Below are 110,207 nucleotides of genomic sequence, written 5' to 3'. Positions count from 1 at the left end.
GCCGCCGATGCGGCGGTGGCCTTCGCGAAGCGCTCGTTGACCCGGCGGTAGGCATCCCACCAGGTGCGGTGGAACTCCGGCGGCGCGATGACATCGTGGTAGAGCGGCCAGAGGGTCGCGTTCGAGAACCCCTCGTAATAGAGCTCCACCTCGTCCTCGCTCAACGGCACCGGGACAAGGCGCATGTTTCCTTCATCGAAGGGCTCGAGGGTCTCGTCGGGTGCGCCGTGCCAGCCGACCCAAGCGCCGTCGGTCTTGGCCATGACCGGCGCAAGGGCCGTCACGAGGCCGCCGGGGGAGCGGCGCCACGAGCTGTTGCCTTCGTCGTCCGTGACGCGGTCGACCGCTAGTCGGTTGGAGACAACGATGAAGTCAAAGTCGCCGTAGTCGGTGTCGGAATCCGCTGCCGTTGTGGCTTCGCTCATTGAACTCTCCTGCGATTAGTAGGCCTACTGATGAACTCTATCGGTTAGGGGCACCGGCCAGCCCCGATAAACTGGGGCGGATCGGGAAGCGTCCCGGAGAAGCAGGTAAGGCAGAAGGACCGATGGCACCGAGCAATTCCCGCAAGCCCAGCAAGGCCGAGCGAACAACGGAGGCCCGCGAGCGGGCACGGCTCCAGCGCGAGGCGGCCGAACGCGCCGCCCGGCGGAACTCGCTGCTGATCCGGTGGGGCGTGGTGGCCGCTGCCGTCGTGATCGCCGTCGTCATCGCGCTCGTTGTCGCCAGCAACATCCGCGGGCGGGTGCCCGACGCCGGTCCGGCGCCGCAGCACGGCAATGACCAGGGCGGAATCACCCTGGTTTCGACTTCCAAACTTGCCGAGACCGAGGTCAGCGAGGTCGACGTAGCATCTTTGCCGGAGGAGCCCGCGCCGGGAGCGGACCTGCCGCCGGGTGTGGAGCCTGCCGCGGACGGGGCGCCCATCCCGGTGGTCGCCTACGTCGACGTGAACTGCGTCCACTGTTCCAACTTCGAGAACGAGTACTCGGATGACCTCCGGCGCTGGCTCAATGCCGGTGACATCACCCTCGAATACCGCAACGTCGCCTACCTCGACCGCAACTCCCGCGACGACTACTCCTCGCGGGGGGCCAGTGCGCTCGCCTGCGTGGCGGATACGGCGCAGGACAGCTACTTCGACTTCTCCACCGCGCTGTTCGCCAACTTCGAAAGCGGTGAGCTCGACGACGGCGGGCTGGCCGATATGGCGGCCGAGGTGGGTGCCGGAGACATCTCCACCTGCCTGTCCGAGGGCACTTTCCGGCCCTGGGTGAAGTACACGACGGAGGCCGCGCAGGCCGCCGGCATCGAGGGCACGCCGACCGTTTATGTCGACGGCAAAGAGGTCCCGGACGCCGTGGCGGACTTCGGGAAGGTCGTCGAGGCGAAGCTTGGCTGAGTTTCCCCGGACCGGAGGGCTGGGCTAACCTTAGGGAGCGCCCGTTGTGTGTTGGAGACTGCGGCGGCGCCCGCTGGTGAAGCCAGCATGCCTCCTTAGCTCAGTTGGCCAGAGCACCTGTCTTGTAAACAGGGGGTCGCCGGTTCGAATCCGGCAGGGGGCTCCAGAAAAAGTTTTCTGTCTAGGAAAACGTTTCATTGGGGTTCGAACCGGCGGCCGTGATGTCGCCGAATCAAAACAGGAATCAAGTCTTGAGACGCTGCCGCTACAGCTTTTGTCCGCCGTCACCGGCTGGGGCCATGTATGCGGAGATGGCTGGTCACCTCACCGGCGCGCGGATGCCCGGCGTTCCTCTTTGAGTTGGGCGGCGCGGGAGTTCCGGCGGAGCCTTCGTAGGTGCTCCACATTTTCCTCGGACCACGCGAACCGGGCGGCCAGCTCCGCCATCGACTGTCCTTCACAGCCACAGACGATCCCGCGGATCCGGCGTCCTGTGTGAAAAGAACAAGGACCGGTTCCGTCCGCAACCCGGCCTATCCTGAGGTCGTCAGGACCAACAGGAGGAAGCTCATGGATTGGAAAATCGAACTCGTTGCCATCCCGGTCTCCGACGTTGACCGGGCGATCGGCTTCTACCGCGACAGGGCGGGCTTCGTGCTGGATCACGACCACCGGGTGGGCGAAGGAGTCCGCTTCGTACAGTTAACCCCGCCCGGCTCTGCCTGCTCCATTGTTCTGGGAGAGGGAATCACGGAAATGGCCCCTGGCTCGCAGAAAGGCGTCCAGATCGTCGTGCCGGACGCGGCCCGGGCCCGTTCGATGCTCCTCGAAAAGGGCGTTGAAGCAAGCGAAGTGGACCTCCAGCCGTGGGGCAGTTTCGTGTACTTCTCTGACCCGGACGGCAACACTTGGTCTCTTCAGCAGCTGCCCGACTACGGGGACTCCCAGGGCTGAGGGGCGTCACGATGGCGCCTTTGACTCCAGGCGGTGTCCGGTGCCTGGCCCCAGTCCATGCTGCTGAAAGACATGGCGGTGCTTAGGGTGCCCAGCGGTTCGGTTGAGGGCATGTGTGCGAGGACGAAGCTTCCTGTGGAGTGGGATCTGGTCCTACACACCCGTCCGGGTCCTGCTCAACTGGGAGTAGGCCCCAGCACGGGGGTCTTCCGGATAAGCATCTTCAATTGCGCAAGGTCGGCCCCGCTGAAGCCGCGGGAGCGCATGTCTTCGAGGATCGCGCCCGGGCCGATCAGCCCGCCCTGCCGCAGGTCGGCAAAGATTTGCAGGACCCGGTCCGCGCTGTGATCGTCACGCCAGCCCCGTTGGCCGAGGTTCGCTATCTGATCGAGTCCGCGCTGCAGTGAAGCCATTCGTCCAATGTAGCCGTGCCCCATGCTGCCGACGGCTCCGGCGGAACACCAGCACCGTTACGATGTCCCGATGGGGGATACCGGTCGACGAGTCAGCCGCGAGAAGCGGAGGAAACATGTCCACCGCATCGAGGACTTTCCGATCCACCTGCGCCGGGCTGCGGCGGCTCTGGTCGCACTGCTTGTCGCCCTAGGCAGCATTCTTTTCAGCGTCCATACGGAGGCCGAGTTCGACCGGGCCGGCGAACTCGTCAAGACGCAGGAGCACTGGAGCGGCATGCTCCTGTATGGGAGCCCGAGGCCAGGGGGACGCTGCGACTACTACGTGATGGTGGAGGGGAAAGCGCTGCTGCTGAACTATTCGAGATTCCTACCGGACGACTCTTGGCACGCGATCGTTGAATACGTGGTCGATCCCGCAAACGAGGAGCACCTCATCGCGGTGGGCTCACCGGAAGACTGGGAGGACGAGCCGTGGAACACAGCCTTCGGGGCGTCAGTCGGCGGCTTCTCTACCCTCGCACTCATCGTGGTGACGTGGGGGCGGATCGTCCCTGAAGACGGGCGGACCGTGTGGGACAAGTTCTTCCCGAGCAGGAAGCCGGCGGGCCGGAGGGCGCGCGACCTGACGCCCCGAAACGACAGGGCTGGCCGCCATGTCCGTTGACGATAGGTCGGCCGGGACTGCAGACGGCACGGAGAGCCAGCGGCCGCGGCCGCGGCAACGCCGGGCGAAGGGCACAGGCACCGTTACGCTGTCCGGATGGGGACTCGGATACGGCGGATCAGGAACGACCTGCGAAGAAAGTTCGCCGCACACTTCTACCGACTGCCGCTCGGCCTGCGCCGTACCGCCGCCGTGCTGTTTATGCTGTCGATCACGGCGCTCATGGTGGTTTTCTATGTCGGCAGCTACGCACAGTTCAAGGAAGCCGGCGAGACCGTCAGGACGCAGGATCACCAGTCCGGACTCATTGTCCACATCTATGACAGCAGACGAAACGGCAACGCCAATTACTACGTTCAGACCGGAGAGGGATCGCGGCCCCGAGAGGGATGGCAGAGAGTGCGCTACCCGGAGTTCCTGCCGAACAATTATCTGTACGCGGAGGTGGAGTACGTCGTTGACCCTGAGGACCCGGACAGCGTCATCGCGGTGGGCACACCGGAGGACTGGGAGCGGATGTCCGCAAGTATGCTCTGGTTGCGGGTAGGAATGGGCGTTCTCTCGCTCGGGGGAATTGTGATGGCCTGGGAACGCCTCGCCCCCGAAGACGCCCGCGTGGTATGGAAGAGACTCTTCCCGAACAGGAAGCGCTGGGCTGAAGTGCGCAACCAGATGCCTGGAAGCAGTCCGCAGTGACACCACGCCCGGTGCTGAGGAGTCAGCCGGGCTGGCCGCCGGCGGCTTCACTCATCCGAACGCGCTGATGCCGGTGGCCAGGGTCGAGCCGATCAGGATGATGATCAGTGCGGCGACGGCGACCCGGATGCGGTTCGACTTCCGCTGCGGGGCGGGGGACGTGCGGGTGTCGCGGGACATGGAGATTCCTTCGGTGGTGGATGGGGTGGTGCCGGTCAGCTGAGCAGCTGGACGTCGGCGGTGTACTTCGCCAGGGACCTTGTGCGTTGACGCCGGCCCGGCCCGGAGATCCGCGCGAACAGTGATGGCTTGGCGTCCTCGATGACCTGCACGCCGACGAGGCTGCCGTACGTCTTAGGCGTGCTGGCTTCGGCGCTGTGCAGGACCTCCTCGAGATCCGCGCCGGTCTTGAGCAGCTCGCCGGTGTGGCTGTAGACGCGGAACTCGGCGTCGTCGGGAACCTGGTACTGGACGCGGGCGACGACCTTCATGGCAGCGGCGCTGCGTGAGGCTCCGGCCGCGGAGACTTCTAATTGCGTTGCTGTAGGGCATGTTCCTGCGGAACGTGTTCACCAGTGGCGAGGAGGATCTCGGCGAACCGGGTGCTCCAGTCAAAGAGGGTGCCGTCCATGTCGAGGGCAATGGTGGGCCTGTCTCCGTTTACGAAGGCCCTGGTGCGCGTGTCTGTCATGGTGCACGCATGTATACGTCACTGGTACGACAGTTCACCGAAGGCGGCTACGCTTGGCCAACATCCGACCGCCACAAAGGAGCGCCATGACCGACAGCAAGCTGGGACCCGACGAAGATTTCCCGGAAGACCTGACCAAGTTGGACACCGACGACGTCGAGAATCTCAACAGCAAGGTGGAACGCCAGGTCGACCACGAGTACGTCAAGGAAGGCGACCTGCACCCCGAGACGGCCTTCCGCGACCATGAGCTCGACAGCGAACTCGATGCCCGTGATAAGGCGGAGGACAGCGGGTCCTGAAACCGGCGGCATGAGCACCTGACACAGCAAAGTGCCGCTCCGGCGACCGATACGGCCCTTCGTGCGTTCCTGCTCAGGCGGCCTTGGGCAGCTTGGCCTTGTGGCCGGCGTGGATGTTCTCCTCCATGGCCCGGAACGCGGCCGTGTCGGCCAGTTGCTGGCACAGCTCCCGATTCTCTTAATGCCGCTTAAGGATGTGACTATGCCGGGGGAGTCTGCTTCACCTCTTCGGTCGAGGTGGGGCAGGACCTGTGTGGGCGCGCCGTCCTGCCGGAGACTGCTCGGCGCGAGCTTTAGGGGTACGGGGGTCGGTGCCTCAGCAGTTCCACGACGGGCTACTGCCGCGCGCTGTCCCAGAAGGCCCAGCTACGCTGCGCGGCCCCGCGGATCTCCCCGGCGTCTAGGGCCATCGTTGACTCGGGAATTCCCAGCAGGGCACCCTCCACGACGAGCAGCAGTTCCCCGACTGACGGCAGCGGGTACAGCCACAGTTCCACCGACCCGGTGACAGCGCTTTTTGAGGCCCCGGCCTCCGCCTGCGCCATCAGGACCGGTCCTGTGACGGACCCCGACCTGGACCGGGGGGCGTTCTGGGTCGAAACCTTCTGGCCGTCCGGCAGGCCCACACCGAAGCGCAGGACCTCGACGCTGTGCCGGTCTTGGCCCATCCATCGGTCCAGCAAGGTGTCCCAATCCCCGTCGGTCCTGGAGCCGCGGCGAAGCATCCAGCGGATCCGGATGGAGCACCCGGTGGAGTACGCCTCCACATGCGACACGCCCACCACGGTGTCCCCGCCGCGCCAGAGGAATCGGCCCACGGGAAGGACCACCGGCAGCTCATCGGAGGGCGGCCGCACCCAGTCGAGACTCGGTACCCGGTGCCGCTGCGGCGGGGGAGGCGGCGCCGGAATGTCGTCGAAGAAGCTCACGGCCCCAGTGTCCCAGCGGTGTCAACAGGGCATGGATAAGGGCCGCGCCGGAGTGGGGGACGGCCCTTTCTGAGGGAGCGGTCAGGCTCGCACGGACAGGCCCAGCAGGGGAGACCGTCGGCCGGTGATTCAGCCGTGAGCGGTGGGTATCCAGCGGTGCGTGCCGGCAGGAAATTCAAAGAGCGCAACCCGGAAGCCGGGCACCTCCGGGGGCAGCGCTTGCCCATCCATGTAGGGGTTCAGGTCTACTGTCCGGCATTTGATGCCTAGCTGCCGAAGTGCAGCCGCGACGCCGTCCGGGGGAAGGAGCTGCGGGTAGCGGATCATTGTGGCATCAAGCGAGTCGTCGACAGCCGCCGGGTCGAGGGATTCGAGGGCGCTGACGCTGTCCTCGCGGATGGCCGCGTAAACGGCCAGCTGGACATCGTCGGCGCCAGCGAAGTTATCCGGGGTTGGCTGGTCGGCGGTCACGGCTCTCCTTCGGCTTGGATCAGGCCGATCCTACCAACGGAGGGAACCCCGCGGCCTGGTGGATGGCCAGTCGAGTAGCCCTCGGTGGGAGCCGCCGGCCCACTGCGTGTTCCCTTGTATGGCCCTCTCCTACTCCCATAGCTGCGACGCTCCCAACCCGAACAACGCTTGGAAGTTCCACGGCTCGGAACCGTTCCGCAGGCAGCCCGAATTCATCATGCGCAATGCCTGAGGAACGATCGCATGCGAGACTGGCCCCAGAAACGGCGCACTGAACCAGGGGGATAAGTGGCTGGAGCAGGAAAGAGCGCGGGCCCACCCAGCCATTGGGTGGCAGCCGAGCGGCGGGCTGCCGTTGTGAGTAAGCGCTTCTGGTGTCCATGGGCCCGCAAGCCAGGCGTCTGTTGGCTGACAGGCTTCTAGCGCTTGTAGGCCCGGACGTAATCGACTTCCATGAGCGCCGGAAATTGGGTGTCTGCATCCGGTGAACCGGGCCAGCCACCTCCGACCGCCATATTGAGCCGGAGGAAGAAGTTCCGGCTGAAACTCTCATCCATCCACGAGGTGGTCGTCCGGTTCCGCTCGTAGGTTTTCACGCCGTCGACGTACCAACGGATGACGCCGGGCTCCCACTCAACCGCGTACTGGTGGAACCCGTCAGCCATCGTGCGCCCGTTCGGCAGAACGTATTCATGGTCCTGCATACCGTGGGGTGCAGAGAAGCCGTAGTCGTAGTGGATCGTTTGGTGGACCTCGTTCGCCCTGACATGGGTCTCCGCCTTCGAGGAACCGAGAGCTTCCATAATGTCGATCTCACCGACGCCGCGGTCGACCGGACGCATCCAGAAAGCAGGCCAGAGCCCCTTCGACGTTCCCTGCTGAACAGGGAGCTTCGCGCTCATCTCGAACCGGCCGTAGGTAGTTTCAAGCTTCCCAAGCGTGTTCAGATGGCCTGAGGTGTACAGCCGCCCGTTCGGGAAGCGGCCGTCGTTGCTGTTGCAGAGAACCGGAGCCGGGAGTTTCTGCGCGGTGATGGTCAGCTTGCCGTTCGCCACGCTGACGTTTTCGTCCTGAAGACAGGCAAGCTCGTCGTTACCGTCGCCGTAGGTGGAGTTGTCGAGGACGTTCCATTTCGTGGTGTCAACGGCAGCGCCGTTGAACTCGTCCGCCCAGTACAGCTTCCAGGCAGGTGGTGCCGGGGGCACGGCGTTGGTCTTTGCAGTGAGGACGGCCGACTTCTTCTCGATCCCCCCGATCGTTGCCGATACCTGGATGTTGTAGCTCGTGTTCGGGGCGAGGCCGGTGATAGTTTCGCCCTTCGTCGCGTCGTCCTGTCCAGCGACGTGGACGCCGTTGACATAGTGCTTGTAGCTTCCGGTGTAACCCGCGGGTGCATCCCACTCGACGCGGATCGCGGTTTGGGTGGTTCCCGAAGCTACCGGCCGCAGATTCGTCGGTGGTACCGGCGTGATCGGCGGGGTCCTGGTCGCCTTCATGGTGACGACAGCCGATTTGTACTCGACGCCGCTGATCGTGGCGCTGACCTGCACGGTGTGGATCGATCCGGAGGGCAGGCCCGAGAACGTCTCCCCGGTCGTGGGGTCCGAAGCGCCCGCGACGAATCTGCCGTTGAGATAGTGCTTGTACACGCCGCTATAACCGGGAACTGGGTTCCATACTGCTCGGATCGAGGTCGACGAGCTTGCCGCATAATCCTGGCGGAGGTTCGTAGGCCCACTTCCCGCGCAGGCCGGGCCGAGGCCTACCAGCAGCAAGAGCGCAGCGGCGGCCATTGCTAGCAGCGATTCCCGTGGGTGCTTCATGTTGTGCCTATCGAGAAAGTTTGAGGGTCGGAACACGCCGTTCACCGGCCGTGTGGCGCGTCGGGAGGGCTCTGGCGTGGGTTCGGCGATCCGCGGGGTCAACGACGTCGCAGGCGGGGCGGGCGGCTCGTCGGTTCCCTCCGCGGCGGGAACCTCCGGCTTGCTCCGGCTCCACCCCCATTCAGTTCCTGACCCTACCGGGAAATGTGACCAATGGCACTGATGTTTCAAATGAGACAGTAGTTTCATCGGGATAGCCGTCGCTAGAGCAATCTCCCGGCAAAACACAAAACCCCTTCCAAGTCACTGGAAGGGGTTCCTTACGACGCTTCGGGGAGGGGCATCCTCGGACGGGTGGGACGGCCCGCGGGAGTCTGCAGGCCAATTCCGTGAAGTCGGGGCTGGGATGTCTGCGTAAGGGCACAACGGAATCCGCTACGGTGTCGACCTCTCGGAGGTTCGACTCGGCAGTGGTGGCCTTCTCGGCGGCTCGCCTATTCGGCCGTGACGCCGGAGGAGGTGATCCGCAATGTCCCGGCGTCGCCGGGGGCCGTTGCCAGGGCCTCCCACACGTGGACGGAGAACAGCCTCAACTGACCCTCCAGCGGTGAGGAGTCAGCCGGATCGGCGAGCACCTCACCGTCGATCCGCGAAACGGCGGCGTGCGTCTGCGCAAGGGTCTGGGCGAAGACGAACCTCCGGCCGTCCGGTGCCACCGAAGGGCCCTAACTCCCGGTCCGAGCAGTCGAAGCCCTGCGGGTGGAAGGGGTTCGTTACTGGCGCAGCGGTAAGCGGTCGGTGTGGCGCCGGAGCGCGAGCCGCCTTGGCAGTTCGCGGATGGCCCAGAACGCAACGGCGACCGAGGCGATCAGGAGTAAGAACATCAGGTAGAGCCCGATCAGTTCCGCCAACGGGGAGCGGAATCCATTCAGCACCCTCAGGCCACCGAACGCTCCAGCGGTCCAGAATATGAGCACGGCCGCGAGTGCGCCGGCGGACGGAAGAAGGTCACGGTTGTTATTCAGCCACTGCATTTCGGCGTTCCTCAAGATACGGTCCCCACCACAGGTTCCATTGTCCGGATGGGCACCGTTTTCTCCGCTTCGGGCGCGTATTGGCTTCGTCACATTGCGAGGGGCGGCTTGATGTGCTGCGGGGCAGCAGGCCATGAGGCGTAGACCGGACTCGGAACCACCGGCGCGGGAGGGCCGCTACTGGAGTGAGGCGGCCGAGTGCCCGCCCGGCGCGGCATCCGTACCCGAATGCGTCCCGCGCGCCCGAAAACGACGGCGGCGCCCGCTTTATCGGGTGCGTGTGTCGCAATCGGGTCCGCCGGTCGCAACCGGGTGCGCCGGTCGCATTGGGGTGCGCCGGCCGCGCGCCGATCGCGCGCCGATGCCGTCACGACGACCAGGTTCACGGTGCGGCCGGGTCCGGCCGGGCTTAGGGGGACAGCATTACGGTCGGCCAGCCAACTGCCCAGCGAAGCCGACCAATGCGGCGGCGACTGCATCCGGGTGGCTGAGGGCGGCATAGTGTCCGCCGTCGATCTCTACCGGCTCGATCCCCAGCCGTTCCCGCACCTGGCGCCTCATGAAGGAGGCCGGGAAGAGGTTGTCCTCCCGGCACAGGATGGCCAGAGTCGGTACCGCGGGGTGCCGGTCCGCCGGCCACGGCCCGGACATCCAGCCGCCCTGCTGATCCCGCTCACGCGCCCGTGCTTCCCGGGCAAGAGCATCAGGGACCCCATTGAAGTAGAGAACCTCGGGGTCGTCGTCGATGCTCTCCAGGTCGTGCCCCGTATTCGCCCACCAGTCGGCGAAGCTCTCACCCGGCAGCGGGATCATTCCGGCGAGATAGGCGAGGCCTTCGGCGTCGAGATGTTCGCAGGCCAAGGGAGCGATGAAGCCACCGAGGGAATGCCCGACGACGATGATGTGCCGTGCGGCCGGCACAGCGGCGGCGATGACGGCGAGATACTGCTTGAGCCCAGCGTTGGCATCCTCGATCGGCAGGTCTACCGCAACGGCGTCGTGGCCCGCGCCCTCAAGAAACGGAGCAACCAGATGCCAGTCCCACGCCGTGGAGCCGCCGCCATGCAGAAGCACAAAAGTCGCCATGGGATTCCCCTCTCTGCCGACAGGTAGGTTCAGCCTTCGCTATAAGGACGTCGAGGAGGCGGCCAGCTCCGCGATGAGGAAACGCGCCATATCGGCACGTGCAGCGATCAGCCGGTGCAGGTGCTCGGAGTCCGGCCCGTCAAGCTCGGGCGGGAACAGCGCCGAGAGCCCGCTGACGATCGCGGTGGAGATGGCGAATCCCCTCCGTACCAGTTCCCGGGGGAGGGGCGCCCCTTCGTCCTGCAGTCCCCACAGATAGGCATCGAGACAACGGGGTGCGAGTTCAGGCAGGGCCGATCCGGGAAGCAGCCCTTCATTGACGAGGCCGGTCAACAGTTGGCCGAGGTCGAAGCCGGCCGGGGCGGTGCCGAAGCTGCCCCAATCGATGGCCACGACGCCGTCGCGGCACTGCAGGAGGTTCTGGGGACAGGCATCGCCGTGTGCGCGGGTACGGGGGAGGGCAGACAGTTCCGACAGGAGCGCGGGAAGCTGCCCGGTCAACGCGATCAAGTCCTCCTCGAGGCGGTCATCCACACTGCCTTCGAAGGCGGGGTGGGAACGGAATGTCCCGGAACGGAGCCGCGGAATGAAGAGGTGCTCGCCCGGCCCGAAGACGTAGTCGGCGAGGTCGCGATGGTTCCCGCGCGGCGCCCCCGCTGCGCCGGCCATGCGGCCGAGCAGGTATGCCGTCCGGGCGAAACGGTCGGGGTTCCACTCGGCGTGCGGATCCTGCCGAACGTCCTCCATCCAGATCGCCGTACTGTCCTCGTCAAGCTCCTCGATGTGGTGCACCGTGGGCAGCCGCAGTCCCTCGGGCAGGTACTGCCCCAGGCTGCCGGCGTAAACTTCAGCCTCGGTGCGCCAGGGATAGTGTTCGACGACGAAACCCCGCAGCTCCTCAGGGATCTGCTCAATCCCGGCCCAGCGCAGCGGAGTATGGATCACCTTGAGGATTGATGAGAAGGCGTGTCGGTCCTCTCCCTCACCTGCCGTGCCCTGCAGCCGCCACAGCCCGGCGGTCGTCATGTTCGACAGCGGGACGCCGAGGGGGACCAGCACATGGTCGCTCACTGGAAGCGGGTGGCCCGCACCAACTGCCGACCCAGCCACCTTCGCCAACGTTTCAGGGGACGGCTGCACGTTCTGCACAGGGACATTGTCCCGCCCGGTTCGACGGCGGACAAGGCCGTCGGTCGCGCTGCGGCTCACGCGGCCGCACGGGATGGCGGCCGCGGCCTGAGGAAATCGGGAGTACTCTCAGGCGCATGGTGATCAGTGACGACGCCGCACCCGCCAGCGGCGTCCCCATGGCCCTGTCCGACGTTTGGCCCGTTCTGATCCTGGCCTCAGCTGCTGCGGCCATGGCCGCGTGGCTCACCCGACCCCTACGTAGAAGCTTGTGGCGGGCAGCCCGGCCGCCTGCGGCATGATGGCGGAATGGGGAAAAGAATGGACCACGATGAGAGCCCGCATCTAGGTGCCGGTGGCGCAGGCGCCGGTTCGCTCGACCTAAGGCAGGGGGCTCAGGGAGTGACCCTGAGGCAGGCCGGCTGGGCACTGCTGTTCGTAGTGATCTATGCCGCTGCCTTCTTTGCTGCCGTGCTGGCGGCGGGGCTGTTCGGCCTCATCGACTCCGTCGCAGCCGTCGTGGTTATTAGCCTCTGCGGCGTGACCGCCGTCATCATTCTTGCCTTGTACCTCCACCTCTTCCGGCGGAACCGCCTGAGCCCCGGTGATCTGGGATTTCGGCGGCCGACGCGCCGGATGTTCCACCTGCTCTGGCAGATCCCCGTCTCGATGCTGGCCGCCGGCGTGCTGCAGGGACTCTTCCTTGCTGCGTTGGCGCCGTTGGGCGTTGACACCTCATCGGCTGGCTCGTCCGATGACCCCCTTTCCGAGGTCATCGCCGAGGTGCCCGCCCCGGTGTTCGTCATCGCATTCATCGTCATCGCCGTCCTCACTCCGCTGTGGGAGGAGGTGCTGTTCCGGGGCGCCTTCCTCAGCGGTTTCCTGAGGCGTTTTCGACCATTCACGGCCATCGTGCTCTCGGCTGCTCTCTTCGCCGCGGTCCATCTCGTGCTGCTGACCTTCGTCTATCTCTTCGCGCTCGGAGTGGCACTGGCCCTCCTCCAACGGTTCCACCGGAACCTTTGGGCGCCCGTCCTGCTGCACGCGGCCAACAACGCGGTGGTCACCCTCGTGGCATTCTCGGTTGCCTAGGGTGAAGCGGGGCCTTCGGCGTCGAAGGTGATGTGCAGGTGACCACACCCGCGTGGCGCAGAAGTAGTACCCGTCCTGCTCGGCCCTTTCGAAGTCCATTTCAAGGATCTGGCCTTCAATCAGGTCCCGGCGGCCGCCGTCGGCGTCCGCGCTGAAGTGAACCCAGCACCCGCCCGGGGTCTCCTCCGAGGAGATCACTCCCCACCCGTGCTCGGCCGACCAGCAAGAAACCTTCCCCAGTGCCGCCATGGGAAGAATTCTAGGGTGCAACGCGCCCCACCGCGGATGATCGCAGGACAACTGCGACCATGGGCGCCGCCGGTACAGCCATTCCGGTGGAGGGCTCCTGCTGGTGGGCTACAGTACTTTTCAAACGTCATCGAGAGGATCCGGGTCCAGGGGCCAGCTTGGGCCAACACCCCGCCGATCCATTAGGCCGCCTCCGTTGCCGCTGATCGAACGCCCTGTGCCTACCAGCAGCAGGCCCGGATCCATCCACCATCCCAGCGACCGAGAGCCGACCATGACCGATATCCAGGGCCCATCAGCGGGTGATCGGAATCGAAGCCGCCGAAGTGCGTCCCTTTCCATTGGTGTGACGGCGCTTCTTGCAAGCGCCGTGCTCACCGGATGCTCACCCTCGGGCGAGGTGATCGACGCCGACTACGCCCAGGTCTGCCAGGACCGCACCACCCAGGAACGGGTCGAGGACAGCAAGTGCAGCGAGGAAGGCCGGTCCTCCGGCGTCTACGGGTGGTACTTCTTCGCCATGGGCGCGCGCAGCGCGGCCATCAGCAGGTCCATTCCTCCCGTCGGGTCGCAGCTTTCAGGCGGCGTCACCACGGTTCCGGTGGGTGCTTCGACTCGAAGCGGCCTGCCGGCCTCGGGGTCCTCGGCGGTGAGCCGGGGCGGCTTTGGCGACAGTGCCAAGTCGGGCAGCGGCGGTCGCTCGGGAAGCATGGGTGGCTGAGGTGAAACGCATCCCCTCCGTTCCGCGCCCCGACTGGAAACAGAAGATCGAAGGCCAGGGCCTCGTCTTTTCGACGACGGTCCTGCCCGATGGCTCCTCAATCGAGTACTGGAACGAAAGCGCCTTCTACCAGTTCGACCTTGCCGAAGTCGAAATGCTCGAAAAGGTCACTGAGGAACTGCATGGCATGTGCATCGAGGCCGCCCGTTACCTCGCAACCGGGGCGATGGGCACCATCGGCATCGGTCCGGAAGCCATGAAGCTGGCAGCTAGCTCCCTTGCGCGCAGCGAACCCGCCGTCTACGGGCGCTTCGACTTCGCCTACGACGGCGTGAACCCGCCCAAGATGCTCGAATACAACGGCGATACCCCCACCGGACTGATCGAAGCGTCGATCGCACAGTGGTACTGGCTTCAGGACGTGATGCCCCACAAGGACCAGTGGAACGGCATCCACGAAGCCCTTGTCCGGGCGTGGGAAAAGCAGCGTGGGGGACTCGACGGAGCAAGGCTGCACGTGGCCCACACCGAAGTTGAAGAGTCGGGCGAAGACTGGATGACCGCCGCATACATGCTCGATGTCGCCAACCAGGCAGGGTGGGAGACCGTCGGCATCAACATGAGCGACATTGGCTGGAACGCCCGCACCAAGCGGTTCGTCGACCTCGATGAGAACGTCATCAGCAGCATCTTCAAGCTGTATCCGTGGGAACACATGATGAAGGAGGACTTCGGCAAGAACATCCGCGAATGGCCGGTGATGACCCGATGGTATGAACCAGCGTGGAAAATGTTCCTTTCGAACAAGGCGCTCCTTGCCGCACTGTGGCATCTCTACCCGGGGCACCCCAACCTCCTGCCGTCCTATCTGGACAGCCCCCATGGAATGGAGGAATGGGTAGCCAAACCCCTTCACGGACGCGAAGGGGACAATATCCGCATCCATGCCAAGGGGATCGAGCTCGAGCAGCCTGGGGACTACGGCGCCGAAGGCTGGTGCTACCAGGCCTGGACCCCCCTGCCCGACTTCGACGGCAATCACCCGGTCCTCGGAGCATGGATTGTCGACGGAGAAGCGGTCGGTGTGGGCATCCGCGAATCGGACGGGTACATTACCGACTACTTCTGCCGCTTCGTCCCCAATGTCATCGATGCCCCCGCCCCGGTCCTTGGCGCAGAGTGAGCAACTAGAGCGCTGCCACCACCATCCCGACGGCTCGCCAGGCGAGAAACCAGGAACCGCCGATCACCGCCGTGAACAGGAACAGCCACACGGCGGAGGGGACGACAGTGCGCCGGGAGAGCAGGTACGCATCCGAGGTTTCAAGCCGGTGCCGGTACCGAAGGTGCACCAGAGTGACGTTGAGCAGGTCGCGTACCGAACCCACCAGAAGGGCCAGCCCGAGGCCGACGACGAGGTGCCCCGTGAACACCGGTGGGACGAAGAGCATCAACCCGACGACGGCGGCGATCGTGCCCAGGAGGATCAGCAGGCCCCCGGCGTTCCGGATGAATAGGACGGTCAGCACAAGGACGAGGGTTCCGGCCGACATCGCGGCCGGCCCCCACCCGGTGAGTCCGGCCCAGACGAGGCCGGCCCCGACCACCGCCGGGACGGGGTAGCCCCAGAACCCGGACCACACCGTCCGGAGCCCGGTCCGGCCAAAGGAGGTGGTTCTGCCGGAGTGATCGAGCCTCAGGGTAATGCCGGTGACCCGGTGCCCCACCATCAGGGCGGAAAACGCATGCCCGAGCTCGTGTACAACCGTCGACACCAGGCCGAACCACCGCCAGGTGGCCCGCGGAACCGACAGCGCTGCCGCTCCGGCAAGGAGAAGGACCAGTTCTATCGACGTCACGACCGGAGCCTCACCCCGCGCAAAGGTGCCCAGGAACCATTCACCGAAGGTGCTCAACCGCCCGCCCGTCTACTCATCCCGGTCAGCCTAGCGACTGCCGGCGGGGGAACCGGGCGGAGGGGCATGGACGGCGGATGGACGACTAGGTGGTTCGGACCGTGGACGACCGGCCGGCGCGAACGATGACCGCGATCGCCGCTGCCGCTGCAACGAACAGCCCCGTAGAGGCGGTGGCGGTCACCGGACTCGGCTGGACGATCGATTCACCGGCAAGGGCCTGAAGGGTGAGCACCGCAAGCATCCCGGCGTACAGCAGCGACAGGACGATGACGATACCCAGTCGAACCCCCTCAGGCCGGAGAACCGGGAGCCTGCGGGCAGCCCACGCCAGCGCGAGCGCCGCGATCGGCAGCAGCTGCAGGGCGTGCATTCCCACGAAGTGCGGGACCCGCAGGTCGCCGCCCACGGTGCTCCATCCCAGCAGGAACAGCCCTGGACCGCCGTCGGGCACGCCGACGGCGTGAGCTCCGGCCACCCCCTGGAAGTCCTCGAGCTGGGCGCTGGTGGGTGAGGTCATGAAGTACGCAACACCCATGCCTGCCACGCCAAGGACGACCCCCGCCCGGACCGCCCACGAGACCGCGCGGTCGCCGAGCCGGCTGAGGCCCAGGAGAATGCCGACGAGCAACGTGGCAAGCCAGACCACCACAATCGAAAGCGCCATCACCCCCCACAGGGTGGCGTGAAGCGGAGTCGAGACGTTGAAGTGGCTCGTGGTACCGAACAGCACGGCGCCGACGATGACCACCATTTCAGCAGCGAGCGCAGCGGCCGCCGCGGTGGCCGTCCACCAGGCGAGTCTCCGTCCGCGGGTGAGAAGGCCCATGAGCCAGGCGAGGGTGAGGGCATAGATGAAAATCGAGAGGGCGAACTTCAGTGGTTTGGCCCACGCCGGAGCGCCGGTGATTTCGCGGGGATCGAGGATCAGCCCCAGCAGGCTGATGACGGCAAGCAGGGCCATGGCCCCGGCGAGGACGAGCAGCGGGCGGTGCCACGTGAGCGAGGCACGGGTCGGGCGCTGGGAATCCGGGATGAGCAGTTCCATGATGTCTCCAAGGTGATCAGGGAGATGCGTTAGGGAGCGGTTTCGGTGCTCCTGGAGAGGTAGCGCTGGCTGGAGAAGTGCTCCTGCGCAGCGCGGCGGAGGGCGGCGAGCAGAGCATCGCCGAGTACGGTGCCGATCACAACGGTCTCGGCTTTGGCCAGCCGGCCCTCCCGGCGGTCAATCAGGTCGATGTCGGCTTCGCCGATGATTTCGGCCGCTTTGCGGTAGCTTTCCCGCCACGCGCCGTCGGCCTCAAGCCCGGCGTCGGCCATGGCCCTCAGAGCTTTCGCCACGCCGAAACGGCCGGGGCCGTCGTGGTAGGTCAGGCCGGCGAGAAAATCGTCGGCGCGGGCAAGGTCGGCATCGCTGAGATCGGTTCCGTCGACGTCGGGTGAGGCCGCGCGCTGGGCGAGGCCGAAGGTCCAGTTCAGCGGCAGTTCGGAGTCGATGGCGTCAAGGACGGTCTTGGCCGAAGCGACGGAGAGCCCACCCACCTGAGTGAGCGTGCGGATGATTCCGAGGCGCCGCACATGGGCTTCCGAGTAGGTCGCCTGGTTGGCATGGGTCTTGGCCCCCGGTGGGAGAAGGCCCTCCCGCAGGTACAGCTTGATCGTGGGCTGGGAGACGCCACTGGCGGCACTCAGCTGCGAGATCTTCATAACGGATACTATAACTATCTATAATCGTGGTGTCTATGCTTTTTCGATCACCGGATCTGCCGAACCTCACCCGCTGCTCAAGCCCGGAGCCGCCTCAAGCAGCACGGCGCGGACCCAGAGCGCCAGCTCGGCGCCGTCGGGGTGGTGCTCGCGGAGGTAGGCCGCGGTGGAGTCCACTACACCCTCATCCAACGGTCGACGAGCCTCAGGAACTCTCCCCGCTTCCGCTCGGCGTCCTCGGCACTGGTGAAGGACACGGTTCCTCGGTCCGGCGCGAGCCATTGCACGAGTCCCGACTCATCGATGAACTGAAAGCCCTCGACGTCGCCGCGGACTTTCGCACCCCGGTGGAGGATGATCTGGAGGCGCTCCGTCGGGCGGAGGTTCAAGGTCACCCGGTCTGTTCCCGCACAACCGAAACTTGGCGCCTTCCACTTGATCTGCTCGGTGATGTCGGGATCAAGGGCGAGGATCTCCAACCGAAGCACCCCGATGACCTCCTTGAAGGGGTGGTGAAGATCGCGCAGAAACGCTGTCACTGCCGGTGATTGGTTCCCCATCGTCGTCCTCATCTCCCGGCGGTCCGTCGCTCCAGCGGAGGGCCCCTAGAGCAGTTTCGTCACAGGGGCACGCGCAACCATTCTCGCCCCACCGGCCCCCGGCCGGTAGGCCTAGGATCGTGGTGCCACCCCGGCTCTCAGGACGGCACCCCAGCCCTATGCCGCGGCGTCCGGCACTTCCCCATCTCGAAGAGGAAGCCCAGCCGGGCTCCCGACGAGAAAGGAACCTCCGATGACTTCCCCCTATCTCACCCGCTGGGTCGGCGCCGGACTGATCGCCCTCCCCGTCTCCGCGCTGATGACCGCCTTGTCCACGCTCAAACCACAGCCCGACCAGGAAAAGGACCCCCAGGCGTGGGCTGAGTTCGTCACCACGCCGATATACCTCACCAGCCACCTGATCGGCAGCACCGGCGGCACAATCCTGGGGATCTTCGGGTTCCTCGCCCTGGGCATATACCTCGCCGGCGGGAGGGCCGCCCGGATCGCGGTGCCCGCAATGGTCATCGTGGTCTTCGCCCAGGCCCTGCTGCTGGTGCCCTCGGTTATTTCAACGTTCGTCACGCCGGCCGTCGGCCACGCCTACCTGGCGGGGATACCGGAGGTCATGGAGCTTGAATTCCCTGCCTCAATGATGGGCACTTTCCTGCTCGGGCTCCTGCTGGCCTTCGCCGCCCAGGTGCTCCTCGGGGTGGCCGTGTGGCGCTCGACTGTCCTCCCCAAGGGGGCCGGGGCCCTGTGGATTGCCGCCGCAGTGATCTTCTACCCACTGGGGGTAGTGCTCGGAATGGTGACCACCGGCAGCAGCCTGCCCACCCAGCCGGTCGGCGCCCTCTTGGCGGCCGTTGCCGGCGGCTGGATTGCCTGGACCGCTGTGCACGTTCCTCGACAGCGAAGCCGGCATCCGCGTGGTGGGTGAGGCCTGCGGGTCGTTAAGCCGCCCCTGCTGGCGGCGGACGCTGCGCGGAGGGCCGTCGCCGTCGCGCCTGGCTACTGCTCGAACGTACCGCCATGGCCGGGAGGCGGCGCGGCGCCGACGTATCCCCGGAATCCGGTGTCATTGCGCAGCTGGATTGCACCTTCGGGCAGCAGCGATCCATCCTCGGGTCCTGCGCCGGCGGGCAGGGACGTGACATCGGTCGGAATATTGATGACAGCCCAGTGCCAGAATCCGTTGGCGGAGGGTGCATCCGGGTCATTGCCGGAGAATAACCGTCCGGCATTCGGCCGGCACGGTGAGCCAGTGGCTGAATTCGGGGCCGATAACCATTCGGCCACAGAATCTACCGGGAACTTTGCGGCTCCCCGTGAATCCGATACGCTCCGGTGATCAGGTTTAATATGGGGGGAATTAGGATGATGAAATCATTGATTGGCGTGGAAACTTCACCGCCGACCGCAACAAGTGGGTAAATACCTTTCTGCACTGCCTTTTCTGGGAAAGCCCGGCGGATAACCGCCGGCGGCACACGGAAGCGCCCCTTCCGCAACCCACCCTCCGCTGACTCCAGCGCTCTGCCGGCGTGCTTTGCCGCGCGCCCCGGCGGTCCTCCCTGCGGTGATCCCTCCCTCCACTTTGCGCAAAAGGAATTTATGAGCACACGATCCGCGGGGCTGCGGACCATCGCCGCGGTACTTGCCGCAACCGGCATACTGGGCGGCGGTCTTTTCGTACAAACGCCCGCGGCACGGGCCGTCGTCCGGGAGGCCGTCCAGGAGACGAACCCCTGCGAACGGTTGAACGCAGGCCAGGTGCTGTATCCGGGGTACGGAGCAAACCGGGTCACCTTCGCGACCACGGCCCACCGCAGCAGCAGTGACGCCCTGGTCACCACCTGCATGAGGTCGGGTCCGCGCTACGTGCAGGACTGGCAGAGCCTCGGAAACGTGGGGCGGAATGGGTTTCGAGCTCCTGGGATTCCAAGCGGCCACACGGCAGCGGAATATTCCCCGACGGGCTCCTACTCGGTCACCGAAGGCTTCGGGCTGTGGAACCCCGGCACCCGTCTCCGCTTCCGGATCCTTAACAGTCGATCCCGCTGGGGCGGCGGCGGAGAATACTCGTCCGATTACAACCGATATTTCGAATCGAGTTCCCACGACTTCCCCGACGAAGACATGTGGGATTTCGCGACGCGCCCGACCGGAGATTACCGGCAGGGCGTGGTCCTGAATTACAACAGGCCACCGGATTCTCCCATCCGGGAGGGCGCGGGATTCGCAATCTTTATGCATTCGAATCCGGCGCCGACGGCGGGATGCATTGCATTGCCCGAAGAGTTGGTCACCCGCTACCTCAAGGATGCGGTGCCCGGTGACCGGGTCATCATGGGCGCGGTGGGTGATGTCTTCACCCCCTACTCCGCCGACCCGACGGGTCCGATCACCAGCAAATACACGGTGGCCGGCGGGCGGGTGGCGTTGGGCGCGCCCGTGGGAAATGAGGTCACGGTGTTGACGCGTGGCGGAAGTTCCCAGGATTTCGAGCGGGGGACCATCCGGTGGTCACCGGACGGCGGGGCGCACGTCGTCCGGGGTGCGATCCGGGGCGCCTACGACCGGTCCGGCCGGGAGCAGGGAGCCCTGAGGTATCCGAGGTCGGATGAGATGCGCGGAAACGGCGGGGTTTTCCAGACGTTCGAGGGCGGGGTGATCTACTACTCACGTGCGACCGGCGCCCGGATCTCCACGGGCCTGATCCACGACCTCTATCGGGAAGCGGAGGCCCGGGCGGGCCGGTTAGGCTATCCGACGTCCAACCCCACTCCGATTTTCGGCGGAGTCCGGCAGGCCTTTCAGGGCGGGTCGATCACCTGGTCCCTGACTGCAGGGATCCGGGTGGAACAGCTGCCCGCCCTGTAACTCCACGGGACAGTGGGCGGGCGGGCAGCGGGCGGCGCTATTCGGCCGGTTCGATGAGGTGCGGCCCGTCGTTGCGGACCGATCCCACGTCCTTGCCCACGACGCGGGGGACGAGGACGGGTTCAGGGATCGCGTCGATCAGTTCCAGCACGTCCCTCTTCGAGGTCACCGCCGGGTCGAGCCAGTCCGCATGGAGGTCCTTCGGGACGATCAGCGGGGAGCGGTCGTGGATGTGCCCGAGGCTGTCCGTGGCATCGGTGGTCAGGATGGTCGCCGTGGTCAGCCACTTCTCAGGATCTCCGTCCGACTTCTCCGGATCCGGCCAGAACTCGTACAGGGCGGCGAAGGCGATCAGGTCGTCCTCCCGCTCGGGGTGGAGGTAGGTGGGAGTCTTCGTTCCGTCGGGATTCTTCTGCCATTCGTAGTAGCCGTTCGCGGGTACCAGGGCCCGGCGTTTGGCGGCCGCGGTGCGGAAGGAAGGCTTGTCGAGGACCGATTCGGCGCGGGCATTGATCATCCGGGCGCCGATCTTAGGGTCCTTCGCCCACACGGGGACAAGGCCCCAGCGGGCGATGTCGAGCCGGCGGGTCAGGGTGCCTTCGCTGAGCCGTTCCGAGACGAAGGGGATCCCGGTCATCGGGGCCACGTTCCAGGACGGGTTCATCTCGTCCTCGAACGACTCGTCCACATTGAACGCATCGAGCATTGCCGCCTTGTTTCCCGCGATCACGAAACGTCCGCACATGCTGCTATTGTGCCGCACTCCCCGCCCGGAGTCCGCTTCCCGGGGGGCGGGGCTGAACCATGAGTCGTACGGCGGGCCGCCGATGAGCGGGCGCGCCCGGGCGGTAGGGTCGAGGCTGAGCAATTTTGCACCACCACACCCCTGGGAACCATGCACCTTCGCACCACGAGAGCCGCCGTCCTGCTCGGGGCCGCCCTGGCCGCCGGCGTCGTCGGCTGCTCGCCCGCCCTGCAGGGCGCCCCTGCGCCCGTGCCGTCGGTGGCCCCAGCCCCCTCGACCGCCCCGTCGGTCGAAGGGCTGGACCGGCCGGCAACCCCCGGCGCCCCGGACGCGTCGATGCCGGCCGCCCCGACGCCGCCGGCCGGGACCGCGCTGGCCGGCCTTGAGGCGCTCGCCGTCAAGGGGCGGGCGCCGAAGACTGGATACGACCGGGAGAAGTTCGGCCCGGCCTGGGCCGACGTCGATCGGAACGGCTGCGACACCCGCAACGACATCCTTGCCAAGGATCTCTCGGAGGAAACCTTCAAGCCCGGCACCCGGAACTGCGTGGTGCAGGCCGGTGTCCTGAAGGACCCGTACACGGCGGGGACCATATCGTTCGTCAAGGGTGGGGAGGCCCTTGTCGACATCGATCACGTCGTGGCGCTGGGCAATGCCTGGGAGACGGGCGCCCAGCAGCTTCCGGACCAGGACCGGCTGCGTTTCGCCAATGACCCGCTGAACCTCCTCGCCGTCGACGGGCCGGCCAACCGGCAAAAGGGAGACGCCGATGCCGCGACGTGGCTGCCGCCGAACACGTCGTTCCGGTGCGCCTACGTGGCCCGGCAGACGGCGGTCAAGCTCAAGTACCGCCTATGGGTGACGGCCGCCGAACGGGGCGCGATCGAGCGGATCCTCAGGTCCTGCCCGGGCCAGCCGCTTCCCGACGCGACCACCGCTCCGCCCGCCGGCGCCCCGGCCGGGACGCCCGGGGAAACCCCGCCCCCCGGCGGACCGGACGGACGGGAGAGCGTGCCGCCAACCGGGGAGGTGACCTACGGGAGCTGCTCGGACGTCGAGGCGGCCGGCGCCGCGCCGATCACTCCGGCGGACCCGGGGTGGGATGCCTCGTTCGACCGGGACGGCGACGGTATCGGCTGCCAGTCCTAGGCTGGTTCCGGACGATTAGCGCGCTTTCAGCCCCTCCGGACACGCCCGAAGTTGCCCTTTTTCCAATTGCGTGCGACGCGGAAATTGCATGTTACGCTCCGGTAATGTCGCCGACTTTATCGGTCGACTGATGCGCAACCGACGAATTTAAGTGTCGCGGAGCCGGGGCCTGAGAGGGCAGGTCGGCCGCCGAACAGCGAGGGTCTCACCATGCCATGTGCACACCACGGGTTCGCCCGGATTGCGGCGGACGCCGCTCAGACCGCCCATCGGGTCCGCTCCGCACGATTCAGGCGCACCGCGTGAGTGCGGCTCCCGATTACGATTCCGGGACCGGACCCCTTCCGGGCCGCAACACACTGAGGCACCGAAGCGGCGCTGAACGGGACCCCGAAAAGTGGACGGGAAACCTCGTGGATTGCGGACCCGCCGAGGGCCCTTCCCTGCTCGACGTGGTGCTCGATACCGCCGACGCTGGACCGGACGAGCTGCTTCAGGCCATCAAGGGGCTGGCCGCAGAGCTCGATTACTGCATCGTCCGCCTCGCGCAGTCGTCCTCGGCAGGAATTGCCGACAGGGACCTGCGGGTTGCCAACAGTTCGGCGGCGGAGTGGGTGCGGCGGACCCTCGAGGACATTATTGCCACCTCGGCGGGAATCCGCTTCGCGGGCCGGGACCAGGTCCAGTCCTCCCCGGCGAGGGAAGGCGTTCCCGCAGCCGGCTGAACGGGCCGGTCCGGCCCCGGCAACCGACGCGGCGCCGTTTTTACTTAGGTAACCCTTCCTCATAAAGTTACGCAGTGACCTCGAACCTGTTCCTCACGCGTGCCTCCTTCGCCGCCGATCTCGCCCATCACGGGGACCGCCCGGCTGTGCTGATCGATGGTTCGACCCTCAGCTACCGTGAACTGGCCCGCCGCGTTGAGGCCTTCGCCGCCCGCCTGGGCACCCAGCGGCGGTTGGTGGCGCTCGCAGCCGCCAACGATCTTGAATCGCTCATCGCCTACCTCGCGGCGCTCACGGCCGGCCACCCCCTCATCCTCGTTCCTGCCGACAAGCCGGCAGCCCTTGACTCCATCGTGGCTGCGTACGACCCCGACGTCGTCCTGCGCTCCGGCGGTTTTCCCTCCTTCGAGGAGCGGCGCCCCGGCACTAAGCACGAGCTGCACTCCGAGCTTGCCCTGCTGGTCAGCACCTCCGGCTCAACCGGTTCCCCCAAACTGGTGAGGCTCTCCCACGAGAACCTTCAGTCCAACGCCGAGGCCATCGCCGGGTACCTTGCGATCGGACCCGAGGACCGTGCCGCGACGACGCTTCCCCTGTCCTACTGCTACGGACTGTCGGTGATCAACAGCCACCTCCTGCAGGGGGCGGGCCTGGTGCTGACCGATTTGTCCGTCGTTGACCCCTGCTTCTGGGAGCTGGTCCGCGCCCACGGGGTGAGCTCCTTCGCGGCCGTGCCCTACACCTTCGAACTCCTTGAACGGGTGGGCTTCGCCGACCTTGAGCTTCCTTCCCTGCGGTACATCACCCAGGCCGGGGGGCGGCTCGCGCCCGAGCAGGTGCGCCGGTACGCCTCGCTCGGTGCTGAGCGCGGCTGGGACCTGTTCGTCATGTACGGCGCCACGGAGGCCACCGCCCGGATGGCCTACCTTCCCCCGGATTTGGCAGCCTCACACCCGGGCACCATCGGCATCGCGGTGCCGGGCGGGGCCTTCCGCATCGACCCGGTGCCCGGGCTCGACGACGGCGAACTCGTGTACACCGGCCCGAACGTCATGCTCGGCTACGCCGAGGCGCCGGCCGACCTGGCGCTGGGGAGGACCGTTCAGGAACTGCGCACGGGGGACCTGGCGCGCCGGCACCCCAATGGCCTGTACGAGGTGGTGGGGCGGCGCAGCCGGTTCCTCAAGATCGTCGGACTGCGCGTCGACCTCGGCCAGGTCGAGCGGATTCTCGACGGCCTCGGCGTGCGCGCCCTTAGTACCGGAACCGACGAGCGGCTCGTGGTCGCGATCGAGGGCGGAACCGATGTGCGTCTGCTCGGCAAGGTCCTCGCCCAGCAGCTGGGACTGCCCCGGGCCGCCGTCGAGGTCCACGGCGTCGATCGGCTCCCGCGCCTGTCCAGCGGCAAACCCGACTATCCGGCCGTGCTCGCCCTGGCGGCGGCACCGGTTGGGGCGGTGCCGGAGGCCCCCGCCGGGGACGGGCCGGAGGACCTTCGGAGGATCTACGCGGAACACCTTGAGTGCGGTGCCGTCCGGGACGATGACACCTTTGCCTCCCTCGGAGGGGACTCGCTGTCCTATGTTGCACTCTCGGTCAGGCTCGAAAAGGCCCTTGGATCCCTTCCGGCCGACTGGCACCTGATGCGGGTCGGGGACCTCGCCCGGCCGGCCCGGAAGGCACGCCCGGCGCGGCGCTTCCTCGCCCCGCTCGAGACGAGCATCGTCCTGCGGGCCGTCGCCATCATCTTCATCATCAGCACCCACGTGGGCCTGTTCACGTGGCCGGGGACCGCTCATGTGCTGATGGCCGTGGTCGGCTACAACTTCGCCCGGTTCCAGCTCGCGGGGGAGCGGGTTGCCCGACTGCGGCGCCAGGTCCGGAGCCTTGGACGGATCGTGGTGCCCAGCGTCGCCTTTATCGCCTTCGCCTACCTGGTGACCGACCGGTACTCCCTGGCGAACATCGCGCTGCTGAACTCGCTGATTGGGCCCCGGCACGTGACCGCGGAGTGGCAGTTCTGGTTCGTCGAAGTGCTCGTGTATGTCCTGATCTTCCTGCTGGCGCTGCTCGCGGTTCCGTGGGTGGACCGGGCCGAGCGGGGCGCACCGTTTGTCTTCCCGCTCGCCCTGACAGCACTCGGCATGCTGGGCCGCTACGACCTCCCGCACATCACCGTGCCGCACACCGCGCCCGTGCTGTGGCTCGTTGGCCTGGGCTGGCTGATGGCCCGGTCCCGGACCATCCTCCAGCGGTCGGTGGTGACGGCCATCGCGGCGCTGAGCGTGCCCGGATTCTTCGACGACGCGGCCCGGGAAGCGACCCTGCTCGGAGGGCTCCTGCTGCTGACCTGGCTTCCTGCCATCCCCCTGCCGCGCCGGCTCCACCGGACGGTCGGGGTCCTTGCCAGTTCCTCGCTGTACGCCTACCTCACCCACTGGCTGGTCTTTCCCCTGATCGAGCCCTTCAGCCCTGCGCTCGCAGTGGGCGCCTCCTTGGCGGCCGGCGTGGCGTACTGGGCGCTGACGCAGCGCATCGCCGGCGCCGCCGGTCGTCTAAAGGCCCGTCGGTCAGGGCAGCCTCCCAAGGCCCCCGCAATGGAAACGGCGTCCACCCGCCAGGGGGTGGACGCCGTTCGGCCGGGGTGATCTTCAGCCGGCAGGCTGGATGTCGAAGGCTTTTTCTCCGGCCTCGATCTTCACATCGAGGCTGTTGTTCCTCACCGGCATGGCGCACGTGCCGTAGGGGGTGAAGGCACTCGGATAGTTGATCGCACGGTTGAAATCCAGAACCACTGTGCCGTCGGGACGGGGCCTGCCGGTCTCCACTTTCCGCCAGTCGTCCGTCGTCTCGCCGTTGGTCTTGTCGTGGAAGGTCACGGTCAGGGAGCCGAGTTTCCCCTCCTCGGCCTGCAGCCTGTATTCGTGGTCGATGCCGGGCAGCCGGAACACGAGCTCACCGGCGCTGCGGTGCGCCCCGTCCACGAGGGGGTTGGCGGTTCCGATCGGCACCTCGACCGGCTCCGGGTAACGCTCGAAGCGGGCAAGGACGGCGAGTTCCGGGCGGTAGTCGAAGGTCGGAACGCCCTCGAACTCGGTGAACACCGGCGAGCTCGAATCGCGGGTGCGGATGGCGTACTTGTTGCCCCGGACGGCAAGCTCGACCACAACGCGCCGGCCGTCCTCGCCGCCGAAGGCGACCCACATCAGGGATTCCTCATTGTCGAGGCTCGCGGTGAGGGCTCCTTCGACGGGCTCGCCCGTCTCTACAAGCGTCAACCCGTCCGCGGCGGCGGCCGTGAGGACCGCCTTGGTGCCGTCCGTCGACCACAGCCCGGGAACGGACTCCAGTTGGGAGGGCTCGGCCGGAAGCCACTGCAGCGAGGTGAGCGTCAGCCAGCCGTGCTCCTTGGCCAGAGCGGTGTTCCGGCTGTTGCGGAAACGAAGCCATCGCTCCAGCTGGGCATTTTCGGGGGTGCTCATTCTTCCTCCAGGGATAGGTAACTACCTTCTCTCAACCGCATGCCGGGGCCGGGAATTCCCGGTACTGCGGGGGCGGGAGGCCGCTTCGGGGCGGTGCGTCCCGGGGGCATCAACCTCTGGCCGTTCACGGGCGCGCGGCGTAGCATGACCGCCATGGCTGAGCCTGAAATCGGGACTCTTATCCGGCGGGCGATGGACACCGGTGACGCATCGGTGATGCGCGAGGCGTTCCTGCGCCTGATCGGCGGTGGCCACGACTCGCTCTCACCCGAGGCCGAATACGAACTGCGGCATCCCGATTACGTCATGGAAATGCCGCAGTCCGGGGAACGGATCCGCGGGCGGAACGCCATGCGCTCCATGCAGGAGCAATTCCCCGCGCCGCCCGATATCACCGTCCGGCGGGTCACCGGCGCCGGGACGGTCTGGGTGATCGAGGGAGTCAATGATTACGGCGGTGGAGAACTTTGGAACGTCGTCGTGGTCCTCGAGTTCGACGGGCAGGGCCGCATCCTGCGCGACACCCGCTACTACGCCAAGCCCTTCGACCCTCCCGCCTGGCGTGCCGGTCTCGTGGAGCAGATGGACGAGTCGGGCCAATAGCTCCCGGGTCGGCGGCCACCTACCGGCACGCCGGTGTCCGGACCGGCCGGGTACTCCGGCGACGCCGCTGCCCCCGACCCGATAACGGGGCAGCAGGTAGTTACGCGCCCGCTGACCAAGTAGTCCGAATGGTTTTCGAGTAGTCGGTACTGTGTCCTGACGCAACCAACGTCAATAGATTCCTTGAGGCATCCAAATCGTGTTTTTCGGTCTCAGGAGTAATCATGCGCGACTCGCACGCGACATCCGTCCTCACCCGCCGTGTTGCAAGCGCAGTAATCCTGCCCGGCATCCTCACAAGCATGCTGGTGTTCGCCCCGCAGGCCTCGGCGACGACCGGCCCGTCTTCGGGCATCTGCAACGGGGTGGTCAATCAGATGGCGCACCGTGGAGGCGTGCAGGAAAACCTGCTCCGGGCCGCCGCCAAGAAGAACGCGGAACAGATCTCCAAACTGCAGGCCGAGCGGACCGCGCTCCAGGCGACCGCCACCACCCTCAAGTCACAGGTCGACGAAGCGAACAAGGAAATCGCCGCCCTCGACGCCGAGGCCGCGCAGTTGGACATCGACGAGAAGGCCGCCACCGCGGAACTCGCAGCGCTGATGGCGGACCAAGCGAGTGCCGCCAAGTCGATCGAGGAAGCTGCGACGGCGCTGGCCGACCTCAAGGTGAGGCAGGCGGCCACCGCTGCCGCACTCGCGCCCCTTCAGGAGCAGCTGACCGCCGCGCAGGCCGACTCCGAGAGCCTGAAGAAGCAGGCGGCGGACGTGGACGCAGATCTGGCGGCCCACCAGGAAGTGCTGGACACCGCCACCGGGGAGCTGGCCCTGCTTGACGCAGCGGCCGCCAACGCCTCAGGTGCCCTGGCGGCGCAGAACGACGCGATCGCCGCCGCCGAGACAGCACTTGTTTCTCTGACCACGACTGCGCAGGATGCCGCCGCCGCGGTGACCGCCGCGGAGCAGGCCGTCTTCGATTCCGAGGTTGAGCTTCAACGCCTCGTCGACTCCGGTATTGCCGCGCAGGCCGAGCTCGATGCCCAGGCGGTCCGGATCGAGGAGGCGAAGATCGCCCTCGCCTCACGCCAGACCGACGCCACGAAGGCTGCCGACGCCGTCACCGCGAAGAACGCCGAAATTACTACCGCACAGGGCGAACTTGGCGTACTTCAGGCCGATGCCAAGAAGGCAGCTGACGCCGTCACCGTCAAGAACACTGAAATTGCTGCCGCCCAGAATCAGCTCCCGGCCCTGAATGCCGACGCGACGAAGGCCGCCGGCGCCCTCGCCGCCAACGCCGCGGCCATCACCTCGATCAACGGGCAGCTCACCACGCTTCAGAATGACATCGCGGCTCTGGGTACCACGATCTCGACGAAGCAGACCCAGCTCACTGCGGCTCAGGCCGAGCGGACGGCGCTGCAGACCCGGCAGACCCAGCTGCAGAACGAGATCAACTCCCTCAACGCCGAGATCGAGGCCATCAAGGGCAATGGCAAGAAGAAGGACGAGCTGATCGCGCTGCGTAACACCAAGCAGGCCGAGCTCACCTCAGTGACGAACCAGATCACCCAGAAGTCCGGCATCATTGCTGGGCTTTCGGGCGACCTCACCACGTTGCAGAACCAGGTCAACACACTCAACGCCCAACTGGTTGGAAAGCAGGGCGAAAGCAGCGCCCTGCAGCGTCAGGCGGCCCCGCTGCAGGCCGCGCTGGCGACGGCCCAGGGCGCGGTTGCCACCAAGGAGGCTGAGATCCTGGGCCTTCAGGGCCAGCTGCCCGCCCTTGGAACGGCGCTGACCGAGGCCAACTCCGCAGTGGCCGCCAAGCAGGAAGAACTGACTGCGCTGCAGGGGAAGCTACCGGCCCTCGATGACGCCGCAGCCGCAGCCGCCGCTGCAGTGAGCGCCCAGAAGAAGGTTGTCGCCGACCTCGAAGCCAGCCTGCCGGCCCTCACCGACGGTGTTGCGGAGGCCGAGGCAGCCATCACCGCCGAGCGGGCGGTGCTCGAGGAACTGCAGGGGGACCTTGCGGACGCTGAGGACGCGCTCGCGGCTGCGGACGCGGCCGTCGAAGCCAAGAACACAGAGCTGACGGGCCTGCAGGACCGGCTGCCGGCACTCCAGGCAGCCGCCGACAGCGCGGCCGCGAATGCCGCTGCCAAGCGGGTCGAAATCTCCAAGCTGAACGCCGACCTGGACAAGCTTGTGGCGGATCTCGAGGGCCTGAACGGGCAGATCGCTGCCAAGGAGGCCGCGGTCCTCGGGCTGCAGAACCAGGTGGCGCCCCTGTTGACCCAGCTCAATAGCCTCAACGGAGAGATCAGCGGTGCGGAAGCGGCACTGAAGACCCTCCAGGGTCAGCTGACCACCCTCGACAAGCAGGTCACCGATGCCCATTCGGTCCTTCGGAACCTTGAGGCGCAGAGGAAGGCAAACAAGGCGGCCGTCGCCGCGCAGCGGGTCACTGTTAACGCGCTGGAAGACCAACTCGGGATTGTGCAGGGGCAGATCAAGGCGATCGACGGGCAGATCAACCTCGGGGGCTGTGTCGCCTGATCAAGCGGCAAGACCCCGCAGTAGGCCGCGGCAGGATCGATCGATCCGGCCGCGGCCTTCTGCGTGTCCGAAGGTCGGCCCAGCCGGTGACTTCCTAGCATCAGCGGCAGAAACGTACAGGGCAAGGTGCGTCCAACAAAATTCTTGACCCTCTTTCCGCGGCCGTGGAACGCTACCAACCAGCCCTTGAACTGCCCTGAAAGGCGGCACTGATGCGAGCAATGGTCTACCGCGGACCGTACAAGATCCGGGTTGAGGAAAAGGACATCCCACCGATCGAGCACCCCAATGACGCGATCGTCCGGGTGACAACCGCGGCCATCTGCGGGTCGGATCTCCACCTCTTCCACGGCATGATGCCCGACACCCGGGTGGGAATGACCTTCGGCCACGAGTTCGTCGGCGTCGTCGAGCAGGTCGGCTCCTCGGTGCAGAACCTCAAACCCGGTGACCGCGTGATGGTCCCGTTCAACGTCTACTGCGGAACCTGCTACTTCTGCGCACGCGGGCTGTACTCCAACTGCCACAACGTCAACGCCAACGCCACCGCGGTCGGCGGCATCTACGGGTACTCGCACACCTGCGGCGGGTACGACGGCGGCCAGGCCGAATACGTCCGCGTCCCCTTCGCGGATATCGGGCCGAGCCTCATTCCCGAGTGGATGGATGAGGAGGACGCCGTCCTGCTCACCGATGCCCTTGCCACCGGCTACTTCGGCGCCCAGCTCGGGGACATCGTCGAAGGGGACACCGTCGTGGTCTTCGGCGCCGGGCCCGTTGGCCTTTTTGCCGCAAAGTCCTCCTGGCTGATGGGCGCCGGTCGGGTCATCGTGATCGACCATCTCGAGTACCGGCTGGAGAAGGCGCGCACCTTCGCCCATGCCGAGACCTACAACTTCGCTGAGTACGACGACATCGTCGTCGAGATGAAGAAGGCGACCGACTACCTGGGCGCCGATGTGGTCATTGACGCCGTTGGGGCCGAGGCCGACGGCAACTTCCTGCAGCACGTCACCTCCTCGAAGTTCAAGCTGCAGGGCGGCTCTCCGATCGCGCTGAACTGGGCGATCGACGCCGTCCGCAAGGGCGGGACGGTGTCCGTGGTGGGCGCGTACGGGCCGATGTTTAGCGCGGTGAAGTTTGGGGACGCCCTCAACAAGGGTCTTACCCTGCGCATGAACCAGGCTCCTGTGAAGCGGCAGTGGCCGCGGCTGTTCGACCATATCCGCAACGGCTACCTCAAGCCCAGCGACATTGTGACGCACCGGATCCCGCTCGAGCACATCGCCGAGGGGTATCACATCTTCTCGGCCAAGCTGGATAACTGCATCAAGCCGTTGATTCTCCCCGCGGCCAACTGAAGGGAAGGACCGTGCCGTACACAGCGAAGAAGCCAACCCGCGCGAGGTCGAGCGAGGAGCTGCGCGCCGCGATACCCGGCTGGGGCGTGGACCTCGACCCGAAGGACCGCCCCTCGGTGCCGAAGGAACAGTTCGACCCGACCCTCAACGGGGCCCGCTGGGACTTCCCGGAACGGCAGGAGGAAAAGTGGCCGCGCGAACGCTCGATCGAGCACAAGTTCCTTACCCCGGTCTTTGGAACCTCAACGCCGCCCAAAGGACTCTCGGGGGTGATCCGGAAATACTCGTACAAGAAGTACAGCGAAGGTCGCGCGGCCCACTGGCTCCTGCTACTTGCCGCGGACCGCGTCGATGCGGTGGAACATCACCTGCGTTCATTCGTGAGCCTGCGCCCCGACAACCCGATCACCCAGACCGGAGTACTCAGCGAATTCTCCCGCCACGGAATCACCTCGCGGATCGGGAAGAAGCGTGTCGACGTGAACCACCAGTGGATCGATCCGCTTCTTGTCGGCGGTCCGTGGTTGGTAGCCGGCGGACTGGGGGTGGCCGCCGTCCGCCGCCTTATGAGGCTCCGCCGCACCTGACCGGCAGGCCACGGACGGGCCACGACGACGCGGGGCCGACGCAGTGCGCGCCGGCCCCGCGGTACCGGAGTTAGCGGGTGACGCGGCGGCGCCCGGCCACGCCTTCGGCTACGCCGATCAGCAGGACGGCGGCGATGACCGAGACGATGAAGCCAAGGACATTGAGTTCGAAAATGTCCCCGGTGCCCAAGAGGCTGGCGATAGAGCCCCCGATGACCGAGCCAACGAGGCCCAGCAGCAGGGTGGCGACCAGCCCGAGGTGCTGCTTGCCCGGCTTGATCAGCCGCGCGAGTGCGCCGATGATGAGCCCGGCAATGATGAATCCAATCACTGTTGCGTACCTTCCTTGCTGACGTATCCCGCTGGTGCGGGGCGCGCTGCCGAATGCAACGCCGTTCCCATCGATCCTAGGGCCCCGGTGGACCGGTGTCCGGGGTGGGAGGGGTGCGCTCTATCACTCGCGCCGGCTGCCGATTGTGGTGTAACGGCATTGGAGAGGAGCGCCAGGCGGGACCGAGGGGCCTCGTTGAGCGGCGGAGGCGGGCTCAGTCGAAGAACGCCCTGGCCACAACCTCGGTGTCTTCGGAGAGATGCATTCGAACGAACCTGCCGTCGGCGGCAACGAGGTGGAGGACGGCAGGGGTCACGAAGGAGCGGCCGGTGCTGCGGGCCGTGTGCGCGAAGGTCGCAAAGATGACGGCGTCCTCGCCCGAGAGGACCAGCTTGTCGAGTTGGACCCTGCTCTTATCGGAGTCGAAGTGCGGCCACATGGTGTGGAAGTACTCAGCGACCTGGGATCCCTTGGATCGGAGGCCCGTCCACGGCAGGTCCGGGTGGCCGGGGACGTACCAGTCGATGTCATCGGCGAACAGGGCTTCCACGCCTTCGGCGTCGTTATTGCCCAGGGCCTGAAGGAAACGGGCGACGAGGCGCTCAAGAGATGATTCGTTATTTGCCATACAGTCAAGAATGGCGTTTCTGGACTAGATCGTCAAATAACGCCCTGCGCTTGCCTCCGGCCGGCGGCCGGCCCGTGTGCCCGGGCCTCCGGCCCCCTGCGCGTCGGGGTGGTGCCGGCTCCCGGTGCGCGTGCTGGTCCATGGGAGAATTGGGTGGAATCACGGCTGCGGCTCGTCCGTTGATTTCCACGGATGCGTTCGATGGCAGGAGGGTGAAGGCTGATGGCGGCTCGAGGCAGGCCCCGTGAGTTCGATGTCGATGAGGCCCTTGAGCGAGCGGTCGACGTCTTCTGGCGCCAGGGGTATGAGGGCACGACCCTTGAGGACCTTACGAACGCGATGAGCATCAGCCGCCCGAGCCTGTACGCGGCCTTCGGCAACAAGGAAGGCACGTTCCGGCAGGCGATCGGCCGGTACGCACGGGTCGAAATGTCTTACATCGATGCAGCCCTCGCCATGCCCACCGCGCGGGCGGTGGCGGAGCACTACCTGCGCTCCAACGTTGTCTCGATTACGCTGCCCGATCGACCCCGCGGGTGCCTTTCCATCCAGGGCGGGCTCTCAGGCCATCCCACCGACCAGCGGATTGTCGATTTCCTGAACGAGAGCCGCGGCGCCGGCGAGGCCCGGTTCGTCCGCCGCTTCCAGCAGGCCATCGACGAGGGCGATCTTTCCGCATCCGAGGACCCCGCCGAGTTGGCGCGGTATCTTGCCACGGTCACGGCAGGGCTCGCCGTTCAGGCCTCGGCCGGGGCGTCCCGTCCTGATCTGGCCCGGGTGGCGGAACGCGCACTGGCCGCTTTTCCCCGGTGACCCTACCGGCGGCGCCGGTAGGGTCCGGCGGCGGTGCTATTCCGTGAGGGTGCCGGTGATCTCCTCGAACTGGACGGTGACCGGGGCGTTGGTCGCCCCCGATGAGAGGTAGGTGTTGATGCCGGCGGCCCCGGGAGTCTGGAGCCCGGGGGCGGAATCGCTGGTGTCGATCTGCCATTCCGAGGGTTCCGGTTCTCCTGCCTTCCAGACCTTGGCGCGCAGGGTTGTCGGACTCGTGCCGGTGGCCTGGGCCCGCACATTGACGATCTCGCCTCCGGCGACCGAGAGGTCGGGGACTATAACTTCAGGTCCGATCCGCACCTCGGCGCCGTCCCTGTTGACCCGGTCGATCAGGAAGGAAAGTTCGCCCTCGGGCGAGAATTTAAGGACCGTTCGGTAGGCCCCGGCGCGGTCGGTCTGTCGGGTGATCAGGCGCAGATACAGGCTTCCTCCGGCCGGGCGCCGATCCACCCCAAGGGCGGCTCGCAGGTCCATCCTGGAGCTGTTCACCGCCTCCAGGGACGCGGCCGCTCCCGACGCGGGTGTAGCCAGCTGCATGATCCCGCTCCCATCCGCCACACTGAAGGCGCCCGGTTCCCCGCTGTCGGTCCAGGCCCCGCCTTCCTCGGCGTCGCCCCAGCCGGTTTCCGTGGTGCGCTCGAACGGGTCCGAGAAGGTCGAGGCCGCCCCTTCGCCCACCGAGACCCGCTTGGAGACGGTTTCACTGCCTGCCTTGTCCTTGACGGTCAGGGAGATCTCATAGTCCCCCGGGGCGTCATAGGTGATGGTCGGCCGGACCCCGGTGGCGGTTTCGCCGTTGCCGAAGTCCCACGTATAGGAACGGTTCCCCTGCGCGGGAAGGGGCGTGGAGGCGTCAAGGGCGCAGCCAAGGCCCGCGCAGTCCTCGGTGAAGGAGGCCTCGCTATCCCGGCCTCCCGCTTTCGCCCGGATGGTGAAGGAGTCTTCGAAGGTTCCGCCGGCCGCCCGAACGAACTCGGCCGAGATTGAGCGTTCGGTGACGGAGACATCGAGCAGGCCGTGGGTGGGATTGGCGTTGGTGGCCGTCCGGGCCGCGAAGTAACCGGCCTCCGGGTCGGCGGGGTTGGCATCGCGCAGGCCGATTCCACCGGTGCCGATGGTCGCGAAGACCGTGCCCGGGCCCTGGGCGAGTGAACTGTCGGTGTCGGTAATGCACTCCTCATTGAAGGCGTCGGGGACGATCTCGGCGCAGCCGTCCCCATGCCCGATCTGGTAGGTGCGCTGGTACAGGTGCTCGTGGCCGTTGAGCACAAGATCAACCTTCTTGCTGATCAGCAGGTTGGTGAGCTCTTCGCCCGCCGAGCAGCTGTACTCGCCCAGCGACAGGCACGGCATGTGGTTCCCAACGATCACCCACGGGATGCCGCTGTCACGGGCACCGTCGATCGCCGACTCCGTCCAGGCGTAGTGGTCCGAGCCGGGACGGTAATCCCAGGACGATTCACTTTCGGGAAAGACCAGGCCCGGGGAGATCATCACGAAGCGGGCGATCGGGTCCTCGGCCGGCACATCGACGTACCACTCGCGCCCGTAGGTCCCCACCAGTCCGGGCAGCCGGTTGGGCAGGCAGGCGGAGAAGTCGTTGATGTTTCCGTCACTGCCATCGCTCTCATGGTTGCCGGCGATCAGCTGGAAGGGAAAGGCTGTACCCACCTTGCTCGTGACGAAGTCGCACCATTCCTGTTCCCCGCCCGGACGGCCGTAGGACAGATCCCCCAGGGCCAGGGTGAATTCCGGGGACAGTGAGGCATTCTTGGTCAGGACGGCCGCTGCTTCCCCCGAGGCGGCGAAGTCCCCCGCCGCGGTGAAGTGGATTGCGGCCGCCGGCTTGCGCTCACCGTCCTCTTCGCGGTTCAGCAGAAGGAAGCCCAGAACCAGAAGGGCCAAGACAGCAATCACTGCGGCCGCTATCCCGAAGACACGGGCCATCTTTACCTCTTGTCATTGAAGGGTCCCCAGCACCAGCCTTTGACAATCGGCTCGTGACGTATCCGCAGTATATGAGGGCTTTCGCGGATCTGACCACGGCCCTCTTAGCGGGCTCCCAGGATCCGCACAGCGTCAGCCTGGGCCGTCAACTGCTCCGGGCTGAGGGTTGTCCCCGGCACAAACCCTGCGGCGGACCGCAGTGCGCGCAGTTCGGCCGGCGAGTAGGGGTCCGGGAGGCGCAGGTGTGCCATGGAGTGGCAGTTGGGGCACAGCGGGACAAGATCCGCGATCGGGTCGAGTTCGTAGCCCGCCACGAGGCGGGTAGCCGGGGCGAGGTGGTGCACGTGCACGAAGTCCCGACCGGGCGGTCCGAAGGCCTCCTCGAAGGAAAAGCCGCAGACCGCGCAGGAAGTCCCGTGGTGGGCGAGGCAGACGCGGCGCGCGGAGGGGTCTCTTTCGTACCGGTTGACCCGGGCCTGGGCCAGCGCGCCCGGGGGGAGGGTTCCAGGGGGTGGAAGGAGGGGATCTGCCTCTTCGGGGGTGCTGGTCTCAGCCCAGAGGGTCCGCAGCGCCAGCCCGGCCGCGGCTGGGATCCGGAGGGAGGGACGGTTCACCCCCCAGGCGATGCCCGGGACGCGCAGGGTCAGCAGGTCCAAGGGAATCGAGTCTCCCCGGGGCCTCAGCGCATCGAACTCGACGATGCCCGGCGCTCCGCCCCGGCCGGACGGTAGGGGATCGGGGGGCGCGACGACCCTGCCGTGGCCCAGAACGCCGCGCTCGCGGCTTCCCTGGCTGAACAGCCACACCTCGGTCCCTGCCGTTGCCTGGAGGGGAGGAAGGAGCCATTTGCAGCGGAAGAACCCGGCCCCGGTGACCTCGTCCACAGTCGACCGGTACCCGCCAAAGGGATCATCACCTCGGTCGGGATTCCAGCCAAGCAGGATCATAGGGCCAGTGTCCCATGCCCGGCAGCGCTTGCGGAGGCCCGTCCGGCGGGTCAGGCCCGGACCGGTAGGAGGTGAAGGTCGACGTCGAGCCGGTGGCCGTCGACGGTTGCCGTCAGATACGAGCAGTGCGGCTGCCGCCGTCGATCGGTCGGGGATCCAGGGTTCAGCAGCCTCATGCCGGCACCAGTGACGGTGTCCCACGGAATATGGCTGTGACCGAAGACCAGCACGTCCGTGTCAGGGAATTCACGGTCCATCCGCTGCTCCCTGCCGGTCTTGGCGCCCGTCTCATGGACGACGGCGAAGCGGAGCCCCTCGATCTTTTCCCGCGCCACGAGCGGCAGCTCGGCCCGCAGGGCGTCGCCGTCGTTGTTGCCGTAGCAGCTCAGGAGGCGCCGGGAACGGTCGCGGAGTTCTTCAAAGAACTGGATGTCCGTCCAATCCCCGGCGTGAACCACGAGGTCGGCGCTTTCGACCGCGGACCAGAGGCCGTCGGGGAGGGTTTTCGCGCGGGAGGGGATGTGGGTATCCGAAAGGATCAACAGGGAGGTCGGCATGGCAGGAATTGTGCCAGCTTCAAAGGGTTGACACCCGTGACAATCAGCAGGGGGTGTGCAATGCTCTCAGTAAGCGTGCTTAGTATTCCAGTTTTGTCGAACCGGCGTCCAAGGTCTGGACGTCCGAGCCACGGAGGAACTATGAACATTGATAAAGCGCAGATCATCGAGCTGTTGAAGTCGCAGGGCAAGTCCGACAAGGCCGGCCAGGCCGAGTCCGAGCTTCCCGACACTGTAGACACCGAGCAGCACGCGGGACTCCTCGCCAAGCTCGGCATCGACCCGCAGGACCTCCTGGGCAAGCTGCCCGGCGGTCTTGGCGGTCTCGGTGGCCTCGGCGGCTGATCCGCCGGGCTCCAGCACATTGAATGAGGCACCGCGAACGTCAAAGGCAACAGGGAAGGTGAACGGGCAGTGGAGACAAGTCAACTGATCTGGATCATTGTTGGGATCATCGTCGTGTTGGCGGTGATCGGAGTGGTGATAGCGCTGAGCCGGAAACGCCGGCAGGCCCATGTTGAGCGGCAGAAGGAAAAGGGCCGACGGCAGGCAGCCGAGATCCGGGAGAAGGCCCAGGAGACCGAACTCGAGGCGCGTGAACGCGAAGCGAAGGCAACCATGGCCGAGGCAGAGGCGCAGCGTGCCGAGGTCGAGGCCGAGCGGCTCCGCCGTCAGGCCGCGGAGCGCCAGACGGACGCCCAGGGCCTGAGGGAAGAAACGATGAACCACGCCCGCAAGGCCGACGAGCTCGATCCAGACGTCGACACCCCCCGCCGCGACAGCGGCAGGTAGGTTCGGCCGCGACAGCGGCAGGTAGATTCGGCCGCGACAGCGGCAGGTAGTTCGGGCGGGACAGCGGCAGGTGGCTATCTGACAACCACCGCCGGACGACACAGCGGCACTCCCCAGCTGAGGCTGGGGAGTGCCGCTTTTGTGTGCCTTGGGACCTACGTAGCCGCCGGAACGGTTGGCCCAGTGGCCCAGCGCAGCAGGGCGGCGATGGGCCTCGAATCGAGCGCTCCCGGCGGATAGAGCACCGTCTCGGCGTCGGTCAGAGCAGCCGCCCGCAGGATCGCGGCGAGCGCAGGGACGCTGCCGAGCGCGCCCGCTCCGGCGGTGGCTTCCTCGTCCGCGGTGATCCAGGGTGGGGCGTCGAGGGCGAGTAGCGTCCTGTCACCCCAGGCCGTGGATTCGAGGAGCAGGGTTTCGACCTGTGCCTGCTGCAACGCGCTGACGACCGCGCCCAGACCGGCGGCCGAGATTCCGGATCCCTGGCCTTCGTGCTCAGCGAGCCGCTCGAGCAGGCGATGCTGCTGGTCGGCCATCACCTTCGTGACGAGCTGGTCGACCTGCAGCGTGAAGGTGTCGGCATCGGATCCGCCGGTGCGCGTGTGACTGTCGACCACGCCGAGAAGCCCCCGGGTCTCCTCCGACACCTGGTCGGCGACGAGCTGCCGGGCCCGGATGTCGCCGGAGAGGACGACGAGTTTCGCGCGCGAGGCCGAGACGGCCCGGTCGATCTCCCCGGCGACCTCCGCCGCATTGGACTTCCAGACCTTTTCTGCGTGGTGGTGGTACCGCCCATGTGCCCAGCCCCCGGCGTGGACCTTCCGCATGTGTTCGGTGTCGCCCTCGACGGCGGCCACGGGTTCGCCGCGGTCCGGTGCTCCCCATTCCCGGTCCGCCCTGCGCAGGTACACCTCCCCACCGTCGCGCCCGACTTCGGCCACGACGTAGGCGAACCCGCCGGGGCAGTGCCGGGCGAGCGGGCTGAGGTCGGGGATGGGCCCGACGGCGATGACGGGGGATCCGGTGACGAGCCCGCCCGGGAGGAAGTCGTCCACGGCGGCTTCACCGCCGCGGACCAGGACAAAGCGGGTCACCGGGTCGGGAAGGCCCCGGGCCGACTTCGACAGCGCTGCCATCGCGGCCTTGATGTCCTCCTTGGGCGCGCCGTTGCGCTCCATGGCGTCGGCGACGGTGAGGGGAAGGGTGTCGTCGCTCGCGAACGAGTCGTCGGCGCCTGCGCTTCCATCGACGTAGATGGTCGTCCAAGGCCCGGCGAGCTTGTAGAGGCCCGCATGGTCTTTCACTGCTTGGGTCATTGGCAGCACCTTTCTAAGTGTGCTTGTGCGCCGTCACCGGCGCAGCCTGCGTGAGGTACGTACGGTTTACCACTGCGGCCCGATCGCTGGAAAGCGCGCGGATCGAAATGACGGCGGGACCGGGCTTTAAGACTTCCTGCCGGCGGCTGTGCGCGGCCGCCCCTTGCCCGGTGGTCAGGAGTCCTTGCCGGAGGGGGCGTCCCCGTATTCGGCGGCGGAGTCGTCGCCTTCGGCGGCGTCCTGTGTGTGTTGGCGAAGATCGGCCGGGTCCGCGGCGGGATCGCCCTCGGCGGGTGCCTCGTTGTGGGTTCGTTCCTGCGGCTCTGAGGCTTCTGACATGGCGGCGACCGGTCCTTTCAAAGGCGACGGGAGGAGATGAGTTCCCTGAGGGGAAGTCTACGGAGCGGCCGGGCCGTGCATAACCCCTCCAACTCCTTTGCTTCGGGGGCGGTGGGGCGGATACTGCTAAGCAGGCTTACGGTTCATTGCCGGAGCCCGCGGCCGCGTCCATTGACGCGGCGCACCCAGCAGGAAGGAGAGCGTCATGCCCACCACGGCGCGAGACATCATGACCGGCAGTGTCGAATGCATCGGCGAAAAGGACACCCTGCAGCAGGCGGCAGTGAAGATGAGGGACCTCGATGTTGGGTCGCTTCCGATCTGCGGCGAGGACGGCCGGCTCAAGGGCATGCTGACGGACCGCGACATTGTGGTGAGGTGCCTGGCCGACGGAGGCGACCCCACCACCGTCACGGCCGGCGACCTCACCCAAGGCAAGCCGGTGACCATTGGCGCCGACGACACCGTTGAGGCAGCGATCCGCACCATGCAGGACCATCAGGTCCGGCGGCTGCCCGTGATTGACGGGCACGACCTCGTCGGGGTGATCAGCCAGGCCGACATCGCCCGCAATTATCCGGAAGACCGGGTGGGCGACCTCGTCGAACTGATTTCGTACTAGCCCCGATTCGAACCGACCCTGCGGCTGTGTCGGCCGCAGATCGGCCGGGTTCCGGTTTCCTGGGTTCTCGAGCGCATCGCTCGGTCAAGAACGGCGACGGCGGCCGCCTCTCCAAGAGGGGCGCCGCCGTCGCGCGGAGTGTTCGAAAGGACGCCTACTGGAGGTCTCTGTCGTCGATATGGCTCAGCGGCGATCCGCCGCCGTTGGAGGGGTCGTCGCTCGAGTCCACCTCGTCGTCCTCGCCGATGCCGAAGTCGACGTCGTCGGCGGCCTCGCCCAGGGTCGGGACGTCCGGGGGGATCTGCTCGTCGCCGTGCTCCCAGCGTGCCTGCGCGGTTTCGTCGCGGAGGATCTGGTCGGTGAGCAGGGAGTCATCCTCCTCGTCGTACCCCTCGCCCCGGAGCAGCGGGTCCTCCTGCCATCGGTCCGGGTTGTCCTCGGCCGCGCCCGGGTACAGGTCCGCGGTGTCCCCGGCGAGCGGATCGAGGTCCGCCAGCGACCTTTCCTGCGCTTCGAGCTCGTCGTCGGTGATGATGGTGAGGTCCTCGTCGGGGAGGTTCTCTTCGGTCATGGTTTCACCTCTCGTTGCGGTAGGCACACTGTGCATCCTTCATCAGTAAGCCTACTGATCTTTTTTCCCCGGTGATAGTCGCCGCCGCCTACCGGGGGTCGCGCCAGCTGTGCCGGGGTTTGAAGCCGAGCACCCGGCGCGCCTTGTCGATGGAGAGCAGAGTTCCGTTCCCGCCGACGTCCCGGCGGAACTCCACCTTCGGAAACACCTCGGCGGCCAGCTCCGCGCTGGAGCGGGTCATCACCGTATCGGCGGCGGCGATCAGGAAGGTGTCGAAGCCGGGCCCCGCATTCTCAAGAGCCTTCTGCACCGCCTGCGCGCCGTCGCGGCCGTCGATGTATCCCCACAGGTTCCACTTCCGCAGCCGGGCGTCGGCGTCGAAGGACGGGAATTCGTCGTAGTCCTCCGGGTCCATCACATTGGAGAAGCGGAGGGCCGTGATGCTCAAGGCGGGATCCCACCGGGCGAGCTCGGCGGCCATCTGCTCCTCAAGGTGCTTCACCAGGGAATAGGTGCTCTCGGGGCGTGCGGGATACTCCTCGTCGACGGGCAGGTACGGCGGATCCGTGTCGAAGGGCAGGCCCTGGACGGTCTCGCTCGAGGCGTAGACGATCCGCCGGATGCCGGCGCGCCGGCACGCCTGGAAGACGTTGTAGGTGCACGCCATGTTGTTCGCGAAGGTCGCCGCGTCCGCCGTGATCCCCGGGGCGGGGATCGCCGCAAGGTGCACCACGGCGTCGAAGCCATCGTGCACGCCGTCCACGCCGAGCAGGGCGTCGAGCACCTGCCCGTAGTCGCGCAGGTCGATCCGCAGGAAACCGTCGCCGCGCTCGCCGTGCTGGTCGAGTTCAAGGACCGTGTTGCCCGCCTCGCGCAGGCCGCGCACCACGCTGCGGCCCAGCTTTCCCGATGCACCCGTGACGGCGATGCGTGAGCCCCCCATCAGGCCGGCCGCTTCTCGGGGGACTGCGTGCGGGCCGGGTCCCGTTCCGCGAGTGCGCCGAGCGCCTCATCGATGGCCGCCATAACGTCCGCCTCAAGGACGACGCCGGAGGCAGCGGCGTTTGACTCAACCTGCTCCGGCCGGGAGGCGCCGATGATGGCGGAGGCGACATTCCGGTTCTGCAGCACCCAGGCGATGGCCAGCTGGGCCATCGTGAGCCCGACGCCGTCGGCGATGGGCTTCAGCCGCTGCACGCCGGTGAGGACATCGTCCTCCATCCATCGTTGAATCACAGCGGCGCCGCCCTTCTCGTCCGCGGCGCGGGTACCCGCTTCGGGTTCCCTGCCCGGCAGGTACTTGCCGGTCAGGACGCCCTGGGCCACCGGGGACCAGACGATCTGGGACAGGCCCAGCTCCTCGGAGGCCGGCACGACCTCCTCCTCGATCACCCGCCACAGCATCGAGTACTGCGGCTGGTTGGAAATCAGCTGGATCCCGAGCTCCCGGGCGAGGGCGTGCCCGGCGCGGATCTGGTCCGCCGTCCATTCGCTGACCCCGATATAGAGGGCCTTGCCCTGGCGGACGACATCGGCGAAGGCCTGCATCGTCTCCTCAAGCGGGGTCTCGCTGTCATACCGGTGCGCCTGGTACAGATCGACGTAGTCGGTCTGCAGGCGGCGCAGGGAACCGTCGATGGAGTCCCGGATGTGCTTGCGGGACAGGCCCACCTCGTTGTGGCCCTTGGAGCCGGTGGGCCAGTAGACCTTGGTGAAGATCTCGATGGTCTCCCGGCGCTCGCCCTTCAGCGCCTCGCCCAGCACCGTCTCGGCCGCGGTATTGGCGTAGGCGTCGGCGGTGTCGAAGGTGCTGATGCCGACGTCGATGGCGGCGCGGACGCACCGCATCGCCACGTCGTTTTCCACCTGCGACCCATGGGTCAGCCAGTTCCCATAGGTGATTTCGGAGATTTTCAGTCCACTGTTGCCGAGGTATCGAAAGTCCATGTCCCGATGCTACCGAGGTCGAATGCTCCTGCGGGCCAAAGCGGTTCCCGCGTCGCGTCATGCGGTCCGTCTTCGGCGCAACAGTTAGACTTGGGCGGGTAAATCCGTGCGCCGGAACCCCGCCGGCCACCTCCGGGCCACCAGCAGAGAAGGCAACTTGATCAACTTCACCGCGCGTTTCGCCACGAAAGCGGAGCAGGACAAGTGGGACGACCTCGTTCCATCCAACCCGGACGGCGGAAATGTCCTGCAGTCGGCCTCTTTCGCCGAGGTGAAGTCGCATCACGGGTGGAAGCCGCGCTTCCTGGTCTTCGAGTCCGCCCAGTACTCGAGCTACAACCTGGTGCTCGAGAAGTCCTTCCCGGTCCTTGGCCGGCTCTGGTACCTGATCAAGGGCCCGGGCGCGGCCGAGCCGGCCCATGTGCCGGCCATGCTCGACGCGCTGAAGGACTTCACCGCCGCGTCCCGCCTGAACGTCTTCGCGGTGAAGATCGAACCCGACATCGTCGACTCTCCTGAGGTCCGGCAGCTTTTCACCGCCGCCGGCCTGCACAAGACCTTCGACCTGCAGCCGAATGACCATACGGCACTCCTCGACACCACGCCGGAGTCGAACCAGTTGCTGCGCAACCTCTCCTCCCGCGGCCGCAACGCCGTGCGCCGGGCTCTGCGGGAAGGCGTCGAAGTGCGCCGGGTCGAGCCGACCGAGGAAAACTTCAGCATCATGTACCGGCTGATGGCCCACATCGAGGACCGCTCGGCGGCCCGCCTGCGCTCCTTTGAGTACTACAGCCGGTTCTGGGGGAACTTCGCCGCCGCCGGCCAGGGCCGTCTCTACTTCGTCTACGAGGACGGCGAGCCGTCGGTGGGCGCGTTCATCATCAATTACGGCAGCAAGGGAACCTACAAGGACGGCGGGTCGAAGCCCGGGCGTTCGCAGTACGGGGACTCCCACCTGCTGCAGTGGACGGCCATCAACGACCTCAAGGACGAGTTCGCCATCCGCGAGTACGACTTCTGCGGAACCCCGCCCGCGGACCGGCTCAAGGACACCTCCCACCCGCACCACGGCCTCGGCCTCTTCAAGACGAGCTTCTCCAAGACAGTCACCGATTTCACCGGCTGCTGGGACCTCGCCCTGAACGAGAAGAAGTATCGGCTTTGGACCACCGTGGGGGAGCGGGTGGCCCGCCAGATCTACTGGCGCCGGCACCAGCAGCCCTTCTACTGATCGAAGAACAGCCCGCGGGCAGCAAGGCAGGGAATACACCGTGGATGACAAGGCCGGCTCGAACGGGGGCCGGAAGCCCGAAACCAATCCCTCACCAGCAGCGGGCCCGCTGCCGGTGATCCACCGACCCGTCCGTCCACCGTCGGCCGAAAGCCCGTCGGTCGCCCGGAAGCCCGGAGGCGACCCGTCACCTCCGGCGCAGGGCGCCCAACGACCGGCCGGCGGCGGCACCAAGCAGCCGGCCGCATCGAGCCCCGCGCAGCCCTCGACTCCGGGCGCCAAGCCCCGCCCGCGGCCCGCCCGGCGTCCCTCACGGGCGCCGTCGCCGACGGACGCGCTGCCAACGACGCCGCGCACCGTGCGCCCGGACCGCTCGAACGCCGCGGCGCGGAACGTACTCCGACGGCTCGTCCAGGGGGAGGAGCCGCCGACCCAGGCGATGAGCATCGTCGAGCGGCTCGCCGGCAGCCCCTACGCCAACCCGACCATCCAGGTGGGGGGACCGGACGCCAGCGCCCGCAAGACCCTCGATTTCGCCCTCAGCCTGGCCGAGACGATGTTCCGCTACGGCGCCGGCGCCCTTGAGGTCGAGACAAGCATCATCGCCGTCACCGCGGCCCTGGGCCTTGACCACATCGAGGTGGACATCACCAACCAGTCGGTGGTGATCAACTACTCGGCCAAGGACCAGACGCCCACCACGGTGCTGCGCGTGGTGCGGTCCTGGACCAACAACTATGCAGGACTGACGGCGATCCACCAGCTCGTCTCCGATATCGCCGCCGGCGGTGTCTCGCGCATTGAGGCGGCCCAGCGCCTCGAGCAGATCACTCGACGGCCCAAGCCGTTCCCGCGCTGGATGGTCACCGCCGCGTTCGGGATCTTCGGTGCAGCCATCGTCGCCTTCATCGGCGGGGGAATGCTTGGGGCCCTGATCGGGCTGGGCAGCTGTATCCTCGTCGACCTCGTCTCGCGACAGCTCGGCCGGTGGAGGGTGCCCGAGTTCTTCTCCGTCGCCACCTCCTCGGCGATGGCCACCCTGATCGCCATGCTGTTCTGGTGGCTCGAGGTGCCGATCGCGCCGTCGCTGGTGGTGGTCGGCGGCATCCTGCTGCTCCTGCCCGCCGGTCGGCTGGTCTCGGCCACCCAGGACGCCATCAACGGGTTCCCGGTCACCGCGGCCGGACGGTTCCTGTCGGCACTGCTGATTTTCGGTGGGGTGGTCTCCGGAATCGCCGTCGCCCTGGTGTTCGGTGCGGCCATCGGCATCCCTGACCTCGAGCTGCTCGCGGCCCCGGCGTCGCCGTACCCCTGGCCGGTGATCGCGCTGCTGATCTTCATTGCCGTGGCGATGTTCGCCGTCACCGAGCAGACGGACCTTTCACTTGTCGTTCCCACGGCCCTGGTGGGCACCGCCGGCTACGTCCTGTGGATCTCGGCGATCAACGCGGGCGTGGGGTACCGGCTGGCGCCGGCGCTGGCGGCCGTGCTGATCGGCGCGCTGTCACGCATCGTGGCGCTGCGCATGGGCGCACCCCAGCTGGTGCTGGCGGTGCCGGCGGTCATGTTCCTCTACCCGGGACTTTCGATCTTCCGTGCGATGTACATGCTCACCACCAACACCGGCGTTCCGAGCGCCGGTGCCCTGGGTCTGTTCAACGCGTTCACCGTCATCCTCGCCATCGCCGGCGGGGTGGTGCTCGGCGACAACCTCGCCCGGCCGCTCACCCGCGGCCTGGGCAGCAACGAGCGGCGGCGGAACCGCCGGCGGTAGCCTCAGCCTGCGAGCCAGTCCACCGGGTCCGCGCCCTGCTGCTGCAGGAGGGCGTTGACCCGGCTGAAGGGCCGTGACCCGAAGAAGCCGCGGGAGGCGGAGAGCGGGCTGGGGTGCGCTGACTCCACGGTGGGGATACCGGCGAACAGGGGCTTGAGCTTCAGGGCGTCCCGGCCCCACAGGACGGCGACCAGCGGTCCTCCCCGTGCCACGAGCGCGCGCAGCGCCGCGTCGGTGACGTCCTCCCAGCCCCAGCCACGGTGTGACGCGGGTTCGCCCGCCCGCACCGTCAGTACCCGGTTCATCAGCAGGACGCCCTGCCGGGTCCACCCCGAGAGGTCCCCTATGGCGGGGGCGGTGACGCCGAGGTCCTCCGAGAGTTCCTTGTAGATGTTGACGAGGCTCCGGGGCAGCGGCCGGGTTGCCGGATCGACCGAAAACGCCAACCCGACCGAGTGCCCGGGCGTCGGGTAGGGATCCTGGCCGACAATGACGACCTTCACCCCGCCCAGGGGGCCGCTGAAGGCCCGGAGGATGTTGCCGGGCTGCGGAAGGATCCTGTGGCCGGCGCGGCGGTCCTCCTCGAGCCGCGCGGCCAGGCGGTGGAGTGTCGGTTCGTGGGGCGCCAGGGCGGGCGCCCAGTCAGCGGCGACGACCGCTCCGACGGGGGCAGGGGCGGCGAATGGGAAAGCGGGCGTGCCTGCGGCTCCACCGGCTCCACCTGTCGCGGGGGCCTCCGGCGCCGGGGGGAAGGGGAACAGGGGGACATCCTCGTAGCGCATTCCCTCATTCTGGCCGATCGGCGCGGGGCTCCGGGAACGTGCGGGCGGGCGGTGCGGCGAATGACAGGTATGTCATTCGCAACTACCATGGGTGCGGAAGCATTACCTAGAACGAGGAGCGGCGCGTGAGCGAGCCAGCGGGGGCACCTGCCCCGGCCCCCGGCAGCCGGGGCGTCCTCAGCGAGCGGGAACAGCAGATGCTGGCGCTCGAGCGTGAGTGGTGGAAGTACTCCGGAGCCAAGGAACAGGCCATCCGGGACCTCTTCAACATGTCCGCCACCCACTACTACCAGGTTCTCAATGCGCTGATCGATTCGGAGGCGGCCCTCGCCCACGACCCGATGCTCGTGAAGAGGCTGCGCAGGCTGCGGACATCGCGCCAGCGTGCACGCTCCGCCCGCCGCCTCGGCGCCGACATCTGACCAACGCAAGGATCCCTTCACCGCATGAGCAAGTACCCCCAGGACGAGTTTGACCGCATCCCCGAGACGGCGTCGCGCCAGGGGGTGCACCGGGAGAGGCTCGTCGCCGTCCGGGGAAGCGGCCTCGGGTTGAAGATTGCCGTGGGAGTCCTTGCTTTGCTGGTAGGCGTTGCCGCCTACTTCCTGCTCCCGCGGCTCGAGATGGGCGGGGCAGGGTCCGCCTCCGCGGCCAATGCCGGCGCGGCCGCGGACAGCAGCCCTGAGCCCACCGCATCGTCGACGGACAGGCTGCGCCCGCCGGAACCGGGATCCCCGGAGGCCACCGGCACGGCGGGCCCGTCCACGCCGGCGACGTCGGCACCTCCGCAGGACCCGAAGCCGACCGTCGATAAGGCGCAGAAGGTCAACGTGCTCAACAGCACCGGCGTCCCCGGGCTCGCCGGAACGGTGGCCGGGCGCCTGACCGCCGACGGCTGGACCGGTGCTTCGCCCGGAAACTGGGCCGGCGCCCCGCTTGAGGGGTCGGTCGTCTTCTATAACGGGGCGGAGCAGCGGGCCGGTGCCGAAGCCGTGGCCTCCGCACTGGGGATCGCCGCGGTCCAGGACGGGGCGGGCGTGTCGCCGGACCTCACGGTGGTCATCGGCCCCGAACTCCAGTAGTCCGGCGACGGCCGGCCGGCCGGTGATTCGCCGGCCGGCCTGCTGCCTTACTCCTTGAGGGGCACGCCCTTGGCATCCCGCCGGAAGGACTCGGCGCCCACGAGGATCATGATGCCCTCGATGAAGCCCCAGACGGCCCCCAACCCGAAGGTCACGATGGTGACGGCGATCTGGGCGATGCCGATGCCCACATATCCGAGGTAGAACCTGTGGATGCCCAGGGAACCGAGCAGGATCCCGAGAAGTCCGGCCACAAGCCGCGACTTCTGCTCGGGATAGCCCGAGCCATACGGGTAGCCGGGGACGCCGTAGGGCTGGCCCTGCGGGTACTGGCCTTGGGGGAACTGGCCCTGGAACTGGCCCGAGGGATACTGCCCGCCCGGGGGCGGGCCCTGCTGGAACTGTCCCTGCGGGTACTGGTTCCCCTGATACGAGTTCTGCTCGTAGGGGTTCGGCTGGTACTCACCGGACGGGGCCGGCCGGGAAGAGTCCTCGGCGTAGGGATCCTGGGAATACAGGTCCTGGCGGGGACCCGAGGGCGCTGCGGGCTGGCGGTAGGCGTCGCCGTCGTCCGGCAGGTTGTCCTTCCGCTCGAACAGCTGAGCCTGCGGGTCCACGGCGGTATCGTCGTGCTCCCGCGCTCCGCCCGGCAGGGGGTACCCGTCTGGCTGCGGGGCCGCTGCGTCCGGCGCAGGGTCCGAGTCGGAGCGGGGCTGGTCTGGGGTCGTTGACACATTTCTCCTTGGTTGTTGGTGCTGCTTCTACGCTATGCCCGGGCGAAAGGCTGCGCATCAGGTAGAACCCCGGATCCGGCCTCCGCCTTTCAGGGTCATCCCCGGCCGTTCGGGTTCCGGCGGCTTGCACTCGTGCGGTGGGAGTGCTAATTATTGACTTAGCACTCGAACCCGCTGACTGCTAAGTCATGGGCATCGAGCAAAGCAGGCATACCACTGTGGTGAGGGTGCACCCGGAGCGTAAAGAGATCGTTTCCGGGAAAGCCCGTCCGTCGCGGGCACCGCAGGCTGGTGACCACTCGTTTGCTGAAATGCATAACTGTCCCCGAAAGGACCTAAGCCGTTATGGCCAAGATCATTTCTTTTGATGAAGAGGCCCGCCGCGGCCTCGAGCGTGGGTTGAACATCCTCGCTGACGCCGTCAAGGTGACGCTGGGCCCGCGTGGCCGCAACGTCGTCCTCGAGAAGAAGTGGGGCGCCCCCACGATCACCAACGATGGTGTCTCCATCGCCAAGGAAATCGAACTGGACGACCCGTTCGAGAAGATCGGCGCCGAGCTGGTCAAGGAAGTCGCCAAGAAGACCGACGACGTCGCAGGCGACGGCACCACCACGGCGACCGTCCTCGCCCAGGCCCTGGTCAAGGAAGGCCTCCGCAACGTGGCCGCCGGCGCCGACCCGCTGAGCCTCAAGCGCGGCATCGAGAAGGCCGTCGCGGCTGTCACCGAGGAACTGCTTGCCTCCGCCAAGGAGATCGAGACGAAGGAAGAGATCGCCGCCACGGCTTCGATCTCCGCCGGGGACACCCAGATCGGCGACCTGATCGCCGAGGCGCTCGACAAGGTCGGCAAGGAAGGTGTCATCACCGTTGAGGAGTCGAACACCTTCGGGCTCGAACTCGAGCTCACCGAAGGCATGCGCTTCGACAAGGGCTACATCTCCGGTTACTTCGTGACCGACGCCGAGCGCCAGGAGACGGTCCTCGAAGACCCGTACATCCTGATCGTCAACTCGAAGATCTCCAACGTCAAGGATCTCGTCGCCGTCCTCGAGAAGGTCATGCAGTCGGGCAAGCCCCTGCTGATCATCGCCGAAGACGTTGAAGGCGAAGCACTCGCCACCCTCGTGGTGAACAAGATCCGTGGCACCTTCAAGTCCGTCGCCGTCAAGGCTCCGGGCTTCGGCGACCGCCGCAAGGCACAGCTGGCCGACATCGCCATCCTCACCGGTGGCCAGGTCATCGCCGAAGAGGTTGGCCTCAAGCTCGAAAACGCCACGCTCGACCTGCTGGGCCAGGCCCGCAAGGTCGTCGTCACCAAGGACGAGACCACCATCGTCGAGGGTGCAGGCGACGCCGACGCGATCGCCGGCCGCGTTGCCCAGATCCGCGCCGAGATCGACAACTCGGACTCGGACTACGACCGCGAGAAGCTGCAGGAACGCCTGGCCAAGCTGGCCGGCGGCGTTGCAGTCATCAAGGCCGGTGCAGCCACGGAGGTCGAGCTCAAGGAGCGCAAGCACCGCATCGAGGACGCCGTCCGCAACGCGAAGGCTGCCGTTGAAGAGGGAATCGTCGCCGGTGGCGGCGTTGCCCTGATCCAGGCCGGCGCCAAGGCGTTCGCAAGCCTCGAGCTCTCCGGCGACGAGGCAACCGGTGCGAACATCGTCCGCGTTGCCATCGATGCTCCGCTGAAGCAGATCGCCTTCAACGCCGGCCTCGAGCCCGGTGTTGTCGCCGACAAGGTCCGCGGCCTGCCCGCCGGCCACGGCCTCAACGCCGCAACCGGTGTCTACGAGGACCTGCTCGCGGCAGGCGTCAACGACCCTGTGAAGGTCACCCGCTCGGCCCTGCAGAACGCAGCGTCGATCGCCGGGCTGTTCCTGACCACTGAGGCCGTTGTCGCGGACAAGCCTGAGAAGGCTGCCCCCGCAGGCCCCGGTGCCGACGAGATGGGCGGAATGGGCGGCTTCTAGTCCCCAAACCCCCCGGCTCTCCAGCCGACCAGGAGCGGCATCCCCTTTCGAGGGGGTGCCGCTCCTTCGCGTTAACGACGAACGGCTGCGCCAGGGTGGTGGCTACGGCGAAGGGACAGCAGGTCCTGCCGTGACCGGGTGGTCAGGGCAGGAACATCCTGGCGTTGTTCAACTCCGCCTCGGCGTAGTGGCGGCCCGCGGCGGCGAGCGCCTCGTTGATGGCGGCCAGGGATTCCTCGACCCTCGCCTGCGTTCCCCGCCACTGGGCGACGAGAGCCTGGAAGTTGGAGGCGGCCTGGCCGGTCCACAACGCCTCGAGCTCCCTCAGCCCGGCCTGCATTGAGTCGACCTCGGACTGCAGCCTGCCGATGGTTCCCTGCACCTGCGCGCTGCGAGCGGCAAGACTGTCGGTGTCGACGTTGAAATGTGCCATGAAGTCCTCCCTGGCCGGTTCCCTCCCGGCGGGTGCCGGTTTGGAAACGGTAGGTCACCGCGGACCGGGGGAGGCTCCTCCCTGTCCGGCTGGGGACAACCGGGCCTCAGGCGGGGTCTGTGGAGGAGAACTCAAGGGGGTGCTCGTCCACCGCGTGGGGCAGACGGATCGACAGGGTGGCCCCGCCGCCCGGGGTGTCCTCGAGCCTCACCGTGCCGTCGTGCTGGGCGACGAGCGCGGCGACGATGGCGAGCCCCAGCCCGGTACCTCCGGTTTCCCGGTGCCGGGAGGAGTCGGCTCGGTAGAAGCGTTCGAAGACCCGCGCGGCGTCCTCCTCGGAAATTCCGGGACCGTGGTCACGGACCTCGATCACCGAGTCGCTCCGTCCGTGGATGACGGGGGCCACCCCGACAGCAACCTCGATCGGCGTCCCCTCGGGGGTGTAGCGCAGTGCGTTGGTCATGAGGTTTCCCACCACCTGCCGCAGCCGAGCCTCATCGCCGACGGTGGGCGCGGGACGCGGTGCACCGCCGTCGAGCCCGGTGACGGTGATGGTGCGGTCAGGCGCGATGGCCCGGGCGTCGAGGGCCGCGTCGTTGCCGAGGACCATCAGGTCGATGGGCTTCGCCTCGAGTGGCCGCTGCTCGTCGATCCGGGCGAGGGTCAGCAGGTCCTCCACCAGATGGCCCATCCGGATGGCTTCGCTTTCGATCCGGCCCATGGCCGCCGCGACGTCCTCCTCCTTCTGCAGCGCGCCGTGCCGGTACAGCTCCGAGAAGCCGCGGATGGTCACCAGGGGTGTGCGCAGCTCGTGGGAGGCGTCGGCGACGAACCGGCGCATCTTCCGTTCGGATTCGGTGCGCGCGGCGAAGGCCCGCTCGATGTGGGCAAGCATGGCGTTCAGGGAGCGGGAGAGGCGCCCCACCTCCGTGGCGGGCCGCTCGACTTCGACGCGGCGCGAGAGATCCCCGGCGGCGATGGCGGCGGCGGTGCGCTCCACCCGGGCCAGGGGGCGGAACTGGCGGGTCACGGCGACGAAGGCGATGGCCGAGGCGATCATCGTCGCCACCAGGCCCACCGTGAAGATGATCTCGGAGGCCTCCTGGACGGAGTCGTCCACGGTGGTCATGGGGGAGGCGATCGCCAGGGTCTGCGGCCCGTCCTCGTACTCGAGGACCTTCACCCGCCAGCCCGGGCTTTCCGGGGCGGTGCCGCGCACCTCGAACGCCTCACCCTTGAGCTTGTTCACCTGCTTGGAGGTGAGGTGCGGAAGCCGGGGAACGTCGGACTCCGCGGCGGAGTGGGAGGTCTCGAGGATGGTGCCGTCGGGGCCGAGGAGCGCCCCGTAGAAGCGCAGGAGCGGGCGGTCGCTCGCGCTGCGGTCGTGGAAGAAGGCGTTGGAGACGTTCTGGGCGTTGGCGGTCAGGTCCCCGTCCATGCGTTCGATCAGCCCGTTGCGAAGCAGCGAAACCGTCACGATCCCGGTAATGCCCACGGTCACCACCATGAGCAGGGTCATGATGGCCACCAGCTGCGAGCGCAGCGAAGCCGAATTCCACCGTCGAATCAAGGGCCCTGCTACCTACCGTCGGTCCGTGGAGCGCAGGAGGTAACCGACGCCCCGCTTTGTCTGGATGAGTGCCGCCGCGTCGGCATTCTTGTCGATCTTCCGGCGGAGGTAGGAGATGTACGACTCGACGATCGAGGCATCCCCGTTGAAGTCGTACTCCCACACGTGGTCGAGGATCTGCGCCTTGGAAAGCACCCGGTTCGGGTTCATCATCAAATAGCGCAGCAGCTTGAACTCGGTGGGGGACAGCTCGATGATCTCCCCGGCCCGGCGGACCTCGTGCGCGTCGTCGTCAAGTTCAAGGTCGTCAACCCGGATGACGGCGTCGTCATCGGACAGGGGCTGGGTCCGGCGCAGCACGGCCCGGATCCGGGCGACCACCTCATCGAGGCTGAAGGGCTTGGTGACATAGTCGTCACCGCCGACGGTGAGGCCGGTGACCTTGTCCTCGGTGTCGTCGCGCGCGGTGAGGAAGACCACCGGGAAATGACGGCCCGCCGCCCGCAGGCGCCGGGTTACGGTGAAGCCGTCCATGTCGGGAAGCATGACATCGAGGACGGCGAGGTCGGGGTTGTGGGCCTCGGCCGCGGCCAGGGCCTCCCGTCCGTTGCCGGCGGCGACGACCTCGAAACCGGCGAACCGCAGGGAGGTGGACAGCAGTTCGCGGATGTTCGGTTCATCGTCGACGACGAGGAGCTTCGCTTCAGGGGTCGGTTTCTTCACCTTCGCCATTATCCGCTCGTTTTCTGGAAATTGGCTGGACGTCCACTGGATGCCGGCCCGACGAGAGAGGACGCATCCCACGGCATCACCCGGCGAGTCCGGCCGCGTCGAGGATCCGGTAGGCGTAGCCCTGCTCCGCCAGGAAGCGCTGCCGCTTGGCGGCGAAGTCCTGGTCGAGGGTGTCGCGGGCGACGACAGTGTAGAAGCGGGCGGCGCGTCCGTCGGCCTTGGGCCGCAGCAGCCGGCCCAGGCGCTGGGCCTCCTCCTGGCGCGAGCCGAAGGAACCCGAGACCTGGATGGCGACCGAGGCCTCGGGCAGGTCGATCGAGAAGTTGGCCACCTTCGACACCACAAGGGTCGAAATTTCCCCGCTGCGGAAGGCGGCGAAGAGCCGCTGGCGCTCCTTTACGGAGGTGTCGCCCTTGATCACCGGCGCGTCCAGCCGTTCGCCGAGGTCATCGAGCTGGTCGAGGTACTGCCCGATGACCAGCAGCTGTTCGCCCTTGTGAGCGGCGGCGAGCTTCTCGACGACGCCGGACTTGGTATCCGACGTCGCGCACAGCCGGTACTTGTCGCCGTCCTCGGCCATGGCATAGGCGACGCGTTCGTCCCGGGGCAGGTCGACGCGGACCTCGACGCAGTCGGCCGGGGCGATGTACCCCTGGGCCTCGATGTCCTTCCAGGGGGCGTCGTAGCGCTTGGGCCCGATCAGCGAAAAGACCTCGCCCTCCCGGCCGTCTTCACGCACGAGGGTGGCAGTGAGGCCGAGGCGGCGCCGCGCCTGAAGATCGGCCGTCATCTTGAAGATGGGCGCCGGGAGCAGGTGGACCTCGTCATAGACAATCAGCCCCCAGTCGTTCTTATCGAGCAGCTCGAGGTGCGGGTACAGTCCGCCGCGCCGGGTGGTGAGGACCTGGTAGGTGGCGATGGTCACCGGCCGGACCTCCTTGAGGGCGCCCGAGTATTCACCGATGTCCGACTCGGTCAGCGAGGTGCGCTTGAGGAGTTCGTCCTTCCACTGGCGGGCGGAAACGGTGTTCGTGACGAGGATCAGGGTAGTGGTCTGGCTGGTGGCCATGGCCGCCGCTCCGACGATGGTCTTGCCGGCGCCGCAGGGCAGCACGACCACCCCGGACCCGCCGGAGAAGAAACTGTCGGCCGCAAGCTTTTGGTAGGGACGCAGCGACCAGCCGTCCTCGGTCAGGGCGATGGGGTGGGGGGTGCCGTCGACGTAGCCGGCGAGGTCTTCGGCCGGCCAGCCCAGCTTGAGCAGCAGCTGCTTGAGCTGGCCGCGCTGCGAGGAGTGAACGACGACGGTTTCGCCGTCGATGCGCGGACCAAGCAGGGGTGCGATCTTCCTCGCGTGCAGGACCTCCTCAAGCACCGGATAGTCCGTGGTGCGCAGGACCAGCCCGTGCTGGGGGTCCTTCTCCAGCCGAAGCCGACCGTAGCGGGACATCGTGTCCTCAATGTCGATCAGCAGGGAGTGGGGGACGGGGAAGCGGGAGTACGTCAGCAGGGTGTCGAGGACCTGCTCGGCGTCAAGGCCCGCGGCGCGTGCGTTCCACAGCCCCAGCGGGGTCAGGCGGTAGCTGTGGACGTGCTCGGGGGCGCGCTCCAGCTCGGCGAAGGGCGCAATGGCGTGGCGCGCCTCGTCGGCCTGCGGGTGGTCGACCTCCAGCAGGAGGGTCTTGTCGCTTTGGACGATCAGCGGTCCATCAGCCATCGGAGGTCCCTTCGATAATTTCAACGTCCATCACCCGGTGCACCGAGACAACCTTCTCAACCTGCCGCACCGGATCGAAAACCCGCACCCTGCCGCCGGAGACCGAGAGAGGTACGAGGACCTCCCGGACGGCGTTGCCCTGGCTGTCGGCGGTTCCGAGGCGGACCGGGGAGCGCAGCCGGATGGCGGCGCGCAGCGTCTCGAGTCCGAGCAGGGTTTCCCCTTCGGGGCCCGCCGTCCGGTCGGGTGCCTGCCGGGCGCCGGCCCTGAGGGAATCCACCTGGGCGGCGATCTCCTCCTCGGTGATGGACCAGGGGCCGGGCCGGGTGCGCGTTGGCCCTGTAGGCAGGGCCAGCGATGGGGTCGACGGTGGGGCGGGGGCTGGAGGAGGGGCGCCGCCGGGTGCGGTCGGGTGCTCGGGAGCGGGTGTGTAGCCGAGGTCCCGCAGCAGCGCCGTGAGCTCGTCGGCGCCGGCTCGGGCCACCACGACTGTCGGAGCCAGCTTCACCAATCCCAGCGCTGCGGCCCGCGGGTCGGCAAGCAGGGCCTCGACGGCGGCGTCGTCCTCGGTGCGCAGGTAGCTGCCCGCGCTCCCCACCCGAAGGGAGCCGTACCGGGCGGCGGTGTCTTCGACGAGGTAAGTGAGGGCCTGGGGCAGCCCGGTTGCCGAATGGCGGGTCAAGAAGGCGAGGATCGACGCTGCGTCCTGCCCGGCGTCAAGAGCCGGGCGGAGTGAGGCCGGGGAGAACCGGTAGGTCGTGGCAGGCCCCCGGCCCTCGGGCTCCGCCAGCAGCAGCAGCTCCCGCGCCACCACCGGGTCGAGGTACCCCGGGGCGACGGCGGTGAGGTCCGCCTGGACCACGAAATGGCTCACGGGCGCCGGGAGGGCTTCCCGGACCGCGGCGGCGGCCTCCGGCCGCCGGTCCTGCTGCACGAGCTCCCCGATCGGAGTCAGGGCACCGCCGCCGAAGAGACCCAGCGCCTCCGCTTCGGCCAGGATTCCGGGGACGAGGCGTTCAAACCGCCGTCGAAGCCGCGGCTGGTGCCAGGCGAGCCGCGCGGTCAGGGACGGGGCATCGACGCCCGCCACTGTCGCGCCGTCGTGCTCAGCGGTCAGTTCGACGGCGGCGTCGAGCACCCGCCGGCGCACGCGGGGTGCGTCCGGGCGGGAGGCCTCGGCGGCCAGTGCGTTGATGGTGGCCCCGTCGGGGGACTTGGTCCCCACCATCGCGGGGGCGCGCTCGAGGTCGAGCCATCCGCCGGCCAGGGCCAGCCACAGCGCCTCACGGTCGCCGGCGGCGGCTGCGGCCGCTCCGGTGGGCTTCCATCGTGAGTCGTCGACGTCGAGCCCGATCAGGCCCGCCCCGGCGGCGAGTTCAAGGAGCCACGGCGTGGCGGCCGGCTCGACCTGCAGCGCCTCGGTCAGCCGCTTCACCTCGCGCACGCCGACCCCGCCCGAGCGCAGGGTGGCCACCGGGGTGGGCCCGCCCGGTGCCAGCAGGGCATCCACGAGGCGCAGGGTCTCGGCGACCGCGCTGTGGGCGGCGTTGTCGCGGACCGCAGGGCGCACCGGGCGGAGCCCGGGATCCGGTGGCGCGGCCTGCAGCGATGCGGCGACCCGGTGCCCGCGCACCGCCCGGCCGACGCTGCGGGGCAGCTCGACATGGGCGACGTCGAGCGGGGCAAGCAGCCCGTGCCCGAGCAGCCAGTCCACCGGAGCCGCGGCATGCCCGGCCCGGTACCCGGCGCGGGCGGCGGCGGGAACGACGCCCACGGGCGCTCCGGCGAGCCGCTCCAGCAGCTCCTTAGTGCCCGTCGGGGCCGCGGCCAGCAGGATTTTCCAGTCCGCCGGACGTCCAACGGCGCCGGACAGCTCACGTGCGGCGGCCTCAGGATCCGGGGTCGGACCCAGGGCGATGCCAAGCGATCGGACCCACCCGGCGGCCTCCACGAGCTGCCCGCCAAAGCCCGGCAGGACGCGGACGAGGGTCTCGAGGGGGCGGCCCAGGCCGGCAGGGTAGGGTCCGAGCGCCTCGGCCAGTGCGCCGACGGGAACGTAGCAGTTACCGGCCGGCGTCGAGCCGTCGAACGCTCCGTCCTGCGGCTCTCCGGCCTGCAACACCGGGGGAGCCTGCAGCAGGGCCCGAGCGGTGAGCTGAGCCAGGACCGGCTCGAGCGCCGGGGGTTCCTCGCCGCCGAGGAGGGCGCCCAACGTGGCGGCGTCCACGCCGGTTCCGCCGGCGTCCTCGGCGGCGATGAGCACCGCCTCGAGGACCTGGAGCTGCGGTTCGGTGAGGTTCTCGAGTGCCCGTTGGAGGCTGGCGCGCGTCGAGGCCCGGGCGGCCAGGGCGGCGAAGTCCGGGACGGGCGGCAGGGACAGATCGGGGCGTGCCGAAAGGAGGCTGCGCAGATCGGAGTCGCTGCGGGCGGCCAACTCGTCGGCCAGGGCGCGGATTGCGGACATTACCTACAGATTACCCGGCGGACGGGAGACGCTGGCGCGGCAGGGGTTCTCCGCCTCAGCTCCTGCGGCGCGTGATGACCGCGCCGATGACCAGGGCGACCATCAACAGGAAAGCCAGCGGCAGCAGGAGGAAGGCCGCGTAGACGAAGCCCGGCCAGGCGGATCCCTGCAGCCAGGCTCCCACCAGGACCGCAATCAGTGAGGCCAGGCCCAGCGCTGTGCAGCTGACGGCGGCGAGCATCAGGGCGGAGCGCCCGCGCTGCGGTGCGGCGGCCGACGGGCCCGGGATCTTGGAGGCTTCCATAACGCTTACAGCGTACAAGAACGCCCGCGCACACGAGTAAGCGCCGAGGGGATATTCTTTTATCTTAAAGACCTCCCCGGCAGTGGCCGCCAGGGCAGTATCCTGCCGCAGCGCCGGGCTCCCCAGACAGCAGGCGGACACCGCCCCAGCAGACCAAGAAGAGGTAACTACGTGCCCATCGGCAAAGTGAAATGGTTCGACGCTGAGAAGGGCTTCGGCTTCGTCGCCACCGACGACGGCAAGGAGGTCTTCCTCCACGCTTCCGCCCTGCCTGCCGGCGTGACCGAGGTCAAGGTCGGCACGAAACTGGAATTCGGAGTCGCCGATGGCCGGCGGGGTCTTCAGGCCCTCTCGGCCAGGATCCTTGAGGCGGCGCCTTCGGTGGTCAAGGGCACCCGCAAGAAGGCCGACGACATGGCGGTCATCACCGAGGACCTCATCAAACTGCTCGACGGTGTGTCCAACGGGCTGCGCAAGGGCCGCTACCCCGAGAAGTCCCACGCGTCGAAGGTCGCTGCCGTGCTGCGCGCAGTCGCCGACGACCTGGACGCGTAGGCCGCCGTGATCCCCGCCCGCACCGACGCCCCGGAGACCGATCCTGCCACCGCCCCCGCCACGGACGCGGTCGACGCCGGTGCTCCCGTGAAACGCCGGCCCGTCCGTCGGCAGGCCAAGCCCGACGCCGTGCTCGCGGCCGCCGTCGATTTCGCGCGTGAGGGCATCCTCGAGGTGGCCCCGGCCGAGCAGGTCGGCGGGCACGTCACCTCCTACCCCGAGGGTGAGCGCCTCACGACCCACCGTTTCGAGGCCTTCGTCCCCGGCTACGGGAACTGGCACTGGTTCATCACCCTGGCCCGCGTGGCGCGCAGCAAGGAGCCGACGATCTGCGAGGTTGGCCTCCTGCCCTCGGAGACGGCACTGCTGGCACCCCAGTGGCTGCCCTGGTCCGAACGGGTGCGCCCCGAGGACCATCAGGACGCCGCCGACTCGGCGGCTCCCAGCGAGCCGGCCGCCGCACCTGACGCCCAAGATTCAGCCTCCGCGCAGCCGGCTCAAGACACCGACGGTGGTAGCGAGCCGGGCACTGACCGCGCCGCCGCCGAGCCTGCGGCCGACGATGCCGCCGCCGAGCCTGCCAGCGACGAGCCTGCGGCCGAGGACCCCACCGGCGAGCCGGAGCTTAACAGCGCCGCCGACGAGCCTGCGGCCGACGAGCCGGAGCTAAACAACGCCACCGATGACGGCGGTTCAGAACCGGGCGGCGCGGGGCCGTCCGAGGCCGCCTGGCCGGCCTTCGCGGAGCCTCTCACCCCGGGCCGGGACGACTAGCGCCTTGCCTCCGAGGGGTCTGGACGGTCCGGGAGTGCGCTGATGAGCACGTTCCGTTCGCTGCGCATCCCGAACTACCGCCGGTGGTTCATCGGCGCCTCGATCTCCAATATCGGCACCTGGATGCAGCGCACGGCCCAGGACTGGCTCGTCTACGACATCCTGACCGACCAGAACGCCTCCGCCCTCGGCATCGTCCTGGCCCTCCAGCTCGGCCCGCAGCTGCTGATCTCGCCCCTGGCCGGGCTGGTCGCCGACACGGTTGACCGCCGGAAGCTGCTGCAGGCGACGCAGGTCCTCATGGCGGTGCTCGCCGTCGGGCTCGGCCTGCTGGTGGTGCTCGGCATGGCCGAACTCTGGCACGTCTATGCCTTCGCCCTCGCCCTCGGCGTCGTGTCCGCCTTCGACGCGCCGGCGCGGCAGAGCTTCACCTCGGAGCTGGTGCGTGATGAGTACCTGCCCAATGCCGTGGCCCTCAACAGCGCCTCCTTCAATGCCGCCCGCCTCGTCGGTCCCGCCGTCGCGGGACTGCTGACCGCCGCCGTCGGGCCCGGGTGGGTGTTCCTGATCAACGCGCTCACCTTCGGCGCCATGGTGTACACCCTGCTGGTGCTCCGCACCCCCGACCTGCAGGTCCAGCCAAAATCGCCACCGGGCAAGGGGCGCATCCGGGAGGGCTTCCGGTATGTGCGGGGCCGGCCCGACCTGATGATGGTGCTGCTCACGATCTTCCTTGTCGGGACCTTCGGCCTGAATTTTGCGGTGTTCATCGCAGCCATGGCCCGCACCGAGTTCGGGCAGGGAGCCGGGGTGTTCGGGGTGTTGTCCTCGGTCATGGCGATCGGGTCGGTCGTCGGGGCGCTGCTGTCGGCCCGGCGGGAGCAGCCCCGGCTGCGGTTCGTCTTCGGTGCCGCCGGAGCCTTCGGCGCGGCATGCGTCCTGGCGGCGCTCGCACCGAACCTGATCCTGTTCGGCCTCGCCCTGGTCCCCGTTGGCCTGTTCGCCCTCACCCTTCTCACCAGTGCCAACGCCTACGTGCAGACCACTACGGAGCAGGTGATGCGCGGGCGGGTGATGGCGCTGTACCTGGCGATCTTCCTGGGCGGGACGCCGCTCGGGGCGCCCGTCGTCGGGTGGGTCTCGGATGCCTTCGGGCCCCGCTGGAGCCTGGGCGTCGCCGCAGCCTCAGGGCTGGTGGCGGCGGCCGCCGGGCTGTTCTGGGCCTGGCGGTACCACGAGGTCCGGATCCGGTACGACCGTTCCGCGCCCCGGCGGCTGCGGATCACGCACGAGGCGCCGCAGGCCCCCGGAGACTGACCTGCGGCACGCCCGCGCGGGCCTCATTCCGCCGGACCGTCTGCCGGAAGCCTTTCGATGACGTAGTCGATGCAGGCCAGCAGCGCCGAGACATCGTCCGGATCGATCGAGACGAAGGTGGCGATCCGCAGCTGGTTCCTGCCGAGCTTCCGGTAGGGCTCGACGTCGACAATGCCGTTGGCACGCAGCACGGAAGCGACCCGTGCGGCGCGGATCGGCGAAGCGAGGTCAATGGTGGCGATGACGTTCGAGCGGTCCTCCGGGCGCTGGACGTAGGGGGTGGCGAGGGGGGAAGCCTCGGCCCACGCGTAGACCCGCCCGGCCGAATCGGCGGTGCGGGCCGCCGCGAACTCCATGCCGCCATTGCCGAGGAGCCATTCGACCTGCGCGTTGAGCATCACCAGGGTCGCTAGTGACGGTGTGTTGTAGGTCTGGTTCAGCTGCGAGTTCCCGATCGCCGTCTGCAGGTTCAGGAAGTCGGGAATCCACCGGTCGGAGGCGTCGATGCGCGCCGCCCGCTCCAGCGCGGCGGGGGAGAACAGGCCCAGCCACAGCCCCCCGTCGGAGGCGAAGTTCTTCTGCGGGGCGAAGTAGTAGACATCGGACTGGGAGACGTCGACCGCCAGTCCGCCGGCGGCCGAGGTGGCGTCGATGAGCACCAGGGCCCCGTCGTCCGCACCTGCGACGCGCTCGACGGGCGCCGCGACCCCTGTCGAGGTCTCGTTCTGCGGCCAGGCATAGGCGTCGACTCCGGCCTCCGCGGCAGGGCGCGGCCGGGTCCCGGGCTCGGAGGAACGGATCGAGGAACGCTCGAGGAAGGGTGCCTTGTCGGTGGCGGCGGCGAACTTCGAGCCGAACTCCCCGAAGGAGAGGTGCTGAGCCTTCGACTCCACCAGCCCAAAGGCCGCGGCGTCCCAGAACGCGGTCGACCCGCCCACCCCAAGCACCACCTCGTAGCCGTCCGGCGCCCCGAAGAAGGTGGAGAGGCCTTCTCGGACGGCACCGACGAGATTCTTCACCGGCTTCTGCCGGTGGGAGGTGCCAAGGATCGACGGGTTGGCTTCGGTGAGGGCCCGGAGCTGCTCCGCGCGGACCTTCGATGGGCCCGCACCAAACCGGCCGTCCCGGGGCAGCAGATCGGTGGGAATCGACAGGTCCGTAGGCTCGCTCACTGGTCCTCCGTGCGGATCGTGGGTTCTGGGGCAACGGCCTCATTCTGCCCTAGGACCGGTGCGCCGGGTTATTTGTGAAGCCCGGCCCCGCCCGGGTGCGGGGGCTCACTGAATTCTCGGGGCGCATGGCGCATGGGTTAACCTGAGGGGGCGTAGGGACGCGGTCGGCCCCACCCGGACGTGCTGCAGCACGCGTTTTCCTTACCTGCCCCGCATTGTGCCGTACCTAGGAGCCGAACGGTTATGACGGATCTCATCGATACCACCGAGATGTACCTGCGGACCATCCTTGAGCTCGAGGAAGAGAACATCGTTGCCCTTCGGGCCCGCATCGCCGAACGGCTGCGCCATTCAGGTCCGACGGTGTCCCAGACGATCGGGCGGATGGAACGCGATGGGCTCGTCGTCGTCTCGGGCGACCGCCACCTCGAACTGACCGAACTCGGCCGGCGACGCGCCACCGGGGTGATGCGCAAGCACCGCCTGGCCGAACGGCTGCTGAGCGACGTCATCGGCCTCGACTGGGCGTACGTGCACGAAGAGGCCTGCCGGTGGGAACACGTGATGAGCGAGCGGGTTGAACGGCGGCTCTACGAACTGCTGGGCCAGCCCTCCCAGTCTCCCTACGGCAACCCGATCCCCGGCCTTGAAGCCATCGGAGGGGTGGCCTCCGAGTCCACGACCGACGGCATGACGACGCTGCTGGCGGCAATGAACGATTACCGGCCGGGCTCCTCGGTCACTCTGCTGCGCCTCGCCGAGCCGATCCAGGTAGACCCGGAACTCCTCTCGCAACTGGCCGAGGGCGGCCTGCGCCCCGGGGCTTCCCTCAACCTCGAGTCGGTGGGTGGGTACGTCTCGGTCCGGGTTCCCGGCGTCGAGGGCGCCCTTGAGCTGCCGCCGGAGGTCGCAGCGCACGTGTTCGTCGCTGTCGCCTAGCGCAAACAGGCCTCCCGCCGCCCGCTCAGCTTGGCAGGCCCGAGACGTTCCGCCGACCCGACGTGCCGCCTGTTTGCCGCGCCGTGTGCACCCCTTGGTGCCGCCCCGGTTCGCCGACCCGGTTTACTGACCCGTTTTGCCGCCGGGGCATGATGCTGTGAGACTGTTCCCGATCGTCTCCTGATCCCCGCGCACCCGCGGGGACAAGCCCGTCTTCGGCGCCGGCCCGCAGGAGCGCAAAGCATTTCCGCTCCCGGGACGCGTCCGCCGCCGCGGCGCCCCCGGTGCGGCCTGCCCAATGCCGGGCGGGCATCGGCAGTGAAAGGGGACAGCATGCCGAAACACCGGGTGTCGGGCCGCCGCCGCGCGGAACCCGCCCAGGCCGCGCCGCGGCCGCGGGACGCGCACCGGACCAACCGGCGCCGCAACGGCCGGTGGACCGGCGGCTCGCCCGACCGGGTCGGACAGAAGCTGGCGATGGCCGCGGCCGTCTCAGGGCTGGTCCTGATGGCGGCCCTGCCGACCACGGCCGCAGGCACCTCGGCCTCGGCCGCCGGGACCGTGCCGGCCCGGCAGGAGGTCCGTGCCCCGGAATCGGCAAGCATCAGCTTCACCCCCGTTCCCCTTCGAGGTTCCCAGGACTTCGACACCCAGCTGAGGGCCATCGTTGCAGCCTCGGACCGGCCGGGAGTGCCGCTGGGCGTGAAGGGCTCCCTGAGCGGGCCGCTCGAGACTCTGAAGGGCACCTCCGGGTTCGGCCCCCGCGTCAGCCCAATGACGGGCCTTGCCGGGGAAATTCACTCGGGGCAGGACTTCAGCGCCGCATGCGGCACCGAGGTTCGGGCCGCCGCCGACGGGACCGTGGTGTCCGCCGGGTGGCACCCCTACGGCGGCGGCAACCGGGTGGTCCTCGACCACGGCAACGGCCTCGAGACGACGTACAACCACCTCGCCTCGATGGAGGTCGCTAAGGGTGATGTCCTCCGGCGGGGAGCCGCGGTCGGAACCAGTGGCAGCACCGGCTCCTCCACCGGATGCCACCTCCATTTTGAGGTCCTAATCAGCGGGCGTCCGGTCGACCCGATGGGCTGGCTTTAGGGGGCGACACACGTGTCGTGATCTGAATGTGACAATTGGGTCAGATGTGAGGTACGGTACTACTCGTGCCAAATCGTTATAGATTCGGCGCCCTCAAGCAAATCGCCTAGCTCTGCCATTGCCTGAGGTCCGTCCGCACAATTCGCATGGCAGAGGCGGGGGAACCAATTTTTGGGTTTCGTTTAGAAATCCTTGGGGTTAAGTCGCTGATTTCAGCGGCCGGGTGACTCCCATCCGAATCCGACAGCTCACCTCGCAGGCATTGGGAGAGGCAATCAAACGTGTCCAATAGCTCTTCTCTGGGTCGCCACCGCGCCGCCCAGGCTCCTGTGAATCCGCTAACGGCTCTCTCAAAGGCCGTCACCTCCAATGCCGGCTCGGTCGGGCGCCAGGCCGCCGCCGTCGTCGCCGCCTCGGGCCTCGTGCTCGCCGCCGGCCTCCCGGCCCACGGCTCCTCCACCGCCGAGCGCGAAGTACAGTCCTCCTCCTCGCTGAGCGTCACCGCTCCGGAAACCGCGGCCGTCAGCGCCGCTGCCACCGCCGCCGTCTCGTTCGAGCGTGAAGCCGTTACCGTGGCCCCCGCGCCCGTCGTCGAAGCGCCGGTCGTCGAGGCGCCGGTCGCAGAAGCCCCCGCCGCAATCCCGGCCCCCGTCGTCCGGCCCGCAGCCGTGGCCCCCGCCGCTCCGGCACCCGCCCCTGTGCAGCTTGCCGCCGTCGCCGCCCCGGCTCCGGCCCCCGCGCCCGCACCGAAGCCCGAGGTTCCCTCCTCCGGCATCGGCGCCGCACTCGTCGGATCCGCCTACTCCCAGATCGGTGTCGCACAGGACTGCACCGCGATGGTCGAAAAGGCCCTCCGCTCGGTTGGAAAGTCGGTGGGTGACCTCGCCCCCGGCCAGTTCTTTCAGTACGGCGACGTCGTCGGAACCCCCGCGGCCGGCGACCTTGTCATCACTGGCGGCCACGTCGCCATCTATGTCGGAAACGGCCAGGTCATCAGCGGTGGCCTCAACGGCATGAACACCGGCCTTCACTCCCTGTCAGATCTGCCTGGCGCAAGCTTCGTCCGCGTTCGCTAGAACCCTCTCTCACCACCTTCTGGAGATCTCCCATGTCTAAAAGCGCCTCCATTGCCCGCCACCGCGGCGAAGCGCAGCGTACGGCTACCCTCACCACCCTCGCCAAGGCAGTCAGCGACAACGCCGGCGGAATGGGCCGTCAGGCCGCTGTCGTTGCAGCGGCGTCAGGCCTGGTCCTCACCTCCGGTGTGGCAGCGAACGCCGCCGACCTGCAGCCCGAGCGTGAGTCCTTTACCTCGACGCTCGAGGTGACCGCGGCACCGGCCGCCGTCGTCGCCGACGTCAACGCAAAGGTTGCGTTCAACCGCACCCCGGTGAAGGCCGTCGCTAAGCCGGTCGTCATCGAAGCCCCCGCCCCCGCCCCGGTGGCGGCACCGGCTCCCGTGGCCGCCCCGGCCGCGGCTCCTGCCGCCGCCGTCCAGGTGCCGGCGCCCGCCGCCAAGGTCGTCACCGCGGCAGTTGCACCCTCCCCGGCTCCTGCTCCCGCGAAGCCCGTCGCACCGGCAGCTCCCTCCGGCAAGGCAGCGACCATCGCCGCCGCCGCGAAGGCCCAGCTCGGTGTCATGCAGGACTGCACCCGCCTCGCCAGCAACGCCCTCGCCGCAGCGGGCATCAACTTCCACGGCTGGCCGGCCGGGTACCTTTCCCTGGGCCGCACCGTCAGCGCCGCCGAAGCCGTGCCCGGCGACCTGATCTACTACGCCGACGGCGGCATGGGCATGGCCCACATCGCCGTCTACATCGGTGGCGGCCAGGCCGTCCACGGTGGCTTCAACGGCAACACCACGGTCATCGCACCGGCCCAGCTCGGCTCGGGCCCCGTGTTCATCCGCGTCGGCGGCTGATCTCCCCGTTCAACATGACGGGCCGGCAGGGAAACCTGCCGGCCCGTCGTTCGTTAACAGTGTCCGTCCCGCGATGCGGCGGCGGGAGTGGGGTGCACCCTGCGATCCGGGCGAAGACAGCGATGTGTTCCCGCCCGGGCGCCGGGCGGCTACCCTAGGCATTGTTAATCCGTAGAACTTATCCCGAGCATCCGGGGTGGCAGCCGGCGGCGGGACATAGTCCGCAAAGAGGCATGCGCATGCGCACTCTCGTTTTGAACGCAGGATTCGAGCCATTGGCGGTTGTGACATTCCGCCGCGCCCTGGTGCTGGTGCTGACGGGGAAGGCGAGCGTCATTGCGGAGGACGATGAGCCGGTCGTCGGGCCGACGGAGATCCTCGGGCGGCCGTCGGTGATCCTGCTGAACCGGTACGTGAAGATCCCGTACCGCCACGACCTGGCCGTGACCCGGCGCGGCGTCCTGCGGCGCGACAACCACCTGTGCGCCTACTGCGGGAAGACGGCGACGACCATCGACCACGTGGTGCCCCGCTCGCGGGGCGGCGGGGACACCTGGGAGAACATGGTGGCCTGCTGCCTGCGCTGCAACAACACAAAGGGGGACAAGACCCTGGCCAGTCTCGGCTGGCGCCTCCGGTTTGTCCCCAAGCCTCCCCGCGGGCCGCTGTGGCAGCTCAAGGAACTGGAGAGGCCGGCGCCCTCCTGGAGCGAGTACCTCTCCGAATGGGCCGCGTGAGCGGAACCGTCCCGCCGGCGTTCGACGCCGTCATCCTGGCCGGCGGCAGGTCGACCCGGCTGGGCGGAATGCCGAAGGCCTCACTGCACATCGCCGGGGCGACCCTGCTCGAGATCACCGTGCGGGCGGTCGCCGGCGCGGGCCGCGTCACCGTCGTCGGGCCGGCCGCCGGCGTGCACCCGGCGCCGGGTGCCCCGCCCCTGCGGTTCGTGCGCGAGGCCCCGCCGTTCGGCGGGCCCGCCGCGGCCCTGGCCGCCGCTCTGGCACAGCCGGAGCCCGGAGGCTTTACGGCCCCCTGGCTGATGGTGCTCGCCTGCGACATGCCCCGGTCCGGGCAGCTGGTCCCCGCCCTGCTGGCTGCGGCCGCCGAGGCCGGCACCTCGGTGATGGCCTCCGACGCGGGGCGGGACCAGCCGCTGGCCGCGCTGTACCGGCGCAGCGACCTCGAGGGTGCGGTGGCGGTGGCGGTGCAGGCCGGCGGTGTGGAAAATCTTTCGATGAAAGCCCTCCTTGCTAGGGTGAGTGTTCGACCGGTCCCGGTTCCACCGGGCACGACACTCGACGTCGACACGTGGGCCGATGCACGGGCCCTCGGGGTCGACGACGGCTAACCAACCCCGGGAGGGCCCTCATGGACGAGCGCGATCAATTACTTTCTCAGTGGTGTGAGAACCTGCTGGCCGCCTTTGAGCTCGAGGAGTCCCGCGTGGATATCAACGCGGTGCTGGCACTCGCCGGAAAGGCCGCCCACGCCGTCGTCCGGCCGGCGGCACCGCTGACGACCTTCGTCGCCGGCTACGCAGCCGGGCTCGCGGCGGCCAGTGGCCAGGCCTCGGAAGAGGTCGCCATGCGCTCCGCCCTCGCCCTCGCCACCCGGCAGTGCGACGCTGCAGGGGCGGGCTCTTGAGCGCTGAGGCGGGGCGCAACCTCGGCTGGGAAGAGGCCCGCCAGGTGGCGCACGCCGCGGGCAAGGCCATGCCGTACCAGATGGTGCCGCTGGCCGATGCCCTCGGGCAGACGCTCGCCGAGCCGGTCACCGCGCTCCAGGAAATTCCGCACTACGCCTCATCGGCGATGGACGGGTGGGCCGTCAGCGGCCCACCGCCGTGGACCTTCGTCCACCCGCCGGTTGAGGACCCGCGCAGGCTGAACGCCCCGCACAGTGACTCGGGCACCATCACCCTTGATCCGGGCCAGGCCACCTTCATCCTCACCGGCGGCACCGTGCCCGCGAACACCACGGGGATCCTGAGGACCGAGCACGGGCTGGTGCGCGGTGACACCCTGAACCGCAACTCCCTTGCCCGCGCTGACGAACCGACCCCGGGGGAGCACATCCGCCCCGCGGGCGAGGAGGCGGCCAGTGGCTCGACCGCCATTCCCGCCGGCGTTGTCCTGAACCCGGCGCAGATCGCCCTCGCGGCGGTGTGCGGCCACGATACCCTGGCGGTCCTAAGGGCCCCTCGGGTGTCGCTGCTGATGACCGGGGACGAGGTGATCGACGCCGGGCTGCCGCAGCCCGGACAGGTGCGCGACACCTTCGGGCCGCAGTTGCCGGCGTTCGTGGCGATGCTCGGCGGCCACGTCGATGTTGCGGGGCGGGCCCGCGACGACTTCGACGACGTCGTGCACGCCATCAGCTCCGAGGCCACCGACGCCGCCTCGCTCGCCCGGGCCTCGGGCGACGTCCTGATCACCACCGGCGGCACGGGAGGGTCATCCGCAGACCACATCCGCCGTGCCCTCGCGGCGCTCGAGGCAGAACTGATCATCGACGGAATCGCCATGCGGCCGGGTCATCCAACCCTGCTGGCGCGGCTGCCCGACGGGAGGTTCCTGGTGGGACTGCCGGGCAACCCGCTCGCGGCGATGATGGCGATGCTCACCGTTGCCGGGCCGCTGATCGCCGGGCTGCGCGGGGCGCCGCTGCCGCCGCTGCGCCAGGTGCTCAGTGGAGCCGACTTCGAGCCCCTGCCCGGCAGGAGCAGGCTGGTGCCGTACCGCAATGAGGACGGGCGGGCCCAGCCGAGCACCCACCAGCGCTCCGGGATGCTCCGCGGACTGGCTCTGGCACACGGGGTCATGGTGATTCCACCCGCCGGAAGCGCCACGGACCAGCCGATGCAGGCCATCGACCTGCCATGGCCCACTCCGCAGTGATGCGGCTACCCTCGAGATAGACCATTTCGAGGAGGCTCCCCATGAACCGGGTCACCCAGCGGCGCCGCATCACCACGTTCCGCTCGACGGCGGATCCCCGTCGGCGCGAGGACGCCCTGGCGGGGGAGGAACCGCTTGAGATCCGGCTGGGCGGGTCGGCCTTCACCGTGACCATGCGCACCCCGGGTGACGACTTCGACCTCGTCTCCGGCTTCCTGGTCTCCGAAGGCGTGGTGTGGGAGCCCGGACAGCTGCCGAGCCTTCGGTACTGCGCCGGGGTGGACGAGTCGGGCCGCCAGACCTTCAACGTGGTGGAGGCGCAGCTGCGGCCGGGCACGGTGCTTCCCGACACGGCCCTTGAACGCCATGTCTACACCTCGAGTTCCTGTGGAATCTGCGGCACCGCCTCCATCGACGCTGTGCGCAAGTCCTCGCGGTTCGACCTGAGGTCCGACACGGCAGGGGCTGACCTCGAGGTGCTGCTCGGGCTGCCGGACCGGCTGAGGGAATCCCAGAAACTGTTCGACCGCACCGGCGGGGTGCACGCGGCCGGCCTGTTCACGGCCGGCGGCGAACTGCTGTGCCTCCGTGAGGACGTCGGCCGGCACAACGCCGTGGACAAGGTGGTGGGCTGGGCGCTGCGCGAGGGCAGGCTTCCCCTGACGGGCACCATCCTCCAGGTCTCAGGACGGGCCTCCTTCGAGCTGGTGCAGAAGGCTCAGCTCGCCGGGATCCCGATCCTGGCCGCCGTCAGTGCGCCGTCGTCGCTGGCGGCCGACCTGGCCGACGACGCCGGCATGACGCTGGTGGGCTTCAGCAGGGGCTCCTCGCTCAACTGTTACTCCCACCCCGAGCGGATCCGGGCCGGTTCGGCCGCCGATGCCGGTGCCGCCGATGCCGGTGCCGCCGCGGACGCCGGTCCGGCGGGTCGTTCGGTGCCGGCCGCCGGGTAGTCCCATGGAACTGGGCGTCTTCAGCTTCGGCGACCTCCACCCGGATCCGGTCACCGGAGAGCGGGTCTCTCCTCAGGCGCGCATGGCGCACCTGCTCGAACGGGCGCGGCTTGCCGATGAGGTGGGCCTTTCCTACTTCGGCATCGGCGAACACCACCGCCCGGATTATGCCGTCTCCTCGATCATTCCGGTGCTCTCCGCTGCCGCGGCCCAGACAACCTCGATCCACGTCGGCTCCGCCGTGACCGTCCTGAGCACCGAGGATCCGGTGCGGGTGTTCCAGCAGTTCGCGACGCTGGACCTGCTGTCCGGCGGACGGGCCGAACTGACGGCGGGGCGGGGGTCCTTCATCGAGTCCTACTCCCTGTTCGGTGCCGCGCTCGAGGACTACGACGCGCTCTACGAGGAGAAGATCGGCCTGCTCCTGCAGCTCGACGCGCAGGAGCGCATCACCTGGAGCGGACAGTTCCGGCCCGCACTCAGGGACGCGCTCGTCCTGCCGCGCCCGCCGTCGGGTCACCTCGACATCTGGATCGCGACCGGTGGAACGATGACCTCGACGGTCCGGGCCGCGCGCCTGGGCCGCCCGGTGATGTACGCCATGCTCGGCGGGACGGTCGGCAACTTCGCTGAGCACGCGCAGCTGTACCGGGCCACCGCCGCGGAAGCAGGACACGATTCGGAGAGGCTGCGGGTCGGGGTGAGCAGCGTGGGCCTGGTGCTGCGCGAGGGCGCCCGCGAGCTTTTCCGGCCGTACTGGCTCGATACGATGCTCCGGATTTCGGCGGAGCGCGGATTCCCCACCCCGAGCGGCCTGACCTACAACATGCAGGCGGCGCGCGCCGGTGCGGTTTTCGTCGGGACCCCCGAGGAGGTGGCGCAGAAGATCGTGCTGACGCACGGGCAGATGCAGCACGACCGCCACATCTTCCAGTTCGACTTCTCCTCGGTGCCGCAGGCGAAGGTCCTCGAGTCGATCGAACTGCTGGGCACCGAGGTGCTGCCGCTGGTGCGGCGGGAGCTCGGCGTCGCGTGACGGTCACCCGCTAGGGGTGGGCGCATCCCCGGCGAGTGTGCAGATAACCACCCTTCGGCGTCGGCAAAGCGTGGTGAGCTGCAGTTTCGACGGGAATACAACGACGGCGGCAGGGCGCCGTTCCCCTTAGAACGGGTGGAGCAGGCGCTGGACGAAGCGCCGGGTCCGTTCGTGCTCGGGGTTGCGCAGCACCTGCTCCGGGTGGCCGCGCTCGACGACGACGCCACCGTCCATGAACACCACCTCGTCGGCGACCTCGCGGGCGAAGGCGAGCTCGTGGGTGACGATGACCATGGTCCAGTCCTCCTCGGCCAGGTCCTTGATGACCTTGAGCACCTCGCCCACGAGTTCGGGGTCGAGGGCGGAGGTGGGCTCGTCGAAGAGCAGCAGATCGGGCCGCAGCGCGAGCGCCCGAACGATTCCCACCCGCTGCTGCTGCCCGCCGGAGAGCTCGAAGGGGTACTGGTCTTTCTTCGCGAGGAGCCCGACCCGGTCGAGCAGCTTCTCGGCGTCCTGCACCGCCTCGGCCCGGCGGCGCTTCTGCACCTGCACCGGGCCCTCAATGACGTTTTCGAGGACCGTCCGATGCGGGAAGAGGTTGTACTGCTGGAACACCATGGCGCTGTGGTCGCGCAGGGCGGACAGCTCGCGGCCGGAGACGGCTCCGCCGAAGTTCACCGACGGGCCGCCGGCGAAGGCGACGGTCCCGCCGTCGGGCACCTCGAGCCCGTTGAGGGAGCGCAGCACCGTTGTCTTGCCCGACCCGGAGGGCCCGACCAGGGCGACGACCTCACCGCGGCACACCGTCAGGTCGATGGAGCGGAGCACCGTGTTGGCGCCGAAGGATTTCTGAAGGCCCGTGGCGCTGAGCAGCACCTCGCCGGGCGTCTGCGTGCGGGCCGGAGCAGGATCAGTGGATGACATAGCGGTCCAACCTTTTCTCGATTGCTCCCTGCCCGGCTGCGAGAACGAAGCAGAACACCCAGTAGATCAGTGCGGCCTCAAGGTAGAGCAGCATGAACTCCTGGCTGAAGGCGGCGATCTGCTCGGCCTCGCGGAACAGTTCGGTGACGAGGATCAGTGACGCCAGGGAGGTGTCCTTGACCAGGGAGATGAAGGTGTTCGACAGCGGGGGCACCGACACGCGGGCCGCCTGGGGAAGGATGATCCGCCGCAGGGTGCGCCGGTGGGACATGCCGATGGTGTGCCCGGCCTCCCACTGGCCCTTGGGCACCGACAGGATCGCGGCCCGCAGGATTTCGGCGGCGTACCCGGCGACGTTGAGCGAGAACGCGATCACGGCACTCGGCCACGGCGGGATCACCACACCGATCGAGGGGAGGCCGTAGAAGACGACGAAGAGCTGCACCAGCAGGGGCGTGCCCCGGACCAGCGAAATGTATACGCGGGCGATGCCCGAGAGCAGGCGCTTGCCGCTGATCCGCATCAGGGCGAGGACCAGGGCCAGGGTCAGGCCGACGACGAAGGAGACAAGCGTCAGCGGGATGGTTCCGGTCAGGCCGCCCCGGAGGAGGGGCCAGAACGAACTCCGGAACAGCTCCCAATCCACTTAGTCGTCCTCCCTCCGCGTATGTGCGCGCGGCCGCGTCGAATTGCCCGGCGGTGGCGCCGGGTGGAGATTCCGGATCCACCGGCCGGCCCGCCGGACGGCTCGGCCGCCGGCGGACCGGGTGGGATTACTTGCTGACGTCGGCGCCGAAGTACTTCGTCGAAATCTCGGCAAGGGTACCATCGGCCCGCAGCTCGTCCAGGGCGTCGTTGACGGCCTCGACCAGGTCTTCGCTGCCCTTCTTGAAGGCCACGGCGCTCTCCGAGGTGTCCTCGGTCTCCGCGGCGATCTTGATGGAGTCATCCTTCTCGGTGTTCTGGTAGTCGAGGTAGGTCAGCTCGTCGTTGATCGTCGCGTCGACCCGGCCCTGCTGGAGGAGGGAGACCGACTGGGCCCACCCCTCGACGGCCTCGACCTCGGCGCCGGCCTCCTTAGCCATCTCGAACCAGTTGCTCGTGAGCGACTGGGCGGTGCGCTTGCCCTCGAGGTCCTCGAAGGAGGTGATCTCGTTGTTGTCGGCGCTGGTGACGATCACGCCGTTGCTGACGGTGTAGGGATCGGAGAAGTCGTACTTCGCGGTGCGCTCATCCGTGATCGAGACCTGGTTGGCGATCGCGTCGAAACGGCCCGCCTCAAGCCCGGCGAAGATCGCATCCCACTGGGTCTCCTCGAACTCAACCTCGACGCCGAGCTTCTCCCCGACGGCGGTGATCACCTCGACGTCGTACCCGGTGAGGTCGCCGTTGCCTTCTTCGTGGAAGCTGAAGGGCTTGTAGGTGCCCTCGGTGCCGACGGTGAGAACGCCGGCTTCCTGGATTTCCTGGAGGGTCGACGGCGCCGCCTCGGTGGCTCCGCCGCCTTCTCCTCCGGAGTCGGACGAAGCCGAGCACCCGGTGACGGCAAGGGCCAGCGCTGCGGCAGTGCCGAGGACGGACAGACGGAAGGTCATGATGAGGTCCTTAAATTCTTGAGGGGGTGTCTGCGGGCGGTGCGGTAAACCGCCTTCTACAATGTGCAACAACACTGAACCCTGTCATTGTTCCGCGGCGGTGGCGACCCAGTGTGACGCCACATGTCGAACTTTTCTGCAGACCCTTGAAAACCCGTCTCAAATTGTGCCTTGGGCTTACTCCGGCAGCCGGGCAGCCCGAGCGCCTAAGCTTGGAGAGGCTGAACGGAAGGCACCTGCATGAGCATGGAAGGCGCGGCGTGGAGTTCCCTCTACCGGATCTCCACCGCCAAGGACCGCACGAACAAATTCTCGAAGGAAACGCTGAAGCGCATCGTCGCGTTCGCGGTGCCCTACCGGGTGAAGCTCACGCTCTTCATCCTGTTGTCGGTGGCCGCCGCGTTCCTTGCCGTCGCAACCCCGGTGCTCGCCGGGCAGGTCGTCGATGTCATCGTCGCCGACGGCGCAACGCAGACGGTGATCTGGCTCGCCGTCGTCATCGCCCTGGTCGCGGTGGCGGACGCCGCCGTCAGCCTGGCCACCCGCTGGTACTCGGCGAACATCGGCGAGGGTGTGATCCTCGATCTACGCACCGCCGTGTTCAACCACGTCCAGAAGATGCCGATCGCCTTCTTCACCCGCACCCGCACCGGAGCCCTGGTGAGCCGCCTCAACAACGACGTGATCGGTGCCCAGCAGGCCTTCAGCGGCACCCTCTCCGGCGTGGTCAGCAACACGGTGGCGCTCGCCCTGACCCTGGTGGTCATGCTGAGCACCTCCTGGCTGGTGACCGTCCTTGCCATCGTGATGCTCCCGCTGTTCCTGGTGCCCGCGCGGCGCATGGGCGGGAAACTCGCGGCGCTGCGGCGTGAAGCGGCCGACCACAACTCGGCGATGAGCACCCAGATGACCGAGCGGTTCTCCGCACCCGGCGCCACCCTGGTGAAGCTGTTCGGCCGGCCAGACGCCGAGTCCGAGGAATTCCGGGTCCGCGCCGCCCGCGTCCGCGATATCGGCGTGCGCATGGCCATGCTCCAGTTCATCTTCTTCACCGCGCTGATGCTCGTCTCGGCCCTCGCCCTGGCGCTCGTCTACGGCCTCGGTGGAACCCTCGCCCTCGGCGGGCAGCTCGAGACCGGTGAGGTGGTGACCCTCGCCCTGCTGCTCACGCGGTTGTACGCGCCGCTGACTTCCCTCGCGAACGCACGGGTCGAGATCATGAGCGCCCTGGTCAGCTTCGAGCGGGTCTTTGAGATCCTCGACTTGAAGCCCCTGATCCAGGAAAAGCCCGACGCCCGGGAGGTGCCGCCCGGTCCTGTCACCATCGAGTTCGACGACGTCCGCTTCGCCTACCCGTCGGCCGACAAGGTCTCCCTGGCCTCACTCGAGGAGGTCTCCACCCTGGACACCCGGGGAGGCGAGGAAGTGCTCCACGGCATCTCCTTCACCATCCAGCCCGGGCAGACCGTGGCGCTGGTGGGTACCTCCGGCGCGGGGAAGTCGACCATCGCGCAGCTGCTGGCGCGCCTCTACGACGTCGACAGCGGTGCGGTGCGCCTGGCCGGGGCGGACGTCCGCGACCTCACCTTCGCCTCGATGCGCTCCACCCTGGGCATGGTGACCCAGGACGGGCACCTCTTCCACGAGACCATTAGGTCGAACCTTCTGCTTGCCCGCCCCGAGGCGACCGAGGACGAGATCTGGGACGCCGTCCGCCGCGCCCGCCTGGAGCCGCTGCTGCGCTCCCTTCCCGACCAGCTCGACACCATGGTCGGCGAGCGCGGCTACCGGCTCTCCGGCGGGGAGCGCCAGCGGATGACCATCGCCCGGCTGCTGCTGGCCCAGCCGCGCGTTGTGATCCTCGACGAGGCGACGGCGGCGCTCGACTCCACCTCGGAGGCCGCCGTGCAGGACGCCCTGACCGAGGCGCTCGAGGGGCGGACCGCCATGGTGATCGCGCACCGGCTCTCGACGATCCGCAGCGCCGACCTGATCCTCGTCGTGGAGGACGGCCGGATCGCCGAACGAGGCACCCACGAGGAACTGCTGGAGCGCGGGGGCCGGTATGCGGAGCTGCACCGGACGCAGTTCGCGGTGCAGAAGAATACCGCGCCGGACGAGGATCCCGAAGTGCTCAGCGGGGCGCCCGCCGCGCCGTAACCTCCGGCGGAGGCCGGGCGCCGAGCGCGGGGAGGACGAACTCGGTCAGCAGCGGGGCGAGGTCGGTCCGGCTCCCGGCCGCCGCCAGGTCGAGCCACCCGATCTCCTCGATCTCCGCCGCAGGGACCGGGGTGCCCTCCAGCGGGCACAGGAACACGGCGGCATCGATGAAGGTGTCCGGCTCGTTGGCGGCGGGGCCGTACCAGCGGCCAAGCGGCCGAAGCCGGGCGGCGGGCAGGGTCAGGCCCAGTTCTTCTTGGAGTTCGCGCACCGCGGCGGCTGCCGCGCTCTCTCCGGGCTCGAGCTTGCCCCCGGGCTGCATGAACATGGTGGTGCCGCGCTTGCGTACGAGCAGGAGGCGCCCGGCGTCGTCGAGCAGGCACAGGGCGGCAATGGAGAGCACGTGGGTCATGGCCGCCTCGGGGGTTGGGGCAGGGCTGCCCCTTCTTTCATCGAAGTGCCCCTGGCCGGAATCGAACCGACGACCTTCCCTTTAGGAGAGGGACGCTCTATCCTACTGAGCTACAGAGGCCTGCCGGGGTGGAGCGGATGCACCGTCCCCGAGCGCTCCTAGCTTACCTGTTTCCGCGGTGCTGTCGAAGCGCACCGGGCCCACGGCGGAGGGCACGCCGGAGCTGCGGTGCCGTCGACTCGGGGGGATGCAGAAACCGTTCGGTCCTTCAAATCCTCTATTGAGTACCCTATTTCTCCGTAACACGCAGTATGTGATTGCAGTCACGTCCATTTCAGGGTTCATTGGATGGATGAAAATTTCCCAGGCACTACCCCAGGCCGTGGCGGAGGACGTAGGGTGGCTCGCCGCCATCGACAACGCGATCAATGCGGCCTTCGAGCCGATCGCCACCGTCTTCTCCTCAATCGTCTTTTTCCCGATCACCATCGGCGATGTGAGCTTCCCCGCCGTGGTGGCCTGGCTCATCGCCGCCGGTGTCATCTTCACTATCTACTTCGGCTTCATCCAGTTCCGGGGGCTGAAGGTCGCCACCGAGGTGATCCGGGGCAAGTACTCGGTCAAGGACGATCCCGGAGAGGTCCCGCACTTCCAGGCGCTGACGTCCGCGCTGTCGGGTACCGTCGGGCTGGGCAATATCGCCGGCGTCGGCGCCGCAATGGCCCTCGGTGGTCCCGGTGCCACCTTCTGGATGATCCTCGCCGGACTGCTCGGCATGGCCAGCAAGTTCGCCGAGTGCACCCTCGGCGTGAAGTACCGCGAGGTCCACGAGGACGGCACGGTCAGCGGCGGTCCGTTCAAATACCTACCCATCGCCTTCAGCAAGCTCGGCAGGGTTCCCGCGAAGATCCTGACCGGGATCTTCGCCGTCGCCATCCTCATCTTCGGCATCGCCGGCGGTAACATGTTCCAGGCCAATCAGACCTTCGCCCAGGTGCAGAACGTCACCGGGGGTGAGGACGGATTCTTCGGCAGCGCCGGTTCCGCCCTGATCTTCGGAATCGTCCTGGCCGTCCTCGTCGCCGCCGTCATCCTCGGCGGGATCAAGTCGATCGGCGCCACCACCAGCAAGCTCGTCCCCGCCATGGGATTCATCTACGTGGCGTCCTGCCTGCTCGTGATCTTCGTGAACATCGGCCAGGTCCCCGCCGCCTTCGGCGCGATCATCGCGGGCGCCTTCAACCCCTCCGGCATCGCCGGCGGCATTGTGGGCGTCATGATCGTCGGGTTCCAGCGTGCCGCTTTCTCCAATGAGGCAGGGCTCGGCTCCGCAGCGATCGCGCACTCCGCTGTGAAGACCCGCCGTCCGGTCAGCGAAGGCTTCGTCGCCCTCTTCGAACCGCTCGTCGACACGGTGATCATCTGCACCATGACGGCGCTCGCCATCATCATCGCCGGCGCGCCGAGCCTCCAGAACGGTATCGACCAGGTCCAGGCCGGTGACGGCCCGCCCGACGGCGTGACGCTGACCTCCGATGCGTTCGCCACAGTGCTCCCGTGGTTCCCGATCGTCCTGGCCATCGCCGTGGCGCTCTTCGCCTACTCGACGCTCATCACCTGGTCCTACTACGGGCTGAAGGCCTGGGAGTTCCTCTTCGGCCGCGGCAAGACCTCGGAGATCCTCTACAAGGTCATCTTCCTGTTCTTCACCGTCGCCGGCTGCGTGCTGACCTTCAGCCAGGTCATCAGCTTCGCCGACGCCGCCCTGTTCGTCTGCGCCTTCGTGAACCTGCTCGGCGTGTACCTGCTGCTTCCGGTCATCAAGCGCGAGATGAAGGACTACCTCGCCGACCGCAAGAGCGGCAAGCTCGCGGAACTGGGCATCGAACCGGAGGACATGCGCGCCCCCCGCGCCTAGTCCCACCGGCCCCTGCGGCCGGAACGCATTCCCGACCAAAGCGCCTGCCGGCGGAGATCCTCCGGCGGGCGCTTTGCTGTGCGCCGAAAGCATGCCGGGGCAGTGTGTGTCAGCCCTACCGCCTAGACTGGTGGGCACCATGGATATGCTTTTCGACCCGTACCCCGCACCCAAGAACCCAGGTTCGAAACAGCCCGGGGGCGGGCAGCTCTCCGCATCGTCCGATCCGGCACTGGCACACAGCCCCGTCTCCGCACGCCCCAGCGAGGAGCGCGCCCGCGAACTCCTCGAGGGGCTGAACCCGCAGCAGGAGGAAGCGGTCCGCCACATCGGCTCCCCGCTGCTCATCGTCGCCGGCGCCGGCTCGGGCAAGACCCGCGTGCTCAGCCACCGCATCGCCCACCTGCTGGCCACCGGGCGGGCGCGGCCGGGGGAAATCCTCGCCATCACCTTCACCAATAAGGCGGCGGCCGAGATGCGCGAGCGCATCGAGGCACTGATCGGGGACATCGCCCAGCGCATGTGGATCTCCACCTTCCACTCCTCCTGCGTGCGCATCCTGCGCCGGGAGGCCGCGAGCGTCGGACTCAACTCCAACTTCTCCATCTACGACTCGGCCGACACCCTGAGGCTGATCACCCTCACCGCGAAGGGCCTCGACCTGGACCCGAAGCGGTTCGCGCCCAAGGCCATCCAGCACAAGATCTCCGCCCTGAAGAACGAACTGATCGACGAGGAGGCCTACGCCGACGCTGCCGATCCCTCCGATCCGTTCGAGACCGCCGTCGCCGAGGTCTATAAGGGCTACGCCCAGCGCATGCGCTCGGCCAACGCCATGGACTTCGATGACCTGATCGCCCAGACGGTCTACATGTTCCGCGCCTTCCCCGGGGTGGCCGACTACTACCGCCGCCGGTTCCGCCATGTCCTCGTCGACGAATACCAGGACACCAACCACGCCCAGTACGCCCTGGTCCGGGAAATTGTCGGGGTGCCGGGGGAGACCACCGACGACCCCGCCGAACTGACCGTCGTGGGTGACTCAGACCAGTCGATCTACGCCTTCCGCGGCGCCGACGTCCGGAACATCGTGGAATTCGAGAACGACTACACGAATGCCCGCACCATCCTGCTCGAGCAGAACTACCGGTCGACGCAGACCATCCTGAGCGCGGCCAACGCCGTGATCTCCCGCAATCCCAACCGGCCCGAGAAGCGGTTGTGGACGGCCGAGGGCAACGGCGAAAAGATCGTGGGCTACGTGGGGGAGAACGAACACGAGGAAGCCCGGTTCATCGCCGACGAGATCGACCGGCTCCAGGACGAGGAGAACCTGCGCCCCGGAGACGTTGCAGTGTTCTACCGCACGAATGCGCAGTCGCGCTCCATCGAGGAAATCCTGCTGCGGGTCGGCCTGCCCTACAAGGTGGTGGGCGGCACCCGCTTCTACGAGCGCAAGGAGATCAAGGACGCGCTGGCCTACCTTCGGGTCCTGGTGAACCAGGACGACGTCGTCAACCTGCGCCGGATCCTCAACGAGCCCAAGCGGGGCATCGGGGACCGTGCAGAGTACGCGGTCGCCGCGCTCAGCGAGCGGCACCGCATGAGCTTCATGGAGGCGCTGCGGCGGGCCAACGAGGCGCCGGGAATGGCGACCCGGTCGGTGAATGCCGTGGCAGGCTTCGTCAAGCTCATCGACGACCTCGCCGAGGTCGCGTCGGGCTCGGGCGCCGCAGCGGCGCTCGAGGCGGTCCTTGAGCAGACCGGGTACCTCGAACAGCTGCGCACCAGCAACGACCCCCAGGACGAGTCCCGCGTCGAGAACCTCGCCGAGCTCGTCGCCGTCGTGCGCGAATACGAGCGCGACAATCCTGAGGGAACCCTCGGGGACTTCCTCGAACAGGTTTCCCTCGTCGCCGACGCGGACTCCATCCCCGACGCGCCGGAGGGCTCCGCCGAGGAGGTCGAGCAGGCCGTCGCCGAGGCGCGGCGCCAGGGCGTCGTCACACTGATGACCCTTCACACGGCGAAGGGCCTCGAGTTCCCGGTGGTCTTCCTCACCGGCATGGAACAGGGAATCTTCCCGCACCAGCGGTCGGCAACCGACCCGAAGGAACTCGCGGAGGAGCGTCGGCTCGCCTATGTCGGTCTCACGCGTGCCCGCCGCCGGCTCTACCTGACCCGCTCGGAGGTCCGCAGCATGTGGGGCCAGAGCCAGTACAACCCGGCCAGCCAGTTCGTCTCCGAGGTTCCCGACGAGCTCATCGAGTGGAAGCGCGAAGGGGCGTCCCTGCCGGCCTGGAACGCCAGCCCGACGAGCGGCCCGCGCTTCAGCGGATCGTACTGGGGATCAGGTGCGTCCGGCGCCGGCGCCGGAGCGGCGACGGCGTCCCCGGCCAAGGCCATCGGGCGGGTCCAGCCCCAAAAGGAGGTCATCTCAGTGGCACCCGGGGACAAGGTGAACCACACGACCTTCGGCAACGGGACCGTGGTCGCGGTCGAAGGAGCCGGGGATAAGACGGTGGCGAAGGTGCGCTTCGGCGAGGGCGAAAAGCGCCTCCTGCTGCGTTATGCGCCGCTCACAAAGGCCGGATAATTCGCTGTTTTCGCCTAACTTAATTCGGTTTCTTTCTACAACTCATAGAAGTGTGGCCTTCCTCACGAAACGGGTAGTCTGGAAAAGGCCCCCAGTGCCAAGGGACTAAAGTTCCCTGTGTAAACCTACTTCGACGTAGAAGGACACTAGCCCGTGGACCTGTTTGAATATCAGGCGCGCGATCTCTTTGAGGCACACGGAGTTCCCGTGCTCGCCGGCATCGTGGCGCACACCCCTGAAGAAGCCAAAGCAGCAGCTGAAAAAATCGGCGGAGTTGTCGTCGTCAAAGCTCAGGTCAAGGTTGGTGGCCGCGGTAAGGCCGGCGGCGTGAAGGTGGCCAAGACCCCCGACGAAGCCCACCGCTATGCCTCGGACATCTTGGGGATGGACATCAAGGGTCACACGGTACACACCGTCATGATCGCCCAGGGCGCGGATATCGCCGAGGAGTACTACTTCTCCGTGCTGCTCGACCGGTCCAACCGCAACTACCTCGCCATGTGCTCCGTCGAGGGCGGCATGGACATCGAACAGCTCGCCGTGGAACGCCCCGAGGCGCTGGCCCGCGTTGCCGTTGACCCGGGCGTCGGCATCGACCAGGCCAAGGCCCAGGAAATCGTCGAGACGGCAGGGTTTGCACCGGAACTGCACGAGGGCGTCACCGCGACGCTCCTGAAGCTGTGGGACGTGTTCGTCAAGGAAGACGCGACCCTCGTCGAGGTGAACCCCCTGGTGAAGACCGGCAGCGGCGACATCCTCGCCCTCGACGGCAAGGTCACCATCGACGAGAACGCCGATTTCCGCCACGCCGACCACGCGGCGCTCGAGGACAAGGAATCGGCCGATCCGCTCGAGGCGAAGGCCAAGGCCAACGACCTCAACTACGTCAAGCTCGACGGCGAAGTCGGCATCATCGGCAACGGCGCCGGCCTCGTGATGTCGACCCTCGACGTCGTCGCCTACGCGGGCGAATCCCACGGCAACGTGCGCCCGGCGAACTTCCTCGACATCGGCGGCGGAGCCTCCGCCGAGGTCATGGCCGCCGGCCTCGACGTCATCCTCAACGACACGCAGGTCAAGAGCGTGTTCGTCAACGTCTTCGGCGGCATCACGGCCTGCGACGAGGTCGCCAACGGCATCGTCAAGGCCCTTGAGATCCTCGGCGACGAAGCCAACAAGCCCCTGGTGGTCCGTCTCGACGGCAACAAGGTGGAGGAGGGCCGTGCCATCCTGCGCGGAGCCAACCACCCCCTGATCACCCTGTCCGACACCATGGACGAAGGCGCCGATAAGGCCGCCGAGCTGGCTTACGGAAAGTAAAGGCAACCCACCATGTCTATCTACCTCAATAAAGACTCAAAGGTGATCGTCCAGGGCATCACCGGCGGCGAAGGCACCAAGCACACCGCGCTCATGCTCGCTGCCGGCACGCAGGTCGTTGGGGGCGTCAACGCCCGCAAGGCCGGCACCACCGTGACCCACGGCGACGTCACCCTGCCCGTCTACGGCACCGTGAAGGAAGCCGTCGCCGAGACCGGCGCTGACGTCTCCATCGTGTTCGTGCCGCCGGCGTTCACCAAGGACGCCGTCGTCGAAGCGATCGAGGCCGGCCTCGGCCTGGTCGTCGTGATCACCGAAGGCGTCCCCGTGCAGGACACCGCCGAGTTCTGGGCCCTCGCCCAGTCCAAGGTCGACGCCGACGGCAAGCAGGTCACCCGCATCATCGGCCCGAACTGCCCCGGCATCATCACTCCGGGGGAGTCGCTGGTGGGCATCACCCCCGCGAACATCACCGGTAAGGGCGGCGTCGGCCTCGTCTCGAAGTCGGGCACCCTGACCTACCAGATGATGTTCGAGCTGCGTGACCTCGGCTTCTCCACGGCCATCGGCATCGGCGGCGATCCCGTCGTCGGCACCACCCACATCGACGCCCTCGAGGCGTTCGAAGCCGACCCGGAGACCAAGGCGATCGTCATGATCGGCGAAATCGGCGGCGACGCAGAAGAGCGTGCGGCCGAGTACATCAAGGCCCACGTGACCAAGCCGGTCGTCGGCTACGTCGCAGGCTTCACCGCTCCGGAGGGCAAGACCATGGGCCACGCCGGTGCCATCGTCTCGGGTTCCGCCGGAACCGCCCAGGCGAAGAAGGAGGCCCTCGAGGCCGCCGGCGTCAAGGTGGGCAAGAGCCCGTCCGAGACCGCCCGCCTGCTGCGCGAGGTCTACGCCACGCTCTAAGCGCGCACCAGCATCGATGAAGCCCCGGACCGCTCTGGCGGTCCGGGGCTTCTGCGTGCGCCGGTCCTGATGGCCGGGCGGGCCCGTTCCCTCCTAGTGGCCCGCCCCAAGCTGCCCGCTGAGCCGCCTCCGCATCGACGCGCTGGCGTCATTGAGTCCAATCACCTCGGCGTGCTTGCCCACGGCGGCGTACCTGGCCGTGATGGCGTCAAGCGCGGCGATCGTTGAGGCGTCCCAGAGGTGTGACCGGCTGAGGTCGATCACCACGGCCGCTGGATCGGACGCGTACTCGAACTGCCCGTGGAGGTCGTGGGAGGAGGCAAAGAACAACTCACCCTCAACTCGGTAGGTCGCCACCTCACCGCCCCCGGTGCCGCGCACCGAACGGGTCACTGTCACGAAGCCGGCGACCCTCCGGGCGAAAAGGACCATTGCAACGAGGACCCCGACTCCCACCCCGATGGCAAGGTTGTGGGTCGCGACAACCACGGCCACCGTCGAAACCATCACGGCCGTCTCGCTCCTCGGCATCCTGCGCAGCGTCGCAGGCCGGATGCTGTGCCAGTCAAAGGTCGCCACCGACACGAAGATCATGACGGCGACCAGGGCCGCCATGGGGATCAAGGCCACCATCTCCCCGAGGGCAACCACGAGGATCAGCAGGAACACCCCGGCCAGGAAGGTCGAGATGCGCGTCCGCGCGCCCGAGACCTTCACATTGATCATTGTCTGGCCGATCATCGCGCAGCCGCCCATCCCACCGAAGAACCCAGTGATGATATTGGCGGCACCCTGGGCCCAGGACTCGCGCGTCTTGTTCGAGCGGGTGTCCGTGACCTCGTCAACGAGTTTGGCGGTCAGAAGCGATTCGAGCAGCCCCACGAGGGCCATGGCGAGGGCGAAGGGGGCGATGATGCGGAGGGTCTCAAGGTTCAGTGGCACCCCGGGGAAGGCAAGGAAGGGGAGGCTGTCGGGAAGTTCGCCCTTGTCACCGACGGTGGGCACCACCACGCCGGCGGACACCGTCAGCACCGTCAGCACCACGATAGCCACGAGCGGCGCGGGGACGGCCGTGCTCAGTTTCGGCAACCCGAAGACAATGGCGAGGGCGAGCCCTGCCAGCGGGTAGACCAGCCAGGGAACCCCCAGCAGTTCGGGAACCTGGGAGAGGAAGATCAGGATGGCCAGGGAGTTGACGAAACCGACCATGACGGAGCGGGGAATGAAGCGCATGAGCTGCGCCACTCCGGCAAGGCCTAGGGCGATTTGGAAGATTCCGGCGAGGATCACCGCCGCGATGAAGTAGTCGACGCCGTGGGAGGCCACCAGCGGAGCAATGACCAGCGCGATGGCCCCGGTCGCAGCGCTGATCATCGCCGGGCGCCCACCCAGAACGGCGATGGACACCGCCATGGTGAAGGAGGCGAACAATCCGAGGCGCGGGTCAACGCCGGCGATGATGGAAAAGGCGATCGCTTCGGGAATCAGCGCCAGGGCGACCACCAGCCCGGCCAGCACCTCCGTCTTCAGGCGCCTCGGCGAGGCGAGGGTGCGTCGGACGGACTGGAGCTCCTCCGGCGTGGGGACATGCGGGGGCGATGGGATGGCGGTCATGGGACTCTCTTGTGGCTGGCCGGTCGATGGGGTCCGGTAAGGCGGGAGGTGCTGGACGCCGCATGCCGGCCAGAAACGAAAAACGGGCCGCGGCCGGCGGAAGGACGTCGGCGGCACCCCGGAGGTATCAACACTACTGGAGATGCTCGGCCGGACCGAGGCGGCAATGCCGCCGGTCGGAACCCCGGTGCGGACCGCGAGGCGGGCCGACTGGTACTTCTAGCACCGCAGGAGAAGCGCCGGCCTCGTGCACAATGGGGCTATGACAACGACGCCGACAACGACACCAGGGCATTCCCGCTACCTCATCACCCGCAGCCGCCTGATCAAGGCGCCCGCCGCGCGCATCTTCGAGGTGCTCGCCACCCCGGCCCTTCACAGCGTGATCGACGGCTCCGGTACCGTCCGCGGCGAACAGCCCGGCGGCCCGGCCCGGCTTTCGGCGGGCGCCCGCTTCGGCATGAACATGAAGCTCGGCCCCCGCTACCGGATCCTGAACCGGGTTGTGGAGTTCGAGGAGGGGCGCCGGATTGCCTGGCGCCACTTCTCCCGCCACGTGTGGCGTTACGTCCTCGAACCGCGCGGGGAGTCGACCCTCGTCACCGAGCAGTGGGACGCCCGCCCGGTGCCGTGGAAGCTGGTCCTGCTGCTCGCGGGATTCCCGCGCCGGCACCCGGCGAGCATCGAGAAGACGCTGGTCCGCCTCGAGGAGTACGTGACCGGGCAGCCCTGACCGGGCGGAAGATTCTCCCCGGGGCAGGATCCTCCAGCTTGGCGCTAGATGGCTGTCGTGCCGAAGAGCATTCCCAGCAGGTAGGTGGCCGCAGCTGCACCGAGTCCGATGGCGAGCTGGCGCAGCGCGAGCTTCAGCGGGGAGGCACCCGACAGCAGCCCCACCACGGCGCCGGTGGCCAGCAGCGCCAGCCCAACGAGGACGCACGCCGTGACAACGGCGGCCAGGCCCGTGAGGCCCACGAGGTAGGGGAGGACCGGAATCACCGCTCCCGAGGCGAAGAAGCAGAAGCTCGACGCCGCGGCGCCGAGCCCGGTGCCGACCTGCTCGTGGGCGTCCTCAGAGGGGTCGGTATCAGGCTGCAGGGAGAAGCTCGGATCACAGTCGCAGGCCGCGAGCCCCATGCGTTCCTCGGCACGGTGCGTAGCGGCCTCGGGGGTCATTCCCCGCGCCCGGTACACCAGCACAAGCTCGTTCGCCGCGATGTCGAGTTCCTTGGAGGCCGTCAGGGTGACCTGCGTGGGACGGGTTGCCGACAGGAGCTCCCGCTGGGAACGGACCGAGACATACTCCCCGGCCCCCATCGAGAGGGCGCCGGCCAGCAGGCCGAAAAGGCCGCTGACAAGGATCAACCCCGTGGAGACCCCCGTCGCCCCGATGCCCATGATGAGCGCGAGGTTGCTGACGAGGCCGTCGTTCGCCCCGAAGACTGCGGCCCGGAAGTTCCCCGAGAGGCGGTTCCGGCCGCGGGTCGCCAGCGCCCGGACCACCTCCTCGTGGATCTGCTCGTCTGCGGCCATCGCGCTGGTCGCGGTGGGGTCGGCTGCATAGGGAGAGCGCCCTTCGGCCCGCTGGGCCAGGGCGAGGACAAACACCGAGCCGAACCGCCGTGCCAGCAGCCCCAGCAGCCGGTTGCGCACCGAAGGGCGGACCGGGCGTCCCGCCTCGTCGCCGAGCAGCCTCAGCCAGTGCGCTTCGTGGCGGCCCTCGGCATCGGCGAGGGCGAGCAGGATGTCGCGTTCCTCGCCGCTCCGGCGCCGGGCGAGGTCCCGGTAGGTGGCTGCCTCGGCGCGCTCGTCGGCAAGGTACTGGCGCCAGCGCTTGAGGTCACGGGGATCGTGACTGGATTGAGCGGCTTTCACTGAATGCTCCTCTAAACCTGCTGCAGTGATCGCCGGGTGGGTGGAGCTCCGGCCTGCAACACGTGGACGTGTTCTGGCCGAAGGTCTCGCTCGCCGCTCGATTGGCGGTGGACTGCCGGGCGGCTCAATTGACGCCAGTATGTCGACAGGCCTCGCGGCACACCGGCCGCGGAGCTACTCCCCTTCGCTGCCGACAGTCTAACGTGTCCGCGCCCGACGTGTTTTCGAACGGGGTGCTGGTCGTCCGAGTGCGCGGTTTCCCGACGGCGCGGCGGGGAAGAACCAATCCGCGCGCCGGATAGTCGAGAATACACAGGAGGCGCTACCGTGACGCCGGTGCGGCACGGTAGAGTCAGCAGGGTCAAAACAGGAAGCAGGCTTATGAAATCGGAGTTCTCCCGTCCGTGGACGGCGCGCTACGCGTCCGGCGTGCCGCACGAGATTGAGGTCCCGGACGGATCGTTGTTCGACCTGCTCGAGTCCGCCGCAGCCCGCCACCGGGACCGCACGGCGCTCGAATTCTTCGGGGCGGAGACGACGTACGGCCGGCTGGGCGCCGACGTCCTGCGCATCGCCGAAGGGCTGCGCCGGCTCGGAGTCACCGCAGGGGACCGCGTGGCCCTCGTCCTTCCCAACTGCCCGCAGCACATCACCGCCTTCTACGCGGTGCTCCGGCTCGGGGCGATCGTCGTCGAACACAACCCGCTCTACACCGACCGGGAACTGCGCCACCAGTTCGAGGACCACGGCGCGAAGGTCGCCGTGGTGTGGGACAAGGTGGTTCCGCAGGTCCAGCGGCTCCCGCAGGACCTCGGGCTCGAAGCGATCGTCTCGGTCGACCTCACCCGCGCCCTTCCGGCCGCAAAACGCCTCGCACTTAAACTGCCGCTTCCCGCCGCCCGCCGCGCCCGATCCGACCTGACCCCGTCGGAAAAACTCACCGGGCCGCACCCCATCCACCGCTGGGAAGGGCTGCTGGCGTCCGCGCCGCTGGACCAGGGGCATCCCCGGCCCGCGTCCGGGGACACCGCCGTGATCCAGTACACCAGCGGCACCACAGGAACCCCCAAGGGCGCCGTCCTGACGCACCGCAACCTGCTCGCCAACGCCGCCCAGGGCCGTGCGTGGGTGCCCGGACTCATCGAAGGGGAGGAGGTCGTCTACGCGGTGCTGCCCATGTTCCACGCCTATGGGCTGACCCTGTGCCTGACCTTCGCCATGAGCATCGGGGCGCGGCTTGTCCTCTTTCCGCGGTTCGACGTCGACCTCGTGCTGCAGGCCGTCCGGAAGAGCCCGCCGACGTTCCTGCCGGCGGTTCCCCCCATCTACGACCGGCTCGCCGCCGCCGCCGAGGAGCGGGGGGTCGACCTCTCGAGCATCCGGTTCGCCATCTCCGGTGCCATGAACCTGCCTCCGGAGACGGTGACCCGCTGGGAGAAGGCCACCGGCGGGTACCTCGTTGAGGGCTACGGGCTCACCGAGACCTCCCCAGTGGCCCTCGGCAATCCCATCGGCCCCTCCCGGCGGCCAGGCACCGTCGGTGTCCCGTTCCCCAACACCGACATCCGGGTCGTCGACCCCGATCGGCCGGACGTGGAAAGGCCGCCCGGAGAGGCCGGTGAACTGCTGATCCGCGGCCCCCAGGTGTTCTCCGGCTACTGGCAGAAGCCCGAGGAGACCGACGCCGTGCTCCTTGAGGGCGGGTGGTTCCGCACCGGTGACATCGTGAGTGTCGACGCCGACTCCTACGTCCGCATCGTCGACCGGATCAAGGAACTGATCATCACCGGGGGCTTCAACGTGGCTCCCACCGAGGTGGAGGACACCCTTCGAGCCTATGGCCCGGTCACCGACGCCGCGGTCGTCGGCCTGCCACGGCCCGGCGGTGGGGAGGACGTCGTCGCCGCCGTGGTGATGGCCGACGGCGCGCAGCTCGACGAGGAATCCCTCCGTAAGCGCTGCCGGGACGGGCTGGCCGCCTATAAGGTTCCCCGCCGCATCTTCGTGGTGGACGAACTGCCCCGGTCACTGATCGGGAAGGTGCTGCGCCGCGAGGTACGCACCCGCCTGCTGAACAGCAAGACAACACCACCTACCGGAAGACAGGCATCATGAGCGTTCCAGCACCAGATACGACAAGCCCCTGGAAGGACAGCCTCGGCCGGGCCAGCCTGCGTTCCGCTCAGGTTCTCCTGATGCTGCTGCTCGCCGTGGTCACCGTCTACGCCCTGATCCAGGTGCGCCTCGTGGTGATCCCAATTCTGCTTGCCCTGATCCTTGCCTCGGCCATCGTGCCGCTCGTGCACTGGCTCCGCCGCAAGGGCTGGCCCGCCTCCGCGGCCACCGGATTCTCCTTCCTGCTCCTCCTGCTCCTGTTCGGCGGGCTGATCACCGGCATTGTGTTCGCCGTGCAGAGCCAGGCCGGGGAGCTCGTCGACAGCGCCGTCCGGGGCTTCGACCAGCTCTACGCCTTTGTCGAGAACGGGCCGCTGCCCATTGACTCGGGCCAGATTCAGCAGGCCCGGGATGCGGTGGTCGACTTCGCCACCAGCAGTACTGCGGGCGCCGGGGCCCTCTCCGGCCTGAGTGCCGCCACCAACTTCATCGCGGGCGGCCTGCTGATGGCCGTCATCCTCTTCTACTTCCTCAAGGACGGCGAGAAGATCTGGGCCTTCATGCTGCGCGCGTTCAAGGGCAAGCGGCTCGTGAAGGCCCGCAGGGTCGGCTACAGCAGCCTCGCCGTGCTCGGCGGTTACGTCCGGGGAACGGCCATCGTCGCACTCGTCGACGCCGTCTTCATCGGCATCGCCCTGGTGATCCTCAACATTCCGCTGGCCCTTCCGCTGGCCGTCATTGTCTTCATCGGGGCGTTCATCCCCCTCGTCGGGGCCACCCTGGCCGGGGTCCTCGCAGCCCTGGTCGCCCTGGTCTCCAACGGTCCGACCGCGGCGCTGATTGTGATCATCGTCGTCATCGTGGTCAACCAGCTCGAGGGCAATTTCCTGCAGCCGGTCGTCATGGGACGCACCCTGAGCGTCCACGCCCTCGTCATCCTGCTCGCCCTGACCGCCGGAACCATCCTGGCCGGGATCATCGGCGCCATCCTGTCGGTGCCGGTGGCCGCCGTCACCTGGGCCGCGATCAAGGCATGGAACCAGGAGGAGGACGAAGCGATTACCGAAACCCAGATCATCAAGGCAGAACAGGCCACCGCCCTCGATGAGAGCGGGCATGGCCTGAGCACTCTCCCCAAGGACGACCCCAAGGCGGTCGAGCTGGCCGAGCTCGCCGACGCCAAGCGCTCTGATGAGAACCGCCCCGGCGTCGCGTCGCGCGGTGTCACCCCGGAGACCGAGGAATCCTCGAAGCAGTTCGCCGAGGAGCCGTCGGTCCCGGCTACTGCCGGTTCCCCCGGGACCCCCGGGACCGGCTCGCACGGCAACGGCTCCGAGGACACCGGCTCGGTTGCTCCCTCCGGGACCCGGCGGGAGCGGCGGGACCGCCGGGACGGCGGCGGCTCCACCGCCCTTGACGACTGACCTGCTGACGACTTACCCGCTGACCGGCGTCCGCTGACCTGCGCCGGCTGACCGGCGCCGGTTGAATAGCCCGACGAACTGCTGATCGAAAACCAAGGGCCCCTCCCGCGCTGCGGGAAGGGCCCTTGGGCCGTTAAGTGCGGCTACCGGCGTTCCGGGAGGACCGATGCGCCGCCACTGGACGCTTCGACGGCCGTGGCGTCGTCGTCGGGCACCTCGCCGGCAAGGCGCCTCTCCCACGCGGCCATGACGGCCGGATCGGTCCGCCGGGTTGCCAGTGAGACGATGAGGTACACGAAGGCGGAGGCCCCCAGCCCGATGTAGATGGGCCAGTTCGAGTAGATGCCCTCGTACTGGTTCTCGGCGTTCACCTCGAGGAAGATCATGGTGCCGAGGGTGAAGACCGTCCCGACGGCCATTGAGATTCCGGCGCCGAGGCCGTTGCCGCGCTTCCAGACGAGGCCGCCGATGATCGCCACGAGGAGCCCGCCGACGAGGATGTCGTAGGCGATGGTCAGGGCGGCGACGACGTCCTGCACCACCACCGCGAGCAGGATGGCGGTCACGCCGAGGCCGAACACCCACCAACGGCTGCTTCCGACGTCGTGCCCGCCCGCCTCCGGTGCCGGCTGGTGCGCGGTGCCAGCGCCCCGCCGCGACCAGCTCCGGAGGTAGGGCAGGACGTCGGTGCGGGCCACTGTCGCCGACGCGATCAGCGCGCCGGACGCCGTTGACATCATGGCGGCGACCGCGGCGGCGAGGACCAGGCCGCCGATCCCGATCGGCAGGACGTTCAGGGCGATGTCGGCGTAGACGTCGTCCTGGCTCTCGATGTCCGGCAGGATGACGCTGGCGGACATCCCGATCAGCGCCCCGGCCACCCCGTACAGGATGCAGTAGATGCCGGCCGTGGCGCCGCCCCAGCGGGCGATCTGCGGCGTCCGGGAGGTGAAGACCCGCTGCCAGATGTCCTGGCCGATCAGCAGGCCCAGGGTGTAGACGACGAAGTAGGTGAGAATGCTCTGCGCGCCAATGCCGGTGATGTCGAAGAACTCCGCGCCGGCGCGCTCGGAGATCCCCTCGAAACCTCCGGCCGAGGCAAGCGCGAACGGGAGCATCAGCGCGAAGACGCCGATTGTCTTAATGATGAACTGCGCCATGTCGGCCAGTGTGATCGACCACATGCCGCCGACCGCCGAGTAGATCACCACGATGATCCCCCCGATGGCGATGGAGAGCGCGCGGTCCCACCCGAAGAGGACCACGAAGATCGTGGCGTAGGCGCCGGTGGAGGTGGCGCACAGCATCAGCGTGTACGCCAGCATGACGATGCCCGAGACCTTCGTCGCTTCCGAGCCGTAACGCAGGCTGAGCATCTGGGACACAGTGTAGATCTTCAGCCGCTGGATCGAGGGTGCGAACAGCAGGCTCAGCAGCAGCACGCCCACCCCGATGGCGACGACGAGCCACATGCCGGAGATTCCGTAGGTGTAGCCCAGGCCGACGCCGCCGACGGTCGAGGCCCCGCCGAGGACCACGGCGGCCATGGTGCCCGTATAGAGCAGTGGTCCGAGGCGCCGGCCGGCCACCAGGTAGTCGCTCGCGTTCTTAGTGCGGGACTTCCCCCACCAGCCGAAGCCCAGCATGGCCACAAGGTAAAGAACCACTATCGCTGCATTGAGATATTCCATCGCCACTCCAGATTCCTGTTGCATGGGGAGCAACCCCCGTTTCGTCGTAGGCTATGGTGATGGAGCTCACGGGTCAAAAGGGGGCGATGGAGCCACTTCATACACGATGCCTTCGGCTCGCTATGCTCTACTTTGGCTCCCGACAATTCCCCTTCACTTCCCTGGGAGGACTGCAATGAAGGCCCTGCCCGTCGAACCCACCAACGCCCCGGTGGCGATCGGTTCCCGCATCCGCGCAGCCCGGCAGGCCCAGCGCATGACCATCGAGCAGGTGGCGGAGGCGACGGGGCTTACGAAGGGGTTCCTCAGCCGGGTCGAACGCGACCTCACCTCGCCCTCGGTGGCCTCGCTCGTGACCCTGTGCCAGGTCCTCTCGATCTCCATCGGGGACCTGTTCCTGGCCCCCGAAACCCACCTGACCCGCCTCGAGGACGCCCCCCGGATCAGCCTCGGCGGCGAGGGGATCGTCGAACGGCTGATGACCGCGCGCTCGGAACGCCGGCTGCAGATGATCCGCGCCGTGATTGAGCCGCACGGGCGCGGGGAGGCCGAGCTCTACTCGGTGGACTGCGAGGTGGAGACCGTGCACGTGGTGGAGGGCTCCTTCGAGCTGATCTTCTCCAATGAGCGCTTCCAACTGCGGGCGGGGGACACCGTGACCTTCCCCGGACGCGAGCCCCACACCTGGGCCAACCCCTCGGGGGACCGGGCCGTCATCCTCTGGACCCTGGTACCGGCGGCCTCGGGGAAGTAAGGCGGGGGCAAGGCCCGGACGACCGACGTCATTGAGGCTCGATGCCTTGACCCGGTACCCGGCGCCCAATTAGCCTTACGAAAAACTATTGATGCATATTTAGCAACTTTCGGTGTGCTGGTTGCGCACCGCTGAGGAACGGACGACGCCCATGGAAGAACTGCGCATTACGGCAGGTGGCCACCTCGGCCCCATCGATTCGGCCCGCGTGCCGCGCTACTCCGGCGCCGCGACCTTCGCGCGGCTCCCACGCCTCGACCAGGTGGACCGCACCGACATCGCCGTGGTGGGCGTTCCCTTCGACTCCGGCGTCTCGTACCGGCCGGGGGCGCGGTTCGGCGCCAACCACGTCCGCGAGGCCTCACGCCTGCTGCGCCCCTACAATCCGGCGCTCGACGTCTCGCCGTTCGAACGCGTCCAGGTCGCCGACGCCGGCGACATGGCCGTCAACCCCTTCAACATCCACGAGGCCATCGAGACGGTCCAGGCCAACGCGCTCGACCTGACCGCCGGCGGAACCCGGCTCGTCACCCTCGGCGGGGACCACACCATCGCCCTGCCCCTGCTGCGGGCGGCCTCCGAGCGGGCGGGTTCACCGGTGGCGCTGCTCCACTTCGACGCGCACCTCGACACCTGGGACACCTACTTCGGTGCGGAGTACACCCACGGGACGCCTTTCCGGCGGGCCGTCGAGGAGGGGATCCTCGACACCGAGGCCATCTCGCACGTCGGGACGCGCGGACCGCTCTACGGCGTGAAGGACCTCGAGGACGACCGGCGCTTCGGCTTCGGCATCGTCACCTCCTCCGATGTGTTCCGCCAGGGGGTCGACGAGGTCATCGCCCGGCTGCGGGACCGCATCGGAGACCGGCCGCTGTACGTCTCGGTCGACATCGACGTGCTCGACCCTGCCCACGCCCCGGGCACCGGCACCCCCGAGGCCGGCGGAATGACAAGTCGGGAACTCCTGGAGATCCTGCGGGGACTGCGCGGCCTCAACCTCGTCGGCGCCGATGTCGTCGAAGTGGCCCCGGCCTACGACACCGCAGAAATCACCGGCGTCGCGGCCTCCCACGTCGCCTACGACCTCGTCAGCCTCATGGCCGACAACCTCACCTCGCCCTCAAAGGAAAGCTGAATGGAAATCACCGACAGCGCCGCCTCAGTCCCACCCCAGCCGCTGACCACCGGGCAGCGCAACGGCGGTGACCTCGTCGTCGAGACGCTGACCGCCCTGGGCGCCACCACCGTCTTCGGGATCCCCGGCCAGCACGCCCTAGGGCTCTTCGACGCCCTGTCCCGCTCGCCGCTGCGCTTCGTCTCCTCCCGGGTGGAGAACAATTCGGCGTTCGCCGCCGACGGCTTCTCCCGGGCCACCGGTGAGGTCGGCGTCCTCTTCCTCTCCACCGGTCCCGGGGCGCTCACCTCGCTGGCGGGACTCCAGGAGGCCTACGCCACCGGCGTCCCGATGATCGTGATCGCCAGCCAGATCCCGCTCGAGGGCCTCGGCGCACGGCGCAAGGGTATGCTCCACCAGCTCGACGACCAGAAGGCCTCGGCGGCGAATGTCACCAAGAGCCAGCGGCTGATCCAGCACGCCTCCGGGATCCCGTCGGCGATCCAGGACGCCTGGACTGAAGCTGTCTCCTCGCCGCAGGGCCCGGTCTGGATCGAGGTGCCCCAGAACGTGCTGCTGGACCCGGTGATGGTGCCGAGGGTCGAGGATGCGCTCGCCGAGCCGTTCGACAACCCCCCGCGCGTCGAACTCGTCCGTGAAGCGATCGAGTGGCTCACCGCCTCCAAGCGTCCGGCCATCGTCGCCGGCGGCGGAGCGCGCCGCGGCAAGGCCGAGCTCGAGCTGCTCTCCATCGCCGAGAAGCTCGGCGCTCCCGTGGTGTGCTCGCCCGGCGGCAACGGCGCGTTCCCCTGGAACCACGAGCTGTCGCTGCAGTCCTGGGTCGAGGACCGCCATGTCACCGAGGTGCTCGAGGACGCCGACCTCCTGCTGGTCATCGGTTCCTCCCTCGGTGAGGTCACCTCCAACTACTTCACGCTCGAACCGCGTGGGCGCATCATCCAGATCGACGCCGAACCCCGCGTCCTCGAATCCAACCGCCCGGCGCTCGGCATCCGGGCGGACGCCGGCCAGGCACTGAAGGCCCTCGACGAGGCGCTGCCGACGCTCGACCGCGGACGCACCGAGGGCTATGACGCCGCCGCGCTGGTCGCGGAGACCCTCGCCAAGGTCTCGGCGCGCCTCGACGCCCAGGACCTGGGGATGGAGCGCAAATTCATGGCCGACATCCGCGAAGCGGTGCCGGACTCGATGCAGACCTTCTGGGATATGACCATCTCCGCCTACTGGGCGTGGAGCTGCTGGGACGCACGCGACGGACAGTTCCACTCGGCACAGGGCGCCGGCGGCCTCGGCTACGGCTTCCCCGGCGCCATCGGCGGCGCCGTGGGCCTTGAGTCCAAGGGCCTGCCGCCGCGGGTGCTCGCGGTCTCCGGCGACGGCTCGGCCATGTACTCCATCGCAGAGCTGGCGACGGCGAAGCAGCACAACCTCCCCGTCACCTGGCTCATCGTCGATGACGGCGGCTATGGCATCCTGCGCGAATACATGGAGGGCGCCTTCGGTAAGGCGACGGCCACCGAGCTGGCCCGGCCCGACTTCGTGAAGCTCGCCGAGGCCTTCGGCGTACCGGCGCGCAGGGTCGCCCCCGCCGACGTCCGGGAGGCCCTCGAGGAGAGCCTCGCTGCCGAGGGGCCGAACGTCGTCGTCGTCGAGACACTGCTGCGCCTCTTCGCGCCCACGCACCTGGCCGACTGAGCCGGGCCTGTGCCGCGCGCCGGCCTGCGGGTAGGGTTTACCTACCCGCAGGCCGGACAGAAGGGGCGCATCGATGTCATTCCGCAAGGGCGAGAAGGTCACCTGGAACACACCTCAGGGGACGACCGAGGGCAAGGTCGTCGAGAAGCGGGAGAAGGAGTTCACCTTTGACGGCCAGAAGTTCAAGGCGTCCTCCGACGAGCCCTACTACATCGTCGAGAGCACCAAGTCGGGCAAGCAGGCCGCCCACAAGCAGAGCGCCCTCAGCAAGCCTTCCTAGGCCGGCCCGTTACTTCAGCGGATCGTGGCCCCAGTTCATCAGGGAGTAACGCCATCTCGAGTGTTCGAGGTCGTCCTTGCCCGGAGTCTGCGCGAGATGCCGGTGCACGTAGCCGACCACCTTCGCCATGTGCTGGACATCGTTCTCGGTCAGGTCCGACTTCCGGGTTTCGAGGATATCCACGATCCGGCGGCCCGAGGCGTGGCCGACCGATTCCCCGCCGTCCTTCTGACCGACGGAGAGCGACTCATCGGTGTCAAGCCATTTCTTCAGCTCCGCGGCAGACATATTGACCGCTTCCCTCCACTGGGGCCACACCGCGTCGAGATCCGTCCCATTCGTTGCCACCTGTCCCTCCCTTCGCCGGGCGGGTTCCCGTGCCGGCATCCGCGTACTTCCTGTTTTTGGGCTTCCCGTAGCTTAATCGTAAGCATGCTGATAAAGGTAGAGGGTAGGTCGATTTTCGAGAACTAAGGAGTACGACATCATGGCAGGAAACCTTCTGGCTCGATCCGCCCACGACCTCGGCGCGGCCGCATGGTTCGGCGGAACCCTCATGGGTGCGGTGGGGCTGAACGGCGCCACCGGCAAAGCAAAGGACCCCCGCGAGCGCACACGCCTCTCGAGCCTCGGGTGGGCGAAGTGGACCCCGGTGCAGATCGGTGCGTTCGTCGCGCACGCGGTCGGCGGTATCGGGCTGATCTACGGCAACAAGGGCCGCCTGGCAAAGCAGGAGGGCGTGGGGGCCAATACGGTAATCAAGAGCGTGGTGACGGTGACCGGCATGGCGCTTTCCCTCTACGCAGGAATGATGGGCAAGAAGGTCGCCGAGCTGGCCGAACAGGGTGGCGAAGGTGCGACGGAGCCGCGCCCCGGCGCCTCGGACGAGCTCGCCAAGGCCCAGTCGCAGCTCAAGATGCTGCAGTGGGCGCTCCCCGTCGTCAGCGGTACGGTGGTGGTCCTCTCGGCCCATCAGGGTGAGATGCAGCGACCTACCAACGTGCTCGACGGAATTTTCGGCAGGAAGTAGGCCCCCGGCGGCCCCGCAGGGGGCGCTGAGGAAGAGGTGGCTCCCGGCGCATGGCGCGGGGAGTCACTTGCCGTTTAATCCCAAGGAGCGTTCGCCGCCGCGGAGGGAATGAAACCGGCGCCCCCGGAGTTGAGTCATGTGCATGCAAATGTATGTAATTCGAGAAGGGTTTTCCGGTGTCTACACCTTCAATTGTTGTCGTTTCGGCGGGGTTGGGCGTTCCCTCATCAAGCAGGATGCTTGCCGATCAGCTGGCGGAGTCGGCTGTTGAGGCTCTTGGGGCGGCCGGTGTCACCGCCGAGGTCGAAACGATCGAGCTCCGCGAGCTTGCCCTCGATATTGCCAATCACCTCGTCACGGGTTTCGCCCCGCCGGCCCTCGCCGCGGTCCAGGAGCGGCTCGCAGCGGCCGATGCGCTGATCGTCGTCAGCCCGGTGTTCTCCGGGTCTTACAGCGGGCTTCTCAAGTCGTTCTTCGACGTCCTCGACCCCAAGGCCCTCGAAGGGATGCCCGTGCTTCTGGGCGCAACGGGCGGCAGCGCACGGCACTCACTGATGCTCGAGCACGCCCTGCGGCCGCTGTTCACCTACCTGCGGGCCGTCGTCGTTCCCACGGCCGTCTACGCCGCACCGCAGGACTGGGGCGCCGGCAGCGGGGACGGCGCCCCGGGGCTCGAGCAAAGGTCGCGCCGGGCAGCAAAGGAGCTGGTGGCACTGATCCTCGGGTCACTCGGCCCCCGGCCGACCCGGGCACCCGAGGTGTCGGCACCCTTCGAGGAGCTGCTGGCGAAAATCCAGGGCAACCGCTAACCCCGGCCACCCGCGGTCTCACTGCATGGTGAAGGCGCGGGCAATCCCGGAGGAGACGGCGGGCCGCGACAAGAGGTGGGCGAGGGCCGCGTTGCGGGCCGCCAGCACCGGGGGAGGTAGGGGCCTTCCGAGGGCCATGTTCAGGTGGGCCTTGCGCCGTGCCACGCCCGCGGCCCGGCGCCGGGTCCGATTGAACCGGGCCAGCTGCTGCCCGATTTCGGCGCCGTCGCATAGGTGCGCCGTGATGAGCGGCACGAGGGCCTCGACGTCGAGCCAGCCCAGGTTCATTCCCTGGCCCCCAATGGGGCTGATTTCATGGGCGGCGTCGCCCACCAGCAGCACCCGGCCGGCGACAAGCCGCTCGGCCAGCCGGGACCGCACCTCGAAACTGCTGACCATGGTGTTCCCGGCCGGGTCCACCGCCACGCTCGTGCGCTGCCCGATGAGGCGCGAGAGCAGGTGCGGGTCGGGTTCGGCGGGCGTTCCCAGCCGCACCACCCAGCGGCGCACCCCGCCCGGCAGCGGGAACGACTCGACGATGCCTGCGGTCTCGAGGTAGAGTACGGCGGAGTCGCCGTCGCCCGTCCCGTCGGGGAAGTCGCCCATGAGGTAGCAGTCGGGGTAGAACCTTCCAGGAGCCCGGATGCCGGCAAGGTCCCGCACGGCACTGCGCGCTCCGTCGGCGCCGACGACGAGACGCGCCTCAAAGACTTCGGCGCCTCCGGGCGTCGCGGCATGGACCTCTACCCGGTCGCCCAGCTCCGAGAGGCCGGTCACCCTGGTTCCGCGGCGCAGGGTGCCGGGAAAACGCCCGGCGAGCCGGTCCTCAAGCACCTCCTCCGTCACGGCCTGCGGGACCGCCAGCACGTAGCGGTGCTCCCCGGGGAGGGCGGCAAAGGAGAGGGTTGCGACCTCCCGTCCTGCGCTGCGGGCGATTCCCTCGGTGATCCGCACCCCCCGCGCCTCAAGCGCACCGGCCACGTCCCCCGCTGTCAGTGCCGCCAGGGCCGGAGGGTGGATGCCGATGGCCCGGGAGTGCCCGCTGCGCGCGGTGCGCCTCTCAAGCACGACGACGTCCAGACCGGCCTGCCGCAGCGCAAGGGCGGCGTAAAGGCCAACGGGGCCGCCGCCGACCACCACCACGTCATGCATCCGTGCCGGCCCGAAAGACGAGGTGGTTCCGGAAGGGAACGGCGCTCTCCACGCTCCACCCCGGCCGGCGGTCGGCCGCCAGGACCTCCCGGAGTTCGGCCGGGGTGTAGCTGCGGCGGATGGAGGTCAGCCCGTCCCGGCGGATGTACGACCCGCGCAGGGGCAGGGTCCCCACCGAAAAGAGACCGTAGCCGATCCTGCTGCGGGCGATGTCGCTGTGCACCGCGAGGCGCTCGGCCAGCCGGCCGCTGTCATCGAGCAGGCCCGCCAGGGCACCGGGGTCGAGGTGGTGGAGCACATGGTTTGAGGTGACGACGGTGAACCGTCTGCCCTCGGCGACAAGCTCGGAGCTCAGCGCCCTGCGGAAGCTCAGCCCGGGAACCCCCGGGCGGGAGGTGGCATAGGCGTGGGCCCGCCCGTCAGGGTCGATGGCCGTGATGGTCAGGGCCAGCCCGTCGCGGCGGGCCCAGCGGGCCAGCGCCCGGGGAACGTCTCCGCCGCCCGAGCCGATATCGAGCAGGGTGTTCTCCCGGTTCGGGGAAAGCTGGGGGCGCACCAGCGTTCGATAGGTGTGCCTCCAGCCGGCCACCACCGCGTTGACGAGGCCGAACTGGGAGTAGGTGCGCTCAAGCGTGAGTGGGTCGCAGTCGGGCTTGTCCATCTCCTCGACGGCTCCGGCGTCGCGCCGCAGGAGGAATCCGCCGGGGGTCATCCGATCTTCGTGAGGAGGGCCGTCTCCACGGTGAGGCCGGGCCCGAAGGCCATCGAGCAGACCCGTCCGTTGCCGCCGGAGGAGGGCTGGTCGAGGATGTTCTTCAACACGAACATCACCGTTGCGCTGCTCATATTGCCGTAGTTGCGCAGGATCTCCCGCGCCGGCGCCAGCTGGTCCGTGGTGAGGTCGAGCTTGGCCTCCACCTTGTCGAGGATGCTCCGGCCGCCCGGGTGGATCGCCCAGTGTTCAATGTCCGAGTAGGCCTTGCCCTCGAGGGAGATGTCGTGGGCCAGCAGGGGTTCGAGGGCCGAGACGATGTTCTCGTCGATGATGTGGGGCACATAGGTGCCAAGGACCATCTCGAAGCCTTCATCGCCGATGTTCCAGGCCATCGATTCCTCACCCACCGGCGTGAGCACCGTTTCGAAGTGGTCAAGGCTCAGGACGGGGCCGGTCAGCGGCAGCTCCCGCGCGGTGATGATGGCGGCCGCGGCGCCGTCGGCGAAAAGGGAGGAGCCGACGATGGTGTCGGGGTTGTTCGAGGAGCGAACATGCAGGGAGCACAACTCGGCGCTGACCACCAGGACCACGGCCTCAGGATCGGCCTCGCAGAAGGCCTTGGCGGCGCGCAGGGCGGGAAATGCCGCGTAGCAGCCCATGAAGCCGAGGTGGTACCGCTGGACGGCGGGGCTGAGGTCAAGGGCCCGCACCACCTTGTAATCGGGTCCGGGATTGAAGAACCCCGTGCAGGAGACGGTGACGACGTGGGTGACATCAACCGCCTCGATGCCGTCCGCGGCCTCAAGGGCCCTGCGGCCGGCCTCGATGAAGAGCTTGCTTCCCTCCTCGGCGTACACCGCGTTGCGGGTCTTGGTGCTGGGGCTCAGGATCAGCATCTGCCGCGAATCGAAGAAGACCGGGTTCTCGGCGGTACTGTCGAGCGTCAGTTCCTTGACCGCCGTGTACCGGGTGTCGATGCCGGAGGAGTCGAAGGCGGCTCCCACCAGGCGGGTCCCAAGCCGGGTCAGGTCCGGCTGCGCTGCGAACACGTCCCGCACCTGGGGCTGCACCATGACCGTCTCGGGCACGGCTGTTTCGAGGGACCTCAGCATCACTGTCATAGTCCATTGTTAGGGGACTCACACGCAGAACACAATGACAGTAGGCTTAGTATTCCTGCCTCAGCAGGGAACGAACCGACCGGTAAGGAGTGCAGCATGTCGAACCCGAACGCGCATCCACTCGAGCAGGATGACCCCCGCGGACCCAAGGAGGAGGCCTCGACCGACCTCCAGGACTATCCCGGCTTCACCGAGCAGATGGACCCGCGGCCCGACCACGGCGAGGACACCTACCGCGGCACCGGCAGGCTGGCCGGCCGCAGGGCCCTGATCACCGGCGGTGACTCGGGCATCGGACGCGCCGTCGCCATCGCCTACGCGCGGGAAGGGGCCGACGTCGCCATTGGGTACCTTCCGGAGGAGGAAGAGGATGGCCGCAGCTGCATCGAACTCATCGAGGCCGAAGGCCGGAAAGCGCTCGCCCTGCCCGGGGACATCCGGGAGGAGAACTATGCCCGGACCGCGGTGGAGCGCGTCGTCGCGGAGTTCGGTGGCATTGACCTGCTGGTGAACAACGCCGGGTTCCATATCGCCCAGCCCGGCGGGATTGCCGACATCCCGACGGAGCAGCTGAAGCGGACGTTCGAGACGAACGTCTACGGAACCGTCTGGATGATCCAGGCGGCGCTGCCGCATCTGCGCGCGGGCGCCTCGATCATCAATACCACCTCCATCCAGGGCTACCACCCGTCCACGTCCCTGATGGACTATGCGGCGACCAAGGCGGCGCTCAACAGCCTGACCTTCAGCCTGTCCGAACTGCTGGGCGAGCAGGGCATCCGGGTGAACGCCGTCGCCCCCGGGCCCATCTGGACGCCGCTGCAGCCTGCGACAACCACCCCGGAGAAGCTTGAGCGCTTCGGTGAGGACACACCCCTGGGGCGGATGGGCCAGCCCGCGGAGCTGGCCGGGGCCTTCGTCTTCCTCGCCTCGAACGACGCCCGGTATGTCTCCGGAGAAGTGCTGGGCGTCACCGGAGGGAACTACCTCGCGTAGGGCGGGGCGGAGCTCGAGGCCATCGCCACATGGCTGAATGGGTTCGTCGACCTGGCCTCGCAGCCGGACCACATCCTCTACGAATCGCCGGCCTCGGGCCACGCTTTTTCGACGCGCTCGGCAGTTCCGGCCGGCCGGCACCCAGCCGGCAGGGCCCGGGCTCCGAATACGTTTCAGAGCACGGCCGCTCCTCCCGCGGGGGTGGCGGAGGCCCCGACCACGGAAGAGCGCTATGACGATGAGAAAGACCCCGAGGCGGCTCGCTGGAGCCGCGCTGCTCCTGACGGTGCTCCTCTCAGGCTGCGGTGTAACCGAGGAGAATCCACTCGACGTCAACGCCGCCCGGGATGTGTCAACCGGTCCCGTCAAGGGCTCTCCGGCCAGCTCGGTCAAGGGGGAGGACCCCCTGAATGTCGGGGTGGACGGGGCAAAACTCTGCGGGGTCCAGCCGAAGGACAGCTTCCAGGAATACACGGTCATGCTTCACAACCCGACCCTTGAGGAGTTCACCTTCGGGGACATTGCGCTTGGTGCTCCCGAGGGGCTGCGGATGGTCTCGGCGGAAATCACGCCGGCCAACAAGGAAGGCCACGGCCACCACGGGGCGGAGGCCGATGCGGGCCACTCCGGACACGGGGCCTCGGCAGCACCGTCGACCGAGCCGGCGGAGCCGAGCACCTTCCTGGTGGATCCGGTCCCCGCCAAGGGGTACCGCTTCACCCCCGACTCCCACATCAACATCGTCGTGGCGGTGGCCCTTGAGGAGGGCGTGGACAACGGCACCGCGGAGAACATTCGGGTGCGGTTCGCCTCATCCGAACGCGACTACGACGTGGCGCACAACCTGGAGATCGAGATCGACCGCACGAGCTGCTCCTGACGCCCAGGCGGGCGGGATCGCATGCGGGAGGTCCTACTGGGCGTCGACGTGGCGCCCGGGCAGCAGCTCGGTGATCAACTGCTGGACCCTGCCCTTGATCTCGTCGCGGATCCGGCGGACCGTCGCCTCATCCCGGCCCACCGGGTCTTCCACGGGCCAATCCTCGTGCCTCAGATGCGGGAAGTTCGGCTCCTGGTCGGCATACCCCAGGGTGATGACCACATCTGAGGCCATCACCATGTCGTGGGTGAGCAGCCGTGGCACCCGGGTGGAGATGTCCACCCCCACCTCGGCCATGGCCTCGACCGCGGAGTTCTCAACCTGGTCTGCCGGGTGGGGGCCGCCCGAGTGGACCTCCACGCGGCCCTGGGCAAAACGGGTGAGGAACGCGGCTGCCATCTGGGACCGAGCCGAGTTGAACTCGCAGACGAAGAGAACCGTGGGTTTGGTTCCGGTTGTCCCCGCCATGTGCTCCGCCTTTGCTTGGGCCGATCCGCTACACCGAAGTAAACCAGCAGATCGGCCGTTGGCATACCCGCCGGGCCCGCAGCGGCCCCTGCGCCCTCAGGCCAGCAGGTCCTTGACCATCGGAACAACCTTCGTCCCGTACAGCTCCACATTACGCATCAGCGCCTCGTGCGTCATCGGGCCGGAGCCGTACTTGAGCGTGAACCGGTCGACGTTCAGCGTCTTCACCGTCTCTGCGATCTTGCGCGCCACCGTCTCGGGCGAGCCGACGTACAGTGAACCCCCCTCGATCTCGGCGTCAAACTCGGCACGGCTCGTCGGGCCCCAGCCGCGCTCGGCCCCGATCCGGTTCCTCATAATTTCGAAGTTGGGCCACAGCTCCTCGCGGGCCTGCTCGTCGGTGTCGGCGACGTGGCCGGGGGAGTGCATCCCGACCGGCAGGAGGGGCTTGCCCAGCTGCGTCAGGGCCCGGTGGTACAGGTCAACGTAGGGCTCGAACCGCGAGGGGTGGCCGCCGATGATCGCAATCATTAGGGGCATGCCGTACTGGGCGGCGCGCACGACCGACTGCGGGCTTCCCCCGACGCCGATCCACGCCTTCAGCTCACCGGAAGCGGTGGTGGGGAAGACGCGTTGCTGCGTCAGCTCGGGGCGGGTGCGGCCGCTCCAGGTGACGGGCCTTTCCTTGCGGACCTCAGTGAACAGGTCCAGCTTGTCCTCGAAGAGTTCCTCGTACTTGGTCAGGTCGAATCCGAACAGCGGAAAGGACTCGGTGAAGGAGCCCCGGCCCAGGATTACTTCGGCGCGGCCGTTGGAGGCGGCGTCGAGGGTTGAGAAGCGCTGGTAGACCCGGATCGGGTCATCGGAGCTGAGGACCGTCACCGCGGAGCCCAGCTTAATGCGTTCGGTGCGGCCGGCGATCGTCGCAAGCACCATCTCCGGGGATGACACTGCGAAGTCGGAGCGGTGGTGCTCTCCAATGCCGAAGAAGTCGACGCCGACCTGATCCGCGAGAACCCCTTCCTCGATGACATCTCGGATCACCTGGTGGTAGGGCACGGGGTTGCCGTCTGCATCCGACGTGACATCTCCGAACGTATCCAGTCCAAGCTCGAGTTCCTTCGCCATGAGTGCTCCTGTAATAGGCCGACGCGGCCCGGGAGGTGCCGCAGGGGACATAACGCCGTCAGCGGCGCCACCATTCCCTAAAGCAGCCCTGAGCGCGCCCTGGTCAAGGAGGGCGGAGGGGCTCAGTCGTCGAGGCGGAAACCGACCTTCATCGTCACCTGCCAGTCGGCGATGGCGCCGTCGACGAGGTGCCCACGGACCTCCTTCACCTCGAACCAGTCGAGGTTGTGAAGTGTCGATGCCGCGCGGGCGATCCCGTTTCGCACTGCTGCATCCGAGCCGTCCGGCGAGCTGCCAACGATCTCCGTTATGCGGTAAGTGTGCCCGGCCATGAGTCCTCCTTGACGATGTGGATGCGCGGCGGCGCCGCGGGATGGCCGCAACACTATTACGTGCCGGCACCGCAGTCCAGAGTCCGGAAGGGACAGGACCAACCAAAAGAACCCCCTGCCTCGACAGGAGGCAGGAGGTTCTTGAGGTTGGGCGTACTGCCCGGGCGGGAGTGCTTAGGCGGGAAGCTGAAGCACGTTGCCGGTGAAAATGAGGTCGGCGTGGATGACCGTGTCGGTGTTGGCAGCGAACAGGGCCTGCCAGCCACCGGCGATGCCGAGCTTGTCGGCGATGGAGCTGAGGGTGTCACCGGACTGGATGGTGTAGGTCTCTCCGCTGAGGGCGGGAGCCTGCACGGCGGGTGCCTGGGCAACGGGTGCCTGGGCAACGGGTGCCGGTGCGACGGCAGGTGCCTGGGCGACAGGTGCCTGGGCAACAGGTGCCGGTGCGACGACGGGGGCCTGGGCCACGGGAGCCTGCTGGACCTGCAGCGGGGCAGGAGCAGGGACTCCACCGGTGCTGGCCGCGCTGTTCAGGCCGAGCTGGGAAGAGCAGGAGGGCCATGCGCCCCAGCCCTGACCGTCGAGCACACGCTCGGCGACGGCGATCTGCTGCTCGCGGCTGGCGTCGGCTGCGGAGCCGGTTCCACCGTAGGCGGCCCAGGTGCTGGGCGAGAACTGCAGCCCGCCGGAGTAGCCGTTGCCGGTGTTGATGCCCCAGTTGCCGCCGCTCTCGCACTGTGCGAGGGCGTCCCAGTCGCTGGCCGGAGCGGCGGTGGCCGCACCGGCGGAAGCGCCGAGGCCAAGGCCGGCAAGGGCAACAGCGGCGAGGCCGCGACGCGCGTTAAGGCTAAGTGTGGAATTCTTCATGAGGATTGATGCTCCCAAAGGCCACCAGTACTCGTTCCGTCCCCGGACGTCTCAGTACCGCTGCTCACCTTGACGATATAGAGGTCATGGTTAGGTAACCGCCGGACGAGCAGCATGTGGTGATGGCGGCACCGGGCATATGCAGCTGCTCAAAGGTCGGCAGCGAGTCTCATTCCCCAGGGCGGGGAACCTCCACCACGGTAGGCTATAAATTGATCGTTGCCAAACTGAGATGCAACGGTGATTGACATTTGGGGGACTGTGCAAACTAACGCTGGCGTTCAGTCGAAATCTCTGTCACACTACCGCCCGGTAACTTCACGCAGGGGAGGAAGAAGGCCCATTTTGCCGCCGATTGGAAGGCGCAATGGAGCCTCGAACCCGCTTGGGTCGGCGAAAAGTCCGTCCGGGGTGAGGTTCGTCACTCCAGCCTGCGGAGGGCGCTGAGCGATGCTGTAGAACGGAGTCATGGAATCGCCACCCCAGGCCCTCACCTGCCACGTCCCGCTTCGATGGGGCGACATGGACGCCTACGGCCATATCAATAACGTCCAGGTGCTCCGAATCCTCGAGGAGGCCCGGATTGCGGCCTTCGGGCCACCCGCGGGCACGGGGCTGCCGGGCACGGCACCGCAGGTGGAGCTGTTCTCCTCGCTCGAACCCGGCGTCCAGGCCCTCGTCGTCGAGCACCGCGTGAGATACACCGCTCCGCTCGACTACCGGAACATCCCCGCCGTCATCGATGTCTGGGTCAGTGGGCTCACCCCTGCCAGCCTCACCCTCTCTTACCTGATCCGCGATCCGGAGAGCCGAACGGTGTGCGCCAAGGCCGAGACGGTCCTCGCGTTCCTGCGCGTCGATAAGGGGCAGCTGGTGCGCCTTGATGCCGAGCACCGGCGCCTGCTTGAGCCCCACCGCGCCGGCCCGGTCTTCGCCTGAAGCCGCAGCCGCCGGTTAGGCACCCGCCCTGCCGCCCGGTGCGCGAAATTCCTTGACGCTCTTTCGACCGCAGAAGCAGAATGATTTCGCCCGAAGCGAACAGCCTGCCCGGAAGGAGGGGCGGTGCCTCGCGACTGGCAGTTCGATCCATCGAACCATCAGTTATCGAGTCCTCGTGTTTCCCTTCCACCCGTAAAGGACAGCAGAATGAAACGCTTCTTCAGAAGATCGGCGCTCCTGCTCGCGACCACCCTTTCGCTCGCCATCGCCGGCGCACTTCCGGCACCCGCAATCACCGGCGGCGAACCCGACGGCGATGATCATCCCAATGTGGGCCTGATTGTCTTCTACGGAGCGGACGGCGGCCGGTACCGTTGCTCCGCCACCCTCATCTCGCCGACCGTTCTGCTGACGGCAGCCCACTGCACCGAGGGAACTGCGGGCGCCACCCTCGTCACCTTCGACTCGGTCATCGCCGAAGCGCCGCCCTCGCCGCTGCCTGCCGCGGCCGTCCCAAGCGCCGGCTACACCCCCGAAGAGCTCGAGGCGGCCGGTTACCTGTGGGGAGTCGCGGAAACGCACCCCGGATACTCGAATTTCACCGACCTGGCCAATTGGAACGATGTGGGGGTCATCGTGCTCGACGAACCGGTTGCAGGCGTCGCGCCCGCGACGCTCGCTCCGGTCAACTACCTTGACCGGTACCGGCAGCCCCGCCTCAACTCAACGATCTTCGAACTCGTCGGATACGGCACCGAGGTGCGGAAGCCCGAGAGTGGACCACAGAAGCCACAGCCAATGAGCTATCCGCTGATTCGCCGCTCCACGACCTCACCGGGCCAAAAGCTCACGCCGCAGATCATCCAGCTTCAGGGCAATCCGAACGATAACCGCGGCGGTGGGGGGACCTGCTTCGGGGACTCCGGCGGTCCTGTCTTCCTCGACGGCTACCTGGTTGCCGTGACCAGCTATGGCTACACGGAAAACTGCCGCTACCTCGGCGGCTACCAGCGCGTCGACATCCCCGTAGCGCAGGACTGGCTGGCTCTCTACCTGTAGGAAGCCGGCCGGAAAACAACACGGCCCCTCCCGCTGGCCGAAAGCCGGTGGGAGGGGCCGTTTTCGTGGGCATACGCCCCCGGGACCTGTCCTGGCGGGGAGGCCCGCGGGCGGAAAGGTCCTGGGCGGAAAAATGTTGGGGGGGGGGGCAGCCGTTCCGGCCGGCGGAGCGCCGGCCGGAACGGAAGATGCCCGGGCCGTCGCGTCAGCGAAAGCCCGGTACCGCGGACTAGGCCGCGATATACCCGTTGGGGTTGAGCACGTACTTCGTGGCGGCGCCGGCGTCGAACTCCTGGTAGCCCTGGGGGGCCTGGTCCAGCCCGATCGGTTTGGCGTTGACCGCCTTGGCGATCTGGACCTTGTCGTGCAGGATCGCCATCATGAGCCGCCGGTTGTACTTCATCACCGGGCACTGCCCGGTGGTGAAGGCCAGCGACTTGGCCCACCCGGTGCCGAGGCTGAGCGAGAGCGAGCCGACCTTGGCCGCCTCGTCGATGCCGCCCGGGTCACCCGTGACATAGAGCCCCGGAATGCCGAGCGCACCGCCTGCGGCGGTGATCTGCATCAGCGAGTTCAGCACCGTCGCCGGTGCCTCACCGGCGTCCTTCGAGCCGTGGGCGCGTGCCTCGAACCCCACGGCGTCGACGCCGCAGTCGACCTCGGGCACACCGAGCAGCTGCTCGATCTGGTCCCGCGGATCTCCCTTGGAGACATCGATGGTCTCGACGCCGAAGCTGCGGGCCTGCGCCAGCCGGTCCTCATTGAGGTCGCCCACGATCACGACGGCGGCACCGAGCAGCTGCGCGCTCGCTGCCGCGGCGAGCCCGACGGGCCCCGCCCCCGCGATGTACACGGTGGAGCCAACACCTACCCCGGCCGTCACCGCGCCGTGGAACCCCGTGGGGAAGATGTCCGACAGCATGGTGAGGTCGAGGATCTTTTCCAGGGCCTGATCGCGGTCCGGGAATTTCAGCAGGTTCCAGTCCGCGTACGGCACCAGCACGTACTCGGCCTGGCCGCCCACCCAGCCACCCATGTCGACATAGCCGTAGGCGGCACCCGGTCGGGCTGGGTTGACGTTGAGGCAGATTCCGGTCTTGCCCTCCTTGCAGTTCCGACACCGCCCACAGGCGATGTTGAAGGGCACCGAGACGATGTCACCCTGCTTGATGAATTCGACGTCCCGGCCGACCTCGACTACCTCGCCGGTGATCTCATGGCCGAGGACCAGGTCCACCGGTGCGGTGGTGCGGCCCCGGACCATGTGCTGGTCCGACCCGCAGATATTCGTCGCCACCGTCTTAAGGATGACGCCGTGGTGGAGCGCCCTGCCGACATTGGCAGGGTTGACCCCCGGCCCGTCCTTCAGCTCAAAGGTGGGGTATTCGGTATCGATCACTTCGACCTTGCCGGGCCCTTTGTAAGCGACAGCCCTGTTCGTGGTCATGGTTTTCCCTTTCCCTTGACAGTTGACCCGATCGCCAATGACCGGGCCATTCCCGCTGGGACCTGCCTCTCAGCCTGTCCAATCCGTCGTTGGCCGGGGGGCTGGCCCGGCATCAAACTAGCGGGGTGAAGGTTGCATCAGCGTTGCAGGAAAGGGCACAGTAAGGCCCATGACTCAGACCGCTATGATTACTGGCGCGACCGCCGGCCTGGGCGCAGAATTCGCCCGTTCGCTGGCCGCCCGTGGCTCTCATCTGGTGCTCGTTGCCCGCGACGCCGAACGCCTCGAAGATGTCGCCCGCCGCCTGCGGCGGGCGCATGGCGTGACCGTGGAGGTCCTGCCGGCCGACCTGCTCGATGACGGCGGACTGGACCGGGTGACGGCGAGGCTCACGGAGGACGCCGTGCCCATCACCACCCTCATCAACAATGCGGGATACGGTCTGCGCCAGGCGTTTGCAGAGAACTCCTTCGAGGAGGAGCGGCGTCATCTCCGGATCCATATCGAGGTTCCGTTGGCCCTCACCCATGCGGTGCTCGGCGGCATGCGCAAGCGGGGAAGCGGGCACATCATCAACGTGGCGAGCGTCGCCGGCTTCGTTCCGCGGGGCACCTACGGTGCGGCGAAGGCTGCGATGATCAGCTTCAGTCGGTGGGCCAATCTTGCCTACGGCAAAGAGGGCATCACCGTGACGGCTTTGTGCCCCGGCTTCGTCCATACCGAGTTCCACGACCGGATGGGCCTCGACAAGTCAACCATTCCGGCCTGGATGTGGCTCAACGCCGAGCAGGTCATCGCCGAGGGACTCCGCGATGCCGCCGCTGGCAAGGCTGTGTCGATACCCAGCGTGAAGTACAAGGCGCTCGCCGGCATCGCCCGCGCTCTGCCGTCACGCCTGGTGGCGGGTCTCGCCAGCCGGGGCCGCTGAGAACGGCGCCGCCCTCACCGCCCGGCCACGGAGGGCAGCGCCCGCCTGCGCCTCGCTGCGTCCCGCGGGGCGGGCTCAGCCTTCGCTGTCCCACGTGTCGACGTCGGCTGCGGCCGAGTCTTCAGGATGGCGGTCCGGAGCGGAGTCGCCGGATCCGGGATCGCCGGTGAAGCTCGCGGGCACCATGCCTCCGGCTGAGTTCCCCTGCTGCTCCCGGATGTTGGTTCCGGGGTCGCCGGTGGTGCCCGTTCCGGCCTCCGGCTCAAGGACGTCCTTCCGCCGATCGCCGGCCGGCTCCCGGGTGCCGTTGGAATCCGTCATGGGTGTCCTCTTCCTATTGATTGCCCCGGCCGCTGCTGGGCCGCTGTCCTGCGGCTAGCCTACGCGGGCTCCGGCGGGCTGGGTTCGGCCGGGCCAAAAGGAGCGCCCGGCGGGGCCCCGAGGAATGCCCTCAGCTGCTCCTCCAGGGCCGACGGGGATTCTTTGAGCCGGCACTCCCAGGCGATGAAGACCTCCCAGCCCTGGGTGCGCAGCGCCTCCTGCTGGCGTTGGTCCCGCAGGCGGGTGCGCTCCCGCTTGTCGGCCCAGAACTCGGAATTGGTTGACGGGGCGCGCTGGCCGGCGCGGCAGGAGTGGGAATGCCAGAAACAGCCATTGACAAAAACCACTTTGCGGCGCCCGGCGAAGACCAGATCTGGTCGGCCGGGAAGTGGGCCTCCCGCGGTGGCCCCATGGAGGCGGTAGCGGTACCCGGCGCGGTGCAGCAGGCGGCGAACCACAAGTTCGGGCTGCGTGTTCTTGCCCCGGATTCGGGACATATTGCGGCTGCGCTGTTCGCGGCTGACGGTGTCGGCCATCCTCCGATCGTAGGGTGCCGCCACCCGATGAGCCAAGAAGCCCTAAGTGTGCTTATTATTGAACACCGCTAGGTGGAAAATAAGCCCCTTACAAGGAGGTAAGACAATGGCTGGTTACTTCAAACTGGTCGACGCTCACGACGGTGGATTCCGGGTAAAACTCACGGCCCCCGACGGCTCCCTCGTCGCTGTTTCAACCTTCTTCGCCACCAAGCAGGAGGCGATCTCCGGAATCGAACTGATCCGTGAGATCGCTGGAACCGGGCCCATCGTGGATCACAGCCGGGACGAAGAGCTCGTCCAGGAGGACTTCCTGCGCAGTGCAACCGCCGAACTGGCTGCCGATGCCGGTGAAATCCGCCGCGCCTGACCTCTTTCTGCGCCCCGCGGCGAGCTCCCGACACCCCCCGGTGAGCTCCCGACACCCCACCGCGAGATCTCCGGTCGAGGACCAGGGCCTCCCGGTTCCCCTTTCGCGGCCTCCCGCCGAGGAACGTCCGCAGAGGAATCTCCGACGTCCTGCGCCCGGCTCTGACTCCCGCCCGCAACGGCCGGATCCGGCCTGTAATTCTCGACGGCGCGCAGGTGTGTACGAATGTATACATTCGCGCGGCGGGAAAGATAGACTGGACCGCATACTAACTTTTCACGCAATGCAATAAGGAGCGATGGTCATGACTGCCGCGGATTCATTTGGTTCAAAGGGCGTTCTCGATGTCGCCGGTACGTCGTATGAGATTTTCCGGCTGGGGGCGGTGGAGGGGGCGGAGAAGCTTCCGTTCAGCCTGAAGGTGCTGTTGGAGAATCTGCTGCGGACCGAGGACGGGGCGAATATCACCGCCGATCATGTGCG

Annotated in this window: 114 protein-coding genes, 2 tRNA genes, 1 pseudogene and 1 riboswitch (1 of these 118 running past the window's edge); of the genes and pseudogenes, 60 read left to right on the top strand and 57 right to left on the bottom strand. The window is 67.8% G+C overall.

Features of this window, described 5'->3' with window-relative positions; translation table 11 throughout:
• Positions 1–425: the start of a trehalose-6-phosphate synthase gene (locus I6N91_RS15155; RefSeq protein ID WP_198813932.1), read on the bottom strand. 1,039 nt of this gene lie to the left of the window's left edge; only the first 425 of its 1,464 coding nucleotides appear in the window; its start codon is at positions 423–425; the stop codon falls past the left edge of the window.
• Between the two features lie 122 nt (positions 426–547).
• Here I6N91_RS15155 and I6N91_RS15150 point away from each other — a divergent pair, with 122 nt between their 5' ends.
• From I6N91_RS15150 to I6N91_RS15140, 3 genes are all read left to right on the top strand, one after another.
• Positions 548–1,402 carry a thioredoxin domain-containing protein gene (locus I6N91_RS15150; RefSeq protein ID WP_233091905.1) on the top strand — a complete coding sequence of 285 codons (855 nt, stop codon included), beginning with the start codon at positions 548–550 and terminating at the stop codon, positions 1,400–1,402.
• 89 nt (positions 1,403–1,491) lie between these two features.
• Positions 1,492–1,568 (top strand) — tRNA-Thr (locus tag I6N91_RS15145).
• 404 nt (positions 1,569–1,972) lie between these two features.
• On the top strand, positions 1,973–2,356 hold the full coding sequence (locus I6N91_RS15140) for a VOC family protein (RefSeq protein WP_198813931.1): 384 nt from the start codon (positions 1,973–1,975) through the stop codon (positions 2,354–2,356).
• A 176-nt stretch (positions 2,357–2,532) separates the two neighbouring features.
• Here the strand turns inward: I6N91_RS15140 and I6N91_RS15135 are convergent, their stop codons facing one another.
• Positions 2,533–2,769 carry a hypothetical protein gene (locus I6N91_RS15135; RefSeq protein WP_198813927.1) on the bottom strand — a complete coding sequence of 79 codons (237 nt, stop codon included), beginning with the start codon at positions 2,767–2,769 and terminating at the stop codon, positions 2,533–2,535.
• Between the two features lie 70 nt (positions 2,770–2,839).
• On the opposite strand from I6N91_RS15135, the gene I6N91_RS15130 reads away from it, so the two are divergent.
• Entirely contained in the window at positions 2,840–3,436 is a 597-nt protein-coding gene (locus I6N91_RS15130; RefSeq protein WP_198813926.1) for a hypothetical protein, read from the top strand.
• A 96-nt stretch (positions 3,437–3,532) separates the two neighbouring features.
• Complete coding sequence (locus I6N91_RS15125; RefSeq protein WP_198813925.1) at positions 3,533–4,132, top strand: hypothetical protein; 600 nt, start codon at positions 3,533–3,535, stop codon at positions 4,130–4,132.
• A 51-nt stretch (positions 4,133–4,183) separates the two neighbouring features.
• On the opposite strand, the gene I6N91_RS17400 is transcribed toward I6N91_RS15125, so the two are convergent.
• The 3 genes from I6N91_RS17400 to I6N91_RS15115 are packed head-to-tail and all read right to left on the bottom strand — an operon-like array spanning position 4,184 to position 4,823.
• Positions 4,184–4,312, bottom strand: a complete 129-nt coding sequence (locus I6N91_RS17400; protein WP_269823099.1) for a hypothetical protein — start codon at positions 4,310–4,312, stop codon at positions 4,184–4,186.
• A gap of 35 nt (positions 4,313–4,347) precedes the next feature.
• The gene (locus I6N91_RS15120; protein WP_198813924.1) at positions 4,348–4,623 is read right to left on the bottom strand and encodes a hypothetical protein; all 276 of its coding nucleotides are present in this window, start codon (positions 4,621–4,623) and stop codon (positions 4,348–4,350) included.
• A 38-nt stretch (positions 4,624–4,661) separates the two neighbouring features.
• On the bottom strand, positions 4,662–4,823 hold the full coding sequence (locus tag I6N91_RS15115) for a hypothetical protein (RefSeq protein ID WP_198813923.1): 162 nt from the start codon (positions 4,821–4,823) through the stop codon (positions 4,662–4,664).
• A gap of 86 nt (positions 4,824–4,909) precedes the next feature.
• Between I6N91_RS15115 and I6N91_RS15110 the strand changes: the two genes are divergently transcribed.
• A complete protein-coding gene (locus I6N91_RS15110) occupies positions 4,910–5,125 on the top strand; it encodes a hypothetical protein (RefSeq protein ID WP_198813922.1) in 216 nt (71 codons plus the stop codon).
• Between the two features lie 335 nt (positions 5,126–5,460).
• Here the strand turns inward: I6N91_RS15110 and I6N91_RS15105 are convergent, their stop codons facing one another.
• From I6N91_RS15105 to I6N91_RS15075, 7 genes are all read right to left on the bottom strand, one after another.
• The gene (locus tag I6N91_RS15105) at positions 5,461–6,054 is read right to left on the bottom strand and encodes a hypothetical protein (RefSeq protein ID WP_198813921.1); all 594 of its coding nucleotides are present in this window, start codon (positions 6,052–6,054) and stop codon (positions 5,461–5,463) included.
• 129 nt (positions 6,055–6,183) lie between these two features.
• Positions 6,184–6,525: a hypothetical protein gene (locus I6N91_RS15100; protein ID WP_198813920.1), complete on the bottom strand. Its 342-nt coding sequence runs from the start codon at positions 6,523–6,525 to the stop codon at positions 6,184–6,186.
• A 419-nt stretch (positions 6,526–6,944) separates the two neighbouring features.
• A complete protein-coding gene (locus I6N91_RS15095) occupies positions 6,945–8,174 on the bottom strand; it encodes a family 16 glycosylhydrolase (protein ID WP_198813913.1) in 1,230 nt (409 codons plus the stop codon).
• Between the two features lie 668 nt (positions 8,175–8,842).
• Positions 8,843–9,064, bottom strand: coding sequence for a hypothetical protein (locus I6N91_RS15090; protein ID WP_198813911.1), 222 nt, complete (start codon positions 9,062–9,064; stop codon positions 8,843–8,845).
• A gap of 57 nt (positions 9,065–9,121) precedes the next feature.
• Positions 9,122–9,382: a hypothetical protein gene (locus I6N91_RS15085; RefSeq protein WP_198813908.1), complete on the bottom strand. Its 261-nt coding sequence runs from the start codon at positions 9,380–9,382 to the stop codon at positions 9,122–9,124.
• A 423-nt stretch (positions 9,383–9,805) separates the two neighbouring features.
• On the bottom strand, positions 9,806–10,468 hold the full coding sequence (locus tag I6N91_RS15080; RefSeq protein WP_198813906.1) for an alpha/beta fold hydrolase: 663 nt from the start codon (positions 10,466–10,468) through the stop codon (positions 9,806–9,808).
• A gap of 39 nt (positions 10,469–10,507) precedes the next feature.
• Entirely contained in the window at positions 10,508–11,539 is a 1,032-nt protein-coding gene (locus I6N91_RS15075) for a phosphotransferase (RefSeq protein WP_198813904.1), read from the bottom strand.
• Between the two features lie 459 nt (positions 11,540–11,998).
• On the opposite strand from I6N91_RS15075, the gene I6N91_RS15070 reads away from it, so the two are divergent.
• The 3 genes from I6N91_RS15070 to I6N91_RS15060 all read left to right on the top strand — a co-directional run bounded on the left by I6N91_RS15070 (position 11,999) and on the right by I6N91_RS15060 (position 14,841).
• Positions 11,999–12,688: a CPBP family intramembrane glutamic endopeptidase gene (locus I6N91_RS15070; protein ID WP_307843379.1), complete on the top strand. Its 690-nt coding sequence runs from the start codon at positions 11,999–12,001 to the stop codon at positions 12,686–12,688.
• A gap of 595 nt (positions 12,689–13,283) precedes the next feature.
• A complete protein-coding gene (locus tag I6N91_RS15065; protein ID WP_198813902.1) occupies positions 13,284–13,658 on the top strand; it encodes a tRNA-dihydrouridine synthase in 375 nt (124 codons plus the stop codon).
• 1 nt (position 13,659) lies between these two features.
• On the top strand, positions 13,660–14,841 hold the full coding sequence (locus tag I6N91_RS15060) for a glutathionylspermidine synthase family protein (protein WP_198813959.1): 1,182 nt from the start codon (positions 13,660–13,662) through the stop codon (positions 14,839–14,841).
• Between the two features lie 4 nt (positions 14,842–14,845).
• Here I6N91_RS15060 and I6N91_RS15055 read toward each other — a convergent pair whose 3' ends face one another.
• The 4 genes from I6N91_RS15055 to I6N91_RS15040 all read right to left on the bottom strand — a co-directional run bounded on the left by I6N91_RS15055 (position 14,846) and on the right by I6N91_RS15040 (position 17,841).
• Positions 14,846–15,517 carry a M50 family metallopeptidase gene (locus tag I6N91_RS15055; protein WP_307843378.1) on the bottom strand — a complete coding sequence of 224 codons (672 nt, stop codon included), beginning with the start codon at positions 15,515–15,517 and terminating at the stop codon, positions 14,846–14,848.
• A 142-nt stretch (positions 15,518–15,659) separates the two neighbouring features.
• A complete protein-coding gene (locus I6N91_RS15050; RefSeq protein ID WP_198813900.1) occupies positions 15,660–16,622 on the bottom strand; it encodes a hypothetical protein in 963 nt (320 codons plus the stop codon).
• A 29-nt stretch (positions 16,623–16,651) separates the two neighbouring features.
• Positions 16,652–17,281, bottom strand: coding sequence for a MerR family transcriptional regulator (locus I6N91_RS15045; protein WP_198813899.1), 630 nt, complete (start codon positions 17,279–17,281; stop codon positions 16,652–16,654).
• Positions 17,282–17,457: 176 nt separating this feature from the next.
• On the bottom strand, positions 17,458–17,841 hold the full coding sequence (locus I6N91_RS15040; RefSeq protein WP_233091904.1) for a DUF1801 domain-containing protein: 384 nt from the start codon (positions 17,839–17,841) through the stop codon (positions 17,458–17,460).
• Positions 17,842–18,073: 232 nt separating this feature from the next.
• Between I6N91_RS15040 and I6N91_RS15035 the strand changes: the two genes are divergently transcribed.
• Positions 18,074–18,760 carry a hypothetical protein gene (locus I6N91_RS15035; protein WP_198813897.1) on the top strand — a complete coding sequence of 229 codons (687 nt, stop codon included), beginning with the start codon at positions 18,074–18,076 and terminating at the stop codon, positions 18,758–18,760.
• Between the two features lie 89 nt (positions 18,761–18,849).
• Here I6N91_RS15035 and I6N91_RS17250 read toward each other — a convergent pair.
• Positions 18,850–19,038 (bottom strand): annotated as a pseudogene (locus I6N91_RS17250) (YbhB/YbcL family Raf kinase inhibitor-like protein); the annotation flags it as partial.
• Between the two features lie 396 nt (positions 19,039–19,434).
• On the opposite strand from I6N91_RS17250, the gene I6N91_RS15025 reads away from it, so the two are divergent.
• The gene (locus tag I6N91_RS15025) at positions 19,435–20,703 is read left to right on the top strand and encodes a L,D-transpeptidase family protein (protein ID WP_198813896.1); all 1,269 of its coding nucleotides are present in this window, start codon (positions 19,435–19,437) and stop codon (positions 20,701–20,703) included.
• A gap of 37 nt (positions 20,704–20,740) precedes the next feature.
• Here the strand turns inward: I6N91_RS15025 and I6N91_RS15020 are convergent, their stop codons facing one another.
• Positions 20,741–21,448 (bottom strand): SOS response-associated peptidase, encoded by a 708-nt coding sequence (locus I6N91_RS15020; RefSeq protein WP_198813894.1) that lies wholly within the window; start codon positions 21,446–21,448, stop codon positions 20,741–20,743.
• A 150-nt stretch (positions 21,449–21,598) separates the two neighbouring features.
• Here I6N91_RS15020 and I6N91_RS15015 point away from each other — a divergent pair, with 150 nt between their 5' ends.
• The 3 genes from I6N91_RS15015 (at position 21,599) to I6N91_RS15005 (ending at position 25,970) form a co-directional block, all read left to right on the top strand.
• Positions 21,599–22,597, top strand: coding sequence for a DUF1524 domain-containing protein (locus I6N91_RS15015; protein WP_198813892.1), 999 nt, complete (start codon positions 21,599–21,601; stop codon positions 22,595–22,597).
• Positions 22,598–23,010: 413 nt separating this feature from the next.
• Positions 23,011–23,322, top strand: a complete 312-nt coding sequence (locus I6N91_RS15010; protein ID WP_198813891.1) for a hypothetical protein — start codon at positions 23,011–23,013, stop codon at positions 23,320–23,322.
• A gap of 74 nt (positions 23,323–23,396) precedes the next feature.
• Entirely contained in the window at positions 23,397–25,970 is a 2,574-nt protein-coding gene (locus tag I6N91_RS15005) for an AMP-binding protein (RefSeq protein WP_198813890.1), read from the top strand.
• Positions 25,971–25,973: 3 nt separating this feature from the next.
• Here the strand turns inward: I6N91_RS15005 and I6N91_RS15000 are convergent, their stop codons facing one another.
• Entirely contained in the window at positions 25,974–26,804 is an 831-nt protein-coding gene (locus tag I6N91_RS15000) for a DUF1684 domain-containing protein (protein ID WP_198813889.1), read from the bottom strand.
• A gap of 153 nt (positions 26,805–26,957) precedes the next feature.
• Between I6N91_RS15000 and I6N91_RS14995 the strand changes: the two genes are divergently transcribed.
• The 4 genes from I6N91_RS14995 (at position 26,958) to I6N91_RS14980 (ending at position 31,913) form a co-directional block, all read left to right on the top strand.
• Complete coding sequence (locus I6N91_RS14995; protein WP_198813888.1) at positions 26,958–27,407, top strand: hypothetical protein; 450 nt, start codon at positions 26,958–26,960, stop codon at positions 27,405–27,407.
• A 224-nt stretch (positions 27,408–27,631) separates the two neighbouring features.
• Positions 27,632–29,965, top strand: a complete 2,334-nt coding sequence (locus I6N91_RS14990; RefSeq protein WP_198813887.1) for a chromosome segregation ATPase — start codon at positions 27,632–27,634, stop codon at positions 29,963–29,965.
• Between the two features lie 212 nt (positions 29,966–30,177).
• Positions 30,178–31,326: a zinc-dependent alcohol dehydrogenase gene (locus I6N91_RS14985; protein ID WP_198813886.1), complete on the top strand. Its 1,149-nt coding sequence runs from the start codon at positions 30,178–30,180 to the stop codon at positions 31,324–31,326.
• Between the two features lie 11 nt (positions 31,327–31,337).
• Positions 31,338–31,913 (top strand): hypothetical protein, encoded by a 576-nt coding sequence (locus I6N91_RS14980; RefSeq protein ID WP_198813884.1) that lies wholly within the window; start codon positions 31,338–31,340, stop codon positions 31,911–31,913.
• 70 nt (positions 31,914–31,983) lie between these two features.
• Here I6N91_RS14980 and I6N91_RS14975 read toward each other — a convergent pair whose 3' ends face one another.
• A complete protein-coding gene (locus I6N91_RS14975; RefSeq protein ID WP_120169876.1) occupies positions 31,984–32,244 on the bottom strand; it encodes a GlsB/YeaQ/YmgE family stress response membrane protein in 261 nt (86 codons plus the stop codon).
• Positions 32,245–32,458: 214 nt separating this feature from the next.
• Complete coding sequence (locus I6N91_RS14970; protein ID WP_198813882.1) at positions 32,459–32,872, bottom strand: nuclear transport factor 2 family protein; 414 nt, start codon at positions 32,870–32,872, stop codon at positions 32,459–32,461.
• 222 nt (positions 32,873–33,094) lie between these two features.
• On the opposite strand from I6N91_RS14970, the gene I6N91_RS14965 reads away from it, so the two are divergent.
• On the top strand, positions 33,095–33,685 hold the full coding sequence (locus I6N91_RS14965) for a TetR/AcrR family transcriptional regulator (RefSeq protein WP_233091903.1): 591 nt from the start codon (positions 33,095–33,097) through the stop codon (positions 33,683–33,685).
• A gap of 36 nt (positions 33,686–33,721) precedes the next feature.
• Here I6N91_RS14965 and I6N91_RS14960 read toward each other — a convergent pair whose 3' ends face one another.
• From I6N91_RS14960 to I6N91_RS14950, 3 genes are all read right to left on the bottom strand, one after another.
• Positions 33,722–35,611 (bottom strand): PKD domain-containing protein, encoded by a 1,890-nt coding sequence (locus tag I6N91_RS14960; protein ID WP_233091902.1) that lies wholly within the window; start codon positions 35,609–35,611, stop codon positions 33,722–33,724.
• Positions 35,612–35,757: 146 nt separating this feature from the next.
• A complete protein-coding gene (locus I6N91_RS14955) occupies positions 35,758–36,600 on the bottom strand; it encodes an HNH endonuclease (protein WP_198813879.1) in 843 nt (280 codons plus the stop codon).
• A gap of 50 nt (positions 36,601–36,650) precedes the next feature.
• The gene (locus tag I6N91_RS14950) at positions 36,651–37,157 is read right to left on the bottom strand and encodes a metallophosphoesterase (RefSeq protein ID WP_198813878.1); all 507 of its coding nucleotides are present in this window, start codon (positions 37,155–37,157) and stop codon (positions 36,651–36,653) included.
• 141 nt (positions 37,158–37,298) lie between these two features.
• Here I6N91_RS14950 and I6N91_RS14945 point away from each other — a divergent pair, with 141 nt between their 5' ends.
• Positions 37,299–37,502, top strand: a complete 204-nt coding sequence (locus I6N91_RS14945) for a hypothetical protein (protein ID WP_198813877.1) — start codon at positions 37,299–37,301, stop codon at positions 37,500–37,502.
• Between the two features lie 69 nt (positions 37,503–37,571).
• Positions 37,572–37,949, top strand: coding sequence for a hypothetical protein (locus I6N91_RS14940; protein WP_198813876.1), 378 nt, complete (start codon positions 37,572–37,574; stop codon positions 37,947–37,949).
• A gap of 155 nt (positions 37,950–38,104) precedes the next feature.
• Here the strand turns inward: I6N91_RS14940 and I6N91_RS14935 are convergent, their stop codons facing one another.
• Positions 38,105–39,262, bottom strand: a complete 1,158-nt coding sequence (locus tag I6N91_RS14935; protein WP_198813875.1) for a Vms1/Ankzf1 family peptidyl-tRNA hydrolase — start codon at positions 39,260–39,262, stop codon at positions 38,105–38,107.
• Positions 39,263–39,436: 174 nt separating this feature from the next.
• On the bottom strand, positions 39,437–39,601 hold the full coding sequence (locus I6N91_RS14930; RefSeq protein ID WP_198813874.1) for a hypothetical protein: 165 nt from the start codon (positions 39,599–39,601) through the stop codon (positions 39,437–39,439).
• A 205-nt stretch (positions 39,602–39,806) separates the two neighbouring features.
• On the opposite strand from I6N91_RS14930, the gene I6N91_RS14925 reads away from it, so the two are divergent.
• A complete protein-coding gene (locus I6N91_RS14925) occupies positions 39,807–40,223 on the top strand; it encodes a CBS domain-containing protein (protein WP_198813873.1) in 417 nt (138 codons plus the stop codon).
• A 154-nt stretch (positions 40,224–40,377) separates the two neighbouring features.
• On the opposite strand, the gene I6N91_RS14920 is transcribed toward I6N91_RS14925, so the two are convergent.
• The 3 genes from I6N91_RS14920 to I6N91_RS14910 all read right to left on the bottom strand — a co-directional run bounded on the left by I6N91_RS14920 (position 40,378) and on the right by I6N91_RS14910 (position 42,741).
• Positions 40,378–40,794, bottom strand: a complete 417-nt coding sequence (locus I6N91_RS14920) for a hypothetical protein (protein ID WP_198813871.1) — start codon at positions 40,792–40,794, stop codon at positions 40,378–40,380.
• 88 nt (positions 40,795–40,882) lie between these two features.
• Positions 40,883–41,737: an NAD(P)-dependent oxidoreductase gene (locus tag I6N91_RS14915; protein WP_198813869.1), complete on the bottom strand. Its 855-nt coding sequence runs from the start codon at positions 41,735–41,737 to the stop codon at positions 40,883–40,885.
• Entirely contained in the window at positions 41,737–42,741 is a 1,005-nt protein-coding gene (locus I6N91_RS14910) for an aldo/keto reductase family protein (RefSeq protein ID WP_198813867.1), read from the bottom strand. The genes I6N91_RS14915 and I6N91_RS14910 overlap by 1 nt, the downstream gene beginning before the upstream one ends.
• A 157-nt stretch (positions 42,742–42,898) precedes the next feature.
• Between I6N91_RS14910 and I6N91_RS14905 the strand changes: the two genes are divergently transcribed.
• Positions 42,899–43,972 carry a peptidoglycan bridge formation glycyltransferase FemA/FemB family protein gene (locus I6N91_RS14905; RefSeq protein WP_198813865.1) on the top strand — a complete coding sequence of 358 codons (1,074 nt, stop codon included), beginning with the start codon at positions 42,899–42,901 and terminating at the stop codon, positions 43,970–43,972.
• A 40-nt stretch (positions 43,973–44,012) separates the two neighbouring features.
• Positions 44,013–45,746 carry a threonine/serine exporter ThrE family protein gene (locus I6N91_RS14900; RefSeq protein WP_198813863.1) on the top strand — a complete coding sequence of 578 codons (1,734 nt, stop codon included), beginning with the start codon at positions 44,013–44,015 and terminating at the stop codon, positions 45,744–45,746.
• 2 nt (positions 45,747–45,748) lie between these two features.
• Here I6N91_RS14900 and I6N91_RS14895 read toward each other — a convergent pair whose 3' ends face one another.
• On the bottom strand, positions 45,749–46,528 hold the full coding sequence (locus I6N91_RS14895) for a uracil-DNA glycosylase (RefSeq protein ID WP_198813861.1): 780 nt from the start codon (positions 46,526–46,528) through the stop codon (positions 45,749–45,751).
• Positions 46,529–46,653: 125 nt separating this feature from the next.
• Here I6N91_RS14895 and I6N91_RS14890 point away from each other — a divergent pair, with 125 nt between their 5' ends.
• Complete coding sequence (locus tag I6N91_RS14890) at positions 46,654–46,950, top strand: DUF3263 domain-containing protein (RefSeq protein WP_120169905.1); 297 nt, start codon at positions 46,654–46,656, stop codon at positions 46,948–46,950.
• A gap of 24 nt (positions 46,951–46,974) precedes the next feature.
• A complete protein-coding gene (locus tag I6N91_RS14885; protein ID WP_198813859.1) occupies positions 46,975–47,610 on the top strand; it encodes a LytR C-terminal domain-containing protein in 636 nt (211 codons plus the stop codon).
• 47 nt (positions 47,611–47,657) lie between these two features.
• Here I6N91_RS14885 and I6N91_RS17395 read toward each other — a convergent pair whose 3' ends face one another.
• On the bottom strand, positions 47,658–48,344 hold the full coding sequence (locus tag I6N91_RS17395) for a TM2 domain-containing protein (protein WP_307843377.1): 687 nt from the start codon (positions 48,342–48,344) through the stop codon (positions 47,658–47,660).
• Between the two features lie 345 nt (positions 48,345–48,689).
• Here I6N91_RS17395 and groL point away from each other — a divergent pair, with 345 nt between their 5' ends.
• The gene (groL, locus tag I6N91_RS14875) at positions 48,690–50,318 is read left to right on the top strand and encodes a chaperonin GroEL (protein WP_120169909.1); all 1,629 of its coding nucleotides are present in this window, start codon (positions 48,690–48,692) and stop codon (positions 50,316–50,318) included.
• Positions 50,319–50,460: 142 nt separating this feature from the next.
• On the opposite strand, the gene I6N91_RS14870 is transcribed toward groL, so the two are convergent.
• The 6 genes from I6N91_RS14870 to I6N91_RS14845 all read right to left on the bottom strand — a co-directional run bounded on the left by I6N91_RS14870 (position 50,461) and on the right by I6N91_RS14845 (position 57,538).
• Complete coding sequence (locus I6N91_RS14870) at positions 50,461–50,751, bottom strand: WXG100 family type VII secretion target (protein WP_198813857.1); 291 nt, start codon at positions 50,749–50,751, stop codon at positions 50,461–50,463.
• Positions 50,752–50,857: 106 nt separating this feature from the next.
• Positions 50,858–52,270 (bottom strand): cell wall metabolism sensor histidine kinase WalK, encoded by a 1,413-nt coding sequence (locus I6N91_RS14865; protein WP_198813855.1) that lies wholly within the window; start codon positions 52,268–52,270, stop codon positions 50,858–50,860.
• A 63-nt stretch (positions 52,271–52,333) separates the two neighbouring features.
• Positions 52,334–53,053 carry a response regulator transcription factor gene (locus tag I6N91_RS14860; protein WP_198813853.1) on the bottom strand — a complete coding sequence of 240 codons (720 nt, stop codon included), beginning with the start codon at positions 53,051–53,053 and terminating at the stop codon, positions 52,334–52,336.
• Positions 53,054–53,129: 76 nt separating this feature from the next.
• Positions 53,130–54,770 (bottom strand): DNA repair helicase XPB, encoded by a 1,641-nt coding sequence (locus I6N91_RS14855; protein WP_198813851.1) that lies wholly within the window; start codon positions 54,768–54,770, stop codon positions 53,130–53,132.
• The gene (locus I6N91_RS14850; protein WP_198813849.1) at positions 54,763–57,234 is read right to left on the bottom strand and encodes a helicase-associated domain-containing protein; all 2,472 of its coding nucleotides are present in this window, start codon (positions 57,232–57,234) and stop codon (positions 54,763–54,765) included. The genes I6N91_RS14855 and I6N91_RS14850 overlap by 8 nt, the downstream gene beginning before the upstream one ends.
• A gap of 55 nt (positions 57,235–57,289) precedes the next feature.
• Positions 57,290–57,538, bottom strand: coding sequence for a hypothetical protein (locus I6N91_RS14845; RefSeq protein WP_198813847.1), 249 nt, complete (start codon positions 57,536–57,538; stop codon positions 57,290–57,292).
• A gap of 171 nt (positions 57,539–57,709) precedes the next feature.
• On the opposite strand from I6N91_RS14845, the gene I6N91_RS14840 reads away from it, so the two are divergent.
• From I6N91_RS14840 to I6N91_RS14830, 3 genes are read left to right on the top strand one after another with little or no spacing between them, the layout of a single operon-like run.
• Complete coding sequence (locus I6N91_RS14840) at positions 57,710–58,093, top strand: cold-shock protein (RefSeq protein WP_120169921.1); 384 nt, start codon at positions 57,710–57,712, stop codon at positions 58,091–58,093.
• Positions 58,094–58,099: 6 nt separating this feature from the next.
• Positions 58,100–58,867, top strand: a complete 768-nt coding sequence (locus I6N91_RS14835) for a DUF3027 domain-containing protein (protein ID WP_307843376.1) — start codon at positions 58,100–58,102, stop codon at positions 58,865–58,867.
• Between the two features lie 42 nt (positions 58,868–58,909).
• The gene (locus tag I6N91_RS14830) at positions 58,910–60,184 is read left to right on the top strand and encodes an MFS transporter (RefSeq protein WP_198813845.1); all 1,275 of its coding nucleotides are present in this window, start codon (positions 58,910–58,912) and stop codon (positions 60,182–60,184) included.
• Between the two features lie 23 nt (positions 60,185–60,207).
• Here the strand turns inward: I6N91_RS14830 and serC are convergent, their stop codons facing one another.
• Positions 60,208–61,356, bottom strand: coding sequence for a phosphoserine transaminase (serC, locus tag I6N91_RS14825; protein ID WP_198813843.1), 1,149 nt, complete (start codon positions 61,354–61,356; stop codon positions 60,208–60,210).
• A 243-nt stretch (positions 61,357–61,599) separates the two neighbouring features.
• Here serC and I6N91_RS14820 point away from each other — a divergent pair, with 243 nt between their 5' ends.
• The 10 genes from I6N91_RS14820 (at position 61,600) to I6N91_RS14780 (ending at position 70,200) form a co-directional block, all read left to right on the top strand.
• Positions 61,600–62,295, top strand: a complete 696-nt coding sequence (locus I6N91_RS14820) for a metal-dependent transcriptional regulator (protein ID WP_198813841.1) — start codon at positions 61,600–61,602, stop codon at positions 62,293–62,295.
• A gap of 333 nt (positions 62,296–62,628) precedes the next feature.
• On the top strand, positions 62,629–63,393 hold the full coding sequence (locus I6N91_RS14815) for a M23 family metallopeptidase (protein WP_233091901.1): 765 nt from the start codon (positions 62,629–62,631) through the stop codon (positions 63,391–63,393).
• 93 nt (positions 63,394–63,486) lie between these two features.
• Positions 63,487–63,669: riboswitch (cyclic di-AMP (ydaO/yuaA leader) on the top strand.
• A 53-nt stretch (positions 63,670–63,722) separates the two neighbouring features.
• Positions 63,723–64,469 (top strand): NlpC/P60 family protein, encoded by a 747-nt coding sequence (locus I6N91_RS14810; protein WP_307843375.1) that lies wholly within the window; start codon positions 63,723–63,725, stop codon positions 64,467–64,469.
• 32 nt (positions 64,470–64,501) lie between these two features.
• Entirely contained in the window at positions 64,502–65,314 is an 813-nt protein-coding gene (locus I6N91_RS14805; RefSeq protein ID WP_198813837.1) for an NlpC/P60 family protein, read from the top strand.
• 239 nt (positions 65,315–65,553) lie between these two features.
• On the top strand, positions 65,554–66,051 hold the full coding sequence (locus I6N91_RS14800) for an HNH endonuclease (protein WP_198813835.1): 498 nt from the start codon (positions 65,554–65,556) through the stop codon (positions 66,049–66,051).
• Positions 66,048–66,662 (top strand): NTP transferase domain-containing protein, encoded by a 615-nt coding sequence (locus I6N91_RS17240; RefSeq protein ID WP_307843374.1) that lies wholly within the window; start codon positions 66,048–66,050, stop codon positions 66,660–66,662. The genes I6N91_RS14800 and I6N91_RS17240 overlap by 4 nt, the downstream gene beginning before the upstream one ends.
• Positions 66,663–66,682: 20 nt before the next feature.
• A complete protein-coding gene (locus I6N91_RS17235; protein ID WP_233091900.1) occupies positions 66,683–66,958 on the top strand; it encodes a DUF6457 domain-containing protein in 276 nt (91 codons plus the stop codon).
• Positions 66,955–68,211 (top strand): molybdopterin molybdotransferase MoeA, encoded by a 1,257-nt coding sequence (locus I6N91_RS14790; RefSeq protein WP_198813833.1) that lies wholly within the window; start codon positions 66,955–66,957, stop codon positions 68,209–68,211. Before I6N91_RS17235 ends, I6N91_RS14790 begins: the two co-directional genes overlap by 4 nt.
• 41 nt (positions 68,212–68,252) lie before the next feature.
• On the top strand, positions 68,253–69,164 hold the full coding sequence (gene fdhD, locus I6N91_RS14785) for a formate dehydrogenase accessory sulfurtransferase FdhD (protein ID WP_198813831.1): 912 nt from the start codon (positions 68,253–68,255) through the stop codon (positions 69,162–69,164).
• Between the two features lie 4 nt (positions 69,165–69,168).
• Positions 69,169–70,200: an LLM class flavin-dependent oxidoreductase gene (locus I6N91_RS14780; RefSeq protein WP_198813829.1), complete on the top strand. Its 1,032-nt coding sequence runs from the start codon at positions 69,169–69,171 to the stop codon at positions 70,198–70,200.
• A 126-nt stretch (positions 70,201–70,326) separates the two neighbouring features.
• Here the strand turns inward: I6N91_RS14780 and I6N91_RS14775 are convergent, their stop codons facing one another.
• From I6N91_RS14775 to I6N91_RS14765, 3 genes are all read right to left on the bottom strand, one after another.
• Positions 70,327–71,124 carry an amino acid ABC transporter ATP-binding protein gene (locus tag I6N91_RS14775; RefSeq protein WP_198813827.1) on the bottom strand — a complete coding sequence of 266 codons (798 nt, stop codon included), beginning with the start codon at positions 71,122–71,124 and terminating at the stop codon, positions 70,327–70,329.
• On the bottom strand, positions 71,111–71,770 hold the full coding sequence (locus I6N91_RS14770; protein WP_198813825.1) for an amino acid ABC transporter permease: 660 nt from the start codon (positions 71,768–71,770) through the stop codon (positions 71,111–71,113). The genes I6N91_RS14775 and I6N91_RS14770 overlap by 14 nt, the downstream gene beginning before the upstream one ends.
• Before the next feature lie 127 nt (positions 71,771–71,897).
• On the bottom strand, positions 71,898–72,719 hold the full coding sequence (locus I6N91_RS14765; protein ID WP_198813823.1) for an amino acid ABC transporter substrate-binding protein: 822 nt from the start codon (positions 72,717–72,719) through the stop codon (positions 71,898–71,900).
• A 240-nt stretch (positions 72,720–72,959) separates the two neighbouring features.
• Between I6N91_RS14765 and I6N91_RS14760 the strand changes: the two genes are divergently transcribed.
• Positions 72,960–74,879 (top strand): ABC transporter ATP-binding protein, encoded by a 1,920-nt coding sequence (locus I6N91_RS14760; RefSeq protein ID WP_198813821.1) that lies wholly within the window; start codon positions 72,960–72,962, stop codon positions 74,877–74,879.
• On the opposite strand, the gene I6N91_RS14755 is transcribed toward I6N91_RS14760, so the two are convergent.
• Positions 74,854–75,291, bottom strand: coding sequence for an NUDIX domain-containing protein (locus tag I6N91_RS14755; protein ID WP_198813819.1), 438 nt, complete (start codon positions 75,289–75,291; stop codon positions 74,854–74,856). The two genes, I6N91_RS14760 and I6N91_RS14755, sit on opposite strands and share 26 nt — an antisense overlap.
• A 46-nt stretch (positions 75,292–75,337) precedes the next feature.
• Positions 75,338–75,411 (bottom strand) — tRNA-Arg (locus I6N91_RS14750).
• Positions 75,412–75,643: 232 nt separating this feature from the next.
• Between I6N91_RS14750 and I6N91_RS14745 the strand changes: the two genes are divergently transcribed.
• The 4 genes from I6N91_RS14745 (at position 75,644) to sucD (ending at position 82,040) form a co-directional block, all read left to right on the top strand.
• Positions 75,644–77,209 (top strand): sodium:alanine symporter family protein, encoded by a 1,566-nt coding sequence (locus I6N91_RS14745; RefSeq protein WP_198813817.1) that lies wholly within the window; start codon positions 75,644–75,646, stop codon positions 77,207–77,209.
• 139 nt (positions 77,210–77,348) lie between these two features.
• Positions 77,349–79,805, top strand: a complete 2,457-nt coding sequence (gene pcrA, locus I6N91_RS14740; protein WP_198813816.1) for a DNA helicase PcrA — start codon at positions 77,349–77,351, stop codon at positions 79,803–79,805.
• A gap of 153 nt (positions 79,806–79,958) precedes the next feature.
• Positions 79,959–81,125, top strand: coding sequence for an ADP-forming succinate--CoA ligase subunit beta (gene sucC, locus I6N91_RS14735; protein WP_198813815.1), 1,167 nt, complete (start codon positions 79,959–79,961; stop codon positions 81,123–81,125).
• A 12-nt stretch (positions 81,126–81,137) separates the two neighbouring features.
• Positions 81,138–82,040, top strand: a complete 903-nt coding sequence (gene sucD, locus I6N91_RS14730; RefSeq protein ID WP_198813814.1) for a succinate--CoA ligase subunit alpha — start codon at positions 81,138–81,140, stop codon at positions 82,038–82,040.
• A 93-nt stretch (positions 82,041–82,133) separates the two neighbouring features.
• Here sucD and I6N91_RS14725 read toward each other — a convergent pair whose 3' ends face one another.
• A complete protein-coding gene (locus I6N91_RS14725) occupies positions 82,134–83,654 on the bottom strand; it encodes a SulP family inorganic anion transporter (RefSeq protein WP_198813813.1) in 1,521 nt (506 codons plus the stop codon).
• A 262-nt stretch (positions 83,655–83,916) separates the two neighbouring features.
• Here I6N91_RS14725 and I6N91_RS14720 point away from each other — a divergent pair, with 262 nt between their 5' ends.
• The gene (locus I6N91_RS14720) at positions 83,917–84,387 is read left to right on the top strand and encodes an SRPBCC family protein (protein ID WP_198813812.1); all 471 of its coding nucleotides are present in this window, start codon (positions 83,917–83,919) and stop codon (positions 84,385–84,387) included.
• 44 nt (positions 84,388–84,431) lie between these two features.
• On the opposite strand, the gene I6N91_RS14715 is transcribed toward I6N91_RS14720, so the two are convergent.
• A complete protein-coding gene (locus I6N91_RS14715) occupies positions 84,432–85,529 on the bottom strand; it encodes a VIT1/CCC1 family protein (RefSeq protein ID WP_307843373.1) in 1,098 nt (365 codons plus the stop codon).
• Between the two features lie 381 nt (positions 85,530–85,910).
• Here I6N91_RS14715 and I6N91_RS14710 point away from each other — a divergent pair, with 381 nt between their 5' ends.
• Positions 85,911–87,644, top strand: a complete 1,734-nt coding sequence (locus I6N91_RS14710; RefSeq protein ID WP_198813811.1) for a long-chain-fatty-acid--CoA ligase — start codon at positions 85,911–85,913, stop codon at positions 87,642–87,644.
• Entirely contained in the window at positions 87,641–89,068 is a 1,428-nt protein-coding gene (locus I6N91_RS14705; protein WP_198813810.1) for an AI-2E family transporter, read from the top strand. The genes I6N91_RS14710 and I6N91_RS14705 overlap by 4 nt, the downstream gene beginning before the upstream one ends.
• A 143-nt stretch (positions 89,069–89,211) precedes the next feature.
• On the opposite strand, the gene I6N91_RS14700 is transcribed toward I6N91_RS14705, so the two are convergent.
• Entirely contained in the window at positions 89,212–90,759 is a 1,548-nt protein-coding gene (locus I6N91_RS14700) for a sodium:solute symporter (RefSeq protein WP_198813944.1), read from the bottom strand.
• 175 nt (positions 90,760–90,934) lie between these two features.
• Here I6N91_RS14700 and I6N91_RS14695 point away from each other — a divergent pair, with 175 nt between their 5' ends.
• From I6N91_RS14695 to I6N91_RS14680, 4 genes are all read left to right on the top strand, one after another.
• A complete protein-coding gene (locus I6N91_RS14695; protein WP_198813808.1) occupies positions 90,935–91,513 on the top strand; it encodes a helix-turn-helix domain-containing protein in 579 nt (192 codons plus the stop codon).
• Between the two features lie 151 nt (positions 91,514–91,664).
• Positions 91,665–92,651 (top strand): agmatinase, encoded by a 987-nt coding sequence (speB, locus tag I6N91_RS14690; RefSeq protein WP_198813806.1) that lies wholly within the window; start codon positions 91,665–91,667, stop codon positions 92,649–92,651.
• Positions 92,652–94,346, top strand: coding sequence for a thiamine pyrophosphate-binding protein (locus I6N91_RS14685; protein ID WP_198813805.1), 1,695 nt, complete (start codon positions 92,652–92,654; stop codon positions 94,344–94,346).
• A gap of 73 nt (positions 94,347–94,419) precedes the next feature.
• Positions 94,420–94,626 carry a DUF2945 domain-containing protein gene (locus I6N91_RS14680; RefSeq protein WP_198813804.1) on the top strand — a complete coding sequence of 69 codons (207 nt, stop codon included), beginning with the start codon at positions 94,420–94,422 and terminating at the stop codon, positions 94,624–94,626.
• A gap of 9 nt (positions 94,627–94,635) precedes the next feature.
• Here I6N91_RS14680 and I6N91_RS14675 read toward each other — a convergent pair whose 3' ends face one another.
• On the bottom strand, positions 94,636–94,974 hold the full coding sequence (locus I6N91_RS14675; RefSeq protein ID WP_307843372.1) for a DUF3140 domain-containing protein: 339 nt from the start codon (positions 94,972–94,974) through the stop codon (positions 94,636–94,638).
• A gap of 139 nt (positions 94,975–95,113) precedes the next feature.
• Between I6N91_RS14675 and I6N91_RS14670 the strand changes: the two genes are divergently transcribed.
• Complete coding sequence (locus I6N91_RS14670) at positions 95,114–95,656, top strand: hypothetical protein (RefSeq protein WP_120169975.1); 543 nt, start codon at positions 95,114–95,116, stop codon at positions 95,654–95,656.
• Between the two features lie 176 nt (positions 95,657–95,832).
• On the top strand, positions 95,833–96,465 hold the full coding sequence (locus tag I6N91_RS14665; protein ID WP_198813802.1) for an FMN reductase: 633 nt from the start codon (positions 95,833–95,835) through the stop codon (positions 96,463–96,465).
• 18 nt (positions 96,466–96,483) lie between these two features.
• On the opposite strand, the gene I6N91_RS14660 is transcribed toward I6N91_RS14665, so the two are convergent.
• The 3 genes from I6N91_RS14660 to I6N91_RS14650 are packed head-to-tail and all read right to left on the bottom strand — an operon-like array spanning position 96,484 to position 99,453.
• Complete coding sequence (locus I6N91_RS14660; protein WP_198813801.1) at positions 96,484–97,617, bottom strand: NAD(P)/FAD-dependent oxidoreductase; 1,134 nt, start codon at positions 97,615–97,617, stop codon at positions 96,484–96,486.
• Entirely contained in the window at positions 97,610–98,329 is a 720-nt protein-coding gene (locus tag I6N91_RS14655) for a class I SAM-dependent methyltransferase (RefSeq protein WP_198813800.1), read from the bottom strand. The genes I6N91_RS14660 and I6N91_RS14655 overlap by 8 nt, the downstream gene beginning before the upstream one ends.
• Positions 98,326–99,453, bottom strand: coding sequence for a type III polyketide synthase (locus I6N91_RS14650; protein WP_198813798.1), 1,128 nt, complete (start codon positions 99,451–99,453; stop codon positions 98,326–98,328). The genes I6N91_RS14655 and I6N91_RS14650 overlap by 4 nt, the downstream gene beginning before the upstream one ends.
• Positions 99,454–99,549: 96 nt before the next feature.
• Between I6N91_RS14650 and I6N91_RS14645 the strand changes: the two genes are divergently transcribed.
• Entirely contained in the window at positions 99,550–100,449 is a 900-nt protein-coding gene (locus I6N91_RS14645; RefSeq protein ID WP_198813796.1) for an SDR family oxidoreductase, read from the top strand.
• A 232-nt stretch (positions 100,450–100,681) separates the two neighbouring features.
• Positions 100,682–101,329 carry a hypothetical protein gene (locus I6N91_RS14640; RefSeq protein ID WP_198813794.1) on the top strand — a complete coding sequence of 216 codons (648 nt, stop codon included), beginning with the start codon at positions 100,682–100,684 and terminating at the stop codon, positions 101,327–101,329.
• Positions 101,330–101,362: 33 nt separating this feature from the next.
• On the opposite strand, the gene I6N91_RS14635 is transcribed toward I6N91_RS14640, so the two are convergent.
• The 4 genes from I6N91_RS14635 to I6N91_RS14620 all read right to left on the bottom strand — a co-directional run bounded on the left by I6N91_RS14635 (position 101,363) and on the right by I6N91_RS14620 (position 104,124).
• Positions 101,363–101,797, bottom strand: coding sequence for a low molecular weight phosphatase family protein (locus I6N91_RS14635; protein ID WP_159620377.1), 435 nt, complete (start codon positions 101,795–101,797; stop codon positions 101,363–101,365).
• Positions 101,798–101,893: 96 nt separating this feature from the next.
• Positions 101,894–102,925, bottom strand: coding sequence for an LLM class flavin-dependent oxidoreductase (locus I6N91_RS14630; protein ID WP_198813792.1), 1,032 nt, complete (start codon positions 102,923–102,925; stop codon positions 101,894–101,896).
• A 122-nt stretch (positions 102,926–103,047) separates the two neighbouring features.
• Positions 103,048–103,257, bottom strand: coding sequence for a dodecin (locus I6N91_RS14625; protein WP_120169992.1), 210 nt, complete (start codon positions 103,255–103,257; stop codon positions 103,048–103,050).
• Positions 103,258–103,431: 174 nt separating this feature from the next.
• Entirely contained in the window at positions 103,432–104,124 is a 693-nt protein-coding gene (locus I6N91_RS14620) for a transglycosylase family protein (protein WP_198813791.1), read from the bottom strand.
• 468 nt (positions 104,125–104,592) lie between these two features.
• Between I6N91_RS14620 and I6N91_RS14615 the strand changes: the two genes are divergently transcribed.
• Positions 104,593–105,063, top strand: coding sequence for a thioesterase family protein (locus I6N91_RS14615; protein WP_198813790.1), 471 nt, complete (start codon positions 104,593–104,595; stop codon positions 105,061–105,063).
• 207 nt (positions 105,064–105,270) lie between these two features.
• Positions 105,271–106,122: a trypsin-like serine protease gene (locus tag I6N91_RS14610; RefSeq protein WP_198813789.1), complete on the top strand. Its 852-nt coding sequence runs from the start codon at positions 105,271–105,273 to the stop codon at positions 106,120–106,122.
• A 229-nt stretch (positions 106,123–106,351) separates the two neighbouring features.
• Here I6N91_RS14610 and fdhA read toward each other — a convergent pair whose 3' ends face one another.
• A complete protein-coding gene (gene fdhA / locus I6N91_RS14605) occupies positions 106,352–107,569 on the bottom strand; it encodes a formaldehyde dehydrogenase, glutathione-independent (protein ID WP_198813788.1) in 1,218 nt (405 codons plus the stop codon).
• 169 nt (positions 107,570–107,738) lie between these two features.
• Between fdhA and I6N91_RS14600 the strand changes: the two genes are divergently transcribed.
• Positions 107,739–108,497, top strand: a complete 759-nt coding sequence (locus tag I6N91_RS14600) for an SDR family oxidoreductase (RefSeq protein WP_198813787.1) — start codon at positions 107,739–107,741, stop codon at positions 108,495–108,497.
• A gap of 75 nt (positions 108,498–108,572) precedes the next feature.
• Here I6N91_RS14600 and I6N91_RS14595 read toward each other — a convergent pair whose 3' ends face one another.
• Positions 108,573–108,818, bottom strand: a complete 246-nt coding sequence (locus I6N91_RS14595) for a hypothetical protein (protein WP_198813786.1) — start codon at positions 108,816–108,818, stop codon at positions 108,573–108,575.
• A gap of 59 nt (positions 108,819–108,877) precedes the next feature.
• The gene (locus tag I6N91_RS14590; RefSeq protein ID WP_198813784.1) at positions 108,878–109,354 is read right to left on the bottom strand and encodes a very short patch repair endonuclease; all 477 of its coding nucleotides are present in this window, start codon (positions 109,352–109,354) and stop codon (positions 108,878–108,880) included.
• 106 nt (positions 109,355–109,460) lie between these two features.
• Here I6N91_RS14590 and I6N91_RS14585 point away from each other — a divergent pair, with 106 nt between their 5' ends.
• A complete protein-coding gene (locus tag I6N91_RS14585) occupies positions 109,461–109,724 on the top strand; it encodes a DUF1508 domain-containing protein (protein ID WP_133402836.1) in 264 nt (87 codons plus the stop codon).
• Positions 109,725–110,207: the final 483 nt, after the last annotated feature.

Origin of the sequence: Arthrobacter sp. MSA 4-2 (genome assembly GCF_016405885.1) — a bacterium.
Lineage (GTDB): Bacteria > Actinomycetota > Actinomycetes > Actinomycetales > Micrococcaceae > Arthrobacter_D.
This window is presented reverse-complemented; position numbering and strand designations above follow the sequence as displayed.

Bases quoted from the DNA above. Each gene is read 5' to 3' on its own strand.
- I6N91_RS15150 (WP_233091905.1), top strand. From the start codon at position 548: ATGGCACCGAGCAATTCCCGCAAGCCCAGCAAGGCCGAGCGAACAACG.
- I6N91_RS15140 (WP_198813931.1), top strand. From the start codon at position 1,973: ATGGATTGGAAAATCGAACTCGTTGCCATCCCGGTCTCCGACGTTGAC.
- I6N91_RS15135 (WP_198813927.1), bottom strand. From the start codon at position 2,769: ATGGCTTCACTGCAGCGCGGACTCGATCAGATAGCGAACCTCGGCCAA.
- I6N91_RS15130 (WP_198813926.1), top strand. From the start codon at position 2,840: ATGGGGGATACCGGTCGACGAGTCAGCCGCGAGAAGCGGAGGAAACAT.
- I6N91_RS15125 (WP_198813925.1), top strand. From the start codon at position 3,533: ATGGGGACTCGGATACGGCGGATCAGGAACGACCTGCGAAGAAAGTTC.
- I6N91_RS17400 (WP_269823099.1), bottom strand. From the start codon at position 4,312: ATGTCCCGCGACACCCGCACGTCCCCCGCCCCGCAGCGGAAGTCGAAC.
- I6N91_RS15120 (WP_198813924.1), bottom strand. From the start codon at position 4,623: ATGAAGGTCGTCGCCCGCGTCCAGTACCAGGTTCCCGACGACGCCGAG.
- I6N91_RS15115 (WP_198813923.1), bottom strand. From the start codon at position 4,823: ATGACAGACACGCGCACCAGGGCCTTCGTAAACGGAGACAGGCCCACC.
- I6N91_RS15110 (WP_198813922.1), top strand. From the start codon at position 4,910: ATGACCGACAGCAAGCTGGGACCCGACGAAGATTTCCCGGAAGACCTG.
- I6N91_RS15085 (WP_198813908.1), bottom strand. From the start codon at position 9,382: ATGCAGTGGCTGAATAACAACCGTGACCTTCTTCCGTCCGCCGGCGCA.
- I6N91_RS15080 (WP_198813906.1), bottom strand. From the start codon at position 10,468: ATGGCGACTTTTGTGCTTCTGCATGGCGGCGGCTCCACGGCGTGGGAC.
- I6N91_RS15050 (WP_198813900.1), bottom strand. From the start codon at position 16,622: ATGGAACTGCTCATCCCGGATTCCCAGCGCCCGACCCGTGCCTCGCTC.
- I6N91_RS15045 (WP_198813899.1), bottom strand. From the start codon at position 17,281: ATGAAGATCTCGCAGCTGAGTGCCGCCAGTGGCGTCTCCCAGCCCACG.
- I6N91_RS15040 (WP_233091904.1), bottom strand. From the start codon at position 17,841: ATGGGGAACCAATCACCGGCAGTGACAGCGTTTCTGCGCGATCTTCAC.
- I6N91_RS15035 (WP_198813897.1), top strand. From the start codon at position 18,074: ATGACTTCCCCCTATCTCACCCGCTGGGTCGGCGCCGGACTGATCGCC.
- I6N91_RS15025 (WP_198813896.1), top strand. From the start codon at position 19,435: ATGAGCACACGATCCGCGGGGCTGCGGACCATCGCCGCGGTACTTGCC.
- I6N91_RS15020 (WP_198813894.1), bottom strand. From the start codon at position 21,448: ATGTGCGGACGTTTCGTGATCGCGGGAAACAAGGCGGCAATGCTCGAT.
- I6N91_RS15015 (WP_198813892.1), top strand. From the start codon at position 21,599: ATGCACCTTCGCACCACGAGAGCCGCCGTCCTGCTCGGGGCCGCCCTG.
- I6N91_RS15000 (WP_198813889.1), bottom strand. From the start codon at position 26,804: ATGAGCACCCCCGAAAATGCCCAGCTGGAGCGATGGCTTCGTTTCCGC.
- I6N91_RS14995 (WP_198813888.1), top strand. From the start codon at position 26,958: ATGGCTGAGCCTGAAATCGGGACTCTTATCCGGCGGGCGATGGACACC.
- I6N91_RS14990 (WP_198813887.1), top strand. From the start codon at position 27,632: ATGCGCGACTCGCACGCGACATCCGTCCTCACCCGCCGTGTTGCAAGC.
- I6N91_RS14985 (WP_198813886.1), top strand. From the start codon at position 30,178: ATGCGAGCAATGGTCTACCGCGGACCGTACAAGATCCGGGTTGAGGAA.
- I6N91_RS14970 (WP_198813882.1), bottom strand. From the start codon at position 32,872: ATGGCAAATAACGAATCATCTCTTGAGCGCCTCGTCGCCCGTTTCCTT.
- I6N91_RS14965 (WP_233091903.1), top strand. From the start codon at position 33,095: ATGGCGGCTCGAGGCAGGCCCCGTGAGTTCGATGTCGATGAGGCCCTT.
- I6N91_RS14955 (WP_198813879.1), bottom strand. From the start codon at position 36,600: ATGATCCTGCTTGGCTGGAATCCCGACCGAGGTGATGATCCCTTTGGC.
- I6N91_RS14950 (WP_198813878.1), bottom strand. From the start codon at position 37,157: ATGCCGACCTCCCTGTTGATCCTTTCGGATACCCACATCCCCTCCCGC.
- I6N91_RS14945 (WP_198813877.1), top strand. From the start codon at position 37,299: ATGAACATTGATAAAGCGCAGATCATCGAGCTGTTGAAGTCGCAGGGC.
- I6N91_RS14935 (WP_198813875.1), bottom strand. From the start codon at position 39,262: ATGACCCAAGCAGTGAAAGACCATGCGGGCCTCTACAAGCTCGCCGGG.
- I6N91_RS14930 (WP_198813874.1), bottom strand. From the start codon at position 39,601: ATGTCAGAAGCCTCAGAGCCGCAGGAACGAACCCACAACGAGGCACCC.
- I6N91_RS14925 (WP_198813873.1), top strand. From the start codon at position 39,807: ATGCCCACCACGGCGCGAGACATCATGACCGGCAGTGTCGAATGCATC.
- I6N91_RS14920 (WP_198813871.1), bottom strand. From the start codon at position 40,794: ATGACCGAAGAGAACCTCCCCGACGAGGACCTCACCATCATCACCGAC.
- I6N91_RS14915 (WP_198813869.1), bottom strand. From the start codon at position 41,737: ATGGGGGGCTCACGCATCGCCGTCACGGGTGCATCGGGAAAGCTGGGC.
- I6N91_RS14910 (WP_198813867.1), bottom strand. From the start codon at position 42,741: ATGGACTTTCGATACCTCGGCAACAGTGGACTGAAAATCTCCGAAATC.
- I6N91_RS14895 (WP_198813861.1), bottom strand. From the start codon at position 46,528: ATGCGCTACGAGGATGTCCCCCTGTTCCCCTTCCCCCCGGCGCCGGAG.
- I6N91_RS14885 (WP_198813859.1), top strand. From the start codon at position 46,975: ATGAGCAAGTACCCCCAGGACGAGTTTGACCGCATCCCCGAGACGGCG.
- groL (WP_120169909.1), top strand. From the start codon at position 48,690: ATGGCCAAGATCATTTCTTTTGATGAAGAGGCCCGCCGCGGCCTCGAG.
- I6N91_RS14870 (WP_198813857.1), bottom strand. From the start codon at position 50,751: ATGGCACATTTCAACGTCGACACCGACAGTCTTGCCGCTCGCAGCGCG.
- I6N91_RS14865 (WP_198813855.1), bottom strand. From the start codon at position 52,270: ATGACCCTGCTCATGGTGGTGACCGTGGGCATTACCGGGATCGTGACG.
- I6N91_RS14860 (WP_198813853.1), bottom strand. From the start codon at position 53,053: ATGGCGAAGGTGAAGAAACCGACCCCTGAAGCGAAGCTCCTCGTCGTC.
- I6N91_RS14855 (WP_198813851.1), bottom strand. From the start codon at position 54,770: ATGGCTGATGGACCGCTGATCGTCCAAAGCGACAAGACCCTCCTGCTG.
- I6N91_RS14850 (WP_198813849.1), bottom strand. From the start codon at position 57,234: ATGTCCGCAATCCGCGCCCTGGCCGACGAGTTGGCCGCCCGCAGCGAC.
- I6N91_RS14845 (WP_198813847.1), bottom strand. From the start codon at position 57,538: ATGGAAGCCTCCAAGATCCCGGGCCCGTCGGCCGCCGCACCGCAGCGC.
- I6N91_RS14830 (WP_198813845.1), top strand. From the start codon at position 58,910: ATGAGCACGTTCCGTTCGCTGCGCATCCCGAACTACCGCCGGTGGTTC.
- I6N91_RS14820 (WP_198813841.1), top strand. From the start codon at position 61,600: ATGACGGATCTCATCGATACCACCGAGATGTACCTGCGGACCATCCTT.
- I6N91_RS14815 (WP_233091901.1), top strand. From the start codon at position 62,629: ATGCCGAAACACCGGGTGTCGGGCCGCCGCCGCGCGGAACCCGCCCAG.
- I6N91_RS14805 (WP_198813837.1), top strand. From the start codon at position 64,502: ATGTCTAAAAGCGCCTCCATTGCCCGCCACCGCGGCGAAGCGCAGCGT.
- I6N91_RS14800 (WP_198813835.1), top strand. From the start codon at position 65,554: ATGCGCACTCTCGTTTTGAACGCAGGATTCGAGCCATTGGCGGTTGTG.
- I6N91_RS17235 (WP_233091900.1), top strand. From the start codon at position 66,683: ATGGACGAGCGCGATCAATTACTTTCTCAGTGGTGTGAGAACCTGCTG.
- fdhD (WP_198813831.1), top strand. From the start codon at position 68,253: ATGAACCGGGTCACCCAGCGGCGCCGCATCACCACGTTCCGCTCGACG.
- I6N91_RS14780 (WP_198813829.1), top strand. From the start codon at position 69,169: ATGGAACTGGGCGTCTTCAGCTTCGGCGACCTCCACCCGGATCCGGTC.
- I6N91_RS14775 (WP_198813827.1), bottom strand. From the start codon at position 71,124: ATGTCATCCACTGATCCTGCTCCGGCCCGCACGCAGACGCCCGGCGAG.
- I6N91_RS14765 (WP_198813823.1), bottom strand. From the start codon at position 72,719: ATGACCTTCCGTCTGTCCGTCCTCGGCACTGCCGCAGCGCTGGCCCTT.
- I6N91_RS14760 (WP_198813821.1), top strand. From the start codon at position 72,960: ATGAGCATGGAAGGCGCGGCGTGGAGTTCCCTCTACCGGATCTCCACC.
- I6N91_RS14755 (WP_198813819.1), bottom strand. From the start codon at position 75,291: ATGACCCACGTGCTCTCCATTGCCGCCCTGTGCCTGCTCGACGACGCC.
- I6N91_RS14745 (WP_198813817.1), top strand. From the start codon at position 75,644: ATGAAAATTTCCCAGGCACTACCCCAGGCCGTGGCGGAGGACGTAGGG.
- pcrA (WP_198813816.1), top strand. From the start codon at position 77,349: ATGGATATGCTTTTCGACCCGTACCCCGCACCCAAGAACCCAGGTTCG.
- sucD (WP_198813814.1), top strand. From the start codon at position 81,138: ATGTCTATCTACCTCAATAAAGACTCAAAGGTGATCGTCCAGGGCATC.
- I6N91_RS14725 (WP_198813813.1), bottom strand. From the start codon at position 83,654: ATGACCGCCATCCCATCGCCCCCGCATGTCCCCACGCCGGAGGAGCTC.
- I6N91_RS14720 (WP_198813812.1), top strand. From the start codon at position 83,917: ATGACAACGACGCCGACAACGACACCAGGGCATTCCCGCTACCTCATC.
- I6N91_RS14710 (WP_198813811.1), top strand. From the start codon at position 85,911: ATGAAATCGGAGTTCTCCCGTCCGTGGACGGCGCGCTACGCGTCCGGC.
- I6N91_RS14705 (WP_198813810.1), top strand. From the start codon at position 87,641: ATGAGCGTTCCAGCACCAGATACGACAAGCCCCTGGAAGGACAGCCTC.
- I6N91_RS14700 (WP_198813944.1), bottom strand. From the start codon at position 90,759: ATGGAATATCTCAATGCAGCGATAGTGGTTCTTTACCTTGTGGCCATG.
- I6N91_RS14695 (WP_198813808.1), top strand. From the start codon at position 90,935: ATGAAGGCCCTGCCCGTCGAACCCACCAACGCCCCGGTGGCGATCGGT.
- speB (WP_198813806.1), top strand. From the start codon at position 91,665: ATGGAAGAACTGCGCATTACGGCAGGTGGCCACCTCGGCCCCATCGAT.
- I6N91_RS14685 (WP_198813805.1), top strand. From the start codon at position 92,652: ATGGAAATCACCGACAGCGCCGCCTCAGTCCCACCCCAGCCGCTGACC.
- I6N91_RS14680 (WP_198813804.1), top strand. From the start codon at position 94,420: ATGTCATTCCGCAAGGGCGAGAAGGTCACCTGGAACACACCTCAGGGG.
- I6N91_RS14670 (WP_120169975.1), top strand. From the start codon at position 95,114: ATGGCAGGAAACCTTCTGGCTCGATCCGCCCACGACCTCGGCGCGGCC.
- I6N91_RS14660 (WP_198813801.1), bottom strand. From the start codon at position 97,617: ATGCATGACGTGGTGGTGGTCGGCGGCGGCCCCGTTGGCCTTTACGCC.
- I6N91_RS14655 (WP_198813800.1), bottom strand. From the start codon at position 98,329: ATGACCCCCGGCGGATTCCTCCTGCGGCGCGACGCCGGAGCCGTCGAG.
- I6N91_RS14650 (WP_198813798.1), bottom strand. From the start codon at position 99,453: ATGACAGTGATGCTGAGGTCCCTCGAAACAGCCGTGCCCGAGACGGTC.
- I6N91_RS14645 (WP_198813796.1), top strand. From the start codon at position 99,550: ATGTCGAACCCGAACGCGCATCCACTCGAGCAGGATGACCCCCGCGGA.
- I6N91_RS14640 (WP_198813794.1), top strand. From the start codon at position 100,682: ATGACGATGAGAAAGACCCCGAGGCGGCTCGCTGGAGCCGCGCTGCTC.
- I6N91_RS14635 (WP_159620377.1), bottom strand. From the start codon at position 101,797: ATGGCGGGGACAACCGGAACCAAACCCACGGTTCTCTTCGTCTGCGAG.
- I6N91_RS14630 (WP_198813792.1), bottom strand. From the start codon at position 102,925: ATGGCGAAGGAACTCGAGCTTGGACTGGATACGTTCGGAGATGTCACG.
- I6N91_RS14625 (WP_120169992.1), bottom strand. From the start codon at position 103,257: ATGGCCGGGCACACTTACCGCATAACGGAGATCGTTGGCAGCTCGCCG.
- I6N91_RS14620 (WP_198813791.1), bottom strand. From the start codon at position 104,124: ATGAAGAATTCCACACTTAGCCTTAACGCGCGTCGCGGCCTCGCCGCT.
- I6N91_RS14615 (WP_198813790.1), top strand. From the start codon at position 104,593: ATGGAATCGCCACCCCAGGCCCTCACCTGCCACGTCCCGCTTCGATGG.
- I6N91_RS14610 (WP_198813789.1), top strand. From the start codon at position 105,271: ATGAAACGCTTCTTCAGAAGATCGGCGCTCCTGCTCGCGACCACCCTT.
- fdhA (WP_198813788.1), bottom strand. From the start codon at position 107,569: ATGACCACGAACAGGGCTGTCGCTTACAAAGGGCCCGGCAAGGTCGAA.
- I6N91_RS14600 (WP_198813787.1), top strand. From the start codon at position 107,739: ATGACTCAGACCGCTATGATTACTGGCGCGACCGCCGGCCTGGGCGCA.
- I6N91_RS14595 (WP_198813786.1), bottom strand. From the start codon at position 108,818: ATGACGGATTCCAACGGCACCCGGGAGCCGGCCGGCGATCGGCGGAAG.
- I6N91_RS14590 (WP_198813784.1), bottom strand. From the start codon at position 109,354: ATGGCCGACACCGTCAGCCGCGAACAGCGCAGCCGCAATATGTCCCGA.
- I6N91_RS14585 (WP_133402836.1), top strand. From the start codon at position 109,461: ATGGCTGGTTACTTCAAACTGGTCGACGCTCACGACGGTGGATTCCGG.